At 72.8% G+C, this 113,193-nt stretch carries 103 protein-coding genes and 1 pseudogene (1 of these 104 only partly in view); 63 read left to right on the top strand and 41 right to left on the bottom strand.

The features are described from left to right. Both ACN6LM_RS02585 and purU read left to right on the top strand, forming a co-directional pair. Positions 1-445 carry the 3' portion of an SCO4402 family protein gene (locus ACN6LM_RS02585; protein WP_445063658.1) on the top strand. 2 nt of this gene lie to the left of the window's left edge, so the window shows 445 of its 447 coding nt (coding positions 3-447); only part of the start codon is in view: it crosses the left edge, with 1 base visible at position 1; its stop codon occupies positions 443-445. Positions 446-473: 28 nt separating this feature from the next. Continuing rightward, entirely contained in the window at positions 474-1,343 is an 870-nt protein-coding gene (gene purU / locus ACN6LM_RS02580) for a formyltetrahydrofolate deformylase (protein ID WP_445063617.1), read from the top strand. An 18-nt stretch (positions 1,344-1,361) separates the two neighbouring features. Here purU and ACN6LM_RS02575 read toward each other — a convergent pair whose 3' ends face one another. Both ACN6LM_RS02575 and ACN6LM_RS02570 read right to left on the bottom strand, forming a co-directional pair. Then, positions 1,362-2,603: a maleylpyruvate isomerase N-terminal domain-containing protein gene (locus ACN6LM_RS02575; RefSeq protein WP_445063616.1), complete on the bottom strand. Its 1,242-nt coding sequence runs from the start codon at positions 2,601-2,603 to the stop codon at positions 1,362-1,364. Further along, a complete protein-coding gene (locus ACN6LM_RS02570) occupies positions 2,600-3,169 on the bottom strand; it encodes an RNA polymerase sigma factor (RefSeq protein WP_445063615.1) in 570 nt (189 codons plus the stop codon). The genes ACN6LM_RS02575 and ACN6LM_RS02570 overlap by 4 nt, the downstream gene beginning before the upstream one ends. A 236-nt stretch (positions 3,170-3,405) precedes the next feature. Between ACN6LM_RS02570 and ACN6LM_RS02565 the strand changes: the two genes are divergently transcribed. The 3 genes from ACN6LM_RS02565 (at position 3,406) to ACN6LM_RS02555 (ending at position 5,259) form a co-directional block, all read left to right on the top strand. Then, the gene (locus tag ACN6LM_RS02565) at positions 3,406-3,780 is read left to right on the top strand and encodes an anti-sigma factor antagonist (protein WP_164403284.1); all 375 of its coding nucleotides are present in this window, start codon (positions 3,406-3,408) and stop codon (positions 3,778-3,780) included. 93 nt (positions 3,781-3,873) lie between these two features. Next, positions 3,874-4,395, top strand: a complete 522-nt coding sequence (locus ACN6LM_RS02560; RefSeq protein ID WP_445063614.1) for an EF-hand domain-containing protein — start codon at positions 3,874-3,876, stop codon at positions 4,393-4,395. 384 nt (positions 4,396-4,779) lie between these two features. Next, positions 4,780-5,259: an ATP-binding protein gene (locus ACN6LM_RS02555; protein WP_445063613.1), complete on the top strand. Its 480-nt coding sequence runs from the start codon at positions 4,780-4,782 to the stop codon at positions 5,257-5,259. On the opposite strand, the gene ACN6LM_RS02550 is transcribed toward ACN6LM_RS02555, so the two are convergent. After that, the gene (locus ACN6LM_RS02550; protein ID WP_445063612.1) at positions 5,256-6,263 is read right to left on the bottom strand and encodes a GlxA family transcriptional regulator; all 1,008 of its coding nucleotides are present in this window, start codon (positions 6,261-6,263) and stop codon (positions 5,256-5,258) included. The two genes, ACN6LM_RS02555 and ACN6LM_RS02550, sit on opposite strands and share 4 nt — an antisense overlap. 102 nt (positions 6,264-6,365) lie before the next feature. Between ACN6LM_RS02550 and ACN6LM_RS02545 the strand changes: the two genes are divergently transcribed. Beyond that, entirely contained in the window at positions 6,366-7,643 is a 1,278-nt protein-coding gene (locus ACN6LM_RS02545) for an MFS transporter (RefSeq protein WP_445063611.1), read from the top strand. A gap of 18 nt (positions 7,644-7,661) precedes the next feature. Here the strand turns inward: ACN6LM_RS02545 and ACN6LM_RS02540 are convergent, their stop codons facing one another. Next, positions 7,662-7,994 carry a hypothetical protein gene (locus tag ACN6LM_RS02540; protein ID WP_445063610.1) on the bottom strand — a complete coding sequence of 111 codons (333 nt, stop codon included), beginning with the start codon at positions 7,992-7,994 and terminating at the stop codon, positions 7,662-7,664. A gap of 164 nt (positions 7,995-8,158) precedes the next feature. Here ACN6LM_RS02540 and ACN6LM_RS02535 point away from each other — a divergent pair, with 164 nt between their 5' ends. The 3 genes and pseudogenes from ACN6LM_RS02535 to ACN6LM_RS02525 all read left to right on the top strand — a co-directional run. Further along, positions 8,159-9,478, top strand: coding sequence for an MFS transporter (locus ACN6LM_RS02535; RefSeq protein ID WP_445063609.1), 1,320 nt, complete (start codon positions 8,159-8,161; stop codon positions 9,476-9,478). A 30-nt stretch (positions 9,479-9,508) separates the two neighbouring features. After that, complete coding sequence (locus ACN6LM_RS02530; RefSeq protein ID WP_445063608.1) at positions 9,509-10,489, top strand: hypothetical protein; 981 nt, start codon at positions 9,509-9,511, stop codon at positions 10,487-10,489. 91 nt (positions 10,490-10,580) lie between these two features. Next, positions 10,581-11,306 (top strand): annotated as a pseudogene (locus tag ACN6LM_RS02525) (phosphatase PAP2 family protein); the annotation flags it as partial. Here ACN6LM_RS02525 and ACN6LM_RS02520 read toward each other — a convergent pair. The 3 genes from ACN6LM_RS02520 to ACN6LM_RS02510 all read right to left on the bottom strand — a co-directional run bounded on the left by ACN6LM_RS02520 (position 11,268) and on the right by ACN6LM_RS02510 (position 14,685). Then, the gene (locus ACN6LM_RS02520) at positions 11,268-11,954 is read right to left on the bottom strand and encodes a response regulator (protein WP_445063657.1); all 687 of its coding nucleotides are present in this window, start codon (positions 11,952-11,954) and stop codon (positions 11,268-11,270) included. The pseudogene ACN6LM_RS02525 and the gene ACN6LM_RS02520 overlap by 39 nt on opposite strands. A 20-nt stretch (positions 11,955-11,974) precedes the next feature. Beyond that, positions 11,975-13,417: a sensor histidine kinase gene (locus ACN6LM_RS02515; RefSeq protein WP_445063607.1), complete on the bottom strand. Its 1,443-nt coding sequence runs from the start codon at positions 13,415-13,417 to the stop codon at positions 11,975-11,977. A 74-nt stretch (positions 13,418-13,491) separates the two neighbouring features. Then, positions 13,492-14,685 (bottom strand): flavin-containing monooxygenase, encoded by a 1,194-nt coding sequence (locus tag ACN6LM_RS02510; RefSeq protein ID WP_445063606.1) that lies wholly within the window; start codon positions 14,683-14,685, stop codon positions 13,492-13,494. 173 nt (positions 14,686-14,858) lie between these two features. Here ACN6LM_RS02510 and ACN6LM_RS02505 point away from each other — a divergent pair, with 173 nt between their 5' ends. After that, on the top strand, positions 14,859-15,641 hold the full coding sequence (locus ACN6LM_RS02505) for a thioesterase family protein (RefSeq protein ID WP_445063605.1): 783 nt from the start codon (positions 14,859-14,861) through the stop codon (positions 15,639-15,641). A 6-nt stretch (positions 15,642-15,647) separates the two neighbouring features. Here ACN6LM_RS02505 and ACN6LM_RS02500 read toward each other — a convergent pair whose 3' ends face one another. From ACN6LM_RS02500 to ACN6LM_RS02480, 5 genes are all read right to left on the bottom strand, one after another. Next, complete coding sequence (locus ACN6LM_RS02500; RefSeq protein ID WP_445063604.1) at positions 15,648-16,226, bottom strand: DUF1707 SHOCT-like domain-containing protein; 579 nt, start codon at positions 16,224-16,226, stop codon at positions 15,648-15,650. 87 nt (positions 16,227-16,313) lie between these two features. After that, positions 16,314-18,422: an ATP-binding protein gene (locus tag ACN6LM_RS02495; RefSeq protein ID WP_445063603.1), complete on the bottom strand. Its 2,109-nt coding sequence runs from the start codon at positions 18,420-18,422 to the stop codon at positions 16,314-16,316. Beyond that, entirely contained in the window at positions 18,419-19,132 is a 714-nt protein-coding gene (locus tag ACN6LM_RS02490) for a DUF4255 domain-containing protein (protein ID WP_445063602.1), read from the bottom strand. Before ACN6LM_RS02490 ends, ACN6LM_RS02495 begins: the two co-directional genes overlap by 4 nt. Further along, on the bottom strand, positions 19,129-22,323 hold the full coding sequence (locus ACN6LM_RS02485) for a hypothetical protein (RefSeq protein ID WP_445063601.1): 3,195 nt from the start codon (positions 22,321-22,323) through the stop codon (positions 19,129-19,131). Before ACN6LM_RS02485 ends, ACN6LM_RS02490 begins: the two co-directional genes overlap by 4 nt. 284 nt (positions 22,324-22,607) lie before the next feature. Then, positions 22,608-23,330 (bottom strand): response regulator transcription factor, encoded by a 723-nt coding sequence (locus ACN6LM_RS02480; protein WP_445063600.1) that lies wholly within the window; start codon positions 23,328-23,330, stop codon positions 22,608-22,610. A 224-nt stretch (positions 23,331-23,554) separates the two neighbouring features. On the opposite strand from ACN6LM_RS02480, the gene ACN6LM_RS02475 reads away from it, so the two are divergent. From ACN6LM_RS02475 to ACN6LM_RS02405, 15 genes are all read left to right on the top strand, one after another. Further along, on the top strand, positions 23,555-24,862 hold the full coding sequence (locus tag ACN6LM_RS02475; RefSeq protein ID WP_445063656.1) for a COG1470 family protein: 1,308 nt from the start codon (positions 23,555-23,557) through the stop codon (positions 24,860-24,862). Positions 24,863-25,332: 470 nt separating this feature from the next. After that, positions 25,333-26,859 carry a phage tail sheath family protein gene (locus ACN6LM_RS02470; protein ID WP_445063599.1) on the top strand — a complete coding sequence of 509 codons (1,527 nt, stop codon included), beginning with the start codon at positions 25,333-25,335 and terminating at the stop codon, positions 26,857-26,859. 60 nt (positions 26,860-26,919) lie between these two features. Then, positions 26,920-27,360, top strand: coding sequence for a phage tail protein (locus ACN6LM_RS02465; protein ID WP_018101393.1), 441 nt, complete (start codon positions 26,920-26,922; stop codon positions 27,358-27,360). Beyond that, on the top strand, positions 27,357-27,845 hold the full coding sequence (locus tag ACN6LM_RS02460; protein ID WP_164404335.1) for a hypothetical protein: 489 nt from the start codon (positions 27,357-27,359) through the stop codon (positions 27,843-27,845). Before ACN6LM_RS02465 ends, ACN6LM_RS02460 begins: the two co-directional genes overlap by 4 nt. Then, the gene (locus ACN6LM_RS02455) at positions 27,842-28,000 is read left to right on the top strand and encodes a DUF6760 family protein (protein ID WP_018101391.1); all 159 of its coding nucleotides are present in this window, start codon (positions 27,842-27,844) and stop codon (positions 27,998-28,000) included. The genes ACN6LM_RS02460 and ACN6LM_RS02455 overlap by 4 nt, the downstream gene beginning before the upstream one ends. 4 nt (positions 28,001-28,004) lie before the next feature. Further along, positions 28,005-31,340 (top strand): hypothetical protein, encoded by a 3,336-nt coding sequence (locus tag ACN6LM_RS02450; protein ID WP_445063598.1) that lies wholly within the window; start codon positions 28,005-28,007, stop codon positions 31,338-31,340. Between the two features lie 30 nt (positions 31,341-31,370). Next, entirely contained in the window at positions 31,371-31,796 is a 426-nt protein-coding gene (locus tag ACN6LM_RS02445) for a phage tail protein (protein WP_445063597.1), read from the top strand. A gap of 85 nt (positions 31,797-31,881) precedes the next feature. Beyond that, on the top strand, positions 31,882-32,571 hold the full coding sequence (locus ACN6LM_RS02440; RefSeq protein ID WP_445063655.1) for a CIS tube protein: 690 nt from the start codon (positions 31,882-31,884) through the stop codon (positions 32,569-32,571). Next, positions 32,568-34,337 (top strand): VgrG-related protein, encoded by a 1,770-nt coding sequence (locus ACN6LM_RS02435; RefSeq protein ID WP_445063596.1) that lies wholly within the window; start codon positions 32,568-32,570, stop codon positions 34,335-34,337. Before ACN6LM_RS02440 ends, ACN6LM_RS02435 begins: the two co-directional genes overlap by 4 nt. Before the next feature lie 29 nt (positions 34,338-34,366). Then, positions 34,367-34,684, top strand: coding sequence for a PAAR domain-containing protein (locus ACN6LM_RS02430; RefSeq protein ID WP_445063595.1), 318 nt, complete (start codon positions 34,367-34,369; stop codon positions 34,682-34,684). Then, positions 34,681-35,088, top strand: a complete 408-nt coding sequence (locus ACN6LM_RS02425; RefSeq protein ID WP_383297800.1) for a GPW/gp25 family protein — start codon at positions 34,681-34,683, stop codon at positions 35,086-35,088. Before ACN6LM_RS02430 ends, ACN6LM_RS02425 begins: the two co-directional genes overlap by 4 nt. Then, complete coding sequence (locus tag ACN6LM_RS02420) at positions 35,088-37,049, top strand: putative baseplate assembly protein (RefSeq protein WP_445063594.1); 1,962 nt, start codon at positions 35,088-35,090, stop codon at positions 37,047-37,049. The genes ACN6LM_RS02425 and ACN6LM_RS02420 overlap by 1 nt, the downstream gene beginning before the upstream one ends. Beyond that, on the top strand, positions 37,046-37,588 hold the full coding sequence (locus ACN6LM_RS02415) for a phage tail protein (protein ID WP_445063593.1): 543 nt from the start codon (positions 37,046-37,048) through the stop codon (positions 37,586-37,588). Before ACN6LM_RS02420 ends, ACN6LM_RS02415 begins: the two co-directional genes overlap by 4 nt. Before the next feature lie 551 nt (positions 37,589-38,139). Next, positions 38,140-39,051 carry an NADase-type glycan-binding domain-containing protein gene (locus ACN6LM_RS02410; protein WP_445063592.1) on the top strand — a complete coding sequence of 304 codons (912 nt, stop codon included), beginning with the start codon at positions 38,140-38,142 and terminating at the stop codon, positions 39,049-39,051. Positions 39,052-39,244: 193 nt separating this feature from the next. Then, positions 39,245-40,579: an eCIS core domain-containing protein gene (locus ACN6LM_RS02405; protein WP_445063591.1), complete on the top strand. Its 1,335-nt coding sequence runs from the start codon at positions 39,245-39,247 to the stop codon at positions 40,577-40,579. Positions 40,580-40,597: 18 nt separating this feature from the next. On the opposite strand, the gene pspAB is transcribed toward ACN6LM_RS02405, so the two are convergent. Both pspAB and htpX read right to left on the bottom strand, forming a co-directional pair. Then, positions 40,598-41,194 carry a PspA-associated protein PspAB gene (gene pspAB, locus ACN6LM_RS02400; protein WP_445063590.1) on the bottom strand — a complete coding sequence of 199 codons (597 nt, stop codon included), beginning with the start codon at positions 41,192-41,194 and terminating at the stop codon, positions 40,598-40,600. Between the two features lie 97 nt (positions 41,195-41,291). Then, a complete protein-coding gene (htpX, locus tag ACN6LM_RS02395; protein WP_445063589.1) occupies positions 41,292-42,203 on the bottom strand; it encodes a zinc metalloprotease HtpX in 912 nt (303 codons plus the stop codon). Positions 42,204-42,376: 173 nt separating this feature from the next. Here htpX and ACN6LM_RS02390 point away from each other — a divergent pair, with 173 nt between their 5' ends. After that, positions 42,377-43,594 (top strand): cytochrome P450, encoded by a 1,218-nt coding sequence (locus tag ACN6LM_RS02390; RefSeq protein ID WP_445063588.1) that lies wholly within the window; start codon positions 42,377-42,379, stop codon positions 43,592-43,594. Positions 43,595-43,608: 14 nt separating this feature from the next. After that, on the top strand, positions 43,609-43,791 hold the full coding sequence (locus ACN6LM_RS02385) for a ferredoxin (protein WP_445063587.1): 183 nt from the start codon (positions 43,609-43,611) through the stop codon (positions 43,789-43,791). 264 nt (positions 43,792-44,055) lie between these two features. On the opposite strand, the gene ACN6LM_RS02380 is transcribed toward ACN6LM_RS02385, so the two are convergent. After that, on the bottom strand, positions 44,056-44,703 hold the full coding sequence (locus ACN6LM_RS02380; protein WP_445063586.1) for a TetR family transcriptional regulator: 648 nt from the start codon (positions 44,701-44,703) through the stop codon (positions 44,056-44,058). A 250-nt stretch (positions 44,704-44,953) separates the two neighbouring features. On the opposite strand from ACN6LM_RS02380, the gene ACN6LM_RS02375 reads away from it, so the two are divergent. Beyond that, on the top strand, positions 44,954-45,754 hold the full coding sequence (locus tag ACN6LM_RS02375) for a VOC family protein (RefSeq protein ID WP_445063585.1): 801 nt from the start codon (positions 44,954-44,956) through the stop codon (positions 45,752-45,754). Positions 45,755-45,928: 174 nt separating this feature from the next. Next, positions 45,929-48,331 (top strand): outer membrane protein assembly factor BamB family protein, encoded by a 2,403-nt coding sequence (locus ACN6LM_RS02370; RefSeq protein ID WP_445063584.1) that lies wholly within the window; start codon positions 45,929-45,931, stop codon positions 48,329-48,331. A gap of 14 nt (positions 48,332-48,345) precedes the next feature. On the opposite strand, the gene ACN6LM_RS02365 is transcribed toward ACN6LM_RS02370, so the two are convergent. Beyond that, positions 48,346-48,924 carry a hypothetical protein gene (locus ACN6LM_RS02365; RefSeq protein WP_445063583.1) on the bottom strand — a complete coding sequence of 193 codons (579 nt, stop codon included), beginning with the start codon at positions 48,922-48,924 and terminating at the stop codon, positions 48,346-48,348. 193 nt (positions 48,925-49,117) lie between these two features. Here ACN6LM_RS02365 and ACN6LM_RS02360 point away from each other — a divergent pair, with 193 nt between their 5' ends. Next, positions 49,118-49,678: a hypothetical protein gene (locus ACN6LM_RS02360; RefSeq protein WP_445063582.1), complete on the top strand. Its 561-nt coding sequence runs from the start codon at positions 49,118-49,120 to the stop codon at positions 49,676-49,678. Between the two features lie 79 nt (positions 49,679-49,757). Here the strand turns inward: ACN6LM_RS02360 and ACN6LM_RS02355 are convergent, their stop codons facing one another. The 4 genes from ACN6LM_RS02355 to ACN6LM_RS02340 all read right to left on the bottom strand — a co-directional run bounded on the left by ACN6LM_RS02355 (position 49,758) and on the right by ACN6LM_RS02340 (position 54,531). Beyond that, on the bottom strand, positions 49,758-49,931 hold the full coding sequence (locus ACN6LM_RS02355; protein WP_445063581.1) for a hypothetical protein: 174 nt from the start codon (positions 49,929-49,931) through the stop codon (positions 49,758-49,760). A 207-nt stretch (positions 49,932-50,138) separates the two neighbouring features. Continuing rightward, entirely contained in the window at positions 50,139-53,105 is a 2,967-nt protein-coding gene (locus ACN6LM_RS02350) for a BTAD domain-containing putative transcriptional regulator (protein ID WP_445063580.1), read from the bottom strand. 238 nt (positions 53,106-53,343) lie between these two features. After that, a complete protein-coding gene (locus tag ACN6LM_RS02345; RefSeq protein ID WP_445063579.1) occupies positions 53,344-54,174 on the bottom strand; it encodes a MerR family transcriptional regulator in 831 nt (276 codons plus the stop codon). A gap of 153 nt (positions 54,175-54,327) precedes the next feature. Further along, positions 54,328-54,531 (bottom strand): cold-shock protein, encoded by a 204-nt coding sequence (locus ACN6LM_RS02340; protein ID WP_132902898.1) that lies wholly within the window; start codon positions 54,529-54,531, stop codon positions 54,328-54,330. Between the two features lie 284 nt (positions 54,532-54,815). Between ACN6LM_RS02340 and ACN6LM_RS02335 the strand changes: the two genes are divergently transcribed. The 4 genes from ACN6LM_RS02335 (at position 54,816) to ACN6LM_RS02320 (ending at position 59,530) form a co-directional block, all read left to right on the top strand. Further along, positions 54,816-55,694, top strand: a complete 879-nt coding sequence (locus ACN6LM_RS02335; RefSeq protein WP_445063578.1) for a menaquinone biosynthetic enzyme MqnA/MqnD family protein — start codon at positions 54,816-54,818, stop codon at positions 55,692-55,694. 241 nt (positions 55,695-55,935) lie between these two features. Beyond that, positions 55,936-57,612: a serine/threonine-protein kinase gene (locus ACN6LM_RS02330; RefSeq protein ID WP_445063577.1), complete on the top strand. Its 1,677-nt coding sequence runs from the start codon at positions 55,936-55,938 to the stop codon at positions 57,610-57,612. A 72-nt stretch (positions 57,613-57,684) separates the two neighbouring features. Next, positions 57,685-58,884 carry a cyclic dehypoxanthinyl futalosine synthase gene (gene mqnC, locus ACN6LM_RS02325; protein WP_445063576.1) on the top strand — a complete coding sequence of 400 codons (1,200 nt, stop codon included), beginning with the start codon at positions 57,685-57,687 and terminating at the stop codon, positions 58,882-58,884. Positions 58,885-58,891: 7 nt separating this feature from the next. Beyond that, a complete protein-coding gene (locus ACN6LM_RS02320; protein ID WP_445063575.1) occupies positions 58,892-59,530 on the top strand; it encodes a hypothetical protein in 639 nt (212 codons plus the stop codon). A gap of 379 nt (positions 59,531-59,909) precedes the next feature. Here ACN6LM_RS02320 and ACN6LM_RS02315 read toward each other — a convergent pair whose 3' ends face one another. From ACN6LM_RS02315 to ACN6LM_RS02300, 4 genes are all read right to left on the bottom strand, one after another. Further along, positions 59,910-60,530: a DUF3152 domain-containing protein gene (locus ACN6LM_RS02315; protein WP_445063574.1), complete on the bottom strand. Its 621-nt coding sequence runs from the start codon at positions 60,528-60,530 to the stop codon at positions 59,910-59,912. A 167-nt stretch (positions 60,531-60,697) separates the two neighbouring features. After that, positions 60,698-61,438: a DUF3152 domain-containing protein gene (locus tag ACN6LM_RS02310; protein ID WP_445063654.1), complete on the bottom strand. Its 741-nt coding sequence runs from the start codon at positions 61,436-61,438 to the stop codon at positions 60,698-60,700. 112 nt (positions 61,439-61,550) lie between these two features. Further along, complete coding sequence (locus ACN6LM_RS02305) at positions 61,551-62,447, bottom strand: hypothetical protein (protein WP_445063573.1); 897 nt, start codon at positions 62,445-62,447, stop codon at positions 61,551-61,553. 11 nt (positions 62,448-62,458) lie between these two features. Next, complete coding sequence (locus ACN6LM_RS02300) at positions 62,459-62,968, bottom strand: SigE family RNA polymerase sigma factor (protein ID WP_445063572.1); 510 nt, start codon at positions 62,966-62,968, stop codon at positions 62,459-62,461. Positions 62,969-63,102: 134 nt separating this feature from the next. Here ACN6LM_RS02300 and ACN6LM_RS02295 point away from each other — a divergent pair, with 134 nt between their 5' ends. Continuing rightward, a complete protein-coding gene (locus ACN6LM_RS02295; RefSeq protein WP_445063571.1) occupies positions 63,103-63,795 on the top strand; it encodes a demethylmenaquinone methyltransferase in 693 nt (230 codons plus the stop codon). A gap of 170 nt (positions 63,796-63,965) precedes the next feature. Further along, complete coding sequence (locus tag ACN6LM_RS02290) at positions 63,966-66,329, top strand: zinc ribbon domain-containing protein (RefSeq protein WP_445063570.1); 2,364 nt, start codon at positions 63,966-63,968, stop codon at positions 66,327-66,329. Positions 66,330-66,332: 3 nt separating this feature from the next. On the opposite strand, the gene ACN6LM_RS02285 is transcribed toward ACN6LM_RS02290, so the two are convergent. Beyond that, positions 66,333-66,851 (bottom strand): GNAT family N-acetyltransferase, encoded by a 519-nt coding sequence (locus ACN6LM_RS02285; RefSeq protein WP_445063569.1) that lies wholly within the window; start codon positions 66,849-66,851, stop codon positions 66,333-66,335. A gap of 97 nt (positions 66,852-66,948) precedes the next feature. Between ACN6LM_RS02285 and ACN6LM_RS02280 the strand changes: the two genes are divergently transcribed. Then, positions 66,949-68,232: a geranylgeranyl reductase family protein gene (locus ACN6LM_RS02280; protein WP_445063568.1), complete on the top strand. Its 1,284-nt coding sequence runs from the start codon at positions 66,949-66,951 to the stop codon at positions 68,230-68,232. Between the two features lie 66 nt (positions 68,233-68,298). Here ACN6LM_RS02280 and ACN6LM_RS02275 read toward each other — a convergent pair whose 3' ends face one another. Both ACN6LM_RS02275 and ACN6LM_RS02270 read right to left on the bottom strand, forming a co-directional pair. After that, complete coding sequence (locus ACN6LM_RS02275; RefSeq protein WP_445063567.1) at positions 68,299-69,513, bottom strand: MFS transporter; 1,215 nt, start codon at positions 69,511-69,513, stop codon at positions 68,299-68,301. A gap of 174 nt (positions 69,514-69,687) precedes the next feature. After that, positions 69,688-70,521 carry a C40 family peptidase gene (locus ACN6LM_RS02270; RefSeq protein ID WP_445063566.1) on the bottom strand — a complete coding sequence of 278 codons (834 nt, stop codon included), beginning with the start codon at positions 70,519-70,521 and terminating at the stop codon, positions 69,688-69,690. A gap of 759 nt (positions 70,522-71,280) precedes the next feature. On the opposite strand from ACN6LM_RS02270, the gene ACN6LM_RS02265 reads away from it, so the two are divergent. From ACN6LM_RS02265 to recQ, 15 genes are all read left to right on the top strand, one after another. Then, the gene (locus ACN6LM_RS02265; RefSeq protein ID WP_003967084.1) at positions 71,281-71,640 is read left to right on the top strand and encodes an NADH-quinone oxidoreductase subunit A; all 360 of its coding nucleotides are present in this window, start codon (positions 71,281-71,283) and stop codon (positions 71,638-71,640) included. A gap of 18 nt (positions 71,641-71,658) precedes the next feature. Then, complete coding sequence (locus ACN6LM_RS02260) at positions 71,659-72,213, top strand: NuoB/complex I 20 kDa subunit family protein (RefSeq protein ID WP_073964532.1); 555 nt, start codon at positions 71,659-71,661, stop codon at positions 72,211-72,213. Beyond that, positions 72,210-72,920, top strand: coding sequence for an NADH-quinone oxidoreductase subunit C (locus tag ACN6LM_RS02255; protein ID WP_445063565.1), 711 nt, complete (start codon positions 72,210-72,212; stop codon positions 72,918-72,920). Before ACN6LM_RS02260 ends, ACN6LM_RS02255 begins: the two co-directional genes overlap by 4 nt. Then, complete coding sequence (locus ACN6LM_RS02250; RefSeq protein WP_445063564.1) at positions 72,920-74,242, top strand: NADH-quinone oxidoreductase subunit D; 1,323 nt, start codon at positions 72,920-72,922, stop codon at positions 74,240-74,242. The genes ACN6LM_RS02255 and ACN6LM_RS02250 overlap by 1 nt, the downstream gene beginning before the upstream one ends. A 29-nt stretch (positions 74,243-74,271) precedes the next feature. Next, positions 74,272-75,087: an NADH-quinone oxidoreductase subunit NuoE gene (nuoE, locus tag ACN6LM_RS02245; RefSeq protein WP_445063653.1), complete on the top strand. Its 816-nt coding sequence runs from the start codon at positions 74,272-74,274 to the stop codon at positions 75,085-75,087. Beyond that, the gene (gene nuoF, locus ACN6LM_RS02240; RefSeq protein ID WP_445063563.1) at positions 75,087-76,451 is read left to right on the top strand and encodes an NADH-quinone oxidoreductase subunit NuoF; all 1,365 of its coding nucleotides are present in this window, start codon (positions 75,087-75,089) and stop codon (positions 76,449-76,451) included. The genes nuoE and nuoF overlap by 1 nt, the downstream gene beginning before the upstream one ends. Continuing rightward, the gene (locus ACN6LM_RS02235) at positions 76,448-78,955 is read left to right on the top strand and encodes an NADH-quinone oxidoreductase subunit G (RefSeq protein WP_445063562.1); all 2,508 of its coding nucleotides are present in this window, start codon (positions 76,448-76,450) and stop codon (positions 78,953-78,955) included. The genes nuoF and ACN6LM_RS02235 overlap by 4 nt, the downstream gene beginning before the upstream one ends. Beyond that, positions 78,952-80,355, top strand: coding sequence for an NADH-quinone oxidoreductase subunit NuoH (gene nuoH, locus ACN6LM_RS02230; RefSeq protein WP_445063561.1), 1,404 nt, complete (start codon positions 78,952-78,954; stop codon positions 80,353-80,355). The genes ACN6LM_RS02235 and nuoH overlap by 4 nt, the downstream gene beginning before the upstream one ends. Further along, a complete protein-coding gene (gene nuoI, locus ACN6LM_RS02225; RefSeq protein ID WP_445063560.1) occupies positions 80,348-81,049 on the top strand; it encodes an NADH-quinone oxidoreductase subunit NuoI in 702 nt (233 codons plus the stop codon). The genes nuoH and nuoI overlap by 8 nt, the downstream gene beginning before the upstream one ends. Continuing rightward, a complete protein-coding gene (locus tag ACN6LM_RS02220) occupies positions 81,046-81,873 on the top strand; it encodes an NADH-quinone oxidoreductase subunit J (protein ID WP_445063559.1) in 828 nt (275 codons plus the stop codon). Before nuoI ends, ACN6LM_RS02220 begins: the two co-directional genes overlap by 4 nt. After that, on the top strand, positions 81,870-82,169 hold the full coding sequence (gene nuoK / locus ACN6LM_RS02215) for an NADH-quinone oxidoreductase subunit NuoK (protein ID WP_018101339.1): 300 nt from the start codon (positions 81,870-81,872) through the stop codon (positions 82,167-82,169). Before ACN6LM_RS02220 ends, nuoK begins: the two co-directional genes overlap by 4 nt. A 14-nt stretch (positions 82,170-82,183) precedes the next feature. Next, positions 82,184-84,130 (top strand): NADH-quinone oxidoreductase subunit L, encoded by a 1,947-nt coding sequence (gene nuoL, locus ACN6LM_RS02210; protein ID WP_445063558.1) that lies wholly within the window; start codon positions 82,184-82,186, stop codon positions 84,128-84,130. 4 nt (positions 84,131-84,134) lie between these two features. Continuing rightward, positions 84,135-85,706: an NADH-quinone oxidoreductase subunit M gene (locus ACN6LM_RS02205; protein WP_161206674.1), complete on the top strand. Its 1,572-nt coding sequence runs from the start codon at positions 84,135-84,137 to the stop codon at positions 85,704-85,706. Continuing rightward, complete coding sequence (gene nuoN, locus ACN6LM_RS02200) at positions 85,703-87,367, top strand: NADH-quinone oxidoreductase subunit NuoN (RefSeq protein WP_445063557.1); 1,665 nt, start codon at positions 85,703-85,705, stop codon at positions 87,365-87,367. The genes ACN6LM_RS02205 and nuoN overlap by 4 nt, the downstream gene beginning before the upstream one ends. 140 nt (positions 87,368-87,507) lie before the next feature. Further along, positions 87,508-89,568: a DNA helicase RecQ gene (recQ, locus tag ACN6LM_RS02195; protein ID WP_445063556.1), complete on the top strand. Its 2,061-nt coding sequence runs from the start codon at positions 87,508-87,510 to the stop codon at positions 89,566-89,568. Positions 89,569-89,601: 33 nt separating this feature from the next. Here recQ and fahA read toward each other — a convergent pair whose 3' ends face one another. From fahA to ACN6LM_RS02180, 3 genes are all read right to left on the bottom strand, one after another. Continuing rightward, the gene (gene fahA, locus ACN6LM_RS02190) at positions 89,602-90,834 is read right to left on the bottom strand and encodes a fumarylacetoacetase (protein ID WP_445063555.1); all 1,233 of its coding nucleotides are present in this window, start codon (positions 90,832-90,834) and stop codon (positions 89,602-89,604) included. A 115-nt stretch (positions 90,835-90,949) separates the two neighbouring features. Continuing rightward, complete coding sequence (locus tag ACN6LM_RS02185; protein WP_445063554.1) at positions 90,950-92,944, bottom strand: CocE/NonD family hydrolase; 1,995 nt, start codon at positions 92,942-92,944, stop codon at positions 90,950-90,952. A gap of 9 nt (positions 92,945-92,953) precedes the next feature. Next, positions 92,954-94,453: a peptide MFS transporter gene (locus ACN6LM_RS02180; RefSeq protein ID WP_445063553.1), complete on the bottom strand. Its 1,500-nt coding sequence runs from the start codon at positions 94,451-94,453 to the stop codon at positions 92,954-92,956. A 156-nt stretch (positions 94,454-94,609) separates the two neighbouring features. Between ACN6LM_RS02180 and ACN6LM_RS02175 the strand changes: the two genes are divergently transcribed. From ACN6LM_RS02175 to ACN6LM_RS02155, 5 genes are all read left to right on the top strand, one after another. Continuing rightward, a complete protein-coding gene (locus ACN6LM_RS02175) occupies positions 94,610-95,620 on the top strand; it encodes a polyprenyl synthetase family protein (protein WP_445063552.1) in 1,011 nt (336 codons plus the stop codon). A gap of 230 nt (positions 95,621-95,850) precedes the next feature. After that, complete coding sequence (locus tag ACN6LM_RS02170) at positions 95,851-97,107, top strand: LolA family protein (protein WP_445063551.1); 1,257 nt, start codon at positions 95,851-95,853, stop codon at positions 97,105-97,107. A 79-nt stretch (positions 97,108-97,186) separates the two neighbouring features. Further along, a complete protein-coding gene (locus ACN6LM_RS02165; protein WP_445063550.1) occupies positions 97,187-98,122 on the top strand; it encodes an ATP-binding cassette domain-containing protein in 936 nt (311 codons plus the stop codon). Continuing rightward, positions 98,109-99,065, top strand: coding sequence for an ABC transporter permease (locus ACN6LM_RS02160; protein WP_445063549.1), 957 nt, complete (start codon positions 98,109-98,111; stop codon positions 99,063-99,065). The genes ACN6LM_RS02165 and ACN6LM_RS02160 overlap by 14 nt, the downstream gene beginning before the upstream one ends. 192 nt (positions 99,066-99,257) lie before the next feature. Further along, on the top strand, positions 99,258-99,845 hold the full coding sequence (locus tag ACN6LM_RS02155; protein ID WP_445063548.1) for a TetR/AcrR family transcriptional regulator: 588 nt from the start codon (positions 99,258-99,260) through the stop codon (positions 99,843-99,845). A gap of 55 nt (positions 99,846-99,900) precedes the next feature. On the opposite strand, the gene ACN6LM_RS02150 is transcribed toward ACN6LM_RS02155, so the two are convergent. The 3 genes from ACN6LM_RS02150 to ACN6LM_RS02140 form a co-directional block, all read right to left on the bottom strand. Continuing rightward, complete coding sequence (locus ACN6LM_RS02150; RefSeq protein ID WP_445063547.1) at positions 99,901-100,749, bottom strand: hypothetical protein; 849 nt, start codon at positions 100,747-100,749, stop codon at positions 99,901-99,903. Positions 100,750-100,792: 43 nt separating this feature from the next. Further along, entirely contained in the window at positions 100,793-101,599 is an 807-nt protein-coding gene (locus ACN6LM_RS02145; protein WP_445063546.1) for an HAD family hydrolase, read from the bottom strand. A gap of 80 nt (positions 101,600-101,679) precedes the next feature. Then, positions 101,680-102,129 (bottom strand): hypothetical protein, encoded by a 450-nt coding sequence (locus ACN6LM_RS02140; RefSeq protein WP_445063545.1) that lies wholly within the window; start codon positions 102,127-102,129, stop codon positions 101,680-101,682. Positions 102,130-102,465: 336 nt separating this feature from the next. On the opposite strand from ACN6LM_RS02140, the gene ACN6LM_RS02135 reads away from it, so the two are divergent. Beyond that, positions 102,466-103,295 (top strand): IS5 family transposase gene (locus ACN6LM_RS02135; RefSeq protein WP_445063652.1). Its coding sequence is split into 2 segments (ribosomal slippage): positions 102,466-102,805 and positions 102,805-103,295, totalling 831 coding nucleotides; the frame shifts between segments, so codons are not numbered across the junction. 14 nt (positions 103,296-103,309) lie between these two features. Here ACN6LM_RS02135 and ACN6LM_RS02130 read toward each other — a convergent pair. The 4 genes from ACN6LM_RS02130 to ACN6LM_RS02115 form a co-directional block, all read right to left on the bottom strand. Then, a complete protein-coding gene (locus ACN6LM_RS02130; protein WP_445063544.1) occupies positions 103,310-103,765 on the bottom strand; it encodes a hypothetical protein in 456 nt (151 codons plus the stop codon). A gap of 48 nt (positions 103,766-103,813) precedes the next feature. Next, positions 103,814-104,470 carry a GNAT family N-acetyltransferase gene (locus ACN6LM_RS02125; RefSeq protein WP_445063543.1) on the bottom strand — a complete coding sequence of 219 codons (657 nt, stop codon included), beginning with the start codon at positions 104,468-104,470 and terminating at the stop codon, positions 103,814-103,816. Between the two features lie 287 nt (positions 104,471-104,757). Then, positions 104,758-104,967 (bottom strand): DUF397 domain-containing protein, encoded by a 210-nt coding sequence (locus tag ACN6LM_RS02120; protein WP_445063542.1) that lies wholly within the window; start codon positions 104,965-104,967, stop codon positions 104,758-104,760. Next, the gene (locus ACN6LM_RS02115) at positions 104,964-105,794 is read right to left on the bottom strand and encodes a helix-turn-helix domain-containing protein (protein ID WP_445063541.1); all 831 of its coding nucleotides are present in this window, start codon (positions 105,792-105,794) and stop codon (positions 104,964-104,966) included. The genes ACN6LM_RS02120 and ACN6LM_RS02115 overlap by 4 nt, the downstream gene beginning before the upstream one ends. A gap of 103 nt (positions 105,795-105,897) precedes the next feature. Here ACN6LM_RS02115 and ACN6LM_RS02110 point away from each other — a divergent pair, with 103 nt between their 5' ends. Beyond that, entirely contained in the window at positions 105,898-106,137 is a 240-nt protein-coding gene (locus ACN6LM_RS02110; RefSeq protein WP_445063540.1) for a hypothetical protein, read from the top strand. Between the two features lie 181 nt (positions 106,138-106,318). Here the strand turns inward: ACN6LM_RS02110 and ACN6LM_RS02105 are convergent, their stop codons facing one another. Beyond that, positions 106,319-106,777, bottom strand: a complete 459-nt coding sequence (locus tag ACN6LM_RS02105) for a carboxymuconolactone decarboxylase family protein (RefSeq protein WP_164404718.1) — start codon at positions 106,775-106,777, stop codon at positions 106,319-106,321. Between the two features lie 87 nt (positions 106,778-106,864). Here ACN6LM_RS02105 and ACN6LM_RS02100 point away from each other — a divergent pair, with 87 nt between their 5' ends. From ACN6LM_RS02100 to ACN6LM_RS02085, 4 genes are all read left to right on the top strand, one after another. Next, positions 106,865-107,716: a sigma-70 family RNA polymerase sigma factor gene (locus ACN6LM_RS02100; protein ID WP_445063539.1), complete on the top strand. Its 852-nt coding sequence runs from the start codon at positions 106,865-106,867 to the stop codon at positions 107,714-107,716. Positions 107,717-108,120: 404 nt separating this feature from the next. Beyond that, positions 108,121-108,519 carry a peptidoglycan-binding domain-containing protein gene (locus ACN6LM_RS02095; protein WP_445063538.1) on the top strand — a complete coding sequence of 133 codons (399 nt, stop codon included), beginning with the start codon at positions 108,121-108,123 and terminating at the stop codon, positions 108,517-108,519. 32 nt (positions 108,520-108,551) lie between these two features. Further along, complete coding sequence (locus tag ACN6LM_RS02090) at positions 108,552-109,631, top strand: peptidoglycan recognition protein family protein (RefSeq protein WP_445063537.1); 1,080 nt, start codon at positions 108,552-108,554, stop codon at positions 109,629-109,631. A 39-nt stretch (positions 109,632-109,670) separates the two neighbouring features. Further along, on the top strand, positions 109,671-110,579 hold the full coding sequence (locus ACN6LM_RS02085; protein ID WP_445063536.1) for a peptidoglycan-binding domain-containing protein: 909 nt from the start codon (positions 109,671-109,673) through the stop codon (positions 110,577-110,579). 60 nt (positions 110,580-110,639) lie between these two features. On the opposite strand, the gene ACN6LM_RS02080 is transcribed toward ACN6LM_RS02085, so the two are convergent. The 3 genes from ACN6LM_RS02080 to ACN6LM_RS02070 all read right to left on the bottom strand — a co-directional run bounded on the left by ACN6LM_RS02080 (position 110,640) and on the right by ACN6LM_RS02070 (position 113,067). Next, positions 110,640-111,098: a VOC family protein gene (locus tag ACN6LM_RS02080; RefSeq protein ID WP_445063535.1), complete on the bottom strand. Its 459-nt coding sequence runs from the start codon at positions 111,096-111,098 to the stop codon at positions 110,640-110,642. Then, positions 111,086-112,090 carry an EamA family transporter RarD gene (gene rarD / locus ACN6LM_RS02075; RefSeq protein WP_445063534.1) on the bottom strand — a complete coding sequence of 335 codons (1,005 nt, stop codon included), beginning with the start codon at positions 112,088-112,090 and terminating at the stop codon, positions 111,086-111,088. Before rarD ends, ACN6LM_RS02080 begins: the two co-directional genes overlap by 13 nt. A gap of 116 nt (positions 112,091-112,206) precedes the next feature. Continuing rightward, positions 112,207-113,067, bottom strand: a complete 861-nt coding sequence (locus ACN6LM_RS02070; protein ID WP_445063533.1) for an SDR family oxidoreductase — start codon at positions 113,065-113,067, stop codon at positions 112,207-112,209. Between the last annotated feature and the right edge of the window lie 126 nt (positions 113,068-113,193).

Here is a 113,193-nt window from a genome sequence, read left to right as displayed (position 1 = left end):
GGGCGGCATGCCGCTCAACGACCTTCCGTGGTGGCGCTGGCGCAGCAACGTGCGCTCGGCGCTGCACATGCTCTCCGACCCCGTCTTCCACCGCGAGTGCTGGCTGGCCGGCCGGGAGGGGTACGGCGACGTCACCGACGCCGTGTACCGCCTGGTCGAGGACACCTGGCTCGACAACTGGTCCGCCGAGAAGTACGTCGGCACGATCTTCCGGGACGCCACCGAGGCCGCCCTGGTGGACGCCGCCGTGCTCCGGGTGCTGCGCATCCTGCACCAGGTCGGGGCGGACGCCCACGTCTCCGTCTACCTGGAGCACCCCGGCTGGCCGGAGGCCGTCGCCGCCGCCCGCGAGGCGCACGTGCTGCTCTCCACCAACGACGGCGAGGACCCCGACGCCCCGCCGCGCTCCCTGGACGTCCTCCGCATTCTGACCAGGTCCGCCTGATCCACGCCCTGTGTGGCACGCTACGGGGATGACCGCGCCGCAGCCTGCCCCCGACCAGTACGTCCTCACGCTGTCCTGCCCCGACAAACAGGGCATCGTGCACGCCGTGTCGAGCTACCTCTTCATGACCGGCTGCAACATCGAGGACAGCCAGCAGTTCGGGGACCACGACACGGGTCTGTTCTTCATGCGCGTCCACTTCTCGGCGGGCACCCCGGTCACCGTCGACAAGCTGCGGGCCAGCTTCGCGGCGATCGGCGACTCCTTCGCGATGGACTGGCAGATCCACCGCGCCTCGGAGCGCATGCGGATCGTGCTCATGGTCAGCAAGTTCGGCCACTGCCTGAACGACCTGCTCTTCCGGTCCCGGATCGGCGCCCTGCCGGTCGAGATCGCCGCCGTCGTCTCCAACCACCCGGACTTCGCCGAGCTCGTCGCCTCGTACGGCGTGCCCTTCCGGCACATCCCGGTGACCCGCGACAACAAGCCGCAGGCCGAGGCGGAGCTGCTGGACCTGGTCCGCGAGGAGAACGTCGAGCTGGTCGTCCTGGCCCGCTACATGCAGGTCCTCTCGGACGACCTGTGCAAGCGGCTCAGCGGCCGGATCATTAACATCCACCACTCGTTCCTGCCGAGCTTCAAGGGCGCCAAGCCGTACCACCAGGCGCACGCGCGCGGCGTGAAGCTCATCGGTGCCACCGCCCACTACGTCACCGCCGACCTGGACGAGGGCCCGATCATCGAGCAGGAGGTCGAGCGCGTCGGCCACGGTGTCACCCCCGACCAGCTCGTCGCCATCGGCCGGGACGTGGAGTGCCAGGCCCTGGCCCGCGCGGTGAAGTGGCACGCGGAACGCCGCATCCTGCTCAACGGCCGCCGCACGGTCGTCTTCGACTGAGCGGTTCCACGGGCAGGGCTACAGCCGGCTGAGCGAGGCGGCGGCGGACAGCACGTCGCCGATCGCCTCGCGGTCCCCGCGCTGCCCGGCCGCCGCCTCCACGGGCGGCACGTGCCCCGCCACCAGCCGGCAGAACTCCACCCCGTCCAGCGCGACCTGCGCCACCGTGTGCTCGGCGGACCCGAGGGCGGCGGGGGAGTCCAGCGCGATGTACCAGTCCCCGCCGCCCGAGCCCTCGATCTCCAGATGCAGCGAGCGCCCCGGGGCCCCGGCCGGCACCAGCCCCCTGGCCGGTCCGGCGAGACCCGCCCGGCGCCGTGCCGCCAGCGCCTCCGGCAGCATCCGGACCGCCAGGTCGATCATCCGGTGCAGATGCCCGGCGGACGGCGGCTCGTACGGGTAGTCCACCGCCTTCGCGATGTCCCGCGCGTGCACCCAGCACTCGAAGGCCCGGTCGAGCATCGCGTCCTGCAACGGCAGCGCGAAGTCCCCGTACGGCACGGACAGCTCCGAGGCCCCGGGCCGCGCGAACGACACGGTCCTGATCAGCGTGTGGCTCTGCTCGCGCCACGGCTCACGGACCGCGCGGGTGGGCGGGCGCCGGTCGGAGGACCAGAACGCCTCGGTGCGCGCGCTCGGGGTGAGCGGGGCGCCCGGCAGCGGGTCGTCGAGTCCGAGGGCGGCGCCCACCAGGCCGTCCACGCTCATCAGGTGCCCGATCACCCCGGCGACGGTGGTCCGGCGGCCCGCCTGCCGCTCGTCCTCGAACCACTTCAGCCGCACCGGGGCGTGCCACTCGGCGGCGTCGATGTCCCGCAGCAGCGCGTCGAGCCGCGCCGTCTCGGCGTCGTACGGGGCGGCCCAGCCGGGCACCGGGATCTTCGCGGGCCGCCGGCTCAGACAGCCCTCCAGCACCCGGGCCCGCAGCAGCGGATCGAGATCCAGGCTCCGGTCGGTGTGCAGCAGCCCGACCGCGTCCCGCAACCGCAGCGCCTCGCCTGCACAGGGCGCGCACACGGTGAGGTGCGCCTCGACGGCCGCGGTCTCCTCGGCGGAGCACGCGGCGAGCGCCCAGGCGCCCAGGAGGGCCTGGAGCACGCGGTGGGGGAGGACCGGGGCGGGCGCCGGGGGCTCCGGCGGCGCCACGCGGCCCAGGTCGCCGAAGTCGTCCGCGGCGGCCCTGGGACCCGGTATGCGCCGGGCGCCGCGCACCTCGTCGCGGCCCTCCTCGTCCGGGTCGCCGCCCGCGCCGCCGCTCACAGCGCCCTCCCGTATCCGGGCGGCGGGGCGCCCTCCGCCGGCCGGGTCCGCGCGGTGGACAGCAGCTGGAGCCCGAGGCGCAGCCGGCGCCGGGCCTCGTCCTCGGTGACGCCGAGGTCCGCCGCGGTCTGCCGGTAGTCGCGGCGCTGCACGTACGCCAGCTCCAGGGCGGCCCGCAGCGGTGCGGGCATGGACGAGACGATGTAGTCGGCCCGGGCCGCGGCGGTGGCCCGGCGCACCCGCTCGTCCAGGGCGTCCGGACCGCCGGGGCCGTCGTCGTCCGCCGCGCCGCGCAGCCGCCGCACGGACTCGCGGTGCGTGAGGAAGGCCAGCCAGGCCCGCATGGAGCCCTGCTTCGGGTCGTACATGTCCGGGTTCTCCCAGACGTAGCCGAAGACCTCGCGCGTGACCACGTCGGCGGCGTCCTCGTCGTCCAGCATCCGGTTGGCCTGGCTGTGGACGAGGGCGGCGAACCGGTCGTACATCTCGCCGAGGGCGGCGGCCTCGCCGCGCGACAGCCGCTGCTGCATCCTGCGGTCCCAGCGGGGTGGTGCGTTTTCGGCCATCTGCCCTCCAGCCCTCCGGCGTCGGACCTGTGCGTCCCTGTCCCACTCGTCCTGTCCGAATGTAGTCGGCCGTCCCGGGGGAGCACGTCCCTTTACGACAAGTACGTCCTGGGAACACGCCGTCTTTGCGAGACGCGTGTTTCGCGAGGGACGTACGGGGGCAGCCGCCAAGGGAGGAACGCAAACTTCCGGATCACCGGGCTGCCCCGGAATCCCCGGAACGAGAGGCCCGTCGCGTGACCCTGAAAGTCTCGGAGACCGAGCGGGGCGGATGGACCGTGCTGCACATAGGCGGCGAACTGGACCTGCTCACTTCGGCCACCGTCCGCCAGTCCGTCCACGAGGTGGTGGCCGTGGGCCGCCACGACGTGGTGCTGGACCTGTCCGGCGTCCAGTTCTGCGATTCCAGCGGTGTCGGGGTGCTCATCGCCCTGCGCCGCCTGATGCGGTCCTGCGGCGGCCGGCTGCGCCTGATCCTGCCCGCCCGGGGCGCGGAGGAGGGCTCCCACGTCAACCGCGTGCTCGCCGCCCTCGGCGTGCGCCGCTTGTTCGAGGTCTACCCGGACTGGGACGCGGCCGTGGACGAGGAGGCCGAGCCGCTGACGGCCTGAACGCGTCGCCGCCGCACCGGCTCGTGCGGAGCTGTCACAGGGCTGAGCCGGGTAAGTGACACGTGACGCCTGCGGGCGTCGTACGCTCCCCGCATGGACAGCGCAGAGTATGAGCGCAAGATCGCCTTCCGCTTCGCCGCCTTCGACCAGGACGGCAACGGATACATCGATCGCGCGGATTTCAACGCCGCCGCGGCCCGTCTGCTCACCGAGTTCGGTACGACGGCCCGCTGCGACAAGGGCCAGGCGCTCTACAGCGGCGCCGAGGCGTTCTGGCAGGGCATGGCGGGCATCGCCGACGTGGACGGGGACCAGCGTGTCACCCGTGAGGAGTTCGTGGGCGGCGCGGTGAAGCGGCTGCGCGACAACCCGGAGCGGTTCGCGGAGATCGCCCGCCCGTTCCTGCGCGCGGCGCTCGCGGTGGCGGCGGGGCCGTCCAGCGACGGCAGAGCGCCGGTGCCGGCCGTGGAGCGGGCCCTGAAGGTCCTCGGCGCGAGCCCGGAGGCGGCGGCGTTCGCCGCGCAGAGCCTGGACACGGACCGGGACGGCGGCGTCGTCGAGGAGGACGCGGTGGCCGCGCTGGCGGTGTACGTCACGGTGATCGAACCCGACTAGGACCGGACGCCCAGGGGTGCCGAGCCCCTGGGCGTGACGCAGTGCGACCGTCTGCCACCAGGACCGGGTTGTGTCCTTTGCGTGATTCGTCACGGCGTGGAGTCGGCGCCCGCCTCGGGTACGCTCCGTGGGATGCGAGTGGTTCTGGAACCCGGCGGTCCGGACGCGGCCTGTGCGGCGCGGCGGGTCCGCATGAGGTGCTGTTCGACTCCCCGCAATGTGCGTCGCACAGTATGCACCACGGGTACTCCTTCGCGCTGGAATATGCCCGAAGCGCTTGTTGCGGTGACTGTACGTCAACCATGCTGTCGTGCAAGGGAATCACGTTCCGTGACCCTTTGGAGGCGCGAGGCGATGTGTCCGCCGGTTCGGATGGTGTGAGCGGTGCAGGTGCTTCAGGTTCAGTTGGAGGTCGGGCCCGACCCCGCGGAGGTCGGACGGGCCCGCAGATGGGCGCGCTCACGGCTCGCCGGTTCCGGTGTGAGAGACGACGAGCCGCTGGCCGAGACGCTCATCCTGCTCATTTCGGAGCTGGTCACCAACGCGGTCGTGCACACCGGCTGTCCGGCCGTGCTGCGCATGCTCTTCGGCCCGGCGGGCACCCCGGGCGGCGCCGGGACGGTGCGCGTCGAGGTGGCCGACGCCAGCTGCCGCCCCCCGCAGCAGCGGCACGCGCGGGGTGAGGACACCGGCGGCCGGGGCCTGGAGCTGGTCGACGGCCTCGCCGACCGCTGGGGCTGGCAGCCGGAGGGCGCGGGCAAGCGGATCTGGTGCGAGGTGGACCGCGGCGTCCCGCTGATCCAGGTCCAGCTCCAGCCCGGCGCCCACGGGGCCGTCCCGGGCGCCGAGCCCGCGGTCTCCTAGGACACCACCCCCTGGGCCCGGTTCCCCGCCGTCGAGCGGAACGTGCGGCGGTACACCGTCGGCGGGACGCCCAGTGCGGCCTGGAGGTGCTGCCGCAGCGACGTGGAGGTGCCGAAGCCGGCGTCCCGGGCGACCTGGTCGATGGACAGGTCCGTGGACTCCAGGAGCCGGCGGGCCAGCTCCACGCGCTGCTGGGTGAGCCACTGCACGGGGCTGACGCCGACCTCCTCGCGGAACCGCCGGGTGAACGTCCGGACGCTCATCGACTCCTGCTGGGCCATGTCCCGCAGCAGGATCGGCCGCTCCAGCCGGGCCAGCGCCCAGGCCCGCGCGGTCGTCGTCGTGGCGGACTGGGTGTCCGGCACGGGCCGCTGGATGTACTGGGCCTGGCCCCCGTCCCGGTGCGGCGGCACGACCGTGCGCCGGGCGACGTCGTTGGCGACCGCGGTCCCGTGGTCGCGCCGCACCATGTGCAGGCAGAGGTCGATCCCGGCGGCGACCCCGGCGGAGGTCAGCACGTCCCCGTCGTCGATGAACAGGACGTCCGGGTCGACCCGGACGCCGGGGAAGAGCCGCTGGAAGTGGTCGGCGGAGGCCCAGTGCGTGGTGGCGGGGCGCCCGTCGAGATACCCGGCTGCGGCCAGGACGTAGCTGCCGGTGCAGATGGACACCATCCGGGTGCCCGGCCGGACGTGCGCGAACGCGGCGGCCAGCTCGTCGGTCAGCCGGCCCTCGCTGTGGACGGGGCCCAGCTCGTAACTGGCCGGGACGACGACCGTGTCCGCCGTGGCGAGCGCCTCGGGCCCGTGCCCGACCATGATCGAGAAGTCCGCGTCGGTGTGGACCGGCCCCGGCGGCCGGACCGAGCAGGTCACGACGTCGTACAGCTTCCGCCCCCGGTCCTGCGGCTCCATGGGGCGCGCGAGCCCGAAAATCCTCTGGGGGATGCCCAGTTCGAAGGGGAGCAGCCCGTCGAGGGCGAGGACGACGACCCGGTGCGGCACAGCGGACTCCCTTCGGCCGGCCGGGGCCGGTGAAAGCCCCTAGCTGGTATAGACCATAAGCTGATACATGTCTCCGGTGTGAAGGAAAAGTCAGCAGACTCCGTGCGCATTCCCGCCGCGGACCCCCACGCCGCCCCCGGCGGCCCGCCCCCTCTCCCGCCCCTGCCGCCCCTGTTCGAGGAGCCCGGCAGGCAGCTCTGGAACCGTCACTTCAGGCTGTTCTTCGTCGCCCGCACCGCCGCCGTCTTCGGTGACGGCATGATCCCCGTCGCCCTCACCGCGGGGCTCCTCGGCGCCGGCCGCCCGGCCTCCTCGGTCGGTTACGCGCTGGCCTGCTGGATGGGCCCGCTCGCGGTGTTCGTCCTCTTCGGCGGCGTCCTCGCGGACCGGTTCACGCCGCGCCGCATGATGATCATCGCCGACGCGCTGCGCCTGGTCGGCGCCTCCGTGCTCGCCGTGGCCTTCGCGACCGGCAACCCGCCGCTGTGGGCGGTGTACGCGCTCAGCTCGGTGGCCGGCGTCGGTGCGGCCCTGTTCCAGCCGGGCGTCGCCTCCACCGTGCCGCGCGTCGCCCCGGACGTGCAGCGGGCCAACGCCGTGCTGCGCGTCTCCGAGGCGCTGATGACCATGGCGGGCCCCGCCTTCGCGGGCGTCCTCGTCGGCCTGGCGAGCGCCGGCGCGGTCTACGCCGCCAACGCCTCCACGTTCCTGGTCTCCGGGGCGTGCCTCTTCCTGCTCCGGCTGGCCCCGGCCCCCTCGGACGAGGCGCCGCGCGGCTCGTTCCTCGCCGAACTGGTGGACGGCTGGCGCGAGTTCACTGCGCGCAGCTGGCTCTGGGGGGTGATCGCCGTCTGGACGGTGTACGGCTTCGCCGTGCTCGGGCCGATGCTCCCGCTCACCGCCGTCCGCGTGACCGAGGCGCACGGGTCGGGGACGTACGGCGCGATGATGGCGGTGAACGGCGCGGGCAGTGTCGTCGGCGGCCTGCTCGCCCTGCGCCTGCGCCCCCGCCGCCCGCTCGCGGCGGGGGCCGTCGCGCTGACCGGCGTCTGCGTGAACCTCGTGGTGCTGGGCCTCGGCCTCTCCGTACCGGCCCTGGGCGCGGGGCAGTTCGTGGCGGGCGCGGCCTCCGCGTTCTGGCTGGTGATGTGGTCGACCACGGTCCAGACCCACGTACCGCCCGAGTCCCTGAACCGCCTGCACGCGTACGACGTCGCCGGCTCGCTGCTGATGGTGGCGGCGGGCCGCGCGCTGGCGGGCCCGCTCGCGGACGAACTGGGCGCCCCGGAAGTGCTGTTCGCCGGAGCGGTGGTCAACGTCCTGGCGGTCGGCGTGCTGCTCGCGGCCCGCCCGATCCGCCACCTGGAACGGATCGGCTGATCCGGCGGCGAGCGGGGGCTACTTGGTGCGCGCCCGCTCCTCGGACTGCTGCATCTCGATGACGCGAAGGACGTGTGCGCTGGTCTGCCGGCGCACACTTCCGGCGACGATCAGCCCCGTACCGGCCACCGCGAGCGGCGCCGAGATGCCGAGCAGGGTCAGCTGATCGGGCATGGTGGTGTCCATCTTGCAGATGGACGAGGCGCGGAAGCAGTACATCCTGTCCTCCGAGTCCCAGATCAGGTAACCGACGCGGACCCACAGTGCGCAGGCGATGAGCAGCAGCAGGGCACCCCACCCCTGCATCAGCGACGACCTGTGGTTGAAGTGCTGTCGTTCGGCCCACTGCATGAAGTTCCCCCGGGGACGTGGACGGAGCGGCGTGCGCGGGTGCGGCCGCCGGGCGTCGCAGATCGTACGCGCATACGGACGGTGCCGGGGAGGTGGCCCGATTCTTGCGAACCCTGTCCCTCGGGCCACTCGTGGGGGCCCGGCCGCGACCGGATGCTGGGCGGGTGAATCCGACGACCGAGAGCGCCACCCCCGTCGCCCCGATGCCGAACGCTCCCACCGGGCGCAGCCGTTGGCGCGTCCACCGCGCGTGGATCGTCGCCGCCGTCACCTTCGTGACGATCATCGGCGGTGCTGCCGTCAACGCCCTGCCCGGTCTGCTCTTCGACCCGCTCCAGGACGACTTCGGCTGGTCGCGCGGGGAGATCGGGTTCGCCGTCTCCATCGACATGGCGCTGTACGGGGTGACCGCGCCGTTCGCCGCCGCGCTGATGGACCGGTTCGGCATCCGCCGGGTGGTGGCCGCGGCGCTGACCGCGATCGCGGCCGGGTCCCTGGCGAGCGTGTGGATGACGGCCGCCTGGCAGCTGATGCTCTACTGGGGCGTCCTCGTCGGGCTCGGCACGGGCTCGATGGCGCTCGCGTTCTCCGCGACGGTCACCCACCGCTGGTTCACCACCCGGCGCGGCCTGGTGACCGGTGTCCTCACCGCCGCCGGGGCCTCGGGCCAGCTGGTCTTCCTGCCGCTCTGCGCGTGGATCGTGGCCCGGCACGGCTGGCGCCCGGCGTCGGTGACCGTGGCGCTGGCGGCCCTGGTCGTCGTCCCGTTCGTATGGCTCCTGATGCGCGACCACCCGGCGGACGTGGGGCTCGCCCCGTACGGCGGGGAGTACACCGAGAAGCCGGCGCCCGTGCGCGGGGCGGCGGGCCGGGCCCTCCGGATTCTGTTCGACGCGGCCCGCACGGGCCCGTTCTGGCTGCTGGCCGGGTCCTTCGCGATCTGCGGCGCCTCCACCAACGGCCTGATCCGTACGCACTTCGTGCCCTCGGCGCACGACCACCACATGCCGATCACCGCCGCCGCCTCCCTCCTCGCGGTCATCGGGATCTTCGACATCATCGGCACGGTCTTCTCCGGCTGGCTCACCGACCGCTTCGACGCGCGCCGGCTGCTGGCGGTGTACTACGCGCTGCGCGGCGTCTCGCTGCTGTTCCTGCCGCTCCTGATGCAGGCCACCGTGGAGCCGCCGATGGTCTTCTTCATCGTGTTCTACGGCCTGGACTGGGTCGCCACGGTCCCGCCGACCCTGACCCTGTGCCGGGAGCAGTACGGGGAGGACAGCCCGATCGTCTTCGGCTGGGTCCTCGCCTCCCACCAGGTGGGCGCCGCGCTGGTCGCCTTCCTCGGCGGGGTGGCGCGCGACCACTTCGGTTCGTACGACGTCGTCTGGATCGCGGCGGGGGCGCTGTGCGCGGTGGCGACGCTGATGGTGCTGGTGATCCGGCGCGTGCGGGGCCCCGAGGGGGCGGCGCCGGTGGCGTAGGGCCAGAATGCGCGTGGGAGGGGGGGCTTCATGTCGGGCAGCACCGCGTGGGACACGAGTAGGCCGTGGGGGAACTGGCGACCGCCCGAGGTGCCGGACGGTCCGCCGCCCGTCTGGTCGGAGCGGTTGGTCGTGGCGGGGACGGCGGCGCTGTACGTGGGCTTGATGCTCGCGTTCGAGGTGTACGCCTTCGCGGAACGCGCCATGGAGGCGTACGCGCCGCTGGAAGGCCCCGGAGGCGGCTTGCTCACGCTCCCGCTCTCCCTGTGCTGCGGCGTCCCGGTCGCCCTGTGGCTGAACCTGGCGGTCGTGCTGCCCGTGGTCTGGGCGGCCCGCCGGGCGAGCGGCCGAGTGCACGGGCGGGACGTCTGGTGGTGGGTGCCTGCGGTCGCCGCGGTCCCGGCCGGCCTGATCACGGCCGTCTTCGCGGTCACCCTCCACCCCGGTCCCGGCCCCTCGGCCCTGACCTGGACGGCCGGAGAAGCGCTGCTCGCCGGGCCCGCCCTCCTGGCCCGGGACGCCGCGCTGCACGTGCGGCGGTGGCTCCTGCCGCGCATCTACGGCTACGGGGCACTGGCGGCCGTGGTCGTGTTCGGCATCGGCGCGACGGCGTACGGGACCGGGCTGCTCACCGAGTACCGCCCGCCGAGACTGACCGCCGCGCGGCTCGCCGGGACCTGGGCCGACGGGCACGGCGGCACGCTGCGGCTGAACGCCGACGGCACGGCCCGCGCCGAGGGCCTGACGGACCACGAATCCGCGTGGGAGGACCGAGCGGACGCCCGCCGCGCGAAGTACCGCTGCACGGGCCCGGGAACCTGGGCGTACGAACCCGGCGACTCCACGACCTGGGGCCAGCGCCTCAAGGTGAGCATCGAGCGCTGCCACTTCGACGACTTCGACGAGTACGTCGACTCCGCCTGGCAGATGAACGGGACGCCGGAACGCCCGAAGCTGGTCCGTGCGTACGGCGACCTCGATTCCCCGGGGTTGTACGTCCTCACCCGCTGAGCCGTCCGCAGCCGCCCCCCACTTTCGTCGGGGGCCGTGCCTGCCGTTGGCCCCGGGCGCAGGGCGGGCCGCGCTCCTAGGTTCGGCTCCCATGAGACGTAGAGGACGAGACACCGCACGCAACACCCCTGGCGCACGGCCCTGGCTCGCCTGCGCCGTACTGGCGGCGGGAGGGGGCGCCGTCGTGGGTCTCGCGCCCGGCGGGCTGGGGACGGACCGGGCGGTGGAGGTGACGGACGGGGTATCGGCGGACGCCTACCGGTCGGTGGCCGACGCGCTGGACGGCGCGCCCTCCTGGGCCGGGTCGCTGCTGGAGGCCGTGTGCGACGGGACGCTCGTGGCCCTCGGGCTGCTGCTCGCCTGGGTCTGCTGGAGCGCCGTGCGCAGGGCGGACCACCGCACCGTCGCCGGAGCGGTGCTCACCGGGGCGGGCACCGTTCTCGCGTACGCGGCCAGCGAGGCCCTGAAGCTCGTCGTGGACGAGGAGCGCCCCTGCCGGGTCCTGATCCACGGCTCCGGCGTCGCCGAGTGCCCGGCGCCCGGCGACTGGTCCTTCCCCAGCAACCACGCCACCCTCGCCGTCGGCCTCGCGGTGGGCGTGGCGCTGCTCCGGCCGAGGCTCGCCGCCCTCGCGCTCCCCGTGGCCGGGGCGGCCGCGGTGTCCCGGGTGCTGGTCGGCGCGCACTACCCGCACGACGTGCTGGCCGGGGCGGTCCTCGGCGCGGCGGTCGTCGCGGCGCTGCTGTTCGCCCTGCTGCCCCTGGCCCGGGCGGCGGTGTCAGCGTTCCTCGGCCGGTCCGGTGACCGGGACGAGGCCCGCCTCGTGGGCGACGACCGCCGCCGCGGCCCGGTTCTCCACACCGAGCCGGGCCAGGATCGAGCTGACGTGCGCCTTGACCGTGCCCTCGACGAGGTGGAGCCGGCGGGCGATCCGGGCGTTGGACAGTCCGGCGCCCAGCAGGGCCAGCACATCGCGTTCCCGGGGCGTGAGCGCGCCGACCCGTTCCCGGGCGGCGGTGCGGCGGCCGGCCAGGGCACCGGCGCCGGTCGCCGAGAGGTGGGCGACGACCCGGGCCGCGACCTTCGGTGAGAGGTAGGCGGCGCCGTCCGCGACCGCGCGGACCCCGGCGATCAGCTCCTCGGGTTCGCCCGACTTGATCAGGAAGCCGGCGGCGCCGCCCCCGAGCGCCCGCAGGATGTAGTCGTCCTCGCCGAACGTCGTCAGCATCACGATGCCCGTCCCCGGCACGGCCCGCCGGATCTCGGCCGCCGCCTCGATGCCGTCGGTGCCGGGCATCCGGATGTCGAGCACGGCCACGTCCGGGCGGTGGAGCCGCACCTGCTCCACCGCCTTGTGCCCGTCGGGCGCCTCCGCGACGACCTCGATGCCCGGGTCGGTGGTGAGGACGGCCCGCACGCCCGCCCGGATCATCGGTTCGTCGTCGGCGACGAGGACGCGGATCATGGGTACTTCCTCCGTCATGCTCATCCCGTGCCCGGGGTGAGCGCTTCCTTGGACATCAGCCTGCCGTCCCGGAAGCACAGCCGGTAGGCGTCCCCGGAGCGGTCGTCGAAGCGGTCCGCCGTCATCGCGTAGTACGCGCAGCTCACGCCCGGACCGCGCGGCTCACCTGCCACCGGCCGCTGGGTGGTCTCACGCGGGGGCAGCACGCGCTCGACCGACGCCCGGTCCTGGCCCACCCGGAGCCGGGTGAAGTCGCCGGGGTCCAGGACGGACTGCCGGGCCGAGTGGATGTCCCAGCCCAGGAGCGCCGCGCTCAGCGCGGCCCACGCCGCGAGCGGCAGGACGACGGCGAGGGCGAGGGCCCGCCGGGCCCGCCCCCGCGCCCGCCGGTGCTCCGGAGGCAGCGCCCCGGGCGCGGTCCGGGGCGCTGCGGCGGCCGGCAGACGGGCGGGCGGGGTGTGCGGGAGGCGGGCGGTCACCACGAAGCCGTCCCCGTACGGGCCGTGCGCGAAGGTGCCGCCCGCCAGGCGCACCCGCTCGTCCAGGCCGGGCAGGCCCCGCCCGCTGCCGGGTACGCCCTGCCGCCCCACCGGAGCGGGGCCGTTCCCGACCCGGACCGTCGTCGTCCCGGCCGCATGGGTCAGCCGGACGTCCACCGGGGCGCCCGGGGCGTGTTTGGCGGCGTTGGTCAGGGCCTCCTGGACGACGCGGTGGGCGGCCCGCGCGGCCTGCGGCGGCATCGCGGCGGCGTCGCCCTCGGTGCGCAGGGAAACCGGGAGGCCGGTGGCGGCGGCCTCCGCGACCAGCCGCCGGATGCCGGTGCCGGGCGGGCCAGGCGGCTCCTCGTCCGCCCGGCCGCCGCCGTCCTCGCGGAGCAGGCCGATGACCTCGCCGAGCCGTTCGACCGAGGCCGCCGCACGGGCCCGGATCTCCCCGGCCGCCTCCCGGTGCGCCCCGTCCAGGCCGGGGGCCAGCTTGAGGGCGCCCGCCGACAGGGCGATGAGGCTCAGGTCGTGGCCGATGAGGTCGTGCATGTCCTGGGCGATCCGGGCCCGTTCGCGCGCCCTGGCCTGTTCCGCGACGAGCCGCTGCTCCCGCTCCAGCCGGTCCGCCCGCTCCCAGCCCGCCCGTACCAGCTCCTGGTACTGCCACCAGAACCGCCCCGCGCACCACGGCAGCATCGCGGCCACCGCGACGACCGCGACGAACCGCCCCGCCATCAGCACCCAGGACGGCACCAGGGCGACCGCCACGACCCCGCCGGCGACGACCGCGACGAGCGCGAGCAGGGTCGGCCCGGTCCTGCCCGGCTCCCGCCCGGCCAGGAACGCGGTCACCGCGGCGGGCAGCGCCCACCACAGGCTGACCGCGCTCAGCGCGACGCAGGCCGCCGCCGCCACGGTCAGCAGGTTCCCCGGCGCGGCGGCCCGCCGGACCGCGCCGCCGATCATCGCTCTCTCCACCCGGCGACCGTACGCACAACGGGGCGGCGGCGGCACTGCCGAAAGTCAGGGGCCGGCGTGCCGCGCGGGGTCCGTCAGCGCCGCGCCCTCCGGGCGACCCGCTTGGCGATCCTCTCCGCGTCCCTGGCCAGTTCGCGGAGCATGCCGCTGATGGGGTTGGTGAAGCCGGTGAAGTAGAGGCCGGGGGCCTGCTTGGGGGTGCGGGGGCCGTGGACCACCGGGCGGCCCCGGGCGTCCAGCACGCCGAGGTGGCCGACCAGGGGTTCGAGGGCGCGGCGGTAGCCGGTCGCGGCGATCACGGCCTCCGGGGTGGCCCGGGTGCCGTCCGCGAGGACCACCGCGTCCCGGTCGAACGACTCGACGGCCGCCACGGGTTCGACCCGGCCGCGCTTCACCGCGTCGATCAGGCCGACGTCCTGGACCGGGATCGCGCCCTCCTTGACGCGGGAGTACAGACCGGTGTCGGGGCGGGGCAGTCCGTGCTCCGACAGGTCCGGCACGGCCGCGCGGGCCATCAGGCGGCCGGCCCGGTCCACCAGGGCGACGGGCAGCCGGCGGACCAGGATGCCGGTCGCCTGCGCGGGCCAGCCCGCCGTGGAGCGGCGCACGATGTGCGGGACGGTGCGCACGGCGAGCCGGACGCGTGAGGCGCCGCCCTCCACGAGGTCCACGGCGATCTCCGCGCCCGTGTTGCCGACCCCGACGACCAGGACGTCCTTCCCCGCGTACGGGGCCGGGGAGCGGTAGTCCGAGGCGTGCAGGAGGTCGCCGGTGAACGTCTCGCGGCCGGGCCAGTCCGGCAGACGCGGGGTGTGGTTGAAGCCGGTGGCGACGACGACGGCGCGCCCGGTCAGCTCGCGGCCCCCGCTCGCGCTCAGCCGCCAGCCGGTGCCGTCCGCCGCCCGGTCGATCCGGGAGACCTCGACGCCGGTGATCACTTCCAGCTCGTGGTGCTCGGCGTACTTCTCCAGGTACCGCACCACGTCGTCCCGGGCGACCCAGCGGCCGAACCTCCTCGGTATCGGCAGCCCGGGCAGCGCGGACCAGCGCCGGGTGGTGTGCAGGTGCAGCCGGTCGTAGTGGCCGCGCCAGGACGTGCCGACGCCCCCGGACTTCTCCAGCACGACCGCCCGGACGCCCCGCGCGCGCAGGGCGGCCGCCGCGGCCAGTCCGCCGGGGCCGCCGCCGATGACGTAGACGGGGCGGTCCTCGGTGAGGTCGGTGGGGGCCGGGGAGGAGCTGCCGGCGGTGGGTGCGCTGTCGGACATGCTTCGGAGCGTAATCGCGTGACTCCTTGATGGGTCTCGGTCAAGACCGGAATCGATTGCGAATTGATCACGCCCGAACGCGAGTGCGGAGCGCGGTACCCGCGCGCCGGCCGGAACGTCCCCGGTGGCAGGCTGTCGGTGCCCGATCCGTACGGCCGTGAGGGAAGCATCCGTTGAACACCGGCAGCTACTACGAGCGAATCGACGCCCACCGCTACAAGCCGACCGCCCACGCGAGCGGCGCGTGGAGCACGGACGAGGTGCACTTCAGCCCGTTCGGCGGGCTCCTCGTCCACGCCGTCGAGCGCCACCTCGCGGAGCGGCCCGGCGAGCGGCTGCTGCTGTCGCGGATCAGCTTCGACATCCTCGGCCGGCTCGCCCTGGACGAGTGCGAGATCCGGGTGGAGACCATCCGCCCCGGCCGCACCATCGAGCTGGTGGAGGCCGTCGCCCTCATCGCGGGCCGCCCGGTCGTACGGGCCAGGGCCTGGGCGCTCGCCCCGGTGGACACGACGGAGGTCGCCGACGGCGAGGACGCCCGCCTCACCCCGCCCGAGGCGCTCGCCCCCTGGCCGATGGCCGACCTCTGGCCCGGCGGCTACATCGCGTCGCTCGACGTGCGCCCGCTCGCCCCGCCGCTGCCCGGCCGCACCACCGCCTGGATCTCCACCCCGCTCGACCTGGTCGCGGGGGAGGAGGCCGGGCCGCTGGCCTCGTACGTGGCGCTCGTCGACACCGCCAACGGCATCGCCGTGCGCGAGCAGCCCACGGAGTGGATGTTCCCCAACGTGGACCTGACGATCCATCTGCACCGCCGGCCCGCGGGCCGCTGGACCGGCCTCGACACCACGGTCGTCTTCGGCCCCACCGGCCAGGGGCTCACCAGCACGGTCCTGCACGACGTCGACGGACCGGTGGGCCGGGCGGAACAGATCCTCACCGTCCGCCCGCTCTGACCGGCCTCAGCGCTTCGCGCGGCGCTCGCGCAGGCCCGGGCGGCGGATGCGGACGCCGCCCGCTCCGCAGGAGCCGGTGATCCTCAGCAGGGGCGCGCCCGGCGCCCGCTCGCCCTTGACCTTCGACTTCAGGCCCCCGAACGCCAGGTCCAGCGCGTCGGTGTCCACGCCCCAGCCGTCCGGCACCACGATCCGGACCCCGCCCATCTGCGCGTCCACCTCCAGCTCGACCACGGGCACCCGGCACTCGGCGGCGCTGAAGTCGAGGAGGGCGCCGCCGAGGCCGCCCGACACGACGATGCGCGCGGGCACCTTCCAGCCGCCGGTCCGCTGCACCTTGTGCATGCCGCCCCGCACCGTCAGCGGCTCGCCCGTGTCCCGCACGGCCGGGCCGCCCAGGTCCTCGGTGATCGGCGCGAGTTCGCCGTACGTCTTGGCCGTGAGGGCGAGGTTGAGCCGTTCGTCCAGCTCGTCCATGTCGATCCGCCCCTCCGCCGCCGCCTCCCGCAGCTGCTCGACCACCGCCTCGCGGTCGGCGTCGGACGCACGCATACGGGCGGTGGAACGGGCGGGCTCGGCAGTCATGCACCTGATGATACGGAGACGGGTGCGCCCCAGAACCCTCTGACCAGGCCCGCCTGCCGGGCGACGACGGGAATGGTCGGACGGGCCCTAGCCCCGCTGCCGCCTCGTACGCTCCAGCCACGGGCCGAACTCGCTCTCCAGGACCAGCCGTCCGAGCTTCCGGTACTCCGCCAGCACCGCCCCGACCAACTGCTCCGTGTCCAGCGGGCGGCCCGACTCCGCCGCCTGGTACGCCGCGGTCACCGCGCACGCCCGGATCGAGCCGCCGGTCAGCTCGAACCTGTCCGCGCACGTCGGCAGGTCGAGGTCCGGGGCGCGCGGGATCTCCGTACCCAGGCAGCGTTCCCACAGGGCGAGGCGCTGCTGGGCGTCCGGCACCGGGAAGTCGGCGACCACGTCCAGGCGGCGGGTGAACGCCTCGTCCAGGTTGGCCCGCAGGTTCGTCGTGAGTACGGCGATGCCGTCGAAGGACTCGACGCGCTGGAGGAGGTACGCCGACTCCACGTTCGCGTGCCGGTCCTGGGCGTCCTTGACCTGCGAGCGCTTCCCGAAGACGGCGTCCGCCTCGTCGAACAGCAGCACCGCGTTGACCTCGGACGCCTCCACGAAGATCCGTTCCAGGTTCTTCTCGGTCTCACCGACGTACTTGTCGACCACGGACGACAGGTCGACCACGTACAGCTCCATGCCCAGGTCCGCCGCGACGACCTCGGCCGACATGGTCTTGCCCGTCCCGGACTCCCCGGCGAACAGTGCGACGATGCCCCGCCCCCGGCCCCCGCCCGGCCGCATCCGCCACCGCCCGAGCACCTGGTCGCGGTGGCGGGCCCGCAGGGCCAGGTCGGAGAGCTGGCGGCGGGTCGCCGGGGGGAGCACGAGGTCGTCCCAGCCGACGGCCGGCTCGATGCGCCGGGCCAGCCGGGCGAGCCCCGCGCCGTTCTGCGCCCGGACGGCGGTCCGCAGGTCGGCGGCCTCCACCGGGCGGTCCTGCTGTGCGGCCAGCCGGGCGGCCACATCGGCGGCCCGGCGGATCTGGCCGGAGTCCAGCCGGTATGCCCGGGTCGCGTCCGCGAGGAGGGCGTCGGCCTCCTCCGTACCGGCGGCCAGCCCGGTGGCGGCACCGGCCCGGGTGAGCGCGTCCCGCCACCGCCGTACCGCGTCCGCCGGGTCCGGCGGCGGGACCGGGACCGTCACCGGGCTCTCCCCGGCCCACAACGGGTCCCAGTGCTTCCGCCCGTACACGAGCAACGGCGAGCCGCCGCCGACCGCCGCGCACACCGCCCCGACCAGCGCGGCGCCCTTGGGCTGTTCCGGCGCCAGCGTCTCCAGCGGGCCGAGGACGAGACCGCCGCCGCTCAGCCGGGCCTCGGTGGCCAAGGTCCGGACGGCCCGGTCCGGTTCGGGCGCCGCCGCCAGCGCCGCCGCGTCCACGACGAGCGGGCGCAGCCCGGACGCGGTGAGCGCCCCGACGGCGAGCCGCGCCGGGTCGCCGCCCTGGTCCAGCAGATGCACGAACCCGCTCCCGGTGGAGGCCGCCGACGCGACGCGCCGGGTGACCGGGCCGCCGTCCGGCTCCCCGTCCGGGGCAGCCGACCGGACCAGGCCGTGCACCCGGGCGTCCACCTCGTCGTCGCCGAGCAGATGCGCGGTGATCCGGTCCGGGACGCGCAGCACCCGGGAGAGCAGGGGGCGTTCGGGTTCCAGCACCTCCACCAGGCCGGCCGCGACGAGCGGCGCGGACGGCGCGAACCGGAACCGGCCCGGGCCCGCGCCGGGCAGCCCGCACAGTTCGAGCGCCAGGCCGATCGTGGCGCGGCGCCGGGTCAGGTCGTCGTTGAGATACCCGTACAGCCGCTCGAACCGTGGGTCGATGTCCGGCGCCAGGGCGACGAGCAGGAGGTCGACGTCCGGCCCGGTCAGCCCGAACCGCTCGGCCAGCTCCGCGATCCGCCCGCGCTCGGGGGGTGCGTCGGTCCCGAGGTCCGGCACGGGCAGGAACGCGTCGCGCGAGTCCAGGACGCGTTCGGCAGCGGCGGGCGTGAGGTACTGCCCCCGGAACGGGTCGTCCGGCGTCGGATCGCCCTCGTGCCGCAGCGCGACGGCGACCCGGACGCGCCGCTCGACGTGCCTGAGCCGTTCCCAGAGCTCGGCGACGGCGGTGTCGGCCGCGGCGGAGGCCTGCTGTGCGGTGGTCACCGGGCCGCCCCGCCCCCGCGCCTCCGCCGGCCCGGCGGCAACTGCCGTTCGCGCTCGGCCGCGAAGCCCTCGCCCGCGGGGTCCGTCGCGCCGCCCCCGTACCGCAGCCGGCGGCCCGGTTCCGTCGCCTCGCCGTCCACGGCGGCGGCCGTGCGTACGAGCAGCCCCTCCGTGACCGGCGGGCCGGCCGGTTCCACGTCGCCGGAGAGCGGGGCCCAGACGCGTACGTCGATCGCGGCCTTCAGCTCGCCGCCCAGCGCGGACCAGACGTCCACCGTTGACGGGCGGTCGCCCGAGCCCGCCGACGCGGCCTCCATCTCGACCGTGAGACCCAGCTCGGCGAGGCTGCCCGTGAGGGTGCGGGCGGGCAGCGCGCGGGTGCGGATCAGGCAGCGCAACACCTCGGAGAGCAGCCGGTGTTCGTCCTGGGGGCGGTTGGTCCACGCCGTCACCAGGTAGGTCAGCTCGAACCAGCGCGCGGGCGTGCGGCGGCCGGTGACCAGGCCCTCGGCGTCGTACTCCTCGGACGTGCCGCTGCTGCGTCGCGTCGCGTCCTCGCGGATGCCGTAGAGGAAGACGCTCACCGTGGGCGCGTTGCGGCGGGCGGACCAGTCCCTCGTCGGGGCGTCGAAGACCAGGTCCACGCCGCTGTCCTCGAGGCCCGCGTCCACCAGCAGCAGCCGCAGCGCCTCGTCCACCTCGTGGATCACCGGCGCCCCATCTCGTCCGGCGGGACCAGGTTGCCCGTCACCACGAGGAAGTCCGTCTTCACCGGCGAGAAGCCGGGGCCGGACGCGGTGATCGTGCGCGGCCCGGTCCGGTCCTTGACCACGATCAGGAGCTGGGCGATGAACGTGCCGTCCCGGCTGGGCAGGGTGGGCGCGGCGGCGACCGTGATCCCGGGCTTCCAGGTCAGTTTCACGGGCGCGCCGGGCGGGAAGTCCTTGCCGCGCACCGAGGTGACGAACCCGGGCTTGCCGATCTCCGGCACCGAGACGATCCGGGGCTGGAGGATGCGCAGCGGGATGCGCGAGACGTTGTCGCCCCGGTCCGCGTCGGTGCCGGTGGTCGTCAGCGTGCCGGTGATCGTGGTGCGCAGGGCGTGGTCCGGGGCGAGCACCACCCGCAGGACCGAGGAGGCGCCCGGCGCCAGGTCGGGCAGGGCGCACACCCCGCCGGTGCAGCCCGCCGGGAGCGTGGCCACGGGGATGCGGGAGGGCAGCCCGAGCCGCAACCGCAGACCGGTGGCCAGGGCGTTCTCGCCGTTGCGGACGGTGTACGTCACCACGACCCGGCCGCCGACGTAGCCGGGGCTGGGCTGCGCCCGGACGACGACACCGGGACCGGCCTCCGGCGCCGGGGGCAGCGCGGGCGGCTGCGCGGGAGGCTGCGCGGGGGGCTGCGCGGCCGGGGGCGGCAGCTTGGGCGGGGTGGCCGGTCCGGAGGGCGGCGGGGAGGGCATGGCGGGCGTGGTGCGGACCCGTACGACGGTGCCGGTGGCGTTGTCCGTGGGGTTCGGGTCCACGACCACGCCGTTGACCGACCACCCCAGCTGCCAGGGCCCGTTCGTCACGCCGATGAGCCGCACGGTGACCGACACCTCGGCGCCGGGCGCGAGCAGGCCGAGGGCGCAGCTCGGCGCACCGTCGTCGTCGCACGCGCCCTTGGGGGTGGACATGCCCTCCAGGCGGACGCCCGGCGGGAGGTCGGCGACCAGGGTGGTGCCGGGGGAGGGGGCCGGGCCGTTGTTGGTGACCACGACCGTGACGGACACCGAGGAGCCGCTCTCCACGGTGGGCACGGTGGGCGGCGCGGTGACGGCCAGATCCACCTTCTGCTGGAACGCGGGCTCCTTCTGGCGGCCGGGCAGTTGCGCGGTGAGCGGGGTCAGCGCGCCGGTGGCGAGGTTGAGTTCCGACAGCTGCTCCGGGGAGTTGGGCGCCCGGTCGCGGCGGTGGCTGAGCACCAGCCGGGAGGCGTCCGGCGACCAGGCCACGTCACGCGGCTGGTACGGGCCGGTCGCCTCGACGTCCGGGATCTTCGCCGCGCACGCGGCGGGGTCGCCGGCGCGGCCGGACGGCAGGACGACCCGGCAGTCCTTCCCCTCCGGCGAGACGACGACGACGCTGGCGCGCTGGTTGATCTGGTCCGCGCGGTCCTTGCGGTTGAAGGCGACGGACCTGCCGTCGGGCGAGAACGCGGGGCTGTCGTCGATGACCTTGCACTCGCCGGGGCAGCCGCCGATGCGGCTGAGGTCCTGCTGCTCCTCCAGTGCCTTCACCGGGGCGGTCCAGACGTGCTTGATGCCGCCGAGGCCCCGGATGACCTCCGCGCGGGTGAACGCCAGCAGCTTGCCGTCCGACGACCAGGCGGGCTGCGCGTCGGCGCCGGCGACCTCGTCGTCGGGCGGCACGACCTCGCCGTCGATGCGCCCTGAGGCCACGTCCGCGACGAGCACCCGGCTGGTCCAGGCGCCGTCCGCGCCGGGCGTGGACCGGGTGAAGGCGAGCCGGGTGCCGTCCGGCGAGAACGAGGGGTCGGTGTCGCGGTCCCGGGGACCGCGCCCGTCCAGCTCCATGGGTGACGGGTGCTTGCCGTCCGTGTCGGCGAGCCAGATCCGCTGGACCCGCTGCCCGTCGATCGTCTCGAACTTGGTCACGGCGATGCGGCGTCCGTCGGGCGTGTACGTCTGCCGCTCGGTCCAGGGGTCGTAGCCGTCGGCCGGGTGGAACAGCGGGTCGGCGGCCGGGTCGTCGCTCGTGTTGGTCAGGGCCCTGGGGTCCTCGCGCAGGACGTCGAGCCGGAGGTCGCGGGGGTCGGAGCCGTCCTGCCGCATGTCCTGGAGCGTGACGAGGGCGGCGTCCTTGGTGGTCCTGCGGGTGACGACCGTGGACCAGTCGTCCCGGGTCCCGAGCACAGCCGGGGTCTCCACCTCGCGGTCCTCGGTGAGCACCATGTGCGGGGCCGGGTCGTCGAGGGACCCGATGCGGTAGACGTGGTCGTAGACGGAGCAGCCGCAGTCCGTGTTGGGGCTGAGGAAGAGCAGGCCCTCGCCGTCGGGCAGCCAGGCCGGTGACCGGGAGCCCCAGTCCTTGCCGAGACCGGTGAGCACGGGCCGGGGGGCCCCGGAGCCGTCGGTGGTCACCCGCAGCCGGTGGCCGGTGTCCGTGGCGGAGGTGGGTGCGACGTGCAGCGTGTAGGCGATGCGGGAGCCGTGGGCGTCGTCCTTCACCGGGTTCCACTCGGGCTCGTCCGCGTCGCCCTCGGCGCTGTCGCTCAGGCACGTCACCTCGCCGCCGCCCAGATCGCGTGCGTAGATCTGGGTGCCCCGCTCCGGGCCGCCGTCGCTCGCGTACGCGATGCGGGTGCCGTCCGGGGAGAGCGTCGGGGACGTCTCCTCGGCCGTGGTGTCCGTCAGCTGCCGCGCCTTCCCGGGCTTGTCGACGGCCACCGACCACAGGTCCCGGCGGCCCCCCTTCCCGGGTGAGTCGAAGACCACGGTCTTCCCGTCGCGGGAGAGCTCGGGGTGCGCGGCGTCCATGCCGGTGGTGAGCCGCAGTACGCCGCCGTCCGCGCGGCGCAGGTAGACCTGGGGGCGCACCTCGTCCCGGAGGCTGGTGAAGACGAGCGCGTCGCCGCTCCCGTAGGCGTCCTGGTCGTAGTGGGCCGGGTCGTCGCTCTCGAAGAGGTCCTCGGTGGCGGTCTCCGACGTGACCTGGCCGAGGCTGCGGTGCCCCGTACCGGCGAAGGCGATCCGCCCGGTGTCGGTCACCTTCTTCGCCGCGGCGGCGGCCGGCTGGGCGCCCTGCGGGGCGGCTACGGAGCCCGCCACCAGCAACGGCGTCAGCAGCACCACCGCCGCGCCGAGCCGGTGCAGCCGGGTACCCCTCGGACCGCCCACAGTCCACCTCGCAGTCTGAATCGATGGTTCTCCACGACGAGCATCCCGTCCACGGGGCCGGTGGAACAGGGCCGGGAGTACCCGGGGCGGGGGAAGAGCGGGTGCCCTTTGCGGCTGCCGAGGTCCCGGCGGCCCGCTCCGGACCGGGTCCTGGTCAAGGCGCGCCGGCCGTCGAGGAGTCCGGACCGCTCGCCGGCGGACGGGCGGAGACACCGAGGGGGCAACGGCGGCTGCCCTCCCGGTGCCCCGGCGTCCGGCACGGGTGCCCTGGACCGGGGCGCGTGTCAGATGAGCCCGTGCCGCATCGCGTACCCCACCGCGTGCGCCCGGTTGCGCAGGTTGAGCCGGGTGGCGACCTCGTGCAGCACGTTCTTGACGGTGCGTTCGGAGTACGAGGTCTTCTGCGCGATCTCCGCCGTGCCGTAGCCCTCCGACACCAGCCGGATCATCTCCGCCTCGCGTGTCGTGAGCGTGGACAGCGAGAGGCCCCTCGGGTCCAGGACCGAGCGGTGCAGGCTGCTGACGTGGTCGATGAGCTTGCCGAGGAGGTCCCCGGGAAGGACCCCCTCGCCCTTCGCGATGGCCGTCACGAGGTGGACCAGCCGGTCCTGGTCGGCCTCCCCGCGCCGCAGCACGGCGGCCACCCCGTACTCGATCAGGGTCTGGAGGGCACCCGCCTCGAAGTACCCGACGACCAGGCCGGTCCGGGTCGCGGTGTTGCGCTGGAGGCGGTGCAGGAGCTGGACGGCGGGCTCGTTCACCACGTCCACCACCACCAGGGACACCTGGGCCCGGTCCGCCTCCTCGTCCGGGATCAGCTCGATCTCCGGGCGCCGGCGCAGCTGTTGCACCACCCCGGTCCGGAGGATCAGGTCCTCCGCGTACACCGCCACCGAGACCCGGCCGGACGCCGGGACGGGTATGCCGGAGGCGGGCTGCTCGGGCGGGGCGAGGCCGCGTGCGACCGCCGCCCCCGTCGTCGTCATGTCTGTCGTGATCGTGGTCATGCTCTCGTCCTTCTGGGCCGCTTCCGCCGGTTTCCGGTGTGTGGGGTCGGGTACGCGTTCGTCCGGGGACCGCAGGGCGACCTGGCTCGGGGATGCGGTGCCGGCGTCCGGCGCGGATGGGCCCCCGGGGCACCGCCCCTGCCCGCACATTGCCCTCGCGCCCCTGCTGCCGGGAGCACGGTGCGGCCTAACGTCGCAGGGTGACCACATCTGCCGAACTCGCAATGCCCACGGTGACGGTGTCGCCCGGCGCCGAAGCGACGACCATGCTGACCGTGCGCAACGACGGGGACATCGTCGAGGCGTACACCCTCGACGTGGTCGGCGACTGTGCGGCGTGGACCACGGTGGAGCCGGCCCGGGTCTCCCTCTACCCCGGCACCTCCGAGACCGTCACGGTGCGGTTCGCGCCGCCCCGGTCCCACGAGGTCCGGGCCGGCGAAAAGCCCCTGGGCATACGGGTCCTGCCCGCCGAGCACCCCGAGTCGGTGGCCGTCCCCGAGATGACGGTGGTGGTCGAGCCGTTCCACGAGCTGCGCGCACGCCTGGAACCCGGGCGCCGCCGGGGCTGGCTGGGGGCCCGCTTCCGTACCGTCGTACAGAACCGTGGGAACGCTCCCACGGAGGTGTCCCTGGGCGCCCGGCAGCCCGGCGAGGAACTGCGCCTCGCGTTCACGCCGGAGCGCCGGAAGCTGGAGCCGGGCGAGTCCGCCGAGGCGGGCCTCAAAGTCCGGGCCCGGAAGCTGATCTGGTTCGGCGCGCCGGCCGCCTGGCCGTTCGAGGTGGTGGCCGGGGAGCCGGAGGACGCCGGGGCCGAGGGCCCCCGCGAGGGGCGGCCCGAGCCGCTTCCGGGCGAGTTCGCCCAACTCCCGCTGTTCCCGAAGTGGTTGCTGATCCTGCTCGCTGCGGTGATCGCGCTGCTGCTCGCCTGGTTCGCGCTGGTGCGCCCGGCCGTCCGCAGCACTGCCAAGGAGGCCGGCGCCAAGGCCGCGCAGGAGGAGAACCGGCAGCCCCAGCAGGGTGGTTCGGCCTCCGGCGGCGGGCAGCAGGAGCCCCAGGGCAAGGGGCAGGGCTCGGGAGGCGCCGACGGGTCCGGTGGCGCGACGGGCGGCTCCGGCTCGACCGGAGGGTCCGGCGGCTCGGGCGGCTCGGGTGGCGGGGGCGGCCAGCAGAGCTCCGAGACCATCGACGTGCAGACGGGCGCCGGGGGCCGCAAGACCGGCACCTATGTGGTCCCGGAAGGCAGGACTTTCGGTGTCACGGACATCGTCGTGGCCAATTTCCAGGGCGACGAAGGGCTGCTGACCATCTCCTTCGGGCAACGGAAGATCACCACCATTGCCTTGGAGACGTTCAGGAACCAGGACTATCACTGGGTCACCCCCATTCAGATACCGGAGAAGGCGGCGGTCACCGTTTCCGTGACCTGCGCAAAGCCTGGGACTCCGGCCACCGGTAAGCAGGCTTCCGGATGTCACCAAGTACTCAATGTCAGCGGCGTGCTGAGCGATGTTTCGCGAGAGGAACGATAGCGCCGGATTCCTGGCCTTCTGTTCCGGCTACGTGAACAGACGGGTTTCCCACCTGCGGGGATGCGCCACCGGGTGTTCATCCGGGTGTGTCCCTTCACACACCCGGACACACCCGGAACGGCTGGACGCGCAAATGCGCGGAGTGCGGGCAGCGGGTCAATTCCGGCGCTTCCCGGGTGATTCCCGGTCATTTCCGTGTGCGGTGAATGGGCTGGACCGCTGGGCCATGTGCTCGGCGGAGCGGATCGGGACTCATCCGGTTCCCCTGAGCGACCGTAGGAATCCAGCCGATCTCGCCGACCGGCTCGATACTTTCTGGCTGAAACCAATCCCTCGCGCCCGGTGTACGGACGTGCCGCCCCGGAAAGGCAGCCACCCTGCCCCCCGGCCAGGACTTTGAGACCTACTGCCCCCGCGCACGCCCCGGCAAGACTGGGCGGGCGAACGACTGACCAGCCGAAGGAGCGAGCATGCCGTCGTACCTCACCCCAGGTGTATACGTGGAGGAGGTGCAGTCCGGAGCACGGCCCATCGAGGGTGTCGGCACCGCGGTCGCCGCCTTCGTCGGCTTCGCGGAGACCGGTCCCTTCCACCGGCCGACGCTGGTGACCAGCTGGGACCAGTACGTTTCGACGTTCGGCACCTTCACCCCGGACACGTATCTGACGCTCGCCGTCCACGGGTTCTTCAGCAACGGCGGCGGCGCCGCGTACATCGTCCGGATCGGCGGCCCCGCCGCGGACGCCCCGCAGGACGGCGCGCCCGCGACGGCCCCCTCCGTGGCCATCGGAGGCTTCCTGGTCTCGGCCCGCCAGGGCGCCGGCGACGGGCTCTCCATCGAGGTCGCCGACGCGGAGGGCGAGAACCCGCCGGAGGACCGCTTCCGCCTGCTGGTCCGTCAGGGCGGCAAGGTGGTGGAGACCTTCGACACCTCCGTACGCAAGAACGTCAAGGGCTACCTCGTCACCCAGGCCCGGCAGTCCAAGCTCATCGAGGTCACCGAGCAGCCCGGCGCGGCGCAGACCCGCCCCGAGAAGCAGAGCCTCACCCTCGCGCCCGCCACCCCGGACGCCAGCACCACCGGCCGGACCGGCCCCACCGAGTACGTGGGCGACGCGTCGGCGCGTACCGGCATCGCGGCGCTGGAGGCGATCGACGAGATCACCATGGTCGCCGTCCCGGACCTGATGAGCGCCCACCAGCGCGGCGACATCGACGACGAGGGCGTCCGGGCCGTACAGCTCGCCCTCATCGCGCACTGCGAGCAGATGGGCGACCGGGTCGCCGTCCTGGACACCCCGCCCGGCATGAACGCCCAGCGCGTCCGCACCTGGCGCAACGACGACGCCGGCTACGACTCGCGCTACGCGACCGTGTACTACCCCTGGCTCAAGGTCCTCGACCCGGCCACCGGCCGCCAGACCCTCATGCCGCCGAGCGGCCACGTCGCCGGCGTCTGGGCACGCAGCGACGGCGAACGCGGTGTGCACAAGGCCCCCGCAAACGAGGTCATCCGGGGCGCGCTCGACCTCGAACTCCGCCTGAGCCGGGGCGAGCAGGACCTGCTCAACCCGATCGGCGTCAACTGCGTGCGCGCCTTCCCCGGCCGGGGCATCCGGATCTGGGGCGCCCGCACCCTCTCCTCCGACCCGGCCTGGCGCTACCTCAACGTCCGCCGGCTCTTCAACTACCTGGAGGAGTCCATCCTCCTGGGCACCCAGTGGGTCGTCTTCGAGCCGAACGACGACCGCCTCTGGTCGAGCATCCGGCGCAACGTCACCGCCTTCCTCTCCGAGGAGTGGCGCCGGGGCGCGCTCTTCGGCCGTACGGCGGAGGAGGCGTTCTACGTCAAGTGCGACCGGGACAACAACCCGCAGGAGTCCATCGACCTCGGCCAGGTCGTCTGCGAGATCGGCGTCGCCCCGGTGAAGCCGGCGGAGTTCGTCGTCTTCCGGCTCTCGCAGTTCTCGGACAGCACCAGCCTCGTGGACGAGTGACAGCCGTCCCCGAGCGGTGACCCAGCAGGCGACAACGAACGGAACAGGTGACACACAGTCATGGCAGAGGGCGACGCTCTTTCCACCCACGTCTTCGGCGTGCAGCTCGGCGGCTATCTCGTGGAGTCCATCCAGGAGATCAGCGGCCTGACCGTCGAGGAGGAGGTGGTGGAGGTCCGGCAGGTGACCTCCACCGGCAAGCAGATCATCCGCAAGCAGCCCGGCGCGCGGCAGGCCGGCGAGGTGACGATCACCCGGGGACTCGACAAGAGCAGCGAGTTCACCAAGTGGATCAAGGAGACGCTGAACAACGGCGCCGTCGACACCGCGCGGCAGAACCTCACCATCGAGATCAAGGACTCCAAGGGCGACACCGTCCGCCGCATCCAGCTGATGCAGGGCTGGGCGAGCCGCTGGGAGGGCCCCTCGCTGAAGGCCGGCGAGTCCAGCGCGGCGACCGAGACGGTCACCATCACCTTCGAGGAGATCGTGGTCGAATGAGGCGCAGGACCGTTTCCGGCGGCGGTCTGGAGGAGGTCCTGGACAGCCTCGCCGCCGCCGCGCCGGCGCCGCCCGAGGCCCCGGCCCCCGCCCCCGCGCCGCCCCCGGCCGCCCGTCGGCCCGACGAGTTCGACTTCGAGCTGCCGCGCGGTTACGTGGACGACGAGGGCCGGACCCACCGGACCGGGACCATGCGGCTCGCCACCGCCCGCGACGAGCTGCGTCCGCAGATCGACCTCCGGGTCAAGGAGAACCCCGCGTACCTGAGCGTGGTGCTCCTGAGCCAGGTCATCACCCGCCTCGGCACGATCACCGACGTGCACGCGGGTGTGGTCGAGCGGATGTACGCGACCGACGTGGCGTTCCTCCAGGACTTCTACCGCCGCATCAACAGCGAGGGCCACACCCACGCGGCGGTCACCTGCCCGCTGTGCCAGGGCTCGTTCGAGGTGGACCTGTCGGGTGAGCGCCTGGGGGAATCGTGACGTACGCGCCTTCCCGGCTGCGGGAGGAGATCGCGTACATCGCCTACCACTTCCACTGGCAGCGCGAGGAGATCCTCGACCTCACCCATGGTGAGCGGCAGGAATGGGTGAGGGAGATAGCGCGGATCAACACCCGCGTGAACGAGAGCGGGTGAGGGCGTGGAGTTGAGGGGCTGGTTCCGGAAGCGTCCGGTGGCGGGCGCCCCCGAGGCGGGCCGGGCTCCGGAGCCCGGTGCCGGTCCCGAGGCGGCCTCCTCCGCCGGTCCCGGCGCGGACGGTCCCGGCGCGGACGGTCCCGGCACGGGCTGGGACGGCGGCTGGCGCCGCGTCGCGCCGCCGACGGTGACCGTCGCCCGGTCCTCGATCGGCGTCAGCGACGGCCTGCGCTTCCGGTCCCGCCTGGCGTCCTGGCAGAACGTCGCCTACAGCGACGGCGACCTGGGCCACGCGGTGCTCCCGTCCGCCCCGGTGGGGCGGATCCACGGGGTGACCCGGACGCCGGGCACGCCGCGGAGCGGCCCCTCGGGGACGCCGCTGGTGTTGCGCGCGGTGGACGCGCCGCCGGCGCCTTCCGCGCCGGGCGAGGCGGAGGCCGCCGCCCCGGCGGGCCGGAGCGCGACCGCGCCCAGGCGCGTGGTCCCGGCTGTGCCCGGATCGGCGTCCCGCCCGTCCGGGGACAGCGCGACGCCCGCGCCCCCGCAGGCGACCCCCGCACCGGTACGCGCCCGCCGCACCGCGCCCCCGCTGATCGTCGCGCGCCGCCCGGCGACGACCCCGCGCACCCTGTCCGCCGTGCCCTCCACGGCGGTGCCCGCGCCGGACGCGGGGACGTCGCCGGTACGTCGTGGGCTCGGCGCCCCCTTGGGCGCGCTGCTGCCCGGGGCGGGGCCGTCGGTGGAGCCGCCGGTGCAGCCGCCTTCCGCCGGCGGGCCCGAGCTGCCGGTGGTCCAGCGCCGTGCGGACGCGTCCGCCGTGCCTGCGGTACGCCCTCAGCCGGGCGAGCCCTCGGGCGAACCGCCCTCCGGAGCAGCCCGGCCGGCGCCGTCCGCACCGGAGCCGCCGGTGGTGCAGCGCCGGGCGGACGCACCCGCCACCCCGGGCGGACCCGCCCTGCCGGTGGTCCGGCGCCCGGCTGACGCGTCCGCCGGACCTGCGGTACGTCCGGCCCTCGGCGAGCGCCTGGGCGAACCGCCCTCCGTGGGCGCTGCCCCGGGCACGCCCGCCGACGCCGGGCCGAAGCCGCCCGGGCAGGCCCTGCCGGTGGTCCAGCGCCAGGCGGACGCGCCCGCGTCCACCGGTGCGGCGGGCCTTCCCTCCGTGCGCCCGACCCTCGACGGGCAGCCGCCCATGGCGGAACCGGGCAGCCGTGCCCTGCCGGTGGTGCAGCGGCAGACGAACGCGCCCGGCGCCCCGGAGCACCCCGGGCCCGCTCTGCCGGTGGTGCAGCGCCAGGCGGAAGCGCCCGCGTCCACCGGTCCGGCGGCCGGGCCCTCCGCGCGCCCGGCACCTGCCGGGCCCGCCCTGCCGGTGGTGCAGCGCGAGGCGGACGCGTCCTCGTCGGCAGGTCCGACGGGCGGTCCCTCCGTGCGCCCGACGCCTGCCGGGCCGGAGCTGCCGGTGATGCGGCGCCGGCCGGACGCGTCCGCGTCCACCGGTGCGGCGGGCGGCCCCTCCGTGCGCCCGACACCTGCCGGACCCGCCGTGCCGGTGGTGCAGCGCCAGGCGGACGCGTCCGCGTCGGCCGGTCCGGCCGACGGGCCCTCCGTACGCCCCACCCTGGGCGGACGACCGTCCGCAGCGGCGTCCGCCGAAGAAGCGGTCCCCGCTGCCCGGCCCGTCCTGCCCGTGGTCCAGCGTCAGGCGGACGCGTCCGCGCCGGCCGGTCCCTCCGTACGCCGGACACCGGACGGGCAGCCGCCCACGGCGGCGCCCGGCGCGCCCGCCCTGCCGGTGGTCCAGCGCCAGGCGGAAGCGCCCGCGTCCACCGGTCCGGCGGCCGGGCCCTCCGCGCGCCCGACATCTGCCGGGCCCGCCCTGCCGGTGGTCCAGCGGCAATCGGACGCGCCCGCGTCCACCGGTCCGGCGGCCGGGCCCTCCGCGCGCCCGACACCTGCCGGGCCCGCCGTGCCGGTGGTTCAGCGGCAATCGGACGCGCCCGCGTCCACCGGTCCGGCGGCCGGGCCCTCCGCGCGCCCGACACCTGCCGGGCCCGCCGTGCCGGTGGTGCAGCGCCAGGCGGACGTGTCCGCCGCCTCGGAGCCCTCCGCGCCTGCCGGGCCCGGCCTGCCCGTGGTCCGGCGGCAAGCGGAGGCACCCGGCCCCGCGACCCCCGGGCGCGGCACGCGCCCCACCCTGGGCAAGCCCCTGCGCGAACTCCCCGCGGGCGCGGCCCCCTTCGCCCCGTCCACCCGTGACGCGGGCGGCCCCGCGCTGCCCGTGGTCCAGCGGCAGACGCCCGACAGCGCCGCCACCGCGCACCCGGCCCCCGCCACCCCGCCCACCGGCCCCGGCTCCCGGGCCCGCACCCGGGGCGGTCTCGGCGCACCGCTCTCCGCCCTCCCGCCGACCGCCGGCACCGCGAGCGACGGCCCGCCCCGGGCGCGGCCGGCCGCCCCGCAGCCCGGCCCCGCCGCGCCCCCCGCGATGCCCCCGCGCACCGCGCCCCCCGCGCGAAGCACCCCCGACGCCACCGCCCCCGTCCGCGTCCAGCGCGTCCCCTCCCGCCGGACGCCCCGGCCCGCCCCCGTCCAGCGCGCCCGCGCGCTCCTCGCGGGGCGGACCCTCACCGTGCGAACGGGCGCCGCCGAAGGGTTCACCGCCCGCGAGTCCGCCGCCGCGCCCCGGCCCGTCGTGCCGGCCACCTGGCGCCGCGACACGCCGCGCCCGGAGGCGGCGGCGCAGCCCGTCGTCCAGCGGGTCGCCGCCGACCCCGTCACCCCGCCGCGCCCGCACGCGCCGCTCCCGGCCGCCCGGTCCGCCGCGCAGCGGGAACCCGCGGTCCCGGCCGGCCTCGTACCGGAATCCGCCCCCCGGGCCCCGGTCGTCCGCCCGCACCCGCCCGGTACCCCTCGCCCCGGCGGTTCCGCCGCCCCCGTGCAGCGCCTCGCGATGCCGGTCGTGGCGGAGCCCGGGGCCCCCGCCCAGGGGCCCGAACCGGAGGCGGGCGGCGCCCCCGCCGGCGTACCGCAGCCCCTCGCCGTACGGCCGTCCGCTCCCCGGACCGGCCAGTCACCGCCCACGCGGGCGAACGCGCAGGCGAACACGCAGGCGGTCCAGCGCGCCGTGGCCCAGGCCGGTCTCGCCGGCGTGCCGGTGACCGTCGTCCAGCGGCAGGCCGCCCAGGGCCCGGCGCCCGAACGGCCCGCCGAGCGCGTCCCGTACGTGGACGTCGAAGACCTCGCCCGACGCCTCATCGACCCCGTGGCCCGGCTCCTCCGGGCCGATCTGCGGCGGGGCCGCGAACGTTCCGGACGTCCGTACGACGGCCGCCGCTGACAGGGAAGCGCTGGAGAGGGAAAGCAACGGATGACGGACAACATCTTCGCGACGAGCGTGTTCTTCAAGCTCACCATCGGCGGGAGCGACCTCGGCGCGTTCCACACCTGTTCCGGCCTGGGCGCCGAGGTGGAGATCGAGCAGTACGCCGAGGGCGGCAACAACGGCTACACCTGGCAGCTGCCGGGGCGGATCACCTGGACCAACATCACGCTGACCCGCCCGGTCACCACCGACACGCTCAAGATCGCGCGCTGGCTGAACGAGACGACGCAGCGCGTCGAACGCAAGGACGGCGAGATCGTCGCCCTGCGGCCCAACCTCAGCCGGATCGTCAGCTGGCAGATCCAGGGGATCGTGCCGGTCCGCTGGCAGGGGCCCTCCTTCGACCCGGCCAACTCCCAGGCGGCGATCGAGACACTGGAGATCGCGCACGAGGGGCTGGTGACCTCCTGATGAACCGTCCGGAACACGTCGTGGAAGGAGGGACCCCGTGGCAGCCACTGCCCGCACGAGCCGTGCACGCGCACAACTGACCATCATGGAGCCGCCGTCGGACGTAGGCGCCAAGCCGGGCGGGACCCTCGCCCGGCTGACGCTCCAGTTCAACCCGGCGACGCTGTCCCTCCGCAAGTCCACCGAGTGGCGCCGCACCCCGTCCCGCACGGCGGGCGAGTCCGCGCTGCCCGAGTTCGTGGGCAGCGGTCCCCGCTCGCTGTCGCTCGACGTGTTCCTGGACGCCACCGCCACGCACGACAACTCCGTGGAGCGGGCGGTCGAGCAGCTGATGACGGCCTGCGTGCCGACGCCGAGCAGCCTGGGCCGGAAGAAGCCGTCGAGCCCCTGGGTGCGGTTCGACTGGGGGACCTCGCGGACGACGTCGTTCGACGGGGTGCTGTCCAGCCTCTCGGTGTCGTACACGCTGTTCGACGTTGACGGGAAGCCGCTGCGCGCCACCTGCTCGCTGTCCATCGAGGAGGCGAGCGTCGATCCGGCCGGGCAGAACCCGACGTCCGGCTCGCGGGAGGCGCGGCGCACCCACACGGTCGTCGCCGGGGACAGCCTGCCGCTGCTCGCCTGGCGCGAGTACGGCGATGCCACCGCCTGGCGCACGATCGCGGAGGCCAACGGCATCGACGACCCCATGCACCTGCCCCCGGGCAGCGAACTCCTGGTGCCCGCGCTGGAGGACAGCGCGGCGGAGGAAGGCGTACCGGAGGCGGCCCGATGACCGGCCCCGCCCGCTCCTTCGCCGCCGACCCCATCGTGGAGGCGCCCGCCGAGCTGCCCCAGGCGTGGGCCGCCCAGCTGGTGAGCTGCGCCGTGGACGAGAACATCGGGCTGCCCGACAGCGCCGTGCTGACGTACCGCGACCCGTACCACACGCTGCTCACCGCCACCGGCATCACGATCGGCACCGAGCTGAAGATCTCCGTGGTCACCGTCCAGGAACGGGCGCGCGAGCGGCTGTTCACGGGCGAGGTGACCGCGCTGGAACTGGACAGCGACACGACGGGCTCGTTCACCGTCGTCCGCGCGTTCTCCAAGGCGCACCGGCTGAAGCGCGGCCGCAAGGTCGTCGCGTACCGGAACATGAAGGCCGCCGACATCGTCCGCAAGGTCGCCGCCGGAGCCGGTCTGCCGTGCGGGAAGGTCGAGGCGGCCCCGGTCATGTACAAGCAGCTGACCCAGCCGAACATCTCGGACTGGGACTTCCTCCAGTACCTCGCGGGGGAGTGCGGGGCGCACGTCCGGGTGGACGAGAAGGGCGTGCTCCAGTTCGCGAAGCCGAAGCCCGCCTCCTCGGCGCCGGCCCCGTCCACCTCCGCCGCCAAGCACCCCATGGTCCTGGAGTACGGCCGCAACCTGCTCGCGCTCCGGGCCGTGCTGACCGGCGCGGACGGGGCGGACAGCGTGGAGGTGCGCGGCTGGGACGTGGAGAACAAGGTCCGGCTGGTCGCCCGGGAGCAGTCCATCCGCTCCGACACCGTGACCCCGGGCACCAACCCGTCCTCGGCCGCCGCGCTGTTCGGGAAGAACGCCCGGATGACCGTCGCCGACACCCCGTACCGGACCCAGGCCGAGGCCCGCGCGGTCGCCGGTGCCGTGGCCGGACGGGTCGCCTCCGGCTTCGGCGAGATCGAGGCGGTCGCCGAGGGCAACCCGAAGCTGCGGGCGGGCGAACCGGTCGCCCTCGGAAACGTCGGCCCCGCCTTCGCCGGGCGCTACACCGCGACCGCCGCCCACCACACCCTGGACCCGCAGGACGGCTACCGTACGACCGTCCTGGTCAGCACCGACCCGGACCGCTCGCTGACCGGCCTCACCGGCGGCCAGGGCGCACCCGTGCCCGGCCCCCGCATGCCGGGCCTCGCGATCGGCGTCGTCACCGACATCCGCGAGGGCCGGGGCAGGGAACGCGGCTCGGTGCGGCTGAAGTTCCCCTGGCTGGACGACACGTACGTCACGGACTGGGTCCGTACGGTGCAGTGGGGCGGGCAGGGCGGCGGCGGGGTGTTCAGCCCCGAGGTCAACGACGAGGTGCTGGTCGGCTTCGAACAGGGCCTGATCGACAGCCCGTACGTGCTCGGCGGGCTCTACAACGGCGTCGACAAGCCGTCCCCGCACGACGTCCCGCTCGTGGACCCGACCAGCGGCAAGGTCAACCGCCGCTCCCTGGTGTCGCGTTCGGGCAACCGGATCGAACTGCTCGACACCCCGCGCGGCCCGTCCGGCGTCCGGCTCGCCACCGGTGACGAGCAGCTGGAGGTCGTGCTGGACGAGCGGCGCGGCGAGATCGCGCTCAAGGTGTACGCGCGCGGCACCTCCCGGGTCCTCAGCTCCCTGTCGCTCGGCCGCACCGGGATCACGCTCGACGCGGGCACCGGGAACGTCCATGTGAAGGGCGCGTCGGTGACCGTCAACGGCAAGACCGGCGTCACCGTCGACGGCGGCCTGCTCGCCGTCCTGAAGGCCGCACTCGTCCGCATCAACTGACGCCCCGCCCACCGAGGAGACCAACAGCCATGCCCCAGGCAGCCCGTACGGGCGACCCCACCGTCCACGGTGGCGTCATCGGCACCCCGCCCCCGGGCGCGGTCGCCGTCGCCACCGTGCTGATCGGCGGCAAGCCGGCCGCCGTCACCGGAAGCCTGCACGTGTGCGTCGTGCCCCCGCACGCCCTGCTCGGCCCGGGGAACGTCGTCATGCCGAACCCGGCGGCGGCCGTCGGCGGCGCGGTCCTGATCGGCGGGCTGCCCGCCGCCCGCATGGGCGACACCACCAGCTGCGGCGCGAAGATCGTCATGGGCGCGCCCAACGTCCTGATCGGGGGCCCGATATGAGCGAGCACGGGTTCATCGGGCGCGGCTGGGGCTTCCCGCTGCGCGTCGGCGCCACGGGCGGCATCGGCATGGTCGAGCGCGAGCAGGAGATCGAGGAGTCGATCGGCCTGATCCTCGGCACCGCACCCGGCGAACGCCCCATGCGCCCGGAGTTCGGCTGCGGCATCCACGAGTACGTCTTCGCCCCCGGCGACGGCGCGACCGCCGGGCGGATCGCCCACGAGGTGCGCACCTCCCTGGAACGCTGGGAACCGCGCATCGAGGTCCGGGACGTGGTCGTCGCGTACGACACCGTCGAGGAAGGCACGCTCTACATCGACGTGCATTACACCGTCCGGTCCACCAACGACCTGCGCAACCTGGTCTTCCCCTTCTATACGATCCCCGAGGCGGGAGCCCGCTGATGTCCCTGACCCCGCCCAATCTCGACGACCGCCGCTTCCAGCAGCTCGTGGACGAGGCCAAGCGGTACGTCCAGCAGCGCTCGCCCGAGTGGACCGACCACAACGTGTCGGACCCCGGGGTCACGCTGATCGAGACGTTCGCCTACATGGTCGACCAGCTCCTGTACCGGCTGAACCGGGTGCCGGACCGCAACTACTTCGCCTTCCTGGACCTGCTCGGGGTGCGGCTGTTCCCGCCGACGGCCGCGCGCGCGGACGTCGACTTCTGGCTGTCCGCGCCCCAGCCGGACACCGTGCGCCTCCCGGCCGGCACGGAGGTGGCGAGCGCGCGCGGCGAGACGGAGGAGGCGGTCGTCTTCTCGACCGGCGAGGACCTGGCGATCGTGCCGAGCTCCCTCGTCCGCCTGGTCACGGTCCCGGCGTCCGGGGAGCAGACCGACCGCACCGCGCCGCTCGCCGAGGGCCGGGACATCCCCTGCTTCCAGGCCCGGCCCCAGCCCGGTGACGCCCTCCTGTTCGGGCTGCCCACCGCCGTGCCCCGCTGCATCGTCGCCGTACGCCTGGACAGCCGGGTCGAGGGCGTCGGCGTCGACCCCCGGCAGCCGCCGCTGGCCTGGGAGGCCTGGGACGGTGCCCGCTGGGTGGCGTGCGCGACCGGCGTCGACTCCACCGGCGGGCTCAACAAGCCCGGCGAGATCACGGTGTTCGTACCCGCCGGACACACCGAGTCCGTCACCGCGGGCATCCGCGCGGGCTGGCTGCGCTGCCGGGTCACCGAGGCCGCCCCCGGCCAGCCCTTCTACTCGGAGTCCCCGACGATCCGCGAGGCCGAGGTCTTCACCGTCGGCGGCACGGCGGGCGTCGAGCACGCGGAGACCGTGCACGACGTGCCGCTCGGGACCTCCGAGGGCGTGGCGGGCCAGACGTTCGCCGCGCCCCGGACGCCCGTCCTGCTCGACGGGGAGCCGCCGCTCGTGGAGGTGTCGTCGGCCGACGGCTGGCAGACCTGGACCCCGGTCGAGCACTTCGGCGCCTCCGGACCGGGCGACCGGCACGTGCTGATCGACGCCGTCGCGGGCCGGTTCGCCTTCCCGCCCGAGGTGCGCGAGGCGGACGGCACCATGCGGGCGTACGGGGCGGTGCCCCCGAAGGGCGCCCACATCCGCCTCGCCCGCTACCGCACGGGCGGCGGCGCCGCCGGCAACGTGGCCCGCGGCGCGATCCGCGTCCTGCGCAGCTCCGTCCCGTACGTCGCCGGGATCGACAACCGGGAGGCGGCGGGCGGCGGTGTGGACGGCGAGACCGTCGAGAACGCGAAGCTGCGCGCGCCGCAGATCCTCCGCGTCCAGGAGCGGGCCGTCACCGCCGAGGACCACGAGGCCATCGCCCGCGAGGCCGCGCCCTCGCTGCGCCGGGTCCGGTGCCTGCCCGCCGCCCCCGGCGAGGGCGGTGCGGTCCGGGTCCTGGTCGTGCCCGACGCGGTCCCGGACGAGGGCGGCCGGCTCCGCTTCGAGCAGCTGATCCCGCCGGACTCCGTGCTCGCGGCGGTGGCCGGGCGGCTGGACGAACGGCGGCTCGTCGGCACCCGCCTGGTGGTCGAACCCCCCGCCTACCAGGGCGTCACCGTCGTCGCGGGCCTGGTCGCGGACGAGGGCGACACGGACCGCGTCCGGGCCGCTGCGCTCGACGCGCTCTTCCGCCTCATCGACCCGCTGAGGGGCGGCGCGGACGGCACCGGCTGGCCGTTCGGCAGGCCCGTGCAGTACGGGGAGGTGTTCGCCGCCCTCCAGGCCGTGCCCGGCGTCCGCCTGGTCGACGAGGTCCGCCTGTTCCCCGCCGACCCGCTCACCGGGAGGCGCGGCGGGGCGGTGGACCGCATCGACATCGCCCCGAACGCCCTGGTCTTCTCCCACCAGCACCAGGTCGCGGTCACCGCCGCCGGGCCCGGTGAGCGCCGATGACCCGGGCCGCCGTCCCCGGCCTCCCCAGCCGCTACCCGATCGGCGCGCTGCTGCCCGCCCTGTACGCGGACGACGACCTCGCCCAGCGCTTCACGGCGGGCCTGGACACGGTCCTCGCCCCGGTCCTGTCCACGCTCGACAACCTCCCGGCCTACTTCGACCCGGCCCTGACCCCGGACGACTTCCTGCCCTGGCTCTCCTCCTGGGTCGGCGCGGGCATCGACCCGGCCTGGCCGGAGGACCGCCGCCGCGCCGCCGTCGCCCGCGCCGTCGAGATCCACCGCCGCCGGGGCACCCGCCAGGGCCTGGCGGACCACCTGCGCCTCTGCTTCGGCGTGGAGGCGGACATCCAGGACGGCGGCGGCGTCACGTGGTCGTCCGAGCCGGACTCCGCGCTGCCGCCCGCCCCGACGGGCGAACTGCTGGTCCGGGTCCGGTCGGACCGCCCCCTGGACGAGGCCCGTGTCCTGGCGGTGGTCCGCGCCTCCTGCCCGGCGCACCTGACCTGCCGGGTCGAGATCACAGGGAGCCCCACATGACCCGCCCATGCCCGACCTGCGGCGCCGCGAACGCGGAGGACGAGGACTTCTGCGGAAGCTGCGGTACGTATCTGGGCTGGTCGACGCGGGCCCGGCCCGGGGGGCCGCGCCCGGCCCCGGCGGCACCGGACGCACCCCCGGCGCCGGACCCGGCCCCGGTCGCGCCCCCGGCGCCGGACCCGGCCCCGGTCGTGCCTCCGGCGTCGGACCCGGCCCCGGTCGTGCCTCCGGCGTCGGAACCGGCCCCGGTCGCGCCCCCGGCATCGGACCCGGCCCCCGCGCCGGGCCCGGAGCCGCGTACGGCCCCGGGCCCCGCCGTGCCCCCGGGCCCCGCCGGACCCCCCGCCCCCGCCGTGCCCCCGGGCCCCGCCGGACCCCCCGCCCCCGCCGTGCCCCCTGCACGCGAGCCGGAAGCGGAACCGGAACCGGAACCGGCCCCGGTGCCGGCCCCCGCCCCGGCGCCGCGTGCGACGCGGCGCTCGGCGTGGAGGCGGACGCCGGACCCGGCCCCCGCGCCGGAACCGGAGCGCAGCGCGGCCGCGAGCCCCGCCGTGCCCGAGCCGGACCCGGCCGTTGCGCCGCAACCGGCCCCCGCCCCGCCCCCGGCCGCCCCGCGGCCCCCCGCGCCCGCCCCCGTACAGCCGGGCCGGCCGAGGCCGCCGGAGCCGGAACCGCCGGCGGAGGAGCCCATCGGGGCCGTCCTGCCCGGCGTACCCGTCACCGCCCGCCCCACCGTCAGGACGGCGGCGGCGGACGACGAACCGGACGGCGAGCCCTGCCCGTCCTGCGGCACGAACAACCGCCCGGGCCGCACGTTCTGCCGCAACTGCGCCGAGCCCCTGAAGCCCCGGGCCCAGGCGGCACCGCTGCCCTGGTGGCGGACCAGGTGGCCGTTCAACCGCCGGGTGCGGGCGGGCTCGGGGAGGCTGCTGCGCGGCAGCCTCATCGCCCTGGTCGTCGCGGCCCTCCTGGCCGCGGGCTTCCTGCTGGTCCCGGCCGGGCGCTACGTCGTGGAGGACGTACGCGACAAGCTCGGCGGCACGGGCGAGGTCAGCCCGCTCCACGTCTCCGCGAACGCGTCCGCCCCGGGGCACCCGGCCAAGGCGGCGGTGGACGGGGTGACGAACACGTACTGGGGTGCGCCGAAGACGGGCGACGCGCTGACGGCGGAGTTCGAGGACCCGTTCCGGCTCGTCGGCGTCACGGTCCACACGGGCGTCTCGACGAAGCCGGAGGTCTTCCAGAAGGGCGCCAGGCCCACCCGGGCGGACCTCACCATCACCACGGAGAACGGCAAGATCCACCAGAAGACGATGACGCTGGCCGACAAGCCGGGCGAACAGACCCTGCGCATGGGCATCAGCGACGTCGTATCGGTCCGGTTCACGATCCGCGAGGCGGCCGGCGAGGCCGGGGGCCACCCGATCGCCCTGGGCGAGATCGAGTACTTCAGGCGCACGTAGGACTTCCGGTCCGGGTCACGTCGGGGCCGGGGGAGAACGTGCGCAGCGTGCCCGGGAGGTCGCGACGGGACCTTCCCGGTCGTCGCCGCGCGTCCTCCCGGGCCAACCAACTGTGCCCCGCCGGACCTGGATCCGCCCCCGTGCTCCGGGATATGCAGGAAGGGACACACCCCCCCCGCAGGAAGAGGTCTCCATGCGCAGCCAGGACGGTGCCGAGAAGGCAGACGCGGCGCGCGGGCCCGGCTGGGCCCGGAAGCCGGGGGCCGCGGCCGCCGCACCCGCCACCGAGTGGCTCGCGCTCCAGGGCAGCGTCGGGAACGCCGCCGTCGTCCAGATGCTGCGGGCCGCCGGGCATCCGCACTGCGGCCACGAGGAGGCGGAGCAGCCGGTGCAGCGCGCGGCCGTCACGGACGTGCTGCGGTCGTCCGGGCGGCCGCTGGACAGCGCCGTCCGCAGTGAGATGGAGTCCCGGCTCGGGGCGGACTTCTCCGACGTGCGCATCCACACCGACGCCGCCGCCAAGGCATCGGCCGCCGGGGTCGGGGCCCGCGCCTACACCTCCGGGCACCACGTCGTCATCGGTGACGGCGGGGCCGACAAGCACACGCTCGCCCATGAGCTGACCCACGTCATCCAGCAGCGCCGGGGGCCGGTCGCCGGTACGGACAACGGCTCCGGGCTCCGCGTATCGGACCCCTCGGACCGGTTCGAGCGCGAGGCCGAGGCGAACGCGACACGGGTGATGAGGGGACCGGCACCCGAACGCGGCGAAGGCGCCGAACACCGGGCGGACGCGAGGACGGCCGCCCGGACCGGTGAGGCCGTGCAGCGTTACGCCGACGTCGACGTGAACGGGGAAGTCCTTCGGGCGTCCGAGAACGGTCTCTTCCTGACACGCCCCGACACCCCGTACGTCTGGGTCCGGGAGGACGCGCCGGCGAGCAGTGTCGCGCCCGCCCTGAGGCGGGCGGACAACAACGGGATGCAGTGGAACGGCGGGACGTACTTCCGGCACTGGCTGGGCGGCGACGTCCAGCAGGACTGCCTGCACGCCGCCGAGGAGATCATCAACAACCGTGTCCGCGAACTCGATTGGGGCGAGGGCGAGTACAGCACGATCGAGACCACCGACAAGCGCTACGGTCCGACCGAGGTGTTCGGTCAGGCGGACCCGACCAATCGCCGCCAGGCCCGCCAGTTCGCCGGCCCGAAGAATGAGATGGCCGATCCCCGGGCGGGAGAGGCGTTCGTCATCGTGGTCACCAAACCCGACCCGGAGAAGGAGATGAGTCAGTTCCACGCCGGCGCGGTGGTGGCCCGCGACGGTAACGACTGCGTCGTCCTGCAAGCCTGGTCGGATGGGAACAGCCCGCCCAACCTGGCCGCGGCCGACTCCGAGATCTACACGGTGGGAGACCTCCAGCGATCGTTCCACGCGGCCTACGGCGCGCCCGACGCCTACTTCGGAACGGTCGGAACGACGACGGTCGTCATCAAGTCGCACCCTGAGGTGGCCAGGCAAGCGTGACCGCGGGCGAGGTCCCCCTCACAACCCCGGCGCCCCCCACACCGGGAACCAGCGCGACAGGTCCCGCTCCACGCGCAGGTCGTCCCCCAGCGCGGCCCGGACCTCCAGCTCCAGCCGGTTGTCGCGCTTCTCGGTGCCGCCCGGGACCGGGGCGAACGGGTAGAACGTGCCGCGCTTGTACAGGTACACCAGCGCCAGCGCACGCCCGTCACCGTCCCCGGCCCCGTCCCGGAAGGCGACCAGCGAGCACAGCAGCTGCGGGCCGAAGCCGCCGTCCTGGAGCAGGGTGTTGACCGCGTGCAGGTCGTTGACCAGGGCGGCGGTGTCCCCGGGCGGTTGGCGGGCGAGCAACCAGGTGTAGCCGTACGCGTCACGGCTGAACTCCACCGGGACGCCGCCGCGCCCCGTGTCCGCGTCGAGCAGTTCGCGCACGTCCTGCTGGACCCGGGCGAAGGCGGAGCCCTCGACGCCCGCGAAGCACACCGAGCCGAGACCCGTCGGCGTGAGGCCCGTCGCGGCCTGGAGGGTCAGCGCGGCGGACGGGACGGCGAAGAGCTGGTCGAGGTCGGGGCGGACCGGTTTGCTGCGGCCCAGGATCGTGTCGAGCAGGCCCACGGGGACTCCTTACGGGCGGACGGGCCCTCACGGACGGGCCCTCACGGACGGGCCCTCACGGACGGGCCCTCACGGACGGGCCCTCACGGACGGGCCCTCACGGACGGGACAGGTCGGCCGAGATGCGGGCCAGCTGGTCGAGGCGCTGTTCCAGCGTCGGGTGCGTGGAGAGCAGCCGGCCGATGCTCTCCTTCGAGGCGAAGGCCGGGACGAAGTAGAAGGCGTTGTACGGCTCCGCCTTCCGCAGGTCCTCCGTCGGAATCCGGGCCATCTGGCCGCTCACCTTGGTGAGGGCGGACGCGAGGGCCGAGGGGCGGCCGGTGAGGAGGGCGGCCGTGCGGTCGGCGGTGAGTTCCCGGTAGCGGGAGAGCAGCCGGGTGAGCAGGAAGCTCAGCGCGTAGACGACCGCGCTGACCAGCGGGATGAGCAGGACCAGGATGCCGATGGGGTCGTTGCCGCGGCTGTTGCGGGCGAAACCGCCCCACAGCGCGACCCGGGTGATGATCCCGGCCAGGACGCCGAGGAACGAGGCGATGGTCATCACGGCCACGTCCCGGTGCGCGACATGCGACATCTCGTGCGCGAGGACGCCCTCCAGCTCCTCCGGTTCGAGTCTGCGCAGCAGCCCCGTCGTCGCGCAGACGAGCGAGGACTTCTGGCTGCGGCCGGTCGCGAAGGCGTTCGGCACATCGCTCTCCGCGATCGCCACACGTGGTTTCGGCATATCGGCAAGGGCGCATATCCGGTCGATCGCCCCGTGCAGCTCCGGCGCCTCGGCGGGGGAGACCTGCCGGGCGCCCATGCTGAACGCGGCGATCCGGTCGCTGAACCAGAACTGGGCGACGAACATCCCGCCGGTGATCACCAGGATCACCGGCCAGGCCCCGCGCAGCACCGCCAGGAGCACGCCGACCAGCACCACGTACAGCAGCCCGATCAGGAACATGGTGGTGACCATGCGCGTGGTCAGGCCACGGTCGGCGGCGTACCGGCCACGGGTTCGGGCCATGGTGGACCTCCGCTCCTCGCCTCCCTCCATGGTGCTCCTCGGCGGCCGAAAGTGGATGCCGGTGCTCCGTTCGGCGGGTATGGCCGAACATCACCTAGGCCAGGTAGATGCCTGAGGCATCTAGTGAGGGTGATCGGCAGGACCACCACACCCCCCTCGTTGCGAGGTCCGTCATGACAGAGACCCAGTCCGAGCCCCAGCCCGCGACCGTCGACTTCCCGCAGAACCGCTCCTGTCCCTACCACCCGCCCACCGGCTACCCGAGCGCGAGCCGCGGGCAGCGGCCGGTGTCCCGGGCCCGCCTCTTCGACGGCCGTACGGTCTGGCTGGTGACCGGCCACACCGAGGCCCGGGCGCTCCTGTCCGACCCCCGGCTGTCGTCCGACCGCTTGCACCCGGGCTTCCCGTTCTTCGCGCCGAGGCTCGCCGCCGTCGAGCAGCGGCGCGTCGAACTGATCGGCGTGGACGACCCGGAGCACAACGCGCAGCGCCGGATGCTGATCCCCAGCTTCACGGTCCGGCGGACGGCGGCGCTGCGGCCGCGCATCCAGGAGACCGTGGACCGGCTGCTCGACGCGATGGTGGCGCAGGGGCCGCCGGCCGAGCTGGTGGGGGCGTTCGCGCTGCCGGTGCCGTCGATGGTCATCTGCGCGCTGCTCGGGGTGCCGTACGCGGACCACGAGTTCTTCGAGGACCGCTCACGCAAGCTGCTGCGGGGACCCGGACCGGCGGACGTGACCGAGGCCCGGGAGGACCTGGACGCGTACTTCCGCGACCTGATCGAGCGGAAGCGGCGCGAACCGGGCGACGGGCTGCTGGACGAGCTGATCGCCGAACAGCTGGAGACCGGGGCGGTGGAGCGGGACGCGCTGGTCCGCCTGGCGGAGCTCCTGCTCGTGGCCGGCCACGAGACGACCGCGAACATGATCTCGCTCGGCACGTTCACGCTGCTCCGGCACCCGGACCAGCTCGCCCGGCTGACCGGCGGCGGCGCGGACGCGGTGCCGGCCGCCGTGGAGGAGCTGCTGAGGTTCCTGTCCATCGCGGACGGGCTGTCCCGGGTGGCGGTGGAGGACATCGAGATCGGCGGGGAGACGCTGCGGGCGGGGGAGGGCGTGCTCCTGTCCACCGCCGTGGTCAACCGGGACGCGGCCGTCTTCGAGTTGCCGGACGAGCTGGACCTCGGGCGCGGGGCGCGCAACCACGTCGCCTTCGGCTTCGGCATCCACCAGTGCCTGGGCCAGAACCTGGCCCGCGCCGAACTGGAGATCGCCCTGACCGCGCTCTTCCGCCGCCTGCCGGGTCTGCGGCTGGCGGTGGAGCCGGAGGACGTGCCGTTCAAACCGGGCGACACGGTGCAGGGCCTGCTGGAACTGCCGGTGACCTGGTGACGGAGGAGAACCCCATGCGGATCGACATCGACAAGGACGTGTGCATCGGCGCGGGCCAGTGCGCCCTGGCGGCCCCGAAGGTGTTCACCCAGGGCGAGGACGGCCTCAGCGAACTCCTGCCGGAGCCCGAGCCGGGCCCGATGGTCGCGGAGGCGGTACGGGCGTGCCCGGTGGGGGCGATCAGGGCGGGCGGCTGAGGGGCCCGCGCGTTCTCGGCCTGTCCGGCGTTCGGGGGCGGAACCGCTGCCGTGGTGTGCGGTGCACCGACACAGGGGACCGAGCGCCGGGGAGCTGGTCGCCGAGCACCGGCGGTCGCCCGGTGGGGCCGGGGCCGGGTGACGGTCCGGACCCGTCCGCACTCCGTCCGGATACGCCGGCGGCGGACCACAGGCGTGGTCCGCCGTCGGTGAGACAGGACCTGGGAGCGCGGGGTCACCGCGCGTCGCCCCAGCGGGGGTTCGTTACTTCGCCGGCTTCTTGCCGGTGATGCCGAGGTGCACCAACTGCGCCAGGTTGGGCTTGATTTCGGTCTGCTTGACGCCCCAGGCCGTGAAGCCCTTCTGGTGCGAGGCGACGCCGGCCAGCATCACGACCAGCGAGCCCGCCATCGCGGCGGCGCTGATGTCCTTGTCGACCTTGCCCTTCGACTGGAGCTCCTTCACGGACTCCGTCAGGGAGCCGGTCACGGAGTTCAGGACCTTCATGCGGATCTTGTTGAACCGCTTGTCGCCCTCCGCCGCGCCGAGGTCGATCACGCGCAGGATCGCGTCGTTGCGCCGCCAGAAGTCGAGGAAGCCCTCCACGAGTTGTTCGGAGGTCTGCCGGCCCGCCTTGCCGACCCAGGAGCGCCCGGCGACCAGTTCGGTCAGCCCGGCCCCCTCCTTGGCGACGTCCTCGGCGAGTTCGAGGACGGCGCCCTCGACATCGGGGAAGTACTGGTAGAAGGTCGCTGGTGAAGTCCCCGCCCGCCGGGCGACGTCGATGACTTTGACGTCCCGGTACGGCGAGGAGCTGAGCATCTCGCTGAGGCAGTCGAGCAGCTTCTGCCGCGTCGCCTGACCGCGTCGACCGGCCACGCGGCCGTCGACGGTGCGTACTTGTCCTGTCATGCCGTCAGCTTACCGACGGGTGATCGGAGCGCGATTCGGCCGAAGCAAATGGGGAACGGGGCCCTGCCCGCCCCCCGCGGCGGCCCTTCGCCGCCCACAGGCCGAACAGTGTTATTAACAGCCTGTGGATAACTTCGGTGGATAACTTTCGAACCTGCGTTCGCAAGTGAAGGTTCCGGGGCGCGCCGCACGCACCGTGAAGCTACCGTGACTGTGACGGGCGTCACCCGCGACGGAAGGATCCGGACCCATGGCCGCGTTCGCGCAGTCCGTACCGTGCTGGGTGGATGTGCAGCTCCCCGACCTGGAGGCGGGCAAGCGCTTCTACGGCGGACTCTTCGGCTGGACCTTCCGCCCGGCCGAAGGCCCCCGCGCCGACGCCCTCAGTGACGGGAAGCTGGTCGCCGCGCTGGCCGCGAAGAAGGACGGGCGGATGCCGACCGCCTGGGGCGTCTACTTCGCCACCGACGACATCGAGGCGTCGGTCACCCGGATCCGCGCGGCCGGCGGACAGGTGATCACCGAACCCGTCCCGGCCGGGCGCCACGGCGTGCTCGCCCAGGCCGCCGACCCGGGCGGCGCGGTCTTCGGACTCTGGCAGGCCGGCGAGCGCGAGGGGTTCCAGAAGCGGAACGAGCCCGGTTCCTTCTGCTGGACCGAGGTCCACACCCGGTCCAAGGAGCGCGTCGACCCCTTCTACGAGGAGGTCTTCGGCTTCCGCTGCGCGGACGTGGACGACTCGCCCCTGGACGTTCCGGACACCGACGAGCACCGCGTGGACTTCCGTACGTGGTCCCCGCCCGGCACCGAACCGGGCCCCGAGACGGCGGTCGGCGGGCGGAGCGTCATCACGGCCGCGTTCCCGGCCGAGCTGCCCAGCCACTTCCTGAACTACTTCAACGTGACGGACTGCGACGACACCGCCCGCACCGTCCAGCGGCTCGGCGGCCGGGTCACCGAACCCCCGCTCGACATCCCGTACGGGCGGATGGCGGTCCTCCAGGACGACCAGGGTGCCGAGTTCGCCGTACTTCAGGAGCTTGTGTCCTGATACGGGCGGAGAGGCACGGGACACCCCGATCCGCCCCCGGGTTCGCAACCGGGGCCCCGGCCAGGAACAATCGGGGTGCGCACCGCCGGGCCGCGCCCACTGATGAGACGCTGCACACGGCGGGATTTTCGCGGGCCTCTGTTATCTGAGGTCCGTACGGGGAGGTGGCAAGTAGTGGAGCAGCTGACGCAGCACGACCCGAGGCGGATCGGCCCCTTCGAGGTGCTGGGACGGCTCGGGGCCGGCGGCATGGGGCTGGTCTATCTGGCCCGGTCGGCGTCGGGCCGCCGGGTGGCGATCAAGACCGTCCGTACGGAACTGGCCGAGGACCAGCTGTTCCGGGTGCGCTTCACACGCGAGGTGGAGGCCGCGCGCGCCGTCAGCGGCTTCTACACGGCCGCCGTCGTGGACGCCGACCCGCGCGCCGCCGTGCCCTGGCTCGCCACCGCGTACGTACCCGCCCCCTCGCTCGAAGAGATAGTGAACGAGTGCGGGCCCATGCCGACCCAGGCCGTGCGCTGGCTGGCGGCGGGGATCGCGGAGGCCCTCCAGTCCATCCACGGGGCGCAGCTCGTCCACCGCGACATGAAGCCGTCCAACGTGCTCGTCGTGGAGGACGGCCCCCGGGTCATCGACTTCGGCATCGCGTCCGGCGTCTCCAACACCCGGCTCACCATGACCAACGTGGCCGTCGGCACCCCGGCGTACATGTCACCGGAGCAGGCCCGGGACTCGCGGAGCGTGACGGGGGCCAGCGACATCTTCTCGCTCGGCTCGACGCTCGTCTTCGCCGCGACCGGGCACGCACCGTACCGGGGGGCCAACCCGGTCGAGACGGTGTTCATGCTGCTGCGCGAGAGCCCCGACCTGTCCGGCCTGCCGGACGATCTGCGGCCGCTGATCGATTCGTGCATGCAGAAGGATCCGGGACTGCGGCCCACCCCGGCCGACCTCCAGGCCCAGCTCGCCCCGCACCTCTTCGCCTCCGGCGGCGGGGACGACGACGGCGGTACGGCTTCCGCGTGGCTGCCGGCCGCCGCGACCGAGCTGATCGAGCGGCGCAGGGGCGGTGGCCGTACGGCTCCGCCGGTCGCCCCGCCCCCTCCGCCGCCCGAGCCCGTCGCGCCGCCGCGGTCCGCCGAGACCGCGCCGCACCGGCCGCCCGGCACGGACTGGGACGGCCCCTGGCACAGCGGAGCCCCCGCCCGCCCGTCGGCCCCGCCCGCGCCGGTGCCGGACGCCGGGGGGCCGGTGCGGCTGACCGGGGTCCAGGTGGAGATCGGGCCAGGGCCCCGCGTCCAGGACGTCCGCGCCTCGGCCTCCGGTGCCGACGCGGGCCCGGCGACCGGCTGGGTCCGCCCGCCCGCCGGGGTCAACGGCACGCTCCCGCCCGTCCCGGTACCCCCTCCGGCGCAGGCCCCCGACGCCGCGCAGTCCGGGCCCGCCCGGTGGCGGCCCTGGCGGTTCCGCATGTCCAACGACGTGTGGGGCACGCCGGTCGTGGTCGGCGACCTGCTGTACGTCACGTCCTTCGAGGTCCACGCGCTGGACACCGGCAACGGGCGGCGCCAGTTCAAGACCCGGGACGTCGCCTGGGCGATGGCCGTCGAGGGCGGCCGCATCCACGCGTCGGACGGCCCCTCCCTCTACGCCCTGGACGCCGCCAGCGGCGCCGAGCGGTGGCGGGTGGGCACCGACGCCTGGGTGTACGCGCTGAAGGCCGACCGGGGCACGGTCGTCACGGCCACCCGGGGCGGCGGCGTCCAGGCGTGGGAGGCGGCGACCGGCGAGCAGCTGTGGGACCTGAGCGGCGCGCAGACGGACTTCGAGACGCCGGAGGGCGGGCCGGTCATCCACGACGGCACGGTGTACGTCTGGCAGGACGCCCGCCTGAAGGCCCTCGACGCCCGGACCGGCGTCGAGCGCTGGTCGTACCCCATCGGCGACGCGGCCTCCTGCGGCGGCGTACCGGTCCGGGTGACGCCCGCGCCGGACGGTTACGTGTACGTCGCCGCGGGGACCCGGGTGCTCGCGGTGGACATCGCGGCCGGGCACGTCCGCTGGCACTTCGAGTGCCCCGCGGTCTTCCTGTCCCCGCCCGCCTTCGCCCCCGGCCCGGCCGTCACCGGCGGCGGGGTCTACCTCGCGGACTACCTCGGTACGGTGTACGCCCTGGACGCCGCGACCGGCAAGGACCGCTGGCGCATCGCCACGGAGGCCCGCCAGTCGGCGGAGCCGGTGCTCGTCGTCGCGGGCAACGTCCACGTGGGCAGCGGCAGCGCGCTGTACACCCTCGACGCCGTCACCGGCACCCCGAAGTGGCGGTTCGCGGCGGGCGGCGAGGTGGTGGGCGCCCCGGTCGTCGCGGACGGCCGCGTCCACTTCGGCTCCGCGGACCACGTCCTGTACACCCTCGACGCGGCGGGCGGCCAGCTCCGCTGGAAGCTCGCCACGGGCGGCGAGATCACCGGCTCGCCCGTGGCCCGGGGCGGCGTGGTGTACGCGTGCAGCAAGGACCGCTGCGTGTACGCGCTGGACGCGCTGAAGGGGACGGGCACGGGGGCGCGCACCCGGTGACGCCCAGCCCGTCCTCAACCGCCGGGCGGGCTTGATCTGTCAGGCCCCGCGTCGGGGTCGTCGCCCTCCGGTTCCGGCCACGGGCTCGTCTGGACCGAGGGTCCGGGCTCGCGGGTCGGGGGCCAGGTGTCGGGGTCGGCCGAGTCCGGGGCGTCGTACCGCCGGACCCGGCGCCGGCGCCCCGACATCACTCCGGCCCCCAGCAGCATCAGCACACCCCCGCCCCCGGCCAGCGCGACGCCCACGTCCAGGCCCGATCCGTCGCCCGCGACGGCCAGGCTGTCCGTCACCTGGAAGACGCGGACCATCCACAGCACGGTGAACCCGAGCACCACCACGCCCGCCACGGCGACCAGCGCACGGGAGCGGAGCACGACCCCGAGCACCGCCACCACCGCCGCGCACAGGAACGGCAGCCACAGGGAGCCGAACAGGCCCCCGGACTGGGTACCGGCCGCACCGGTGCCGGTGAAGAGGTCCCCGAGCCGGTAGTGCCGCCCGAGGCGGCCGTCGTACCAGTCACGGAAGGGGCTCAGCACGGCGGCCGCCGCTCCGGCGAGAGCGAGGACCGCACCGAGGACGTTGCGGATCATCTCCGTACCTCCAGAGCGCTCTCGCTCCGACGCTACGCCGCCCGTGTGACGGCCGCCACCAGACGGGGACGAGACCGTGACAGGGCCATGACCGGCCCGCCGGTCATCCGCGCCATGCTGTGCGTTACGGTTCCGTGGCGCCCGGCCACCCGGGCCGGCGGCGCACAACAGCACACAAACGGGGGCGGATTCGATGAGACGGCAGCACGTCAAACTGACGGTGGTCCTGGTCGCGGTGGTACTCGCGCTCACCGGCTTCTCCAGCGGCAGCCACGGCGGTAAGAGCAAGAGCGGGAAGAGCCGGTCCAGCGGCCACAGCAGCGGCGGCGGCGGCGGGTGCTCCAACTCCAAGAAGAGCAACGGCACCTACCACGACACGGACTCCGACAACGACTACGACGACGACTACGGCTCGTCGAGCGGCTCCTCGGGCTCCACGTACACCGACCCGACCCCCACCGCCACCGCCTCGGACGCCCCGCGGGTGTACGTCTTCCGCTGCGCCCGGCCCGCGAAGGGCAAGCGCAAGGCGGTCACCGCGTCCACCGTCCGCCTGACCCCGGTCGCCTCCGGCACCCACACCTACGAGGTCGACGTGACCTTCCTGGACGCGAGGGGCGGCGTGGTCGACACGGGCGAGGCCACCGTGGAGGCCGACTACGGCGACACGAAGACCGTGTCCGTCCGGATGGACAGCCCGCGCCTGGTGTCCCGCGTGAAGAAGTGCCAGGTCACGGCCGAGCTGAGCTACTGAGCGCACCGACGCGCGAACGCGGCGGCCGCGGCGGCTTCCCCTCCGCGCCGCCGCGGCCGTTCCCCCCGTGCAGGTTGGACTAGTTGGGCTTCGGCGCCGAGGCGTGGGCGTCGAGCGTGGTGATCTCCTCGCCGGAGGCGTGGGCATCGGCCGGCTTGAGGGGCTCGCTGGAGGCGTGGGCGTCGAGCGTCGTCAGCTCCTCGCCGGAGGCGTGGGCGTCGGTCGGCTTGAGAATGCCGTTGTTGTCGGCCATGAAGGTCAACTCCTGAAAGCTGAAGCGTGGATGCAGTAGATGGTGTGCCCGGCCGGCGGTTCCCCCGTTGATCGCCGGCCGGGCGCACCGGGGCCGTTCACCTTAGTGGTGAGGCCACCCGGCGATCCGCCTGCCCCCCGACGCGACGGATCGATGAGGAGAGAGTGGCCCGGCGCGATAAACGAATGATGAACGAGCCGGGAGGGCTCAGAACACCGACGTCGACTCCAGCAGGACACGCACGTCCTCGGCCTCGGTCGAGCCGAGTTCTTCGAAGACGGTCAGCGCCTCCCGCCAGCACGCCTGCGCGCGATCGGTCTGACCGAGCGGCATGAGGCTGAGGCCCAGCACGGTGAGGACGTTGGCGCGCCGCCACTCCCCACCGATGCCGTGCAGAACGGCGAGCGCCTGTTCGGCCAGTGCGGCGGCCTGGGCGTGCTGTTCGTCGGCCAGGTCCACCTCCGACAGCCGGAACAGGGTCATGCCGTGCCAGAAGCGCTGCCGGCTCTCGCGGAACACGGTCAGTGCCTCGGTGAGTACGTGGCGTGCCTCGGAGGTCTGACCCGCGCCGGTGAACGCCAGGCCGAGCGCGTACTTCCCGTTGGCCAGCCGGAGCGCCTGCTCCCTGCCGTCCGACTCGTAGAGGGCGATGCCTTGTTGGGCCAGGCTCACCGCGCTCGTCTTGCGGTCCGTGGCCAGGTGCACCCTGGACATGTTGCACAGCGCGGACGCCTCGCCCGACTTGTTGCCGTCCGCCCGGAAGGCGTCCAGGGCCTGGGCGAAGTGCGCCTCCGCTTCGGCGTGCCGGTTCTCGTACAGGGCGATGATGCCGAGCTGGTTGGGTGCCTGGCTCGACGAGACGGGGTCTTCGGCGGCCAGGCCCAGTTCCAGGGCCCGCCGGGCGTCGCTCTTGGCGTCGGCGAAGCGGCCGGAAATGCTGTGCACATGCGTCAGCATCGTGCGCGCCCGTGCCTCGGCCCTGACGGCACCGGCCGCCCGGGCCGCCTCCGACACTGCTGTCGCGGCCTGGGTGAACTGGCGTGAGTTCGCGCCTGATTCGCCGAGATCGACGGCGGCCATCAGAAGGTCCGCGGCCTTGCCGACCGTGTCCTTCGCCGCGGACTGCCGGGCACATGCGAGGACCCCGTTGGATTCGCTGAAGAGCCAGTCCAGTGCTTCCGTCGGCGTGGTGAACGCCAGGCCGGGGCGGCGGGTGGGTTCGAAGTGGTCGAGGACCCGCTCTCCCGGCCGCTCCAGCGCGTACACCCCCGCGGCCGTCGCCAGGTAGAAGTCCAGCAGCCGAGACAGCGCCTCCTCCCGCTCCCCGGGCTCCTGCTCGTCCCGCTCCGCGCACGAACGCGCGTACAGGCGGACCAGGTCGTGGTAGCGGTAGCGGCCCGGGGCGGCGGACTCGACCAGGGACGTGTCGACCAGGGCCTCCAGGAGGTCCTCCGCGGTGTGCGGGTCCAGGTCGAGGAGGGCGGCCGCGGCGGCCAGGGAGATGTCCGGGCCGTCCGCGAGGCCGAGGAGGCGGAAGGCGCGGGCCTGGGCCGGTTCCAGCTGGCCGTAGCCGAGTTCGAACGTGGCCTTCACCGCGAGGTCGCCCGCCTGGAGCTCGTCCAGGCGGCGGCGCTCGTCGGCCAGCTTGGCGGCGAGGACCGAGACGGTCCAGGTGCGGCGGGAGGCCAGCCGGGAGGCGGCGATCCGGATCGCGAGGGGAAGGAAGCCGCACGCGGCGACCACGTCGAGCGCGGCCTTCCGCTCCGAGTGGATCCGCTCCTCGCCGGCGATCCGGGTGAAGAGCTGGAGCGCCTCCTCCGGCGACATCACGTCCAGGTCGACCAGGTGCGCGCCCGCCAGGTCGACCATCCGCACCCGGCTCGTCACCAGCGCCGCGCAGCCCTCCGTGCCGGGGAGCAGCGGGCGGATCTGGGCCGCGTCGTGGGCGTTGTCCAGGAGCACCAGGACCCGGCGGCCGTCGAGCGTGGAGCGGTACAGCGCGGCCCGCTCGGCCAGCGACTCCGGTATGGCCGAGTCGGTGGTCCCGAGCGCCCGCAGGAACGCGCCGAGCACCGTCTCCGGCTCGGCTGCCCGGGCCCCCGCGCCCTGGAGGTCGACGTACAGCTGACCGTCCGGGAAGTGCCGGCGGGCCTGGTGGGCGACGTGGACGGCGAGCGTGGTCTTGCCGACGCCCCCGATGCCGGCCAGCGCGGAGACGGCCATCACGGACCCCTCCGCCGTGGCGAGCCGGTCGCCCAGCTCGCGCACGAACGCGTCCCGGCCCGTGAAGTCCGGGACGGTCGCGGGCAGCTGGGCCGGGCGGACCGGCGCCGCGGCCGGTGCCGGGTCGTCCGCAGGGCGGGCCAGTTCCTCGTCGGCGCGCAGGATGCGCTGCTGGAGCCGGCCCAGCTCCGCGCGCGGATCGACCCCCAGCTCCTCCGCGAGCAGCCGCCGGGTGTCGGCGTAGACGGCCAGTGCCTCCGCCTGCCGGCCGCTGCGGTACAGGGCCACCATCAGCAGCTCCCGCAGCCGCTCCCGCAAGGGGTGCGCGGCGGTGAGCGCGGTCAGTTCGGAGACCGCCTCCGCGTGGCAGCCGGCCTCCAGGTCCAGATCGAGCCGGGTCTCGGTCAGCTGGAGCCGCCACTCCTCCAGGCGGGTGCGCTGGTACTCCGCGTACGGACCGGGCACCGAGGCCAGCGCCTCGCCGTCCCACAGGCCCAGCGCCTTGTTCAGCAGGGCCCGCGCCGCGTTCCGGTCGCCGCCCGCCCGGGCCTTCTCCGCTCCGGCTGCCAGCTCCTGAGCCACGGTCAGGTCCAGCGCGTCGGCGCCGGTGCGCATCGCGTACCCGCCGGAGTCGCTGACCAGTGTGTCGGTGCCGAGGACCTTGCGGAGCCGGGAGGCGTAGGTGCGTACGGCGGCCAGCGCCTGCGAGGGCGGCTCGTCGCCCCAGATGCCGTCGATGAGTTCGGCGGCCGTCGCCGTGTGCCCGCCGCGCAGCAGCAACGCCGTCAGCAGCGCGCGCTGCTGCGGCGATCCGGACGGCAGTGTCTCGCCGCCGCGCCGGACCCGTACGGGACCGAGTACGGAGAAGTGCAGCGCGGCCTCGTCCTCCGGGCCCCGCTCGGGCGTCCGCTGCTGCGGTACGCGTACCCGTGGCCCGTCGTCACGGCCCATTGCTGCCTCCTGTCCTGCCTGCGCACAGCCCGGCACGGTCACTGTGTCCGGATCGGTCATAGACCGTCCGGATTGCTCCATACCGTTGATATCGCCGTCAACAGTCTGCCTTGTGAAGGGTCGGCCCGTCAGTAACGGATGACTCTCTGCACAAGCCCTCGACAACGTTTCGGAACAGGGCAGTTGGGACAGGAGGGCACGAAGCGGGGGGCCCCTCCGGAGACGGGCGCCCCCGGTCTCAGGCCGTCGCCCGGACCACCGGCTCCTGGAGCTCGGTGACCCACGCGTCCCGGTCCTCCGGGCACTCCAGGCTGACCTCGCGGGCGTACCCCGACGACCGGTAGCCGTGGGTGTCGATCCAGCGGGCCAGGGACTGGGCGGTGGGCAGCACGGCGTCCATGGAGCCCCGGTGCACGACGGTCGCCGCCTCGAACGGCGGCAGCTCGACCACGGTGATCCCGGTGTCACCGACCGGGCCGACGGGCGCGGAGACCGTCACCCCGGCGTGCACGACGACGCCGCCGCCGTCCGGAACGTCCTCGTACCGGGCGATCCCCGGGCCCGACGGGGCCAGGCCCGCCTCCCCGAGCAGGGGGAAGAGCCGGTCGTACAGCGGGCCGATCACCGGGGAGATGTCCTGCGGCTCGTAGCTGCCGGCCACCCCCGTCAGCTCCGCGACCCGCACCGCGGGCACCTTCTTCATCACGACGTCGTCCGTGGACATGTGTCCCTCGCTCTCGATGGACCGGAGCCTCGCCTCGACCTGCGCCAGCCGTGCGGCCGCCGCCGCCATCGCCGCCTCCAGCTCCGTACGGCGCAGCCGCAGCATCCCCCGCAGCTCCTCCGGGCCCACCGCGTCGTCCAGGACGGCCCCCACCTGCTGGAGCGTGAAGCCGAGGTCCTTGAGCGCGATGATCCGGTTGAGCCGGGCGAGCTGGGCGGCGCCGTAGTAGCGGTAGCCGGTCGAGGGGTCGGTGCGGTCCGGGTGCAGCAGCCCGATCTCGTCGTAATGACGCAGCATGCGGGCCGACACCCGCCCGTGGCGGGCGAAGTCTCCGATGGTGAACATGACGTCTCCCACTGCACGGCTTCACACGGTGTGAAGGTCAAGAAACGGCCGGGACGGGCCGCGCACGGGCAGGAGCCCCGCTCCCCCGCCGGTGCGGAGGAGCGGGGCTCCTTGGTACTGCTCTTACCGGCCGCGATCGGCCGACCCGGGCAACTAGGCCGGGGTGACGTTCTCAGCCTGCGGGCCCTTCGGGCCCTGAGTGACGTCGAAGTTCACGACCTGGTTCTCCTCGAGGGAGCGGAACCCGGACGAGTTGATCGCGGAGTAGTGGACGAAGACATCCGGGCCGCCGCCGTCCTGGGCGATGAAGCCGAAGCCCTTTTCAGCGTTGAACCACTTGACGGTTCCGGTAGCCATAAGCCCTCCTTGGGCCAAAGGGTTGCCCTGCTCCAGAACCTGCAATGAAGTCTGAAAACTACAAAAGCCTGCGGGGTCACATGCTCCGCAGGCTCTGTACTGCAAGGGAAACCAAACTGCAACTTGCTGTCGAGCCTAGCACGCAGTGTGTGCGTAGGGGTAGAGGGAAAGATCACTTCACCCGAATGTTTGATTGCCGCCCGGATGGGCCATCCGAGAGGGCCTTCCCGTGCGCCGCCGCCCCCGGTGGGGCGGCCCGCGCGGGACGGGTCTAGCCTCGCGATGTGGACAATTCAACCGTTTCAAACGTCGCGGGCGACGACCGTCGCCCCCGGCCGCGCGTCGGCCACATCCAGTTCCTCAACTGCCTTCCCCTTTACTGGGGGCTGGCACGGACCGGAACCCTGCTCGACCTGGAGCTGTCGAAGGACACCCCGGAGAAGCTCAGCGAGCAACTGGTCAGGGGCGAGCTGGACATCGCCCCCGTCACCCTTGTCGAGTTCCTGCGCAACGCGGACGACCTGGTCGCCTTCCCCGACATCGCGGTCGGCTGCGACGGCCCCGTCATGTCGTGCGTGATCGTCTCGCAGCGGCCCCTGGAGGACCTGGACCGGGCCCGCGTCGCGCTCGGCTCGACCTCCCGGACGTCCGTACGGCTGGCGCGGCTGCTGCTCGCCGAGCGGTACGGCGTCACCCCCGACTACTACACCTGCCCGCCGGACCTGGGCCTGATGATGCAGGAGGCGGACGCCGCCGTCCTCATCGGTGACGCGGCCCTCCGCGCCAACCTGCACGACGCCCCCCGCCTCGGGCTCCAGGTCCACGACCTGGGCGCGATGTGGAAGGAGTGGACGGGCCTGCCGTTCGTCTTCGCCGTCTGGGCCGCCCGCAAGGACTACCTGGCCGCCGAGCCGACCGCGGTCAAGCAGGTGCACGAGGCGTTCCTGGCCTCCCGCGACCTGTCCCTGGAGGAGGTCACCAAGGTCGCCGAGCAGGCGGCGCGCTGGGAGGCGTTCGACGCGGAGGTCCTGGAGCGCTACTTCACGACGCTCGACTTCCGCTTCGGCCCGGACCAACTGGCGGGCGTCGAGGAGTTCGCCCGCCGCACCGGCGATGCCGCGGGCTTCCCGGCGGACGTGAAGGTGGAGCTCCTCGGAGGATGAGAACATCCCGCCGCCGGGGAATGGCATTTTCGATTTCGTTGAACGTGCGATGAATGGCGGATTGCGCAATCGGTCATCGGGGGAGACCGGCGCATTCACGCCTTTTATCGCGGTGAATGACGTCGTTCGTTCCCCTTGGGGCGAAATCGGCGGATGGTTTCTCCCGTGACCGGACGAGACTTCGCGGACACGAACTAGGCTTCGGTCGGAGGTCCGGCCGGTTCACAGGGGGAGTCCTTATATGCAGCCGCTGGAAGCCGGGGAACCGCGCAGCATCGGCGCCTACCGGCTGCTCGGCAGACTCGGCGCCGGCGGCATGGGCCGCGTGTACCTCGGGCGCAGCGCCGGCGGCCGCACCGTCGCCGTCAAGGTCGTCCACCCCCACTTCGCGCTCGACGAGCAGTTCCGCGCCCGGTTCCGGCGCGAGGTGGAGGCGGCCCGGCGGATCGGCGCCGAGTGGACCGCGCCCGTCCTGGACGCCGACCCGGACGCCCCGGTCCCCTGGATCGCCACCGGTTACGTGGCGGGACCGCCGCTCTCCGCGGCCGTCAACGAGCACGGCCCGCTGCCCGAGCACGCGGTCCGGGTGCTGGGCGCCGGGCTCGGCGAGGCGCTGGCCGCGGTGCACGAGCGGGGCCTGATCCACCGGGACGTGAAGCCGTCCAACGTCCTGCTCGCCCTGGACGGCCCCCGCCTGATCGACTTCGGCATCGCCCGGGCCATCGACGCGACCACCTCCCTCACCTCCACCGGGGTCTCGGTCGGCTCGCCCGGCTACATGGCGCCGGAGCAGATCCGGGGCACCGAGATGTCGGGCGCGGCCGACATCTTCTCGCTGGGCGCGGTCCTGGCGTACGCGGCGACCGGTTCCGAGCCGTTCCTCGGCGACTCCTCGGCCGTCCTCCTCTACAAGGTCATCCACGAGGAACCGGAGCTCGGCGAGCTGGAGGGCGGGCTCCGCGAGGCCATCGCCGCCTGTCTGGCCAAGGACCCGGAGCGGCGGCCCACCCCGGACGAGCTGGCCCGCCGGCTGCTGCCGGGCGGCGCGGCGGCGGCGGTCGCGGCGGGCTGGCTGCCCGGCCCCCTGGTCCGCGAGGTCAGCCGGTCGGCGGTGGCGCTGCTGGACCTGGAACCGCAGGAGGCCCCGGTGCAGTCGGGACCGGTGCCGTTCAGCAACCCGTCGTTCGGAGCGGGGGAGGTGGTGGGCGAGTCCACCGGGGGCCCGTACGGGTCGCCCGGAGCCCCGCTCGGCGTCTTCGGGCCACCGGTCGGCCATTTCCCGACCGCCGGGGCCGACGGGCTGCCCGGGCAGCGGACCGGCGGGCGGAGCCTGACCCTCGGCGCTTCGACGGGCGGGGACGCGGCGGGGCGCCGCCGGGTGAGCTGCACGCTCGCCCTCGCGGTGGCCGGGGCGCTGGCCGCGGTGACGGTGGGCGGCGCCTTCCTGCTGGACCTGATGCCGGGCCAGGGGGACGACGGCGGCAACCTGGGGAGCGCCTCGCGCACTCCGTCGGCCCCGGCCGCCACCCCGGGCGGGGCCGCCGAGCTGCCCGAGGCGTTCGTCGGCACCTGGAAGGGCCCGCTGACCGAGAAGAGCTCCGGACTGCCGCACGGCACGCTCACCGCGGTCTTCACGAAGGGCCGCGAGGGCACGGACGTGGTCCGCCTGACCACCGAGGTCTCCGCCCTCGGCGTGGACTTCACCTGCTACAGCGTCGGCACGCTCACCTCGGCCACCGACGAGGAGCTGGAGCTGCGCGAACGCGCCGACCGGGACCGCCCCAGCACCGCCGGCCTCTGCACCACCGCGCCCGCCGGCCTCCACTTCACCCGCACCTCCGAGGGCACCCTCCGCTTCCGCTCCGACGAGGAGGGCGCGGGACAGCCGTACGGCACGCTCACCCGGACCGACGGCTGACCGCCGACCCCCCTGGCGTACGCTGAACCGGTCCGTAGATCCGTTGAAAAACCGCCGAAAGGTGACAGCCCGGTGACCGAGAAGGCCGACCTCCAGCCCATCCTCGACCGAGCCGCCGAAGGCGGCCGGATCACTCCGGAGGAGGCGCTCGACCTCTACCGGTCGGCTCCGCTGCACGCCTTGGGCGCGGCGGCCGACGCCGTGCGCCGCCGCCGGTACGCCGGTACGGAGCACATCGCGACGTACATCATCGAGCGCAACATCAACTACACCAACGTGTGCGTCACGGCCTGCAAGTTCTGCGCGTTCTACGCCGCGCCGAAGGACACCGCCAAGGGCTGGTCCCGGGACCTGGACGACATCCTGCGCCGCTGCGCGGAGACCGTCGAGCTGGGCGGCACGCAGATCATGTTCCAGGGCGGGCACCACCCGGACTACGGCGTCGAGTACTACGAGGAGCACTTCTCGGCCATCAAGAAGGCGTTCCCGCAGCTGGTGATCCACTCGCTCGGCGCCTCCGAGATCGAGCACATGGCCCGGATCTCGAAGGTCTCCGCCGAGGAGGCCATCAGCCGTATCCACGCCGCCGGTCTCGACTCCTTCGCGGGCGCCGGCGCCGAGCTGCTGCCGGCCCGGCCGCGCACCGCCATCGCGCCGCTCAAGGAGTCCGGCGAGCGCTGGCTGGAGATCATGGAGATCGCGCACGGCCTGGGCGTCGAGTCCACCTCGACCATGCTGATGGGCACGGGCGAGACGAACGCCGAGCGCATCGAGCACCTGCGCATGATCCGTGACGTGCAGGACCGCACCGGCGGCTTCCGGGCGTTCATCCCGTACACGTACCAGCCGGAGAACAACAAGCTGAAGGGGCAGACGCAGGCCACGCTCTTCGAGTACCTGCGGATGATCGCCATCGCCCGGCTCTTCCTGGACAACGTCGCCCACATCCAGGGCTCCTGGCTCACCACCGGCAAGGAGGTCGGCCAGCTGTCGCTGCACTACGGCGCGGACGACCTGGGCTCGATCATGCTGGAGGAGAACGTCGTCTCGTCGGCCGGTGCCAAGCACCGCTCCAACCGGCTGGAGATCATCGACCTCATCCGCAAGGCGGACCGCGTCCCGGCCCAGCGCTCCACGACGTACGAACACCTCGTCGTGCACGACGACCCGGCGAACGACCCGGTCGACGAGCGCGTCGCCTCGCACATCTCGTCCGTCGCCATCGAGGGCGGCACCGCGCACCCGGAGCTCAAGCTCCTCAGCGCCAACTGAGGCAGCCTTGCTGACGATCCACGCCGCCGCCCTGCTCCTGCCGGGCGGCGGCCGCGCACCCGTGCCCGGCGGTGCGGTGGCCGTACGGGACGCCTCGGTCGAGGCGTTCGGGGCGTACGGGGAAGTGGCCGCCGCCCACCCCGGCGCCCGCGTCCGGCGCTGGCCGGGCGTCCTGGCGCCGGGGCTGGTGCAGCGGGACGCGGCCCGGCTCCTGGAGGAGTGGTACTTCCCCGACCCCCGCGAGGCGGACGCGCTGGGCACCGAGCCCCTGACCGGCGCCGCGCTCGACGCTCTGGGCCCCGAGGAGACCTGGCGCGCGGGCAGCGTACGGCGCGGGCTGCAGCAGATGCTGCGGTTCGGGACGACGCATCTCGCGGGCACGTTCACCGATGCGACGGCCGGCACCGTCGTCGCCCGCTCCGGGCTGACCGTGGTCCCGCCGTCCGGAGGTCGCGGCGAACCCGCCCTCGATCCCTTCGTGCGGGGCCACGACGTGCCCGGCTCGGAGCACGGGCCCCTCACCGGGGGCGGCCGGGCCGACTTCGCGGTCTTCGACGTACCGGATGTGACGACGCTCTGCGCGGTGGGCGCGCGGACGTGCGTGGCCACGGTGCTGGGCGGGAGGCTCGTGTACCGGCGGCGGTGAGCGCCGGATGGCGTCCGTCCGGCTCCGGTGGGAAATCCACGCGGGTTTCCCACCGGGAAAGCGCCCCCTGGGTCAGAGCACCGGACGGGCCGGAAAGGGCTGAAAGCGATTTCGGATCGGTCCATGCGCTCCGGGCCGGCTCCGGAGCCTTTGCCGGAGCGCAGGTACACGTGAGGCAAACGGCTGGTATCTCCGACTTCTCGTGGCGTGAGGGGGAGAGACACCGCGAGCACCTCATTCGACGGTCCGTTGTGCAGAGCGGCGAACACCTGAAGGCGGTGCGCCCGGAGCATCACGACGTCCACGACGCACATCCCTCGCTCGGGGCGGCCCGCGTCGAGCCCGCCGAGGCGCTCCGGGCCCGGGGCGGAACGGTTCCTCAGGGAACGGACGGCCCGCCCAGGTAGGTGCCCTCGGAGTCGTACGGCCAGGCGTTGGCGACGCAGCCCTTCAGGCCGTCGATCTGCTGCATCATCGCGGGGGCGGGACGGCCCTTGCCGGGGCAGGTCTCGTGGCCGTGGCCGAGCCAGTGGCCGACCTCGTGGTTGATGATCAGGGCCCGGTACTCGCCCAGCGGGCCGTCGAACTCGGGCGAACCCGTCTGCCAGCGCTTGAGGTTGACCATCACGACCGTACCGACCCGGCAGTTGACCTCGCCGTGTGTGTCGAGCCCGCTCTCGCCGCAGACGCGGTCGGTGGTCTCCGGGGTGGCGATCCGTATGACCAGTCCCGCCGGGCCCTTCGCCACCTGGCGGAACCGGTGCTCCCCGTGGTGCGACCAGCCCCGGGGCGCGGCCAGGATGTGCGCGACGACGGCGGCGGCCTTGTCCGCGTCGAGCCCGGAGCCGTCCTCCACCTCCACCCGGTAGGCGCTCCCCGTCCCGCTGTCGGTGGCGGCGGCGCGGGCCACGGTGAAGTCGGCGGGCGCGGGCCCGCGCGCGTCGTTCCAGCGGAGACCGACGACGGCGGCTGCCGCGAGTACGACGGGGACGACGGCCAACGTGAGCAGCCTGCTCCGGCCGCTCTCCCCCCGGCGCCCTTTCCCTCCGGGCATCCGTAACCCTCCCCAGCGATCGACGTTCCGTCCCCCGCTGTAGGACCGGTGATCGGGGCGATCGGTTCAGTCCACATCCATATCGAGTGGTGGAAGGTCCGCCCGGAGAATCGTTACGGCACCGAGGGGCCGCCCAGGTACGTCCCGTTTTCGGCGTACGGCCAGGCGTTGGCGACGCATCCCTTGAGCCCGTAGATCTGCTGCATCATCGCGGGGGCGGGGCGGCCCTTGCCGGGGCAGGTCTCGTGGCCGTGGCCGAGCCAGTGGCCGACCTCGTGGTTGATGATCAGGGCCCGGTAGTCGTTCAGCGGGCCGTCGAACTCGGGTGAACCGGTCTGCCAGCGCTTGAGGTTGACCATCACCTTCTCGCCGATCCGGCAGTTCACCTCGCCGTGCGTGTTCATCCCGCCCTGCCCGCAGATCCGGTCCGTGGTGGCCGCCGTCGCGATGCGGACGACCAGCCCGGCCGGGCCCGAGGCCACCCGGTGGAACGTGCGCTTGCCGCCCTGCCCCCAGCCGCGCGGCGCGGCGAGGATGTCGGCGATCCGGTCGGCGGCCTCCTCCGGCCCGACGCCCGAGCCGTCCTCGACCTCGACGCGGTACGCGTACTGCCCGGAGGACGAGGCGTCGGCGCGGGCGACCGTGAAGGTGCCGGGGCCGGAGGCGGGGACGCGCACGCGGGTGGCGCTGGGGCTGGGGCTGGGGGACGGGGAGTGCGAGGGCTTCGGGCTCCGGCCGGGCTTCGCGGAGGGCGTGGGCGAGGCGGGGGACGCGGCGGCGGCCGAGGGGGTGCGCGCGGCGGCGGACGCCGGGGACCCCTCACCGCCCGCCCAGCGGGGTGCGAGGAGCACCACGACGCCGATCAGCACCGCCGGTACGACGACGGCGGCCCCTATCCGGACGCGGCTGCGCCGCGCCGGTCTCGCGCGTCGGCGCCCGCCTCCGCCATGCCGCCCCCGCCTGTTCTCAGCCTCCACGGACAGACCCCTCCCTGGCTTCCATCGGACGTGCGTCCGCGTAAGCGACCAATTCCATGAACCGCGGGTCCCGGGCGACGGCCAGCAGGTCGTCGGCGGTGACCGGCGCCGACACCATCGCGTCGGCGTCGCCCCCCACGGTGAGCGTGACGTGGCTGCGCCCGTACGTGAAGCGCACGGTGACGCTGGTGACCGTCTTGCCCCCCTTGGCATCTCCGGCCGCCGTGATCGCCTGGGCCATCATGCCCCCTGCCAGTGACACCTCATCGCACCGGAGGTGCTTCACCGCGACATCCAGGCAGGCCCGATCGGCCCGAGCCGCCTTGCCCGTGGCCGGCGGGCGGACCGAGAAGGTGAGGGGGAAGACCGGGCCTTCCGCCCCGCCCTGGTACCGGTTGACGGCGATGTCGACCGGACGGACCGGGGCGAGCGCCTCGGGCAGCAGCGTTTCCAGCACCCCCGCCGCCTCGCTCTGGAAGACCTGCTGACGTGACCGCTCGTCGTCCGGCAGGTCCGCCATGGAGGACTCGCCGGGGCTCGGCTCGATGTGCACGGGGGCGCGGACGGGCACGGGCACGGACGTCGGCGTGGGGACCGGTGAGGTCTGCGAGGCGGCCGCCGACCACGTGCGTACCGGCTCCCCGTCCCCGCCCCACACCGGCAGGGCGGAGCCGAGGACCCCCAGGCCGACGATCGCGATCGCCGTCACGCCGACGGCGGCGCGGGCCCGGGCCCGTCGGCGGCGGCCCTCGACCAGGGCGCCGGGGACCAGGTCGGGCAGCGGCGGCGCCCCGTCGGTGATCCGCTCCATGGCGGTCCGGACGAGCAGTTCCTCGTCGTCCCGGCCGGGCTCTTCGCCCGGAGCGGGGTCCATGAACACGTACACGGCGTAACTCCTCAGCTTCGGGCGGTGTAGAGGTGGGCGTCGCCCAGGCGGGCGCGCAGGGTGGCCAGTGAGCGCGAGCACTGGCTCTTGACGGTGGACGGGCTGCACCGCAGCAGGCCGGCGACGGTGTCCACGCTCAGGTCCTCCCAGTAGCGCAGGACGACCATCGCCCGGGCTCGGGGCGGCAGTTCGGCGAGGGCGGCGAGCAGGGTGACGGTGAGCTCGGGGCCCACCGCCGGGGCGGGCGCGGCGATCGGCGTGTGGGCGAGGATGTCGCGCAGCCGGCGGCGCCGCTCGGCGATGTAGGTGCGGGTGAGCACGGTCCGGGCGTAGGCGTCCGGATGGTCGGCGGCGCCCGCCCGGTGCCAGTGCTGGAACAGCTTGGCGAGCGTCGTCTGGGTCAGGTCGCGCGCGGCGTCCGCGTCGCCGCAGAGCAGATACGCGGTGCGGTAGAGCCGGTGCTGGCCGGCGCGGGCGAATTCCTCGAAGCCGTCGTCACCCCGGCTGGCTCCCGTGAACATCTGCCCCCTTCCCTGTTCTCCTCGAAGGTCTCTCCGTGACTACTGAGTGCCGCCGGGCGGAAAAGGTTGAAGCGGATTTCCGCCGGGGGCGTCCGCCGCGAGCCGCCGGGGACCGGGCTGCTTGAATGGGATGCGTGACCCGAGCCTCTCTGGACAAGCAGCCGCACGAAGTCGCCTCGATGTTCGACGACGTGGCGGCGAACTACGACCTGACCAACGACGTGCTCTCGCTCGGCCAGGACCGGCTGTGGCGCAAGGAGGTCGCCAGGGCGGTGAACGCCCGGCCCGCCGAGAAGGTCCTCGACCTGGCGGCCGGTACGGCGACGTCCTCGCTGCCGTTCGCCGCGACCGGGGCGTACGTCGTGCCGTGCGACTTCTCCATCGGCATGCTCCGCGAGGGCAAGAAGCGTCACGCCTGGCTGCCCTTCACCGCCGGCGACGCCACGAAACTCCCCTTCCGCGACGAGACCTTCGACGCGGTGACCATCTCCTTCGGCCTGCGCAACGTCCAGGACACGGACACGGCCCTGCGCGAGCTGCACCGGGTCACCAAGCCGGGCGGCCGGGTCGTCATCTGCGAGTTCTCCCAGCCCGTCTGGACCCCGTTCCGCACGGTCTACATCGAGTACCTGATGCGTGCCCTCCCCCCGGTGGCCCGCGCGGTCTCCTCCAACCCCGACGCCTACGTCTACCTCGCCGAGTCCATCCGCGCCTGGCCCGACCAGGCCGGCCTGGCGAAGAAGCTCCAGAACGCGGGCTGGTCGCAGGTCGCCTGGCGCAACCTGACGGGCGGTGTGGTGGCCCTCCACCGGGGTGTGCGCCACTGACGTCTCCCGCGGTCCCCGGACGGGAACCGCGCACGCGCGAAAGCGGTTGCCGGCATTCCGAGTTGACGGGAACCGGTGGGCGGGGAAGATGTGTCCGTTGATACGGCACGCGTCTTCCCCGCTTCCGTGTGTCACCGTCTTGCCCGTCCCCGGCCCGCTGCGGAGCTCTCATGCCCTCGTACTGCCCGTTCTGTGGAACCCAGGCGCCCGACGAGGCGCGCTTCTGCATGAAGTGCGGGCGGGAACGCCCCGCCGCGCCCGCCGTGCCTCCTCAGCCCGCCGCCCCGCCACCGCCGGCCGGGACGCCGCCCGTCGAACCGCCCGCGGTACCGGCCTACATGACGCGGCCCGCCGCCCCGCCTCCCGGGTACGCGCCGGTGCCGGCCGGGCCCTCGCCGACCGGGATCTTCTTCGGGCGGGTGATGCGCGGGGACTGGGCGGGCTCCCTCAAGGCGGCCGTCTGGCCGACCGGGCTGATCGTCGGCCTCGCCGTGGCGCTCGCCATCCCGGACTACGGGCAGGGGGACGACGTCGTCGTCGGGTGGAGCGACCGGCTGCGGATCGCGCTCGCGATGCTGCTCCAGGCGTTCGGCGGCGGCTTCGAGGTCCGGGCCGTCCTGCCGGGCGGCGGCGGATACGGGGGCGCTTCGCCGTACGGGGACACGTACAGCGACTTCGATCCGGGCGGGCAGAGCCAGACGACGCTCTCCCTGATCCCGCTCACCGTCACCGTGCTGTGGATCGGCGCCCTCATCCTCGGCGCCCGGGCCGTCCGCAGGCAGGGCGGCGGGCTCGACGCGGCGGTCCGGATCAGCGTCGTGGCCACCGCCGCGGTCCTGGTCCTCGGGCTCTACGCCCAGCCCGAGATCGAGGGCTACTCGCTCCACTCCTCGCCGGTCCTCGCGGCGCTCGGCGCCCTCGCCATCGCCCTCGTGACCACCTGCGCCGTCCTGCAACGCGACGTCGCGGCCGCCTGGCTGGCCCAGCGGCCGGGCACGCAGAGCTTCGTACGCGCCGCCGGGACCGCCGTCCGCGCACTCGGCGCCGTCCTCCTGCTCTGCGGCCTGATCGGCTACATCACGTACGCCACCCTGGACGACGTCAACGGCACGGCCCTGCTGATGGCCCTGCCGCTGCTGCCCAACATCGCGCTGATGGTGCTCTCGGTGAGCTGGGGCGGCTCCGTCGAGTACGACGCGCGGGGACAGGCGGACATCATCGGCTCCGGTATGGACCACGGCTCGTTCGGGCTCGGCGAGCTGAGCGACGCGGCCAACGACTGGGCCCTCGTCGGCGCGCTCGCCGCGGGCCTCGTCTGCGCGCTCGTCGTCGGGCTGCTCGCCGGACGCCGCTCCGCCGACCGGCGCGAACAGATCACCGCCGGCGGCCTGTTCCTGCTCGGGTTCCTCGCGCTCGCCGCGATGAGCGGCCTGTCCGCCGAGTTCTCCGGCAACGTCGCGGACATCGGCGGCTCGGGCACCCTGGACGTCTCGCCCAGCGTCGCCGACGCGCTGCTGTTCGGGCTGCTGTGGGTCGGTGGCGCGGTGCTCGTCGCGCCCTACCTGGCGCGGATGGCGGGCGGCGGCGGCCCGGGCGGCGGCTCCCCGGCGTACCCGCCCCCGCCGAGCCCGTACGGCCCGCAGTACCCGGGTCCGTACGGCCCGCAGAACCCGGGTCCGTACACCCCGCCCCCCGGCCACACCCCGCCCCCCGGTCACACCCCGCCTCCCGGTCCTTACCCCCCGGAGCCCGGTCCGCAGGGCCCCGGGCCGTACGCCCCGCCCGCGCAGTCCACGGTGCCCGGCACCCCCGCGCCCGAAGCCGCCGCCCCCGCGCAGCCTCCCGCGCCCCGGCGCCGGCGGCCCGTCCTCGTCTGGGGCGCCACGCTCACCGCGGCCCTGATCCTCGGTGGCGGGGCCACCGCGGGCGCCCTCGCCCTGCTGGACCGCCACGACGACGACCCGGGGACCTCGGAGAACGACAAGGGCAAGGGCGGCGACCGGGCGACGCCCGCCCAGGACCGGTCGAGCGAGACCCCCTCCGCGGAGGCCGGCGCCACCAGCGACCCGGCCGGGCCCGTCCTCCCGGACGGCTACAGCGTCGTCGCCGACACCGCCGGCTTCTCGCTCGCCCTGCCGGACGACTGGGAGCGGCAGGGCGAGGAGAACCACCAGGTCACCTACGCCAGGTCCCCGGGAGACACCGCCCTGCTGAAGGTCGGCGTCATCGCGGACGCCTCCTACACCTCGTACGAGAACTTCAAGGCCCTGGAGAAGACCGCCTCCGCCGACCAGCGGAACTACCAGCAGATCCAGCTCTCGGCCAACACCTTCCAGGGCCGTCCGGGCGCCCGGTGGGAGTACACGTACGAGGACAGGAGCGGACAGACGGTCCACGCGGTCGACCAGAGCTACATCGCCGAGGACGGCACCGAGTACGCCCTTTACGTCACCGAGCGGGACGTGGACTGGGTCGGTGCCCGCGAGGTCTTCGACACCGCCCTGTCGACCTGGATGCTCAACGACGTCGACTGAACGTCACAGTTCCAGCCGGAAGCACCGCACCTCCTGGCCCGGCAGCGACGTCGTGAAGGTCTCGGCGGGTTCCATGCCGAGGCGCCGGGCCACCGCGGCCGACCGCTCGTTGAGCACGTCGACCGCCGCCACCACCCGTTCCACCCCCGCCGCGCGCAGCCGCTCCAGCGTGAGGCGCGCGGCGGCCGTCGCGTACCCCAGGCCCCAGGACGGCCGGGCCAGCCGCCAGCCGATCTCGGTCTCGCCCACCGGTCCGTACGCGGTCGGCCCCCACGGCTGCGCTCCGGTGAAGCCCACGACCCGCCCCTCCCCGTCGAGCACGGTCCACAGGCAGTAGCCCAGTTCGGCGTCGTGCCGGCGCTGCCGGGCGGTCCACTCCTCGTACATCGACAGCTCCTCCGGCCGCCCGCCGAAGAACCGCATCACCTCCGGGTCGGCGAAGGCCCGGTGCCAGGCGACGGCGTCCTCGTCGGTCGGGACACGCAGCTGTACGACGGGCGGAGCGGCAGGCGCGATTGACATGAGGCAGCCCTTCGGAGGGTTGATCGGCAGGCCCCCATAGACTGCCTTGGACCTGTGCCGCGCGGCACGCGAATTCGAGTCTTCGGGAGAACCGACCGTGACCGAACCCCTGTCCGAACACAGCGCGGACGTCATCGTCGTGGGGGCGGGCCCCGCCGGCTCCACGACCGCGTACTACCTGGCCAAGGCCGGACTCGACGTCCTCCTCCTGGAGAAGACCGCGTTCCCGCGCGAGAAGGTCTGCGGCGACGGGCTCACGCCGCGCGCCACCAAGCAGCTCGTGGCCATGGGCATCGACATCTCCGAAGAGGCGGGCTGGCTGCGCAACAAGGGCCTGCGCATCATCGGCGGCGGCGTCCGGCTCCAGCTGGACTGGCCGGATCTGGCCTCCTACCCGGACTACGGACTCGTCCGCAAGCGCGACGACTTCGACGAGCAGCTGGCCCGGAACGCGCAGAAGGCCGGTGCCCGGCTGTACGAGCGGTGCAACGTCGGCGCCCCGATCACCGACGAGCGCACCGGCCGGATCACCGGGGTGCACGCCAAGCTCGGCGAGGAGAAGACCCCGGTCACCTTCCACGCCCCGCTCGTGGTCGCCGCCGACGGCAACTCCACCCGGCTCTCCCTCGCGATGGGCCTGCACCGCCGCGAGGACCGCCCCATGGGCGTCGCCGTGCGCACGTACTTCACCTCGCCCCGGCACGACGACGACTACCTGGAGTCCTGGCTGGAGCTGTGGGACCGGCGCGGTCCCCAGGAGAAGCTGCTGCCCGGCTACGGCTGGATCTTCGGCATGGGCGACGGCACGTCCAACGTCGGCCTCGGCATCCTCAACTCCTCCTCCGCGTTCAAGGAGCTGGACTGGCGCGAGGTCCTGAAGGCGTGGTGCGCGTCCATGCCGGAGGACTGGGGCTACACCCCGGAGAACATGACGATGCCGATCCGGGGCGCCGCCCTGCCGATGGCCTTCAACCGCCAGCCGCACTACACCAAGGGCCTGCTGCTCGTCGGTGACGCGGGCGGCATGGTCAACCCGTTCAACGGCGAGGGCATCGCGTACGCCATGGAGTCCGGCCAGATCGCGGCCGACGTCATCGTGCAGGCGCACGCCCGCGCGACCCCGGCCCAGCGGGAGCTGGCGCTGAGCAACTACCCGAAGGTGCTCAAGGAGACCTACGGCGGCTACTACACGATGGGCCGCGCCTTCGTGAAGCTGATCGGCAACCCGAAGGTCATGAAGGTCGCGACCCAGCGCGGCCTGACGCACCCGCTGCTGATGAAGTTCACGCTGAAGATGCTCGCCAACCTCACCGACCCGACGGGCGGCGACGCGATGGACCGCGTCATCAACGGCCTGGCGAAGGTGGCGCCCAGCTCCTGATCTCCGCACCTCCGGTCACGGACGAAGGAGCCGTCACTCCCGAGCGGGGTGACGGCTCCCGGCGGTTCAGCGCCCCGGCGCGGGCAACGGCGCGGTCGCGGGCTCCCTCGTCCGCCACGCGACGAGCACCACCAGACCCGCCGCCACCGCCCCGCACCCCATGACCGCGCGGAGCGAGGTGTGGTCGACGATCGCGCCCCCCGTGAACGCGCCTGCGGCGAGCGTCGCCTGGAAGGACGCGGTGAACAGGACCGTGGCGGCCTCGGGCGCGTGCGGGGCCGCGCGGGCGAACCACGTCTGGGAGCAGACCGGCACCGCGCCGTAGCCGAGACCCCAGACGACGAGCAGGGCGAGCGCGCCCGCGTCGGTGCGGCCCAGGAACGGCAACAGCCCGGTCGCGGCGGCGATCGTCGCGGCGGCCGACCCGAAGGCGAGTCGGGGCGCGCGGGTGACCAGCGCGCCACCGATGAAGTTGCCGACCACGCCGGCGGTGCCGTAGAGCAGCAGGTACGCCGTGATCCGCTCCGGACCGGCTCCGGTCATCCGCTGGAGAAGCGGCGTGACGTAGGTGTACGTGGCGAAATGCGCCATGACGATGAGGAAGGTCATCAGCAGGGCGTACCGGGTGCCGGCGCCACGCAGCAGGGCGACGAACACCGAAGGGCGGGTGCCCCCGTCCGGTGGCAGGGCGGGGAGCGTCAGCAGCATCAGGACCAGCGCGCCGGTGCTGAGCAGCCCCATCACCGCGAACGCGGTGCGCCAGCCCGCCAGATCACCGACGAGCGTGCCGGCGGGGACGCCGAGGACGGAACCGAGGGGGACGGCCGCGAAGATGACCGCCGTCGCGCGCCCGGCCGACGCGGGGCGGACCAGCCGGCCGGCCAGCCCGGCACCGATCGACCAGAACCCGCCGATGGTGATGCCGACGAGGACCCGGGCGACGAGCATCAGCCAGTAGGCCGTGGCCGCGGCGGTGAGGAAGTCGGCCACCGCGAGCAGCAGGATCAGGGCGCAGAGCATCAGCCTGCGGTCGACCCGGGACGTCGCGAGGGTCACCGTCGGGGCGGCGACGGCGGCGAGGAGGCCGGGCATGGTCATCATCAGGCCCGCCGTCCCGTCCGCGACGCCGAACTCGGCCCCGATCGGGGTCAGCAGACCGATCGGCAGGATCTCGGTGGTGACGATGGCGAAGAGGGCCAGGGTCAACGCGCACACCGCGGACCGGCCGCGTAACCGGGTGCCGGTGGGAGGGGCGGAGGCGGTCGGGGCCGTACGGTGCATGGAGGGGCCGTCCTGTGCTCGGTGGAACGGGGGCTGTTCACCCCAGTTCACAAGCACGCGCGGACGATGTCCGGCAGGTTCGCGACCTCAACGGTGACGCCGAAGGGCCGTCGTTCCCGAGCGGGGGAACGACGGCCCTTCGCAGCGCGCCGAGGCGCTTGTGAATCCGTGCACTCAGAGGACGCGGACCGCGCCGGTGGGCATGTCGTAGTCCAGGGGGCGCTGCACCACACCGGTGGAGGAGTTCTGCGCACCGACGAACTGGCCGCCGCCCACGTAGATCCCGACGTGGTACGCGCTGCCCGCGCCGCCCCAGTACAGGATGTCGCCGGGCTGGAGGTTGCTCAGCGAGACCTGGGTGCCGGCGGTCGACTGGCTCTGCGAGACGCGCGGCAGGTCGACGCCCACCGTGCGGAACGCGGCCTGGACCAGGCCCGAGCAGTCCCACGAGTTCGGGCCGGTGCCGCCGGACACGTACGCGTCGCCGACCTGCGCCTGGGCGAACGCGACGACGGAGGCCGCGGAGCCGGTGGCGTTGCTGGAGTACGAGGTCGTGGCGGCGCTGGTGGAGCCGGACGACGAGGAACCGGTGCTCTTCTGGAGCGTGGTGCGCGCGGCGTCGCGGGAGGCGCGCTCGGCGGCCTCCGCCTTGGCCTTGGCGGCCGCCTCGGCCTTCTTCTTCGCCTCGGCCTTGCGGACGGCCTCGGCCTTGGCCTTCTTGGCGTCCTTGGCGGCGCTGCTGGCCGCCGCCTCTTCCTGGGCCTGCGTCTCCAGGTCCAGGGCGACCTGCTGGGTCGCCTCGGCGGAGGCTGCGACGGTGGTGGAGAGCCCCGCGGTGATGGTGGGCATCTCGATCGTCTGGGTCACCGGTTCGGCCTGGGCCGGGCCCGCGGCACCCGCGACCGCGATGGTGCTGAGGACGCCACCGGCAACTCCGGCACGCAGCGCCGTCGTCGAGGCGTTCCGGCGGGGCTTCCGGTGGCTGGGTATGAGAGCGGTGTGGGACATGGGTACTAGCGCTATCAGGGCGTGCGGGGTCCCATCAAGAAACGTGTGTTGCGACACAGTTACGTCCGGAATCTGTGAATCCGCTTTCTGAGGGCCCTTATTGACGCCGTAACGGGCAAAACGGGCACCCGTGATCAGGGCTGTGATCACGGGTTTTCTGCAATACGCCCGAATTGCCCGCCGCTTACCATCCGTTCACACAGTTGGCCAAGCCCGCTTCTATAACGGCTGACGTGAAGTGACGCAGCTCACAGCGTGGTCTTACGGTGACGGGCATACGGGGGCTCGGCGCGGGCGGCGGCGGTCCGCGTCCACCTCATTCCGTGTGAACCCCCGCGCGAGTGACGCCGGTCCGGCCTGCGCCCTCGGTCACGCCGGCCCGGCCGTCACGGTCCCAGAGTGGGGCAGATCCCTTTATCACCCCCTCGTGTCCATCGCCAATTTTGCGTGCAGCGCCGCCGCTTGATAGTGCGACACCCCTTTGACCAGCGGTAACAGCACCAGATGTCACCTCTCGTGATCACTCGGCCGCTTCGTGTACGAAGATCACCGCTCATCCGACTTCATGATCGTTCGTCAGGTGGTGGAGATCACAAAGACGTTGGTGACCCCCGTGTCGCAGATCACAGGACGGCGGGCATAGGATGCGGGGCAGTCGGGCTTGTGAACTGCCTCACATGTGCACGATCTTGGTGAGGCGGGGAGCCGGTTCGCCCGATGCGGTCCAACGGTCAAGGACGACTGGAAGGAGCGAGGAGCGTGAATGCCTACGCGCCCATCCTCGTGCTCGGCGCCCTCGGGGCAGGGTTTGCGATCTTCTCCGTGGTCATGGCCACGCTTATCGGCCCCAAGCGGTACAACCGGGCAAAGCTCGAAGCGTACGAGTGCGGTATCGAACCGACACCCACGCCCGCCGGAGGCGGTCGCTTTCCCATCAAGTACTACCTGACGGCGATGCTTTTCATCGTCTTCGACATCGAGATCGTCTTCCTCTATCCCTGGGCGGTCAGCTTCGACGCCCTGGGGATCTTCGGGCTCGTGGAGATGCTGCTCTTCGTGCTCACCGTCTTCGTCGCCTACGCGTATGTGTGGCGGCGCGGCGGTCTGGAATGGGACTGAGGGGCTGAGGGGCACACCATGGGACTCGAAGAGAAGCTGCCGAGCGGCTTCGTTCTGACCACCGTCGAGCAGGCGGCCGGCTGGGTGCGGAAGTCCTCCGTCTTCCCGGCCACCTTCGGCCTCGCCTGTTGCGCCATCGAGATGATGACCACCGGGGCGGGCCGTTACGACCTAGCCCGGTTCGGCATGGAGGTCTTCCGCGGCTCGCCGCGGCAGGCGGACCTGATGATCGTGGCCGGGCGGGTGAGCCAGAAGATGGCGCCCGTCCTGCGGCAGGTCTACGACCAGATGCCGAACCCCAAGTGGGTCATCTCCATGGGCGTTTGCGCGTCATCAGGCGGAATGTTCAACAATTACGCCATTGTTCAGGGTGTTGATCACATTGTCCCGGTTGATATTTATTTGCCGGGCTGCCCGCCGCGGCCCGAGATGCTGATGGACGCGATCCTCAAGCTGCACCAGAAGATCCAGGGCTCCAAGCTCGGGGTCAACGCCGAGGAAGCCGCCCGCGAGGCGGAGGAAGCGGCGCTCAACGCCCTGCCCCTCATCGAGATGAAGGGGCTCCTGCGATGAGCGACGAGCTGGGCGGCTCCGCCGTCCCCGCCCCGCGCGACGAGCACGGCGAGGTCATCGGCGTACGGAAGGGCATGTTCGGCGCCGACAACGGCGGCGACACCTCCGGCTACGGCGGCCTCATCCGTACCGTCGCCCTCCCCGGCGCCTCCTCCCGCCCCTACGGCGGCTGGTTCGACGAGGTCGCCGACGAGCTCGAAGGCGCCCTGGAGGAGCAGGACCTCCTCCCGGAGAACGCCATCGAGAAGACGGTGGTCGACCGGGACGAACTCACCTTCCACATCGCCCGCGAGCACCTGGTCACCGTCGCCAGGACCCTGCGCGACGACCCGGCGCTCCGCTTCGAGCTGTGCACCGGCGTCAGCGGCGTCCACTTCCCCGGCGACAAGGGCCGCGAGCTGCACGCGGTCTACCACCTGCGCTCGCTCACCCACGGCCGGCTGATCCGGCTGGAGGTCTCCACGCCGGACGACGACCGCCACCTGCCGTCCCTCGTCCCGGTCTACCCGACCAACGACTGGCACGAGCGCGAGGCGTACGACTTCTTCGGGCTCGTCTTCGACGGGCACCCCGCCCTCACCCGGATCATGATGCCGGACGACTGGCAGGGCTTCCCACAGCGCAAGGACTACCCGCTCGGCGGCATCCCCGTCGAGTACAAGGGCGCCCAGATCCCGGCTCCGGACCAGCGGAGGTCGTACTCCTGATGACCACTCCTCACGCGACGCCTCGCGCCACCACCGAGGGGACTGTATATACGGTCACCGGCGGCGACTGGGACGAGATCGTCGAGAACGCCGCCGCCTCCGACGACGAGCGCATCATCGTCAACATGGGCCCGCAGCACCCGTCCACGCACGGCGTGCTCCGGCTCATCCTGGAGATCGACGGCGAGACCGTCACCGAGGCCCGCTGCGGCATCGGCTACCTCCACACCGGCATCGAGAAGAACCTCGAATTCCGCAGCTGGACGCAGGGCACCACCTTCGTCACGCGCATGGACTACCTGACGCCGTTCTTCAACGAGACGGCGTACTGCCTGGGCGTCGAGAAGCTGCTCGGCATCGAGGACCAGATCCCCGACCGGGCCACCGTCCTGCGCGTGCTCCTGATGGAGCTCAACCGGCTCTCCTCGCACCTGGTGTGCATCGCCACCGGCGGCATGGAGCTCGGCGCCACCACGATCATGATCTACGGCTTCCGCGACCGGGAGCTGGTGCTCGACCTCTTCGAGCTGATCACCGGGCTCCGTATGAACCACGCGTTCATCCGCCCCGGCGGCCTCGCCCAGGACCTGCCCCCGGGCGCGATCGACCAGCTGCGCGAGTTCGTGAAGACCATGAAGAAGAACCTGCCGGAGTACGACGCGCTCGCCACCGGCAACCCCATCTTCAAGGCCCGCATGCAGGACGTCGGCTATCTCGACCTCACCGGTTGCATGGCCCTCGGCGCCACCGGACCGATCCTGCGCTCGGCCGGCCTCCCGCACGACCTGCGCAAGACCGACCCGTACTGCGGCTACGAGACCTACGACTTCGAGGTCCCCACCGCCGACAGCTGCGACGCCTACGGGCGCTTCCTCATCCGCCTGGAGGAGATGCGCCAGTCGCTGCGGATCATCGAGCAGTGCATCGACCGGCTCGCACCCGGACCGGTCATGGTCGCCGACAAGAAGATCGCCTGGCCCGCGCAGCTCGCGCTCGGCCCGGACGGCCTGGGCAACTCGCTGGACCACATCAAGAAGATCATGGGCACCTCCATGGAGGCCCTGATCCACCACTTCAAGCTGGTGACCGAGGGCTTCCGGGTCCCCGTCGGGCAGGCGTACACCGCCGTCGAGTCGCCCAAGGGCGAACTCGGCGTGCACGTCGTCTCGGACGGCGGAACCCGCCCCTACCGGGTCCACTTCCGGGACCCGTCCTTCACCAACCTCCAGGCCATGGCGGCGATGTGCGAGGGCGGCCAGGTCGCCGACGTCATCGTCGCCGTCGCATCCATCGACCCCGTGATGGGAGGCGTCGACCGGTGACCGAAGCACGTCAGGAAGTCAGTCTGGGGATGCCGCAGCTCCCCGCCCCCGCCTACCCGGCCGAGGTGCGCGCCAGGCTCGAAGCGGATGCGAAGGAGGTGATCGCCCGCTACCCCGACAGCCGCTCCGCGCTGCTGCCGCTGCTGCACCTCGTGCAGTCCGAGGAGGGGTACGTCTCGCGTACGGGCATGGCCTTCTGCGCCGACGTACTCGGCCTCACCACCGCCGAGGTCACCGCGGTCGCCACCTTCTACACGATGTACCGGCGCAAGCCGAGCGGCGACTACCAGGTCGGCGTCTGCACCAACACGCTCTGCGCGGTGATGGGCGGCGACGCGATCTTCGACCGGCTCAAGGAGCACCTCGGCGTCGGCAACGACGAGACGACCGAGGACGGCAAGGTCACCCTCGAACACATCGAGTGCAACGCCGCCTGCGACTTCGCGCCCGTCGTGATGGTCAACTGGGAGTTCTTCGACAACCAGACCCCGGAGAGCGCGACCCGGCTGGTCGACGACCTCATCGCCGGCCGCACCGTCGAACCCACCCGCGGCGCGCCCCTGTGCACCTACAAGGAGACCGCGCGCATCCTGGCCGGCTTCCCCGACGAGCGCCCCGGTGCCGTCGCGGCCACCGGCGGCGCGGGCCACGCCTCGCTCATCGGCCTCAAGCTGGCCAAGGGCGAGGCCGCACCGCAGGCCCGCGTGGTCGGGCCGCGCGGCGAGGCGCCCACCGATCAGCCGCAGAAGGGCGCCGAGCACCTCAGCTCCCACGACGCGCCGCAGCAGACCTCGGCATCCGACCCGGACCACCCGGCAGGACCCGCGGCCGAGGAGGGGGAGTGATGACGTTGGCCACCGAGCTCGATCACAACGGGACCAGCCCCGAGAAGCTGCTCGCGCCCGTCCTGTCAGCCTTCTGGGACCAGCCGGAATCCTGGACCCTGGACACCTACCGCCGCCACGAGGGCTACGAGGGACTGCGCAAGGCCCTCGCCATGTCCCCGGACGACCTCATCGCGTACGTCAAGGACTCCGGTCTGCGCGGACGCGGCGGCGCCGGCTTCCCCACCGGGATGAAGTGGCAGTTCATCCCGCAGGGCGACGGCAAGCCCCACTATCTGGTGGTCAACGCCGACGAGTCGGAGCCGGGGACCTGCAAGGACATCCCGCTCCTCTTCGCCAACCCGCACAGCCTCATCGAGGGCATCGTGATCGCCTGCTACGCGATCCGGTCGTCGCACGCGTTCATCTATCTGCGCGGTGAGGTCGTCCCCGTGCTGCGACGGTTGCACGAGGCCGTTCGAGAGGCGTACGAGGCGGGCTATCTGGGGACGAACATCCTGGGTTCGGGGCTCGATCTGGAACTCACGGTGCACGCGGGCGCCGGCGCGTACATCTGCGGTGAGGAAACCGCGCTGCTCGACTCTCTCGAAGGACGGCGTGGCCAGCCCCGGCTGCGTCCCCCCTTCCCCGCGGTCGCCGGTCTGTACGCCTGCCCCACTGTGGTGAACAACGTCGAGTCCATCGCCTCGGTTCCCGCGATCCTGAACAAGGGCAAGGACTGGTTCAAGTCGATGGGCAGCGAGAAGTCCCCGGGCTTCACGCTCTACTCGCTCAGCGGCCACGTCGCGGGCCCCGGCCAGTACGAGGCGCCGCTCGGCATCACGCTGCGCCAGCTCCTCGACATGAGCGGCGGCATGCGCCCCGGCCACCGCCTCAAGTTCTGGACCCCCGGCGGCTCCTCCACGCCGATGTTCACCGACGAACACCTCGACGTGCCCCTCGACTACGAGGGCGTCGGCGCGGCCGGGTCCATGCTCGGCACCAAGGCGCTCCAGTGCTTCGACGAGACGACCTGCGTGGTGCGGGCCGTCACCCGATGGACCGAGTTCTACGCCCACGAGTCCTGCGGCAAGTGCACCCCCTGCCGCGAGGGCACCTACTGGCTCGTCCAGCTGCTCCGCGACATCGAGGCCGGCAAGGGCCGGATGTCCGACCTCGACAAGCTCAACGACATCGCCGACAACATCAACGGCAAGTCGTTCTGCGCCCTCGGCGACGGCGCCGCCTCGCCGATCTTCTCCTCGCTGAAGTACTTCCGCGAGGAGTACGAGCAGCACGTCACCGGCAAGGGCTGCCCCTTCGATCCCGCCAAATCGACCCTCTGGGCCGACGACAAGAACGCTCACCAGGGGGTGAACGCATGACAGTCACCACGAGTGCGCCCTCCGGGGGCGGCGAAGCGGCGATCCCGCCCGAGGACCTCGTCACGCTGACCATCGACGGCATCGGGATCAGCGTGCCCAAGGGCACCCTGGTCATCCGCGCCGCCGAACTCCTCGGCATCGAGATCCCGCGCTTCTGCGACCACCCCCTCCTCGACCCGGCCGGCGCCTGCCGCCAGTGCATCGTCGAGGTCGAGGGCCAGCGCAAGCCGATGGCGTCCTGCACCATCACCTGCACCGACGGCATGGTCGTCAAGTCGCAGATCACCTCGCCCGTCGCCGACAAGGCGCAGCGCGGTGTGATGGAGCTGCTGCTCATCAACCACCCGCTGGACTGCCCGGTCTGCGACAAGGGCGGCGAGTGCCCGCTCCAGAACCAGGCGATGTCGCACGGCGACCCGGACTCCCGCTTCGAGGGCAAGAAGCGGACGTACGAGAAGCCCGTGCCGATCTCCACCCAGGTGCTGCTGGACCGTGAGCGGTGCGTGCTCTGCGCGCGCTGCACCCGGTTCTCCAACCAGGTCGCCGGCGACCCGATGATCGAGCTGATCGAGCGCGGCGCGCTCCAGCAGGTCGGCACCGGCGAGGGCGACCCGTTCCAGTCGTACTTCTCCGGCAACACCATCCAGATCTGCCCGGTCGGGGCGCTGACCTCGGCGGCGTACCGGTTCCGCTCCCGCCCCTTCGACCTGGTGTCGACGCCCTCCGTGTGCGAGCACTGCTCCGGCGGCTGCGCCACCCGCACCGACCACCGGCGCGGCAAGGTCATGCGCCGCCTCGCGGCCAACGACCCCGAGGTCAACGAGGAGTGGCTCTGCGACAAGGGCCGCTTCGGCTTCCGCTACGCCCAGCAGCGCGACCGCCTCACCACCCCGCTCGTCCGGGGCGAGTCGGGCGCGCTGGAACCGGCGAGCTGGCCCGAGGCCCTGGCCGCCGCGGCCGAGGGCCTGTCCGCCGCGCGCGGCCGGACCGGCGTCCTCACCGGCGGCCGGCTGACCGTCGAGGACGCGTACGCGTACAGCAAGTTCGCCCGGGTCGCCCTGGGCACCAACGACATCGACTTCCGGGCCCGGGTCCACAGCGACGAGGAGGCCGACTTCCTGGCCGCGCGCGTCGCGGGACGCGGCAAGGACCTCGACGGCAGCGGTGTCACGTACACCTCGCTGGAGAAGGCCCCGGCGGTGCTGCTGGTCGGGTTCGAGTCGGAGGAGGAGGCCCCCGGCGTCTTCCTGCGGCTGCGCAAGGCCCACCGCAAGCACGGTCTGCGCACCTTCTCCGTCGCCTCGCACGCCACCCGGGGCCTGGTGAAGGCGGGCGGCGTGCTGCTTCCCGCCGCGCCCGGCACCGAGACCGAATGGCTGGACGCCATCGCGGGCGGTGTCGGCCTGGCGGGCGACGGCGCCGTCGCGGCCGAGGCGCTGCGCGGCGAGGGCGCGCTGATCGTGGTCGGCGAACGGCTGGCCGGGGTGCCCGGCGGGCTGACCGCCGCGGTCCGGGCCGCGACCGCGACCGGGGCCCGGCTGGTGTGGATCCCGCGCCGGGCGGGCGAACGCGGCGCGGTGGAGGCGGGCGCGCTCCCGTCGCTGCTGCCCGGCGGCCGCCCGGCCACCGACCCGCGTGCCCGGGACGAGGTCGCCGCCGCGTGGGGCGTCGCCGAACTCCCGTCCCGCTTCGGCCGCGACACCGGCCAGATCATCGAGGCCGCGGCCTCCGGTGAGCTGGGCGCGCTGGTCGTCGCCGGGGTGGGCACCGAGGACCTGCCGGACCCGGCGCGGGCCCTGGAGGCCCTGGACCGGGTCGGCTTCCTGGTCTCCTTCGAGCTCCGGCCGAGCGAGGTCACCGACCGCGCCGACGTGGTGTTCCCGGTGGCCGCGGTCGCCGAGAAGTCCGGGACCTTCCTCAACTGGGAGGGCCGGGCGCGGATGTTCGAGGCCGCGCTGAAGCCCGACCAGATGACGCGGAACCTCGCCCCGGGCGACGCCCGCGTCCTGCACATGCTGGCCGATGCGATGGACGTGCATTTCGCGCTGCCGGACCTGAAGGCCGCCCGCCGTGAGCTGGACCGGCTCGGCGGGTGGCAGGGCGGGTACGCGGACGACCCCCGCGCCTCCGCGCAGCCGCTGCCCCGGCCCGGCGACGGCGAGGCGATTCTCGCCGGCCACCGGATGCTGCTCGACCTCGGCCGCCTCCAGGAGGGCGACACCGCGCTCGCCGGGACCCGGCACGAGGCGGTGGCCCGGCTGTCGGCCGCCACGGCCGCGGAGAGCGGGGTCAAGGACGGCGACCTGCTGGCCGTGTCCGGGCCCGCCGGCAGCGTCGAACTCCCGCTCCGGGTCACCGACATGCCGGACCGCGTGGTCTGGGTGCCGCTGAACTCCACCGGGCGGGGCGTGCCGGCCACGACCGGGGCGCGCCCCGGCGGAGTGGTCCGGATCGGCCCCGCCGCTCCCGGTACTCCCGACGTCACACCGGAGGTGCGGGCGTGACCGCCTTCGCTCAACTGGCCGCGGCACCGCACGGTGCGGTGCTCGCCGCCGAGGACCTGTCGATGTTCGGCAACGACCCCTGGTGGCTCGTCGTCATCAAGGCCGTCTTCTGCTTCGCGTTCCTGATGGTGACCGTCCTGTTCTCCATCGTGTGGGAGCGCAAGGTCGTCGCCTGGATGCAGCTGCGGATCGGTCCCAACCGGCACGGCCCCTGGGGCATGCTCCAGTCGCTCGCCGACGGCATCAAGCTGATGCTGAAGGAAGACGTCATCGTCAAGCGCGCGGACAAGGTCGTCTACGTCCTCGCGCCGATCGTCGCCGCGATCCCCGCGTTCATGGCGATCGCGGTCATCCCCTTCGGGCCGTCGGGCAACGAGGTCTCGATCTTCGGGCACCGCACGGCGATGCAGCTCACCGACCTGCCGATCGCGATGCTGTACATCCTCGCGGTCGCCTCGGTCGGCATCTACGGCATCGTGCTGGCCGGCTGGTCGTCCGGGTCGACGTACCCGCTGCTCGGCGGGCTCCGTTCCTGCGCGCAGATGATCTCGTACGAGATCGCCATGGGCGCCGCGTTCGCCTCGGTGTTCCTCTACTCGGGGTCGATGTCGACGTCGAAGATCGTGGAGGCGCAGCAGGACCGCTGGTTCATCATCCTGCTCCCGGTCTCCTTCATCATCTACATCGTCACGATGGTCGGTGAGACCAACCGCGCCCCCTTCGACATGCCGGAGTCCGAGGGCGACCTCGTCGGCGGCTTCAACACCGAGTACTCGTCCATCAAGTTCGCGATGTTCATGCTCGCCGAGTACGTCAACATGGTCACCGTCTCCGCGGTCTCCACGACCCTGTTCCTGGGCGGCTGGCGGGCCCCGTGGCCGATCAGCACCTTCTGGGAGGGCGCGAACCACGGCTGGTGGCCGATGCTCTGGTTCGTCCTCAAGGTCCAGCTGCTGCTGTTCTTCTTCATCTGGCTGCGCGGCACGCTGCCCCGCGTCCGCTACGACCAGCTGATGAAGCTCGGCTGGAAGGTCCTGATCCCGGTCTCCGTCGTCTGGCTGATGCTGGTGGCGACCGTACGGGCGCTGCGCAACGAGGGCTACGACTTCTCCAAGATCCTGCTCTACGTGGCCGGTGCCGTGATCGCGGTGCTGCTGATCTCCTTCGTCGCCGACATCTTCCGCGACAAGAAGGACAAGGCCGCCGCCGAACAGGCCGGACCCGAGCCGGCGTTCGACCCGATGGCGGGCGGATTCCCGGTGCCACCGCTGCCCGGACAGACCCTGCCGCCCGTGCCGAGGCGCAGGCCGCGCCGCGAGCGGGAGCTCGTTGTCAGTGGCGGCGTGGATACTCAGAGTGACGGAAATCCGAGTGACGGAAAGGAGGCCGACGGTGCCTGAACTGCCAGATCTGCCGGGGTCCAAGAGGCCGGCGAAGTCCACCGGGCCGACGGGGTCGACGGCGTCCTCGCAGCCCTCCCCGAACTCGGAGGACAAGTTCCTCAACCCGGTGGCCGGCTTCGGCGTGACCTTCAAGGCCATGTTCAAGAAGCGGCTCACCGAGCAGTATCCGGAGACGCCGAAGGTGACGGCGCCCCGCTTCCACGGCCGCCACCAGCTCAACCGCCATCCGGACGGGCTGGAGAAGTGCGTCGGCTGCGAGCTGTGCGCCTGGGCCTGTCCCGCCGACGCGATCTACGTGGAGGGCGCGGACAACACCGACGAGGAGCGCTACTCCCCGGGTGAGCGCTACGGCCGGGTCTACCAGATCAACTACGCCCGCTGCATCCTCTGCGGACTGTGCATCGAGGCGTGCCCGACCCGGGCGCTCACGATGACCAACGAGTTCGAGCTCGCCAACACCACCCGCGAGAGCCTCATCTACACCAAGGACGAGCTGCTCGCGGGCCTGGAGGAAGGCATGGTCGAGAGCCCGCACGCGATCTTCCCCGGCATGGACGAACAGGACTACTACCGGGGCCTGGTCACCGAGGCCGCCCCCGGTACGGAGCGCCAGCTCGCCGTCTCCAAGGGCGAGAAGCCGGCCGACGAGGCCGGCCGGAGCAACGGCGCCGCGCAGGAGGTGGACGCATGACCGGCCTGGCCGCAGCGGCCTCGCAGACCTCGACCGGCGAGGCGTTCCAGTTCTGGGTGCTCGGCACGGTCGCCGTGATCGGCGCCCTGTGCACGGTGCTCATGAAGAAGGCCGTGCACAGCGCACTGTGCCTCGCCGGGACGATGATCATCCTCGCGGTGTTCTACCTCGCCAACGGTGCCTACTTCCTCGGCATCGTCCAGATCGTCGTCTACACCGGCGCGATCATGATGCTGTTCCTCTTCGTGGTCATGCTCGTCGGTGTCACGGCGGCGGACTCGCTGAAGGAGACCATCAAGGGCCAGCGCTGGCTGGCCGCCGGATGCGGCATCGGCTTCGGCGTCCTGCTGATCGCCGGTATCGGCAACGCCTCGCTGAAGACCTTCAACGGCCTGGGCACCGCCAACACCGCGCACGGCGGGAACGTGGAGGGGCTCGCCAGCCTCATCTTCACCAAGTACGTCTTCGCCTTCGAGATCACCGGTGCCCTGCTGATCACCGCGACGGTCGGCGCGATGGTGCTCACGCACCGCGAGCGCACCGAACGGGCCAAGACCCAGCGGGAGATGTCCGAGGAGCGCGTGCGCAGCAACCACGTGCCGCCGCTGCCCGCCCCCGGCGTCTACGCCCGGCACAACGCGGTGGACATCGCGGGCCTGCTCCCCGACGGCACCCCGTCCGAGCTGACCGTCATGAACACGCTGCGCAAGCGCGGCCAGATGCGTGACGTGTCCCAGGAATCACTGGCCGGCCTCAAGGCAGTGGAGCAGCGCTCCGGTGAGCGGCTGGGCCGGGACACCGAAGAGGAGGAGGTCGCCAAGTGAATCCGGTCAACTACCTCTATCTCGCCGCCCTGCTGTTCACCATCGGCGCGGCCGGTGTGCTGATCCGGCGGAACGCGATCGTGGTGTTCATGTGCGTCGAGCTGATGCTCAACGCCTGCAACCTCGCGTTCGTGACCTTCTCCCGGATGCACGGCAACCTCGACGGCCAGATCATCGCCTTCTTCACGATGGTCGTCGCCGCCGCGGAGGTCGTGGTCGGGCTCGCGATCATCGTGTCGCTGTTCCGTTCCCGCCACTCGGCCTCGGTCGATGACGCCAGCCTGATGAAGCTGTAAGGGGCGTTTGCACTGTGGAGAACCTGATTGCGCTGCTCGTCGCGGCGCCCCTGCTCGGAGCGGCGGTGCTGCTCTGCGGCGGTCGCCGCCTCGACCGCGCCGGGCACTGGCTCGGCACCCTGCTCGCCGCCGCCTCGTTCGTCGTGGCCGTGGTGCTCTTCACCGACATGCTCGGGAAGGGCGCCGAGGACCGGGCGCTGCACCAGAAGCTGTTCAGCTGGATCCCGGTCGAGGGCTTCCAGGCCGATGTGGCCTTCCAGCTCGACCAGCTGTCGATGACCTTCGTCCTGCTGATCACCGGTGTGGGCACGCTGATCCACATCTACTCGATCGGCTACATGGAGCACGACGAGCGCCGGCGCCGCTTCTTCGGCTATCTGAACCTGTTCCTGGCGGCGATGCTGATCCTCGTCATCGCCGACAACTACCTGCTGCTGTACGTCGGGTGGGAGGGCGTCGGTCTGGCGTCGTACCTGCTCATCGGCTTCTGGCAGCACAAGCCCAGCGCGGCCACCGCCGCGAAGAAGGCGTTCCTGGTCAACCGCGTCGGCGACATGGGCCTGTCGATCGCGATCATGCTGATGTTCACCACCTTCGGCACGTTCGCGTACGGCCCCGTCCTGGAGGCGACCGGCGAGACCGGCGAGGGCAAGCTGACGGCGATCGGCCTGATGCTGCTCCTCGCCGCCTGCGGCAAGTCCGCCCAGGTGCCGCTGCAGTCCTGGCTCGGTGACGCGATGGAGGGCCCGACCCCGGTCTCCGCCCTCATCCACGCCGCGACCATGGTCACCGCCGGTGTCTACCTCATCGTCCGCTCCGGCGCGATCTTCAACGCCGCCCCGGACGCCCAGATGGTCGTCGTGGTCGTCGGCGCGGTCACGCTGCTGTTCGGTGCGATCGTCGGTTGCGCGAAGGACGACATCAAGAAGGCCCTCGCCGGCTCCACGATGTCGCAGATCGGCTACATGATCCTGGCCGCCGGGCTCGGGCCCATCGGCTACGTCTTCGCGATCATGCACCTGGTGACCCACGGCTTCTTCAAGGCCGGGCTCTTCCTCGGCGCCGGTTCGGTCATGCACGGCATGAACGACGAGGTGGACATGCGGAAGTTCGGCGGCCTGCGGAAGTACATGCCGGTCACCTTCGTCACCTTCGGCCTCGGCTACCTCGCGATCATCGGCTTCCCCGGCCTCTCCGGCTTCTTCTCCAAGGACAAGATCATCGAGGCGGCGTTCGCCAAGGGCGGCACCGAGGGCTGGATCCTCGGCTCCGTGGCCCTGCTCGGCGCCGCGATCACCGCGTTCTACATGACGCGCGTGATGCTGATGACCTTCTTCGGCGAGGAGCGCTGGCGCCGCACGGCGACGCCGTCCCCGGACGCGCCGGACGTCGAGCCCGCCGCCGAGACGCGCGGTGAGCACGCGGAGCCCCACCCGCACGAGTCCCCGAAGTCCATGACGATCCCGATGATCGTGCTGGCCTTCGGCTCGGTCTTCGCCGGTGGCTTCTTCTCGATCGGCGACCGCTTCCTGCACTGGCTGGAGCCCGTCACCGGCCACGACCACGGCGACGCCCCGATCGGCGCGTCGACCGTCACCGCGGCCACCATGGTCGCCCTGGTCGTCGGTGTCGCCATCGCCTGGGCGATGTACGGCCGCAAGCCGGTGCCGGTGACCGCCCCGCGCGGCTCGCTGCTCACCCGGGCCGCGCGCCGCGACCTCCTCCAGGACGACTTCAACCACGTGGTCCTGGTCCGCGGCGGCGAGCACCTGACCCGCTCCCTGGTCTACGTCGACCACAGCCTGGTCGACGGCGTCGTCAACGGCACGGCCGCGTCCATGGGCGGGCTCTCCGGCCGGCTGCGCAAACTCCAGAACGGCTACGCCCGCTCCTACGCGGTCTCGATGCTCGGAGGTACGGCGGTTCTCATCGCCGCGACCCTGCTGATGAGGGCGGTCTGATCACATGTCCTTTCCCCTCCTGACAGCGACGGCGGCGCTCCCGGCGATCGGCGCGGTGGCCACCGCCGCCGTCCCGGCCGCCCGGCGCACCGCCGCCAAATGGCTGGCGCTGCTCTTCTCGCTGGCCACGCTCGTCCTGGCGGGCATCGCGCTCGCCCGCTTCGAGCCCGGCGGCGACCGCTTCCAGCTCACCGAATCGCACGCCTGGATCAAGGACTTCGGCGTCCGCTACGAACTGGGCGTCGACGGCATCGGCGTGGCGCTCATGGCGCTCACCGCCCTGCTGATCCCGTTCGTCATCCTGGCCGGCTGGCACGACGCCGACCCCCTGGAGACGAACTCCTCGCGCTGGCGCCCCACTCAGGGCTTCTTCGCCCTGATCCTGATGGTCGAAGCGATGGTGATCCTCTCCTTCGAGGCCACCGACGTCTTCCTCTTCTACATCCTGTTCGAAGCCATGCTCATCCCGATGTACTTCCTCATCGGCGGCTTCGGGGACCGGGCGCACACCGGCAGCGACGAGAACGCGGCGGCGCAGCGTTCGTACGCCGCCGTGAAGTTCCTCCTCTACAACCTGGTCGGCGGCCTCATCATGCTGGCCGCGGTGATCGGCCTGTACGTGGTCGCGGGCTCGTTCTCGCTCTCCGAGATCGCCGAGGCCCGGGCCAACGGCACGTTCTCCATGGCGACCGGCACCGAGCGGTGGCTGTTCCTCGGGTTCTTCTTCGCCTTCGCGGTGAAGGCCCCGCTGTGGCCGCTGCACACCTGGCTGCCCAACGCGATGGGTGAGGCGACCGCGCCGGTCGCCGTGCTGATCACCGCCGTGGTCGACAAGGTCGGCACGTTCGCCATGCTCCGCTTCTGCCTCCAGCTCTTCCCGGAGGCCAGCAAGTGGGCGACGCCGGTGATCCTGGTCCTGGCGCTGATCAGCATCGTGTACGGGGCGCTGCTCGCGGTCGGCCAGCGCGACATCAAGCGGCTGATCGCCTACGCGTCCATCTCGCACTTCGGCTTCATCATCCTGGGCATCTTCGCGATGACCAGTCAGGGCCAGTCGGGCGCGACGCTGTACATGGTCAACCACGGCATCTCGACGGCCGCGCTGATGCTGGTCGCGGGCTTCCTGATCAGCCGGCGGGGCTCGCGCCTCATCGCCGACTACGGCGGGGTGCAGAAGGTGGCCCCGGTTCTGGCCGGCACCTTCCTGATCGGCGGTCTGGCCACGCTGTCGCTGCCGGGGCTCGCCCCGTTCGTCAGCGAGTTCCTGGTCCTGGTCGGCGCGTTCGCCGCGTATCCGGCGGTCGGCATCATCGCCACCACCGGCATCGTGCTCGCCGCGATCTACGTCCTGGTCCTCTACCAGCGCACCATGACCGGCCCGGTCAAGGCCGAGGTGCAGGGCATGGCGGACCTCAAGGCGCGTGAGCTCGTGGTGGTCGTGCCGCTGATCGCGCTGCTGCTGTTCCTGGGTGTCTACCCGAAGCCGCTGACGGACATCGTCAACCCGGCGGTGCAGCACACCATGTCGGACGTACAGAAGAAGGACCCCCAGCCCGAGGTGGAGGCCGCCAAGTGAGCGCAACAGCTGTCCACAGCCTGTGGACGACGGCGAGCGGGGTGACATCCGCCGCTCCGGACGAGAAGTTCACGGCCCCGGTCATCGAGTACACCCAGCTGGCCCCGGTCCTGATCGTGATCGGCGTCGCCGTCGTCGGCGTCCTGGTCGAGGCGTTCGTGCCGCGCCGGGCCCGGTACCACACGCAGGTGTTCCTGACCGTCGTCGCGCTGGTCGCCGCGTTCGCCGCGGTGGTCGGCCTCGCGGCCGGCGGCTACGGGACGACCAAGGCGCACATCGCCGCGATGGGCGCCATCGCGGTCGACGGGCCGTCCCTGTTCCTCCAGGGCGTCATCCTGCTGACGTCCCTGGTCGCGGTCTTCACGTTCGCCGAACGGCGGCTCGACCCCGAGTCGCACGGCAACAGGGTCGACTCCTTCGCCGCGCAGGCCGCGTCGGTGCCCGGCAGCGACAGCGAGAAGGCCGCGGTCAGGGCCGGGTTCACCACCACCGAGGTCTTCCCGCTCGTCCTCTTCTCGGTGGCGGGCATGCTCGTCTTCCCGGCGGCCAACGACCTGCTGACGCTGTTCGTGGCCCTGGAGGTCTTCTCCCTCCCGCTGTACCTCCTGTGCGCCGTCGCCCGCCGCAAGCGGCTGATGTCGCAGGAGGCGGCCGTGAAGTACTTCCTGCTCGGCGCGTTCTCCTCGGCGTTCCTGCTGTTCGGGATCGCCCTGCTCTACGGCTACGCGGGCTCCGTCTCGTACGCGCAGATCGCGACCGTGGTCGACGGCACGATCCAGAAGATCGACCCGGCGCTCGCCGGCACCATGGGCAACGACGCGCTGCTGCTCATCGGCGGCGCGATGATCCTCACCGGACTGCTCTTCAAGGTCGGCGCCGTCCCGTTCCACATGTGGACCCCGGACGTCTACCAGGGTGCGCCGACCCCGGTCACCGGCTTCATGGCCGCCGCGACGAAGGTCGCCGCGTTCGGCGCGCTGCTGCGCCTGCTGTACGTGGTGCTGCCCGGGCTCACCTGGGACCTGCGGCCGGTCATGTGGGGCGTCGCGATCGTCACGATGGTGGGCGGCGCGGTCGTCGCGATCACGCAGACCGACATCAAGCGGCTGCTGGCCTACTCCTCGATCGCGCACGCCGGGTTCATCCTGGCCGGTGTGATCGCGGCCACCCCCGACGGCATCTCGTCCGTCCTCTTCTACCTCGGCACGTACTCCTTCGTGACGGTCGGCGCCTTCGCCGTCGTCACGCTGGTGCGGGACGCGGGCGGCGAGGCGACGCACCTGTCGAAGTGGGCCGGGCTCGGCCGGCGCTCGCCGCTGGTCGCGGCGGTCTTCGCGGTGTTCCTGCTGGCCTTCGCCGGTATCCCGCTGACCTCGGGCTTCTCCGGGAAGTTCGCGGTCTTCAAGGCGGCGGCGGACGGCGGCGCGGGCGGCCTGGTCGTGGTCGGTGTGATCTCCTCGGCGATCGCCGCGTTCTTCTACATCCGGGTCATCGTGCTGATGTTCTTCAGCGAACCGAAGGCGGACGGCCCCACGGTCGCCGTCCCGTCCCCGCTGACGATGACCACCATCGCGATCGGCGTGGCCGTGACCGTGGTCCTGGGCGTGGCCCCGCAGTACTTCCTGGACCTGGCGGGCCAGGCGGGGACGTTCGTGAGGTAGCCGGAAGCGGCTGAACGGCAACGCCGGACGGGCTTGGCCTTCCCTCGGGAAGTCAAGCCCGTCCGGCGTTGTCACAGGTGGCGCCTATCGTGGCAGGGGAGCGCTGGGACGCAGCGGGACCGGTATCGGGGGACAGAGCGATGAACGGGACGGGCGTGACGGGCATGACCACGGATGTGAGCACGGGCGGGACCGCCGCCGCGACCGAGAGCGAGGCGCGGCGCACCCTGCACCGCGTCTTCGGTTACGAGGCGTTCCGCGGCGAGCAGGAGGCGATCGTCGACCACGTGGTGGCCGGCGGGGACGCCGTCGTGCTCATGCCCACCGGTGGCGGCAAGTCCCTCTGCTACCAGATCCCGGCCCTGGTCCGCCGGGGCACCGGCGTCGTGATCTCCCCGCTGATCGCCCTCATGCAGGACCAGGTCGACGCGCTGCGGGCACTCGGCGTGCGGGCCGGTTTCATCAACTCCACGCAGGACTTCGACGAGCGCCGCTCGATGGAGGCCCAGTTCGTCGCGGGCGAGCTGGACCTCCTCTACCTGGCCCCGGAGCGGCTGCGGCTGGACACCACGCTCGCGCTGCTGGCCCGGGGCGAGGTCTCCGTCTTCGCGATCGACGAGGCGCACTGCGTCGCCCAGTGGGGCCACGACTTCCGCCCCGACTACCTCGCCCTGTCCGTCCTCGGCGAGCGCTGGCCCGACGTGCCGCGCATCGCCCTGACGGCCACGGCGACGGACGCCACGCACCGCGAGATCACCCAGCGGCTCGGCATGCCCGACGCCAGGCACTTCGTGGCCAGCTTCGACCGGCCCAACATCCAGTACCGGATCGTGGGCAAGGCCGACCCGAAGAAGCAGCTGCTCGCCTTCCTCAAGGAGGAGCACGCCGGGGACGCGGGCATCGTCTACTGCCTCTCCCGCGCGTCCACGGAGAAGACCGCCGAGTTCCTCTGCCGCAACGGCATCGAGGCCGTCCCGTACCACGCGGGGCTCGACGCCGGGACCCGCGCGGCCCACCAGTCCCGCTTCCTGCGCGAGGAGGGCCTGGTCGTCGTCGCGACGATCGCCTTCGGCATGGGCATCGACAAGCCGGACGTCCGCTTCGTCGCCCACCTGGACCTGCCGAAGTCCGTCGAGGGCTACTACCAGGAGACCGGCCGGGCCGGCCGTGACGGCGCCCCGTCCACGGCGTGGATGGCGTACGGCCTCCAGGACGTCGTCCAGCAGCGCAAGCTCATCCAGGGCGGCGAGGGCGACGAGGCGTTCCGCCGCCGGGCCGCCTCGCACCTGGACTCCATGCTCGCCCTGTGCGAGACCGTCCAGTGCCGCCGCGCCCAGCTCCTCACGTACTTCGGCCAGGAGCCCACGGCCACCTCTTGCGGCAACTGCGACACCTGCCTCACCCCGCCGGAGACCTGGGACGGCACGGTGGTCGCGCAGAAGCTGCTGTCCACGGTGGTGCGGCTGAAGCGGGAGCGCGGCCAGAAGTTCGGCGCGGGCCAGATCATCGACATCCTGCTCGGCCGCCGCACGGCCAAGGTCATCCAGTTCGACCACGACCAGCTGTCGGTGTTCGGCATCGGCGAGGAGCTGGCCGAGGCGGAGTGGCGCGGCGTGGTCCGCCAGCTCCTCGCCCAGGGCCTGATCGCCGTCGAGGGCGAGTACGGCACGCTGGTCCTGACCGACGAGAGCGCCACCGTCCTCGGCCGCGAGCGCGAGGTCCAGCTCCGCAAGGAGCCGAAGAAGCCGACGACCGCCCGCGCGTCCTCCGCCCGCGGCGAGCGCAAGCCGAAGGCGGCGGCCGCCGCCGACCTCCCCGAGACGGCCGCCCCCGTCTTCGAGGCCCTGCGCGCGTGGCGGGCCGCCCAGGCCAAGGAGCTGGGCCTCCCCGCCTACGTGATCTTCCACGACGCCACCCTCCGCGAGATCGCCACGGTCCGCCCGACGACCCTGGGCGAGCTGGGCGGCATCAGCGGCCTGGGCGAGAAGAAGCTCGCGACGTACGGCGAGGGCGTCCTGGAGGTCCTGTCGGGCCTCGACGCGTCCGCCCCGGAGGCCCCGCCCCAGGCAGCCCCGACGGCAGCCGCCCCCGTCCCTGCCCCTGCCCCTGCCCCTGCCCCTGCCCCTGCCAAGGCGCCCACGCCCGCCGCCCACGACGACACCGAGTTCGGCTGGGACGAGGAGCCCCCGGAGTACGAGTGAGCCGACGGACGGCGCGGCGGATCCGGCCTCCGCTCATCCCCCGGAAACGACCCGCCCCGACACCTCGCCCAGCCCCACCCGGGTGCCGTCCGGTCCCGGGGCCCAGGCGGTGATCGTCACCGTGTCGCCGTCCTCCAGGAAGGTCCGCTTGCCCTCGGGCAGGGCCAGCGGATCGCGGCCGTTCCAGGTGAGCTCCAGGAGGCAGCCGCGCTGGGACGGCTCGGGGCCGCTGACCGTGCCGGAGGCGTAGAGGTCGCCGGTGCGCAGCGAGGCGCCGTTGACCGTCATCTGGGCGAGCTGCTGGGCGGCCGTCCAGTACATGGTGGAGAACGGCGGCTCCGCGACGACCTGCCCGTTGAGCGCGACGGAGATCCGCAGGTCGTAGCCGCCGGGCTCGTCCTCCTCCGCGTCCTCCAGATAGGGGAGGAGGGGGAGGTCGCGGGCGGGCGGGGCGGTGCGGGCGGCGTCCAGGGCCTCCAGCGGGGTGACCCAGGCGGAGACGGAGGTCGCGAAGGACTTGCCGAGGAACGGTCCGAGCGGGACGTACTCCCACGCCTGGATGTCGCGCGCCGACCAGTCGTTGAGCAGCGAGACCCCGAAGACGTGCTCGCGGAAGTCCGTGAGGGCGACGGGCTTCCCCTGCTCGGACGGGGTGCCGACGACGAAGCCGACCTCCGCCTCGATGTCGAGCTTCACGGACGGGCCGAAGACGGGCGCCGGGTCGGCCGGTGCCTTGCGCTGGCCCGCCGGGCGGACCACATCGGTGCCGGAGACCACGACGGTCCCGGCGCGCCCGTGGTAACCGATCGGCAGATGCTTCCAGTTGGGGGTGAGCGGCGCGTCCGCGTCGGGCCGGAAGATCTGGCCCACGTTGGTGGCGTGGTGCTCGCTCGCGTAGAAGTCGACGTAGTCCGCGACCTGGTAGGGCAGGTGCAGCGTGACCGCGTCCAGCGGATGCAGCAGCGGCTCCATGTCCGCGCGGTGCGCGGGGACCGTGACCCACGCGGTCAGGGCCCGGCGCACATCGCGCCAGGCGGTGCGCCCGGCTCCGAGGAGCGTCATCAGGTCGGGCTGGGCCAGCAGCCGGGCGTACGGCGAACCGAGGGCGAGCGCGGCGGCCCCGGCGTCCAGGACGTGGTCGCCGATGCGGACGCCGACGCGCCGCTCGCCCGGGCGGTCGGGGGTGGAGAACACGCCGTACGGCAGGTTGTGCGGGCCGAAGGGGTCGCCCTCGGCCACATCGAGCGGACTGCTCTGCTCGGGCATCGGTCGCTGCCTCGCTTTCCGGGTCGCTTGGGGACAACGTTACGTCGGGAGGACTGCCGTGAGGCAGTGCCCCAACCATCCCCGATGCCCCGGAAAGCAGGCCTCACATGCGATGTCACCCGGACGTGCGCGGGATGCTCTTCTCCCAGGTCCGGTGGAAGACGACCTCGCCGCCCTCGGTGCAGACGACCTCGTTGACGGTGTGGAAGTCGTCCGCGTCGGCGGTGATCTCGGAGCGGGTGTCGATCTGCACGTCCCAGGCCATCTCCGGCCGGTGCAGCCGGATCGTCCAGTCGGACCGGGTCCGCGCGGAGAGCGGGTCGCCCTCCTGGATCGTGTACGTCTCCACCGCGTCCTCGGTGAACTCCAGCCCGTCCGGGTAGACGCGCGTGCCGCCGTAGCGCGGGTCCACCTCCAGCCGCCACTCGCCCTTGGCCACATCGCGGACGACGAGCCGTTCGGGGCGCGGCGCGTCCAGCGTCTCCGGGTACACCACGCCCAGCGGTTCGGACTGCTCGGGTTCCCCGAAGCGGATGGCGGGGTCCTCGGTGTGCCGCCGCACCGGGAGTTCGACGAGGCTGCCGTCCGCCTCCAGGGTGAAGCCGGCCGAGCCCGCCTGCGGCCAGATCCAGGGCCAGTACGAGGACGAGACGGCGAGCCGGATGCGGTGGCCGGGCGGGAAGGTGTGCCCGATGCCGTTCAGCTCGAAGGCGACGTCCTCGGTGGCGCCGGGGGTCCAGTCCTCGGTGCGGTCGCGGCCGTTCCGGGCGGCGAGGTTGAGCGCGCCGCGCGTGACGAGGGTGGAGGAGCCGTCGGGGGCGACGTCGCAGAGCCGGGCGACGACCTGCCCGCGCGGCACGTCCATCGTGAGGCGCAGGCTCACCCGGGGTCTGCCCAGGATCTCGATCGGCGCGTCGGCCACCGGGAATTCGAAGCAGAGCGACTTGGCGTCCTCGTCGCGCTGGTCCGGCGGCAGGTCGGCGTCGTTGCCGAAGGGGAAGAACCGCCCGGCGTCCAGTCCGGTCTGTTGCGGCGAGTGGACGATCTGCGGCCCGCCCTGGAGGGCGTACGCGACGGGGGTGACGTTCTCCGACGGCCAGCTGGTCTCCCCGACCCAGCGGCCGGGCAGCGTCTCGTACACCGTGGCGGGCCGGTGCGACTCGCTGATCCAGGACCGCAGCAGCGGCTCCTCCATCACCCCGGTGTCCTCGTCCTTCAGGTGCTGGTCCCACCAGCGCAGGGTCTCCTGGAGGAAGCCGATGCCCGGCCCGGGCGGCAGCCCCCGGTCGGGGTACTGGTGCGACCAGGGGCCGATGATCCCGCGCACCCTCGCCGGGTCCAGGTGCTCGACCAGCCGGAGGACGGTGTCCCGGTACGGGTCGTGCCAGCCGCCGACCGCGAGGACGTTCGCCTGGATCGCGGAGTAGTCCTCGCAGACGCTGCCGTGCTTCCAGTAGGCGTCGCGGGTCTGGTGGGAGAGCCAGGTGTGGATGAAGGGGTCGACCGCTCCGAGCCGGTCCAGCCACATCTGACGCCAGTCGTCGCCGACGTCCGCCGGGTCGGGCGGCCGGCAGACGAAGGCGAGCATGGTCGCCGCCCAGGCGTGCATGTCCACGGCGAGGACCGAGCCGCCCATGTAGTGGACGTCGTTGTCGTAGCGGTCGTCCGCCGAGCACACGGTGACGATCGCCTTCAGCGGCTCCGGGGCCAGCGCGGCGATCTGGAGCGAGTTGAAGCCGCCCCAGGAGATCCCGAACATGCCGACCCGGCCCGAGCACCACTCCTGCCGGGCCAGCCAGTGGACGACCGCGACCCCGTCCGCCAGCTCCGTCGCGTCGTACTCGTCGCCCGGCATGCCCTCGCTGTTGCCGTGGCCGCGTACGTCCACCCGGACGGAGGCGTAGCCGTGTCCGGCGTACCAGGGGTGGCGCTGCCAGTCGCGCGGCGCGGTCCAGTCGCTCAGCCGGTACGGCAGGTACTCCAGCAGGGCGGGCACGGGTTCGTCCGTGACCGGCCGCCAGATCCGGGCGTACAGCTGGGTGCCGTCCGCGAGCGGGATATAGAGGTCCTCGCGGGTCGTCTCGTACGGGAACGCGGTCTGGATGTGCATGGGCGTACCTCAGTGGACGGGGTGCATCGTGCGCCTGAGCCAGGGGGCGGCGGCGATGACGGCCACACCGGCCACCACCGCCACGGCGCCGTTGACACCGAAGTAGGCGGGGTTGGACACCTCGCCGTACAGCTTCACGATCTGGGCCTGGATGCCGTTGGCGAGGGCCAGCGAGAGGAACCAGAGGGCCATGGTCTGGCTGGCGAACGCCTTCGGGGCGAGCTTGGTCGTCGCCGACATGCCGGAGGTCTCCAGCAGGATGTCGCCGAGCCCGAGCAGCAGGTAGGAGCCGACGATCCACCAGGCGGCCATCTTGTACGTGTCGCCGGTGTGCCCGGAGGTGGGCAGGACCATCAGCAGGAACGAGAGACCGCCGAGGATGACGCCGATCGCGATCTTGTTGGACGCGTGCGGCTGACGCGGCCCCATCCTCGCCCAGACGGCCGCGACCACCGGGGCGAGCAGCACCTCGAAGGCGCCGAGCGCGGAGGCGTACCAGCTCGCCGGGAAGTGGAAGCCGAAGACCTCGGTACGGGCGTTGGTCGACGCGAGCAGCATCATCGTCGAGTACGCCTGGAAGAGGATGAAGTTGAACACCACGGACGCCAGGAACAGCACCACGTACGGGCGCAGCCTGCCGCGCTCCTCGGCGGTGACCCGGGGGCTGCGGAACATCACCACGAAGTAGACGACGGGCGCGATCACCGAGATCAGGGTGAGCACGTCCACGAACCGGTCCATGGTCAGCCACCCCGCCAGGGCCAGCGCGGTCGCGACCGCCGCCACCACCACCGCCCCGACGACGATGAGCAGGACCGCCCGGCGCATGGGCCCGGGGGCCAGCGCGTATTCGGCGGTGTGCTTTCGCCCGGCCAGGTGACGGCGGCCCGCCACGTACTGGATGAGGCCCAGCGTCATACCGAAGGCGGCGGCCGAGAAGCCCCAGTGCCAGCTCGCGTGGTCACCGAGCCAGCCGGTGATCAGCGGACCGAGGAACGCGCCGATGTTGATGCCCATGTAATAGAGGGCGAAGCCCGCGTCCCGCCGTTCGTCGTCCGTGCGGTAGAGCTTGCCGACCATCGTCGCCACATTGGGCTTCAGCAGCCCCGTACCCGCACTGATCAGACCGAGGCCGACCCACGTCATCGCGTCGGTGGGCACCGCCATGGCGTAATGCCCGCAGGCGATCAGGATGCCGCCGTACAACACCGCCCGGTACGAGCCCAGGATGCGGTCGGCCAGCCAGCCGCCCGCCACCGACACCAGATAGACGAGGGTGCCGTACGCGGCCGAGACGGAGGCGGCGGTCCCGGCCTCCATGCCCATGCCGCCGTTGGCGACCGTGTCCGCGAAGTAGAGGACCAGGATCGCCTGCATGCCGAGGAACGAGAACCGCTCCCAGACCTCCAGGCCGGACAGGGTCATCAGACCCCGCGGCTGGCCGAAGAAGGCGTGGTCGTCGGCCGGGGGCGGCTGCGACGGTTCGGTGTCTGCTGCTGCGTGGGACAAAGCGGCAACTCCTGATCGTATGAGCTGATCCCGAACATACCGGCGGCGGCGGGAAGGCGCCCACGGTGATCCAAAGGGGACCGGATACGCTGACTTGAGTGGTGACAACGACACATCGACATTCCGTGTGATCGTCAGCAGACAGGAGATCCCCTCGTGACCGTCGTCGGGCCGTTCGGACTGAGCGTGCGGGACCAGGCTCTTGAAGCCGGTGTCCAGGCCGGTTTGGCTGCTGTCGAGTCGGGCCTGCTCGATGCCACCAAGAGCGACGTGCCCTTCATCACGGAAGCCGCCCAGCACCTGGTGCGCGCGGGCGGCAAGCGGTTCCGGCCGCTGCTTGCGATGCTCGCCGCCCAGTTCGGCGACGCCGACGCACCGGGCGTGGTGCCCGCGGCCGTCGTGGTCGAGCTGACCCACCTCGCGACGCTGTACCACGACGACGTCATGGACGAGGCCGAGGTGCGGCGCGGCGTGGACAGCGCCAATTCCCGCTGGGGCAACTCGGTCGCCGTACTGACCGGCGACTTCCTCTTCGCGCGCGCCTCGCACATACTGGCCGACCTCGGGCCGGAGGCCGTCCGTATCCAGGCGGAGGCGTTCGAGCGCCTGGTCACCGGTCAGATCCTGGAGACCGCGGGCCCGCGCGACGGCCGCGACCCGGTCGACCACTACCTCGAAGTGATGCGCGGCAAGACCGGCTCCCTGATCGCCGTCGCCTGCCGCTTCGGCGCGCTGATGTCCGGCGCCGACGAGTCCGCGGTGGACATCCTCACCCAGTACGGTGAACGGCTCGGCGTGGCCTTCCAGCTCGCCGACGACGTCCTGGACATCGCGTCGGACTCCCACGAGTCCGGCAAGACCCCCGGCACGGACCTCCTGGAGGGCATCCCGACCCTCCCCGTCCTCCACCTCAGGGCGCAGGCCGCGGCGGGCGGCAAGCCGGACGACCTGGCCCTCGTGGAGCTGCTCGACGGCGACCTCGGCGACCCGGACCGGCTCGCGGAGGCCCTGCGCCTGCTGCGCGCCCACCCGGCGCTCGCCCGGGCCCGGCAGGACACCGTCCGGTACGCCCAGGAGGCGCGGGCCGTGCTGAAGCCGCTGCCCGAGTGCTACGCGAAGCTCGCCCTGGAAGAGATGTGCGACGCGGTGGTCCACCGCGCCGGCTGACGGACGCCGGGGCGCCTGTGAGGGCCCAACCCCTACTGGACGGCGGAGAAACGGCCCTCCGCAGTCATACCGAAGAGGTACGCGAGGTTGCTCCCGGGGGCTGACGCTTCGGGCCGCCCGATTTGGTCAGATGGAGAACAACCACTCCTGACCAAAACGGGTGAGAATGGCGGCACGGAGTGGACCAGTGCATCCCGACGGAAGCCGCCGACCACGGAGGTAGGGCACACATGGCACCGAACGACAGCGCGGAGACCAACGGCACGGCCGCCCGGAGGCCCGCAGGCCGCCGCAAGGCCGCGCGCTACATCGTCCCCGTCGCGGTGGCGGGGGTGGCGGCCGCGACGATCGGCCTGGTCCCGGCGCTCGCCAGCTCGGGCGACCCCGATCTGCCGAAGATCACCGCTCAGGAACTCATCGAGAAGATCGCCGCCTCGGACACCGAGCAGTTCTCCGGCACGGTGAAGATCAGCACGGACCTCGGCATCCCGTCCATGGGCGGCCTGGCCGGCTCCTTCCTGTCCGGCGCGGCCGAGGGCGGCGACGGCACGGACACGTCGAGCGCCGACCCGCAGTCCAAGCTCACCGAGCTGGCCTCCGGCACGCACACCCTCCGGGTGGCCGCCGACGGCCCCGACAAGCAGCGCCTGTCCGTCCTGGACAAGGCGTCCGAGTACAGCCTCATCCACAACGGCGACGAGGTCTGGGCGTACGACAGCGGCTCCAACGCCGTCTACCACGCGGACGGCAAGGGCGCGGGCAAGACGCCCCACGGCAAGGACCAGACCGCCCCCGAGGGCGTCCCGTCCACGCCGAAGGCGCTCGCCCAGGAGGCGCTGAAGGCCGCCGACGGCACCACGTCCGTCACGGTGGACGGCACCGCGCGGATCGCCGGGCGCGACGCGTACCGCCTGGTCCTGAAGCCCGAGCAGAAGGGGTCCACGATCGGCTCGGTCACCATCGCCGTGGACGCGGAGAACGGTGTGCCGCTGAAGTTCACGCTTCAGCCCAGCAGCGGCGGCAAGGCGGTCGTGGACGCCGGTTTCACCTCGGTCGACTTCAGGAAGCCCGCCGCGTCCTCGTTCGCCTTCACCCCGCCCAAGGGCGCGAAGGTCACCGAGGCCGACGACGCCGGGGCCAAGGCCGAGGGCCACGAGAAGGAGGCCCGCGAGGCCGCCGAGAAGGCGCGGGGCGACCTGGGCATGTTCGAGGGCGAGGGCGCGCCGAAGGTCATCGGCAAGGGCTGGAACAGCATCGCCGAGTTCAAGACCCCCGGCGGCGCGGCCCTGCCGTCCGGTGCGTCGAAGGACCTCCCGGCGGAGGCCGGGCAGTTCCTGGACGCGCTCGGCGACAAGGTCAGCGGGAAGTTCGGCTCGGGCACGGTCTTCAAGACCCGCCTGATCAACGCGCTGATGACGGACGACGGCCGCGTCTACGTGGGCGCGGTCACCAAGGACGCGCTGGTCGCCGCCGCGAACGCGGGCTGACGCCCAGGTGCCCCGCCCGCCCCGCCGTGTACTTCGCGGCGGGGCGGGCGCGAGCGTACGACCCAGTGGGGAGCACACCATGGCAGTGCCCGTCATCGAGACGCGCGGGCTGACCAAGCGCTACCGGGGCGGTCAGCTCGCCGTGGACGGCCTGGACCTCACCGTCCCCGGCGGCAGCGTCTTCGGCTTCCTCGGGCCCAACGGCTCCGGCAAGACCACCACCATCCGCATGCTCATGGGCCTCATCGCCCCGACCTCCGGCACCGCGAGCGTCCTCGGCCGCCCCATGCCGGACGCGTCGCGCACCGTGCTCCCCGAGGTCGGCGCGCTGATCGAGGGGCCCGCGCTGTACGGGTTCCTGAGCGGCCGGGACAACCTCCTGCGGTTCGACCGGGCCGACCCCACCGCCGACCCGCGCACCCGCACCGCCCGGGTCGGCGAGGCGCTGGACCGGGTCGGGCTCGCCCCGGCGGCCGGGAAGAAGGCGCGGGCGTACTCACTGGGCATGAAACAGCGCCTCGGCCTCGCCGCCGCCCTGCTCAGGCCGCGCCGCCTCCTCGTCCTGGACGAGCCGACCAACGGCCTGGACCCGCAGGGCATGCGCGAGATCCGCGCCCTGGTCCGGGAGCTGGCGGCGGACGGCACCACGGTCTTCCTGTCCTCCCATCTCCTGGACGAGATCGAGCAGGTCTGCACGCACGCCGCGGTGATGGCCCGGGGCCGCCTCCTCACCCAGGGCCCGGTCGCGGGCCTGGCCACGGGCGGCCGCCTGGCGGTCACCACCCCGGACCCGGCGGACGCGGCGCGCGTCCTCAAGGAGCAGGGCGTCACGGGCATCACGGTGGACGGCGACCGGGTCCGCGCCGACGCCCCGCCGGGCACGGCGGACCCGGCCGATCTCAACGCGGCGCTGGTGCGGGCGGGCGTCCGGGTGCGCGCGTTCGGCGTGGAACGGGCGTCGTTGGAGGACGCGTTCGTGGCCCTGACGGGAGAGGGATTCGATGTCGCAGGCTGAGGGGGCGGCCGGGGCCGCCGGGGAGCCGGCCGCGGAGGCCGCTCGCGAAGGGGCCGTCCGTCCGGGAGCCGAGGGGCCCGTCCGCGCGGACGCCGCCCGCAGCCCTCTCCGGACCTTCGGCATCCTCCGCTCCGAACTGTTCACCACCCTGCGCCGCTGGCGCACCCTCGCCCTGCTCGGTGTGCTGGCCGCCGTCCCCGTCCTGATCGGGATCGCCGTGCGCGTCGAGACGGCCGACGGCTCCTCGGCCGGGCCCGGCGGCGGCGGTGCCGGTCCCGCGTTCCTGTCCCAGGTGACCAACAACGGGCTCTTCCTGGTCTTCGCCGCCCTCGCCGCGACGCTCCCGGTCTTCCTGCCCATGGCCGTCGGCGTGATCGCGGGCGACGCGGTGGCGGGCGAGGCGAGTGCGGGCACCCTGCGCTACCTGCTGGTCGCCCCGGCCGGCCGGGCCCGGCTGCTGCTCGCCAAGTACGCCGCCACGCTCGGCTTCTGCCTGGTCGCGACGCTCGTCGTGGCCGCGTCCGCCCTGGCCGTGGGCGCGCTGCTGTTCCCGGTGGGCGACGTCACGACGATCTCGGGGACGACGATCGGCTTCGGCGAGGGCCTGGTACGGGCGGGGGTCGTCGCGGTGTTCGTGGCGGCGTCCCTGACCGGCTTCGCGGCGCTCGGGCTGTTCGTCTCGACCCTCACGAACAGCGGCATCGCGGCGATGGCGGCGACGGTCGGGGTGCTGATCACCGTCCAGATCGTGGACACCATCCCCCAGCTGAGCGGGGTCCACCCCTACCTCTTCCCGCACTACTGGCTGTCCTTCGCGGACCTGCTGCGCGAGCCCGTCTACTGGGACGAGGTGGTCGAGAACCTGGAGCTCCAGGCGCTGTACGTGGCGGTGTTCGGCTCTGCGGCCTGGGCCCGGTTCACGACGAAGGACATCACCGCCTGACCGGGAGTCGCGCCCGTACCGTCGGCCGGCGAGCCGTCCCCCGATCGGCTCGTCGCGGCACGAACGGCACGAACGGCGCGGAAACAGTGGGAACGAGCCGACACGGTACGTTCCGTTTCCGCGAGAGCATTGTTCGACTTGTAGCGACTCACTGTCAATAACGTTTGGCTCAAACAGACCTATGCTCACCGAATGAACACATCGCCGAGTTCACTGCGCAGGAGCGAGAGCTCACGCAGGGCGACCCTGCAAGCCGCCCTCGACCTCTGTACGGAGAGGGGCTACGGGCGGGTCACGGTCGAGGCGATCGCGGCGCGGGCGGGCGTGAGCAAGAAGACGATCTACCGCTGGTGGCCGTCGAAGAGCGCGGTGCTGCTGGAAGCCTTTACGGAGATGCTGGTGTCGGCGACCCCGTTCGTGGACACGGGCGACATCGCGAAGGACCTGCGCACCCACCTCACGGGCGCGGTGAACGTCCTCGCCGTACCCCCCTTCGGCCCGGCCTACGCGGGCATCCTCTCGGAGCTCCACCACGACGACCAACTGGCCGAAACGGTTCGCACGCAGCTCATCGACCCCCGCTTCCAGGAGGCGGTCGGCCGCCTGCGCAGTGCCCAGGACCGGGGCCAGATCCCGCCGGACGCGGACCTCGACCTCGCGGTGGAGATGCTGTACGGCCCGCTGTACTACCGCCACGTGCTCCGCAAGCCGATGCAGGACGCGGAGGACGTGGGGAAGCTGGTGGACCACGTGCTGCGGGCGCTGGGGGCGACGGTCTAGGACCTGTCCGACACTTCCCGCCCTCCGGGCGACGACGGGAATCGTCGGACACGCCCTAGCCTGCGAGCGCTTCGCCGAGCGGCCAGAAGGCGAGCCCCAGGCCCAGGGCGAGCACGCCCGCCAGCATGGGGCCCACGACGGCCCCGACGACCACGTACAGGATCGCGGGCTGAGGGGCGTACAGCTCGTCGGGGCGGCTCGGGTCGTAACGCACCTCGATCCTGCGCGGGTCGCGGCTCACAGTCCTTCCGCTCCCGACGTAGAAGCGCTCCCGGCCCTCCGTGTCGATGAACCGCCAGGTCTCCTTGTTCGCGCTGTTGCGGCCCGCGAAGTCCGCCGCGGCCGTGATGCCGTGACGCCGGGTGGACCGGTGGTCGCGCGCGATGCCGGCGCCCAGCTGCGCAAAGCGGCCCACGCCCAGCAGGAGGGGCACCCCGAAGACCGGCATCAGCCACCGGCCGGGCGCTCCCGTCGCCGCGGCGTGCACCACGAGAGCGGCCCAGACGACCACCACGCACACGGCCGCCACGACCGCCCCGGTGCGCCGGGCCAGGAACAGGCGCCAGGCCGGGGCCTCGGACGCCTCCTCGGTCACCAGCTCCATGCCGTCGCGAGGGGCGCGCCCCTCCGGCAGCGCGGAGGTCACCGCCGAGACGAAGGCCGCCACGGCGGCCGGTGAGGACCGGGACACCACGAAGACGGCGGGAGCGCCGCCGGCGCTGGTCAGCTCGATCTCGGCCGTGTCGCCGCCGGCGCCCGCCGCTCGCACCTCCCGGATCGCACGCACCGGAATGCGCCGGTGGACGCCGTCCTGCTCCAGCAGGACCGACCGGTCTTCGAAATGGGCCGTGACGCCACGGCCGCGCAGGATCAGAGGGGAGACCATGCCGGTATGACCGCGCACGGGGCCGGAGGGTTGCCCCAGCGGCATGGGGCCGACCGGCACCTCAGCCGAAGAGCCGTTCGAGGACGACCGCTATGCCGTCGTCCTCGTTGGACAGGGTCACCTCGTCGGCCGCCGCGCGCAGCTCCGGGTGGGCGTTGCCCATGGCGACGCCGTAGCCGCAGCTGCGGAACATCGGCAGGTCGTTGGGCATGTCCCCGAAGGCGATCGCCGTGCCCGGGTCAACGCCCAGCTCCTCGGCGGCGAGCGCGATCCCGGCGCCCTTGTCGATGCCGTACGGCTGGAGCTCGACGGTCCCCGGGCCGGAGTGCGTCACCGTGGCGAGGTCCCCGACGACCGCGCGGGCCTCGGCGGTCAGCTCCTCGTCGCTCAGCTCGGGGTGCCGGATGAGCACCTTGATCACGGGCTCGGCCCACAGCTCGTCCCGGTGCCGGGTCCGCTGCGCGGGCAGCGTGGCGTGCGGCAGCCGGTAGCCGGGCTCGATGAGCGTGCGCCCCTCGGCCCCGTCCTGGTCGACGGCGGCGAAGACCTGGCCCACCTGGGCCTCGATCTTCCCGAGCGCGGTGCCGGCCGCCTCCCGGTCCAGCGTGACGGCCCGCACGGTGCGCCGGGCCCCGGCGTCGTAGACCTGCGTGCCCTGCCCGCAGACTGCCAGACCCTCGTACCCGAGCCCGTCCAGCAGCTCCCGCACGCCGGGCACGGGGCGCCCGGTGACGACCAGGTGGCGGGCGCCTGCCGCGCGGGCCAGGGCGAGCGAGGCGCGGGTGCGGTGGCTGACGGTGTCGTCGCCGCGCAGCAGGGTGCCGTCCAGGTCGGTGGCGACGAGGGCATATGCGGGTGGGGTGGGCATGCGGCAAGCGTAGGTGCTGGTCATCCGGAGCCCGGCCGGAGTTGTGGCGGGGCGGGGGCGTGAGGTAAGGCGGGGCCGCCCTACCAGGGCGGGCGGGTGTCGCGGAGTGCTTCCGGGGTCTGCTCGGGCAGGGGCATGTCCTCGTCCGTGCGCAGCAGCATGCCCGGGTCGGGTTCGAAGTCCTCGGTGGGCGGTGCCGGCTGGTGGAAGCGCTCGGTGCGGGCAAGGGCGACCTCCACCAGTCGGCCCTCCTGGAACATCCACAGCCCGAAGCAGTCGTCGTCCTGATCGCGGAGCAGGACCTGCACCGTGAGCGGATACGGCCACGGCAGCGACTCAAGGTGCCTGAGCAGACCCTTTCGGGCATGCATCTTCTCGAACTCCAGGGCCCATCCGAACCCGTAGCCCCACTGCCCCGTTATCGGGACGAAGCGGCCCCGCCATGTTCGTTCCGGATCGTCCCGGGTCAGTGGTTCCATGACGTCGTCCGCCCAGCGGGCGAGCACGATGACCTCGGCGTCTCTGCTCATGCGGGAGTATCACCGCATCCGCCTGTTCCACCGCAACGGAATTCCCCGACCTGCCGTCGCGGGAGGAACTTTCAGGGGGCGGTGAGGACGACCTTGCCCCGGTTGAGCCGGTCCCCGATCGCCGCGTGGGCGGCGGGGCGCCGCCGCCCGGAGGACTGCACGGCGGCGGGCGACCGCGCCACGCGGAACTGCTGGCCCCGCTGAGCCCCGACGAGCGGGTCCGGTTCCTGGACATGCTCCGCCGGATCGGCGGGGCCGGGCTCGGCTAGAGCGTGTCTCTTTGATGGGCTGGTCAGTTGATCGGATGTGTCTGTCCGATTGGTGATCACCGATGCGATGTGGGACCGGATCGAACCGTTGATGCCGGCCGATCCGGCCCGTGGGCGCCGGTGGGCTGACCACCGCAGGACCCTTGAGGCCATTGCGTGGAAGTACCGCACCTGCTCGCCCTGGCGGGACCTCCCCAGCGAGCTCGGGTCTTTTCAGACGGCTCACAAGCGCTTGATCAGGTGGGCCGTGGACGGCACGTGGGAACGCATCTTCGCGGCATTACTTGCTGCGGCGGATGAGGGTGACGATGTGGACTGGACAGTTTCCGTGGACTCCACTGTCTGCCGGGCTCACCAGCATTCGGCCGGAGCCAGGAAAAGGGGGCGCTCGGCCGGTCGGAGCCGGAGGATCACGCGCTCGGTCGCTCCCGTGGCGGGCTGAGCACGAAGGTCCACTTGGCCAGTGACAGCCGGGCCCGCCCTCTGGGTATCCACGTCACCGCCGGTCAGGCTGGTGACGCGCCGGCCTTCGAGGCGGTCATGGCCAGGATTCGGATCTCGCGCAGCGGACCCGGGAGGCCAAGAACCCGCCCGACAACCCTCCTGGCGGATCGCGCCTATTCGTCCCGCGCGATCCGTGGACACCTTCGTCGCCGAGGCATCCGGGCTGTCATCCCGCAGCCCGCGGACCAGATCGGTCACCGCCTGCGGCGAGGCCGTGCCGGAGGCCGCCCACCCAGCTTCGACGTCGCGAAATACAAAGAGCGCAATGCCGTTGAGCGGTGCATCGCCCGACTCAAGCAGTGGCGCGGCCTGGCCCTGCGGACGGACAAACTCGCCATCGCCTACCAGGCCGCACTCCACGTCGCGTCCATTCTGATCTGGGCGCGGCAGTGACATGACCGTGGAAGCTACCAGCCCAGGCTTGAGACGAAGCCCGAGAAAGTGGACGCTACGACCCGCCACTGGCACAGAAGGGGGTCCGTCCAGAAGTCACTGCCGACGATGCGGGGATCTGAGGGGTCAGTCCGGTAGTCGAGAGCCAAGGCGCCGTCATCACCGGGGTTGCGAGTGGTGGCGATCAGCACTGCCTGGTCGACGTCAAGCCAAGGAAGTTCGAGCGGGGCGACGCTCCTGCTTCCGCGTGCCTGGCGAAAGAAGGCGGAGTGCGGATCATCGGCGAACATGTCCATCGATTGGGACGCGTACACCATCTGCTCGGGGTTCGACACGAAGCCAAGTGGGTCCTTGAACCACGGAATGGCCTTCGCCAGCACCGCATCGCCCGGATGACGCCAGAGGTCGCGATCGATGAGCGACGTCAGCAAGGCGGGCAGAGCAAGTCCACGGACTATCGAAGGCTCCATGGGGCACAGCTTCGCACGGCGGACAACACCAAGGAGACATGCTCTAGCTCACTGGGTGGTGGCATCCGACGGTTCGTACCAGAGGCTCACCATCGGGGAGCGCGTGGTCCAGCCCAGCGAGGAGTAGAGCGCCCGGCCCTCGGGCGTGCCGACCAGGAGGCCGGTCTTCGCGCCGGCTTCGTACGCGGTGCTCTGCAGTGTGCGCATCACCAGGCCGCCGAGGCCCTTGCGCCGGTGCTCGGCGGCGGTCTCGACCTGATCGACCACGGCGTGGGTGCCCGCCTGCGCGATCTGTCCACGGGCGGCGAAGTGCCCGGCCTGTGTGCGGACCAGCACGCGGCTGACACCGCCCCGGGTCCAGCTGGTGAGCGTGTAGCCGTCCGGTGCCTCCTGGGGTTCCGGCGCCAGGTGGCGGGTCATCAGGAACCCGGGAAGGTCGCGCCGCCACTCCGGCCCGACCCAGGGCAGAACCGCCTGGTCCTCGGCGAACAGCTTCAGCCATGTCCCGGGTGCGCTCGTTCCGGCGACGATCTTGCGTACGTCGGCCTCGCAGGGCTCCGGCAGCACGTGCCGGGCGACGTGACGGGGCTGCCCGACGTCGATCGTCCACCCCCACGGTTCTTCGACCGGGTCCGAGCTGCCGCGGGACACGACCCAGCCGTCGATCCACATCCGCACGAGTTCGCTGGTCCCGTTGTCCGGCATGGCCGCCCGCCCCCTGAGCTGTAATAGGTGATAGTGCTGACTGAACCTTACGCAATTGGTGCGTGACTCGCCAGGGGAGGAGTCGCCCCAGCTGGGCGGCCCGCGGGTCGGAGTTCAGGGCGGACCTCGGGCCGGGCCGAAGAATCCGTCGCGCTTGAGTCCCGCGACGAGGGCGGTGAGAGCCTCGGCTCGGAGGGGGGAGGACGGGCCCGTCCGGGACTTCTGAGTCGCGGACGGGGACGGTGCCGTGGTGGTGGCGACCTGGACGCAGGCGCCGCCGTTGGGGGTCAGACGGTGTGGAACCCGCTGCCCTTGACGCCTGCGACGAAGGCGGCGTACGCGTCGGCGCGGAGCCCGAGGGCGGGGCCGGTGGGGTTCTTGGAGTCGCGGACGGGGACGGTGCCGGTGGAGGCGGCGAGGTTGGTGGCGACCTGGACGCACTGGCCGCCGTTCTCGCTGTACGAGGACGTGTACCAAAGAGGGGATTCGGTCGTCACGGAGTGCCCTTTCGTAACTTGCTGATCATGGCTACGGATGCCGCGCGTTGCAGCGATTCGGCCTGAAGTTGATGGTAGTCCGCCAGGATGGGCACGACGGAGCCGTTATCGCGCTCAAGATGGCCTCGATTCGCTGACTCCGCATACGAGATGAGCGATCGGTCCGGCATCGTGAGCACGGTTACCGGGAGCGTCATCGGACGGCGAACACCAATGCTGAACGGTGCGACCTGGAGAACGGTGTTCGGCAGCTCGGAGAACTCGATCAGGCGTTGGAACTGGGCCTCCATGAGGGCGCTGCTTCCGATCGGCCGGAGCAGGCAGCTCTCGTCGAGCACCACGAAGATCAGTGGTGGCGGTGTTCGCTCAAGGGTGGCCTGACGCTGCGCGATCAGCGAAATTCGTTCGTCCGCATGCTCGCGCGTTGCGACGCCTCGCTTCACCGTGCTGTCACCGAGGGCGGACGCGTACTCGTGCGTCTGCAGCAGCCCAGGTATGACGCCGACTTCGTAGAGCCGGATCTCCACCGCGCGCGCCTCGTGGTCGACGTACTCCGGGAACCCTTCGAGCAGCGATCGGCGCTGCGCGGAGCGGCATGCCCGCCTGAGCTGATCGCCGGTTCCCAGGCCCCTGTCAGAACTTGCCGCAAACCGTTGAGTTGGCGCCCTTCGACCAGTTTCTACGGCCGAGATGTGCGCACCCGAGCAGCCCACCCGGACGCCGAGTTCGTCCTGGGTCCACCCTCGCTCCTCTCGTAACCTGCGAAGCAGTGCACCAAAGGCCGCGCGAGGGGACTGCTCGGGATCGAGTTCCTTCCGGTTCACCATCGGCCGTCCAACTTGTCTGCCAGTTTCCGTAAGTTGATGACATGCCGACTCTAGGCCACGCTGAGCCCGCTTGGTAGTGGAACGGCTACGGAGAGGTACGGCTATGCCTGCAGAGGAACAGCTCCCCGCCCTCGGAGAGATCGTCGTGGACGTCGGGCGGTGGGATCAGCCGCTGGTGGGGGAGTTCCGAGGGGTCGCCGGCCCCTACTGGACGCTCCGGTCGCCGAAGGGCGGCACGGAGTGGGAGGTGCGGCCCGAGCACACCCGGGACGCGACCCCCGCCGAACGGCTCGCGGCGCGGACCGCGCGGGAGAACGCCCGGAGCCGGGGCGAGGTCGCGTGAGCGCCCCGGAGGAGCCCGAACCGTGCCGCACGTGCCAGGAGTTCGACCTCGAAGAGGCCGTCGCGCGAGCGGAACGGGACGGGAGCCGGGAGACGGACTGCCGGGTGCTGCGTAGGCGACACGCGGCGGCGGCTCACGACGGCGACCCGGCGTGAGCCGCCCCGCGTGAGCCGGCCCACGCTCAGCCCCAGGTCTTGCCGGCGGGCTCCTTGATCGTGCGGTTGATGCGGTTGAAGAAGTTGGTCATGGCGATCTCCAGGTTGAGGGCGCCGATCTCCTCCTCGGTGAAGTGGGCGTTGGCCTCGTCCCAGATCTCGTCGGTGACGCCGGGCGCACCGTCCTGGAGCCGGGTGGCGCCCTCGGCGAGGGCGAGGGCCGCGCGCTCGGCGTCGGTGAAGAAGGGGGCCTCGCGCCAGGTCGCGACGTTGTGCAGTCGCTCGTCGGTGTCGCCGGCCTTCTTCCCGGCGGCCACGGCGGCGTAGACGCACGCCGAGCAGCCGTTGATCTGGCTGACGCGCAGATGGACGAGGGCGAGCAGCTGAGGGTCGACGCCGCCGGCGGCGATGGCCTTGTGGAGGTGCCGGACGGCGGTCCACAGGTCGGGGTTGGCGGCGTTCTTGTCCTTCAGGCGGTTTTCCATGATGGGGGAATGCTCCTTCGTGGGGTTACCTTGCGGCGCTGGTGTGCGTCACCCCTATGACGGAGCCGCTGCCACGGAGGTAACAAGATGACGCTCGCCGACGCTTTCGAGTCCCACCGCGACCGGCTGAGGGCGGTCGCGTACCGCATGCTCGGGTCGCACGCGGACGCGGAGGACGTGGTGCAGGAGGCCTGGCTGCGGCTGTCGCGCCAGGAGCCGGGCACGATCGACAACCTGGGCGGCTGGCTGACGACGGTGGTCGGGCGCATCAGCCTCGACGTGCTGCGGTCCGGCCGGACGCGCCCGGAGGTCTCGTACGACGACGGGCCGGAGTTCACCGTGACACTGGACGACGCCCCCGCGCCGGAGGACCTGGCGACGATCGGCGACTCCGTGGGCCTCGCGCTGCTCACGGTGCTGGACTCGCTGCGGCCGGACGAACGCCTCGCCTTCGTGCTGCACGACGTGTTCGCGGTGCCGTTCGCGGAGGTGGGCCCGATCCTGGGCAAGTCGGCCGACGCGACGAAGATGCTGGCGAGCCGGGCGCGGCGGAAGGTCCAGGGGGCGCAGCGGCCGGCGAGCGCGGACCGGCGGCAGCGCGAGGTGGTCCAGGCGTTCCTGGCGGCGGCCCGGGACGGCCACTTCGAGCGGTTGCTGGAGGTCCTGCACCCCGAGGTGAAGCTGACCGCGCACACCCCGGAGGGCACGTTCGTCACCCTCGGCGCCACGGAGGTGGCCACCCGGGCCCGCGTGGCCGCCGCGGCGGCCCACGGCCTCCCGGCCACCGCCAACGGCCTCCCGGCCATCATCTCCTGGACCCCGGAGGGCACCCCCCTCTCCCTCCTCACCTTCACGGTCACCGGCGACCGCATCACGGAGATCACGGCGCGGGTGGACCCGGCGGAACTGGCGCGGATGGACTTGCCTGGGCGGGCGTGACGGGCTGCGGAGGAGCCACGGAGTGGCTGAACACGGGTCCTGAAAGGACGAGCCGGACGGTGACGCACAGCGCGCCCGGGTACTGCCGGCTCGGCTGCCTGGTGGTCACCGCCGGCGACCGGGGCATGCGCCTGCGCGCGGCAGAACACCGGACGGCCTGAGCGCTCCGGCAGCCCGCCGCCCCGTCCCGGCGTCCCATCCGCCGGGCCCGTGCCTGAGCCTCGTACGGCCGAGTCACCGCAGGTCAGCGCAGCTTCTTCGACGTCCCACGGCCGTCCCGGACCGGCGCGCCGGGACGGCCGTAGGGCTTTCGGGACGGTGGACGGTGGAGGGACGGCGGCGGCCCTTCCTAGGTTCATCGGTGCCGGCCCCGACCGGGGCACCGCACACCTCTGGAGACTCACATGCTCACGCTGCCCAAGGCCGCCCGCGCAGCCGCCGTCACCGTCGCCGCCCTGTCAGCCGTCGCCCTGGCCGGACCGGCCCAGGCGGTCACAACCGCCCCTTACGTCGCGTACGGCGACACCGGAACCGCCGTCAAGTGCGTCCAGATCGCCGTCAACGTGGCCGACGAGGTGCACGTGGGCATCACGGTCGACGGCATCTGGGGAGCGCGTACCGAGGAGCGTGTGCGGGCGTTCCAGCGGGACCACCGCTGGGCGTTCGGTGAGGTCGGCCAGGAGATTCCGCTCGACGTGGACGGCGTCGTCGGTCCGAACACCGGCGACGTGATGCTGGACTTCATCGAGGCGTACGCCCCCGGCTGGGGAAACACCTGCTACTACGCCCTGCCCACCTCCTGAACATCCACCCCTCAGCAGAAGGCGAACCCCGCATGACCGCGCTCGACCGACCCCAGCCCTACCCGCGCCGCAGGGCCGTACTCACCGGAACACTCGCGCTGGGCGCCGCCGCCCTGCTGCCGCTCGCGACGCCGGGGCGGGCGCGCGCCGCGACCGGCCCCGTGATCTCCGACTGCGCGGCCTGGGGCGCCCGCCAGCCGAGCAGCCCCGTGAAGATCCTGGCCACCCCGCCCCAGAAGATCATCGTCCACCACACCGACACCTCCAACAGCACGGACTACTCGCAGGCCCAGGCGTTCTCGCTGGCCCGGATCATGCAGAACGACCAGATGGACGAGCGGGGGTGGATCGACACCGGGCAGCACTTCACCATCAGCCGGGGCGCGATCGTGATGGAGGGCCGGCACGGCAGCCTCGCCGCGCTCCAGGGCGGGACGCGGCAGGTGGAGTCGGCGCACTGCACCGGGCAGAACACCGTGGCCATCGGCATCGAGAACGAGGGCACGTACATGACGGTCGACCCTCGCGGCGAGCAGTACGCCCGCCTGGTCGAGCTGTGCACGCACATCTGCCGTCAGTACGGTCTTCCCGCGTACCAGATCTACGGGCACCGAGACTTCAACAGCACCGACTGCCCCGGCGACCGCCTCTACGCGATGCTGCCGCAGCTGCGCCAGGACGTGGCGGCCCGCATCGGCGGCGACCCGGCCCCGGCCGTGTGGCCCGTGCTCTCCACCGGGACCACCGGCGAACGCGTCCGTACGCTCCAGCTCCTGCTGAACGGGCGGGGCGCCGCGCTCACGGCGGACGGTGACTACGGACCCGCCACCCAGGCCGCGGTGCTCGCCTTCCAGAAGGCCGAGAACGCGACCACGGACGGCGTCGCGGGGCTCCAGACCTGGAACCAGCTGGCCGCGCCCGTCCGGCAGGGTGACAACGGCGTGGCGGTGGAGGCCGTGCAGCGCCAGCTGGCGGCGCACGGCATCGCGACGGACGTCGACGGCGCCTTCGGCCCCGGGACCGCGGCGAGCGTGGGCCGGTTCCAGACGACCCGGTCACTGCCCGCCGACGGGGTCGTGGACGCCCGTACGTGGAGCCGGCTCGTCGCGTAGTCCCGTCATCCCGCACCTCATCCCACAGGAGAAACGTTCATGAGACGCGCAATGTCCGTCCTCACCGCGGTGTTCGCCGCACTCCTCGCCACCCTGCTCGTGGTGCCGGCCGCCCAGGCCGCCGGCTGGCCGGTCGTCGACAGCGGGGACAAGGGCGCCGATGTCACCACGGTGCAGCACCTGCTGACCGCGCGTGGCTTCAGCACCACCGCCGACGGGGACTTCGGCCCCGGCACCGTGAGCAGCGTCCGCGGCTTCCAGAGCGCCAACGGCCTGTCCGCCGACGGCGCGGTCGGCCCCGCCACCTGGCCCAAGCTCGTCGTGACCGTCAGCAACGGCAGCAACGGCTCGGCCGTCAAGGCCCTTCAGGTCCAGCTCAACAAGTACGGCGCCGGGCTCGCGGTCGACGGAGCCTTCGGCTCAGGCACCGAGGCGAAGGTGCGCTCGTTCCAGCAGTCCAAGGGCCTGAGCCCGGTCGACGGCATCGTCGGCCCGGCCACCTGGGAGGCGCTGCTGTCCGGCTCCGGGGGGTCCACCGGCGGCGCCGGCGGCACCCTGACGCACGCCCAGGCCGCCGCCCAGTTCAACGCGGCCGGCATCGGCTGGGTCTCGTCCGGCAACTGCTCGGACCGCACCAACAGCAGCTGCACCTCGTTCGACGGGCTGCGCGCCGCAACGGCCGACGGGGCCGTCTCGCTGAAGCAGGCGGTGGGCGGCTGCACGCTCACCATCACCGGCGGCACCGAGACCGGGCACGCGTCCGGCACGTACAGCCACGCCAACGGCTACAAGCTGGACTTCCAGCGGGTGAGCTGCCTGACCAGCCACATCACCGGCAACTTCACCCACACCGGCACCCGCGGCGACGGCGCCGCGCTCTACACCGCCCCGTCCGGCAACGTTTACGCGGACGAGGGCAGCCACTGGGACGTGACGTTCCTCAACTAGGGGGACCAGAAGGGAGGGGTGCCGGGATCCGGCACCCCTCTTCCGCGTCTACTGCACGGTCTACTGCACGCAGAATTCGTTGCCCTCAGGATCCGTGAGCACCGTCCACCGGCCCCCCGGCTCCTCCACCTCGCGCTCGACCTTCGCGCCCAGTCCGACCACCCGCGCCACCTCGGCCTCGCGGCGCTCCGGGCCCGCGTGCAGGTCGAGGTGGAGGCGGTTCTTCACCGTCTTCGGTTCGGGGACACGCTGGAAGAGCAGCCGGCGGCCGTGTCCGGCGCCGCTGTCCTCGTCGTACGGGTCGTCCGGGTGCCGGACCGCCGCGAGGTCGAGCCAGGCGCGGCGGCCGTGCGCGGTGGTGGTGAGGGCTGCAGGGACGGCGCCGATGCCCAGGAGGCGTTCGATCAGGGGGCTGTTGTCCTCGATCTCGTAACCGAGGGCCTGGGCCCAGAAGCCGGCCTGCGCGTGCGGGTCGGCGGCGTCGATGACGACTTTCCACTCAAGGGTCATGACCGGCATTCTGTCCCGGAGCCGGGGCTTTTGCCGGGTGAGACCTCGATCCGCTCCGCACCCGCCGGTGCGGCCGTCGCCGTCGCGGCGAGCCGGGCCGCCTGTGCCTGGGCCCGGTTGCGGCGCGCGGTCCGCAGCGCGTCCCAGGTGAGGACGATCAGCGCCGCCCACACCAGGCCGAACCCGGCCCACCGCTCCGGCGGCATCTCCTCGTGGAAGTAGGCGACGCCCAGGAGGAACTGGGCGATCGGGGTCATGTACTGGAGCAGCCCGATGGTCGAGAGCGGGATGCGGATCGCGGCGGCCCCGAACAGGATCAGCGGCACCGCCGTGACGACACCGGTCGAGGCGAGGAGCGCGGTGTGCCCGGCGCCCTCGGAGGTCAGGGTCGAGGTGCCCTGGGCGCCCAGCCAGATCAGATAGCCGAGCGCGGGCAGGAAGAGCACGGCGGTCTCGACGGTGAGCGATTCCAGGCCGCCCATGTCGACCTTCTTCTTGACCAGGCCGTACGTCGCGAAGGAGAACGCCAGGATCAGCGAGATCCACGGCGGCTTCCCGTAACCGATGGCCAGCACGAGCACGGCCACGGCGCCGGTGGCGACCGCCGCCCACTGCGCCGGGCGCAGCCGTTCGCCCAGGAGGAGGACGCCCATGGCGATGGTGACCAGCGGATTGATGAAGTAGCCGAGGGACGCCTCGACCACATGGCCGCTGTTGACGGCCCAGATGTAGAGGCCCCAGTTGACGGTGATCGTGGTCGCCGCGATGCCGAGCAGCCCCAGCTTGCGCGGCTGCCGCAGCAGCGGGCCGATCCAGGACCAGCGGCGCAGGACGAGCAGCAGGACCGCCACCACGCCGAGCGACCACACCATGCGGTGGGCCAGGATCTCGACCGCCCCGGCGGGCTTCAGCAGCGGCCAGTACAGCGGGACGATGCCCCACATCCCGTACGCGGCGAACCCGGAGAGGAGTCCGGCCCGCTGGTCATTCGTCCCCTGCACGGGCCCCTCCTGGTGGGTGGCTGTCGTACGACCGTCAACCACATGAAGGTAGCGCCGCCGGGGCCCGGTGTCATACCCGTATCGTCAGACGGTCATGACACCGGGCGGGGTGCGGGTCAGAGCGCGGCGACCGCGGCGGCGACGGTGTCGGACACCGGAGTCGTCGGGCGGCCGATCAGGCGGGCCAGGTCGCCGCTGGTGCCGGCCAGCTTTCCGCGCCGGACGGCCTGGTCCACGTCGACCAGGATCGCCGCGAAGCCCTCGGGGAGCCCGGCGCCGGTCAGGATCTCCTGGTGGACGGCGGCCGGGACGTCGTTGTGGGCGATCTCCTTGCCGGTGGCCTTCGCGACCTCCGCCGCGTACTCGGCGTAGGACAGGGCGGTGTCCCCGCTCAGCTCGTACGCGCGGTTCAGGTGGCCCTCGCCGGTCAGGACGGCGGAGGCGGCGGCCGCGTAGTCGTCGCGGGAGGCGTAGGCGATGCGGCCGTCGCCCGCGCTGGCGACGACCGCGCCGTGCGCGAGGACCGGGGCCAGGTTCTCGGTCTGGTTCTCCGTGTACCAGCCGTTGCGCAGGAAGGTGTACGGCAGGCCGGAGTCCAGGATCAGCTGCTCGGTCGCCCGGTGCTCGTCGGCCAGCGTGAAGTCGGCGTCGGGCCCGCCGAGTATCCCGGTGTACGCGAGCTGGGCGACGCCCGCCGCCTTGGCCGCGTCGATGACCGCGCCGTGCTGGGCGACGCGGCTGCCGACCTGGTTGCCGGAGATGAGGAGGACCCGGTCGCCGGGGCGGAAGGCGTCCGCGAGGGTCTCGGGGCGGCCGTAGTCGGCGATGCGCAGCTCGACCCCCCGGGCGGCGAGGCCGGCGGCCTTCTCCTTGTCGCGGACCACGGCGGCGACCTGGGCGGCGGGGACGGTGGCCAGCAGGTGGTCCACGACGAGCCGGCCGAGTGCTCCGGTGGCTCCGGTGACGACGATGCTCATGGGGGGTTTCTCCTCGTTCGTTCGCTTCGTTCTCACACCACCTTACGGAATGCGCTAACTAAAAGAAAGTGTCCTTGGTCCCGGACATGCGAGAGCGCGCCGGACCCGCCCGCGAGGGGCAGGTCC

It is taken from the genome of Streptomyces sp. SAS_281 (assembly GCF_052542855.1).
This window is presented reverse-complemented; position numbering and strand designations above follow the sequence as displayed.

What these genes read in the sequence shown, in the direction of transcription:
- purU (WP_445063617.1), top strand. Translation starts at nt 474, where the DNA reads ATGACCGCGCCGCAGCCTGCCCCCGACCAGTACGTCCTCACGCTGTCC.
- ACN6LM_RS02570 (WP_445063615.1), bottom strand. Translation starts at nt 3,169, where the DNA reads ATGGCCGAAAACGCACCACCCCGCTGGGACCGCAGGATGCAGCAGCGG.
- ACN6LM_RS02560 (WP_445063614.1), top strand. Translation starts at nt 3,874, where the DNA reads ATGGACAGCGCAGAGTATGAGCGCAAGATCGCCTTCCGCTTCGCCGCC.
- ACN6LM_RS02540 (WP_445063610.1), bottom strand. Translation starts at nt 7,994, where the DNA reads ATGCAGTGGGCCGAACGACAGCACTTCAACCACAGGTCGTCGCTGATG.
- ACN6LM_RS02530 (WP_445063608.1), top strand. Translation starts at nt 9,509, where the DNA reads ATGTCGGGCAGCACCGCGTGGGACACGAGTAGGCCGTGGGGGAACTGG.
- ACN6LM_RS02520 (WP_445063657.1), bottom strand. Translation starts at nt 11,954, where the DNA reads ATGATCCGCGTCCTCGTCGCCGACGACGAACCGATGATCCGGGCGGGC.
- ACN6LM_RS02510 (WP_445063606.1), bottom strand. Translation starts at nt 14,685, where the DNA reads ATGTCCGACAGCGCACCCACCGCCGGCAGCTCCTCCCCGGCCCCCACC.
- ACN6LM_RS02500 (WP_445063604.1), bottom strand. Translation starts at nt 16,226, where the DNA reads ATGACTGCCGAGCCCGCCCGTTCCACCGCCCGTATGCGTGCGTCCGAC.
- ACN6LM_RS02480 (WP_445063600.1), bottom strand. Translation starts at nt 23,330, where the DNA reads ATGACCACGATCACGACAGACATGACGACGACGGGGGCGGCGGTCGCA.
- ACN6LM_RS02475 (WP_445063656.1), top strand. Translation starts at nt 23,555, where the DNA reads ATGCCCACGGTGACGGTGTCGCCCGGCGCCGAAGCGACGACCATGCTG.
- ACN6LM_RS02470 (WP_445063599.1), top strand. Translation starts at nt 25,333, where the DNA reads ATGCCGTCGTACCTCACCCCAGGTGTATACGTGGAGGAGGTGCAGTCC.
- ACN6LM_RS02465 (WP_018101393.1), top strand. Translation starts at nt 26,920, where the DNA reads ATGGCAGAGGGCGACGCTCTTTCCACCCACGTCTTCGGCGTGCAGCTC.
- ACN6LM_RS02460 (WP_164404335.1), top strand. Translation starts at nt 27,357, where the DNA reads ATGAGGCGCAGGACCGTTTCCGGCGGCGGTCTGGAGGAGGTCCTGGAC.
- ACN6LM_RS02445 (WP_445063597.1), top strand. Translation starts at nt 31,371, where the DNA reads ATGACGGACAACATCTTCGCGACGAGCGTGTTCTTCAAGCTCACCATC.
- ACN6LM_RS02440 (WP_445063655.1), top strand. Translation starts at nt 31,882, where the DNA reads ATGGAGCCGCCGTCGGACGTAGGCGCCAAGCCGGGCGGGACCCTCGCC.
- ACN6LM_RS02435 (WP_445063596.1), top strand. Translation starts at nt 32,568, where the DNA reads ATGACCGGCCCCGCCCGCTCCTTCGCCGCCGACCCCATCGTGGAGGCG.
- ACN6LM_RS02430 (WP_445063595.1), top strand. Translation starts at nt 34,367, where the DNA reads ATGCCCCAGGCAGCCCGTACGGGCGACCCCACCGTCCACGGTGGCGTC.
- ACN6LM_RS02425 (WP_383297800.1), top strand. Translation starts at nt 34,681, where the DNA reads ATGAGCGAGCACGGGTTCATCGGGCGCGGCTGGGGCTTCCCGCTGCGC.
- ACN6LM_RS02420 (WP_445063594.1), top strand. Translation starts at nt 35,088, where the DNA reads ATGTCCCTGACCCCGCCCAATCTCGACGACCGCCGCTTCCAGCAGCTC.
- ACN6LM_RS02415 (WP_445063593.1), top strand. Translation starts at nt 37,046, where the DNA reads ATGACCCGGGCCGCCGTCCCCGGCCTCCCCAGCCGCTACCCGATCGGC.
- ACN6LM_RS02405 (WP_445063591.1), top strand. Translation starts at nt 39,245, where the DNA reads ATGCGCAGCCAGGACGGTGCCGAGAAGGCAGACGCGGCGCGCGGGCCC.
- htpX (WP_445063589.1), bottom strand. Translation starts at nt 42,203, where the DNA reads ATGGCCCGAACCCGTGGCCGGTACGCCGCCGACCGTGGCCTGACCACG.
- ACN6LM_RS02390 (WP_445063588.1), top strand. Translation starts at nt 42,377, where the DNA reads ATGACAGAGACCCAGTCCGAGCCCCAGCCCGCGACCGTCGACTTCCCG.
- ACN6LM_RS02385 (WP_445063587.1), top strand. Translation starts at nt 43,609, where the DNA reads ATGCGGATCGACATCGACAAGGACGTGTGCATCGGCGCGGGCCAGTGC.
- ACN6LM_RS02380 (WP_445063586.1), bottom strand. Translation starts at nt 44,703, where the DNA reads ATGACAGGACAAGTACGCACCGTCGACGGCCGCGTGGCCGGTCGACGC.
- ACN6LM_RS02375 (WP_445063585.1), top strand. Translation starts at nt 44,954, where the DNA reads ATGGCCGCGTTCGCGCAGTCCGTACCGTGCTGGGTGGATGTGCAGCTC.
- ACN6LM_RS02365 (WP_445063583.1), bottom strand. Translation starts at nt 48,924, where the DNA reads ATGATCCGCAACGTCCTCGGTGCGGTCCTCGCTCTCGCCGGAGCGGCG.
- ACN6LM_RS02360 (WP_445063582.1), top strand. Translation starts at nt 49,118, where the DNA reads ATGAGACGGCAGCACGTCAAACTGACGGTGGTCCTGGTCGCGGTGGTA.
- ACN6LM_RS02355 (WP_445063581.1), bottom strand. Translation starts at nt 49,931, where the DNA reads ATGGCCGACAACAACGGCATTCTCAAGCCGACCGACGCCCACGCCTCC.
- ACN6LM_RS02350 (WP_445063580.1), bottom strand. Translation starts at nt 53,105, where the DNA reads ATGGGCCGTGACGACGGGCCACGGGTACGCGTACCGCAGCAGCGGACG.
- ACN6LM_RS02345 (WP_445063579.1), bottom strand. Translation starts at nt 54,174, where the DNA reads ATGTTCACCATCGGAGACTTCGCCCGCCACGGGCGGGTGTCGGCCCGC.
- ACN6LM_RS02340 (WP_132902898.1), bottom strand. Translation starts at nt 54,531, where the DNA reads ATGGCTACCGGAACCGTCAAGTGGTTCAACGCTGAAAAGGGCTTCGGC.
- ACN6LM_RS02330 (WP_445063577.1), top strand. Translation starts at nt 55,936, where the DNA reads ATGCAGCCGCTGGAAGCCGGGGAACCGCGCAGCATCGGCGCCTACCGG.
- ACN6LM_RS02300 (WP_445063572.1), bottom strand. Translation starts at nt 62,968, where the DNA reads ATGTTCACGGGAGCCAGCCGGGGTGACGACGGCTTCGAGGAATTCGCC.
- ACN6LM_RS02290 (WP_445063570.1), top strand. Translation starts at nt 63,966, where the DNA reads ATGCCCTCGTACTGCCCGTTCTGTGGAACCCAGGCGCCCGACGAGGCG.
- ACN6LM_RS02285 (WP_445063569.1), bottom strand. Translation starts at nt 66,851, where the DNA reads ATGTCAATCGCGCCTGCCGCTCCGCCCGTCGTACAGCTGCGTGTCCCG.
- ACN6LM_RS02275 (WP_445063567.1), bottom strand. Translation starts at nt 69,513, where the DNA reads ATGCACCGTACGGCCCCGACCGCCTCCGCCCCTCCCACCGGCACCCGG.
- ACN6LM_RS02270 (WP_445063566.1), bottom strand. Translation starts at nt 70,521, where the DNA reads ATGTCCCACACCGCTCTCATACCCAGCCACCGGAAGCCCCGCCGGAAC.
- ACN6LM_RS02260 (WP_073964532.1), top strand. Translation starts at nt 71,659, where the DNA reads ATGGGACTCGAAGAGAAGCTGCCGAGCGGCTTCGTTCTGACCACCGTC.
- ACN6LM_RS02255 (WP_445063565.1), top strand. Translation starts at nt 72,210, where the DNA reads ATGAGCGACGAGCTGGGCGGCTCCGCCGTCCCCGCCCCGCGCGACGAG.
- ACN6LM_RS02250 (WP_445063564.1), top strand. Translation starts at nt 72,920, where the DNA reads ATGACCACTCCTCACGCGACGCCTCGCGCCACCACCGAGGGGACTGTA.
- nuoE (WP_445063653.1), top strand. Translation starts at nt 74,272, where the DNA reads ATGCCGCAGCTCCCCGCCCCCGCCTACCCGGCCGAGGTGCGCGCCAGG.
- nuoF (WP_445063563.1), top strand. Translation starts at nt 75,087, where the DNA reads ATGACGTTGGCCACCGAGCTCGATCACAACGGGACCAGCCCCGAGAAG.
- ACN6LM_RS02235 (WP_445063562.1), top strand. Translation starts at nt 76,448, where the DNA reads ATGACAGTCACCACGAGTGCGCCCTCCGGGGGCGGCGAAGCGGCGATC.
- ACN6LM_RS02220 (WP_445063559.1), top strand. Translation starts at nt 81,046, where the DNA reads ATGACCGGCCTGGCCGCAGCGGCCTCGCAGACCTCGACCGGCGAGGCG.
- ACN6LM_RS02205 (WP_161206674.1), top strand. Translation starts at nt 84,135, where the DNA reads ATGTCCTTTCCCCTCCTGACAGCGACGGCGGCGCTCCCGGCGATCGGC.
- recQ (WP_445063556.1), top strand. Translation starts at nt 87,508, where the DNA reads ATGAACGGGACGGGCGTGACGGGCATGACCACGGATGTGAGCACGGGC.
- fahA (WP_445063555.1), bottom strand. Translation starts at nt 90,834, where the DNA reads ATGCCCGAGCAGAGCAGTCCGCTCGATGTGGCCGAGGGCGACCCCTTC.
- ACN6LM_RS02185 (WP_445063554.1), bottom strand. Translation starts at nt 92,944, where the DNA reads ATGCACATCCAGACCGCGTTCCCGTACGAGACGACCCGCGAGGACCTC.
- ACN6LM_RS02170 (WP_445063551.1), top strand. Translation starts at nt 95,851, where the DNA reads ATGGCACCGAACGACAGCGCGGAGACCAACGGCACGGCCGCCCGGAGG.
- ACN6LM_RS02165 (WP_445063550.1), top strand. Translation starts at nt 97,187, where the DNA reads ATGGCAGTGCCCGTCATCGAGACGCGCGGGCTGACCAAGCGCTACCGG.
- ACN6LM_RS02160 (WP_445063549.1), top strand. Translation starts at nt 98,109, where the DNA reads ATGTCGCAGGCTGAGGGGGCGGCCGGGGCCGCCGGGGAGCCGGCCGCG.
- ACN6LM_RS02155 (WP_445063548.1), top strand. Translation starts at nt 99,258, where the DNA reads ATGAACACATCGCCGAGTTCACTGCGCAGGAGCGAGAGCTCACGCAGG.
- ACN6LM_RS02145 (WP_445063546.1), bottom strand. Translation starts at nt 101,599, where the DNA reads ATGCCCACCCCACCCGCATATGCCCTCGTCGCCACCGACCTGGACGGC.
- ACN6LM_RS02140 (WP_445063545.1), bottom strand. Translation starts at nt 102,129, where the DNA reads ATGAGCAGAGACGCCGAGGTCATCGTGCTCGCCCGCTGGGCGGACGAC.
- ACN6LM_RS02130 (WP_445063544.1), bottom strand. Translation starts at nt 103,765, where the DNA reads ATGGAGCCTTCGATAGTCCGTGGACTTGCTCTGCCCGCCTTGCTGACG.
- ACN6LM_RS02125 (WP_445063543.1), bottom strand. Translation starts at nt 104,470, where the DNA reads ATGCCGGACAACGGGACCAGCGAACTCGTGCGGATGTGGATCGACGGC.
- ACN6LM_RS02115 (WP_445063541.1), bottom strand. Translation starts at nt 105,794, where the DNA reads ATGGTGAACCGGAAGGAACTCGATCCCGAGCAGTCCCCTCGCGCGGCC.
- ACN6LM_RS02110 (WP_445063540.1), top strand. Translation starts at nt 105,898, where the DNA reads ATGCCTGCAGAGGAACAGCTCCCCGCCCTCGGAGAGATCGTCGTGGAC.
- ACN6LM_RS02105 (WP_164404718.1), bottom strand. Translation starts at nt 106,777, where the DNA reads ATGGAAAACCGCCTGAAGGACAAGAACGCCGCCAACCCCGACCTGTGG.
- ACN6LM_RS02100 (WP_445063539.1), top strand. Translation starts at nt 106,865, where the DNA reads ATGACGCTCGCCGACGCTTTCGAGTCCCACCGCGACCGGCTGAGGGCG.
- ACN6LM_RS02095 (WP_445063538.1), top strand. Translation starts at nt 108,121, where the DNA reads ATGCTCACGCTGCCCAAGGCCGCCCGCGCAGCCGCCGTCACCGTCGCC.
- ACN6LM_RS02090 (WP_445063537.1), top strand. Translation starts at nt 108,552, where the DNA reads ATGACCGCGCTCGACCGACCCCAGCCCTACCCGCGCCGCAGGGCCGTA.
- ACN6LM_RS02085 (WP_445063536.1), top strand. Translation starts at nt 109,671, where the DNA reads ATGAGACGCGCAATGTCCGTCCTCACCGCGGTGTTCGCCGCACTCCTC.
- ACN6LM_RS02080 (WP_445063535.1), bottom strand. Translation starts at nt 111,098, where the DNA reads ATGCCGGTCATGACCCTTGAGTGGAAAGTCGTCATCGACGCCGCCGAC.
- ACN6LM_RS02070 (WP_445063533.1), bottom strand. Translation starts at nt 113,067, where the DNA reads ATGAGCATCGTCGTCACCGGAGCCACCGGAGCACTCGGCCGGCTCGTC.